The 109,851-nt window shown below is 70.7% G+C and carries 115 protein-coding genes and 3 pseudogenes; 61 read left to right on the plus strand and 57 right to left on the minus strand.

The features are described 5' to 3' along the window. Positions 1–121: 121 nt before the first annotated feature. Positions 122–688, plus strand: a complete 567-nt coding sequence (locus IEZ11_RS29115; RefSeq protein WP_189265893.1) for a GNAT family N-acetyltransferase — start codon at positions 122–124, stop codon at positions 686–688. On the opposite strand, the gene IEZ11_RS29120 is transcribed toward IEZ11_RS29115, so the two are convergent. From IEZ11_RS29120 to IEZ11_RS29160, 9 genes are all read right to left on the minus strand, one after another. Next, positions 685–2,307: a type IV secretory system conjugative DNA transfer family protein gene (locus tag IEZ11_RS29120; RefSeq protein WP_189265894.1), complete on the minus strand. Its 1,623-nt coding sequence runs from the start codon at positions 2,305–2,307 to the stop codon at positions 685–687. The genes IEZ11_RS29115 and IEZ11_RS29120 overlap by 4 nt on opposite strands. 12 nt (positions 2,308–2,319) lie before the next feature. Beyond that, a complete protein-coding gene (locus IEZ11_RS29125; protein ID WP_189265895.1) occupies positions 2,320–3,735 on the minus strand; it encodes an ATP-binding protein in 1,416 nt (471 codons plus the stop codon). A gap of 14 nt (positions 3,736–3,749) precedes the next feature. After that, positions 3,750–5,309, minus strand: coding sequence for an SCO6880 family protein (locus IEZ11_RS29130; RefSeq protein WP_189265896.1), 1,560 nt, complete (start codon positions 5,307–5,309; stop codon positions 3,750–3,752). Next, positions 5,306–6,655 (minus strand): hypothetical protein, encoded by a 1,350-nt coding sequence (locus tag IEZ11_RS29135; RefSeq protein ID WP_189265897.1) that lies wholly within the window; start codon positions 6,653–6,655, stop codon positions 5,306–5,308. The genes IEZ11_RS29130 and IEZ11_RS29135 overlap by 4 nt, the downstream gene beginning before the upstream one ends. Continuing rightward, entirely contained in the window at positions 6,645–7,472 is an 828-nt protein-coding gene (locus IEZ11_RS29140; RefSeq protein ID WP_189265898.1) for a DUF8175 domain-containg protein, read from the minus strand. The genes IEZ11_RS29135 and IEZ11_RS29140 overlap by 11 nt, the downstream gene beginning before the upstream one ends. Before the next feature lie 140 nt (positions 7,473–7,612). Continuing rightward, entirely contained in the window at positions 7,613–7,921 is a 309-nt protein-coding gene (locus IEZ11_RS29145; RefSeq protein WP_089101683.1) for a DUF8827 family protein, read from the minus strand. Positions 7,922–8,266: 345 nt separating this feature from the next. Next, positions 8,267–9,574: a S53 family peptidase gene (locus tag IEZ11_RS29150; protein WP_189265899.1), complete on the minus strand. Its 1,308-nt coding sequence runs from the start codon at positions 9,572–9,574 to the stop codon at positions 8,267–8,269. 401 nt (positions 9,575–9,975) lie between these two features. Further along, the gene (locus IEZ11_RS29155; RefSeq protein ID WP_189265900.1) at positions 9,976–11,349 is read right to left on the minus strand and encodes a S53 family peptidase; all 1,374 of its coding nucleotides are present in this window, start codon (positions 11,347–11,349) and stop codon (positions 9,976–9,978) included. A 306-nt stretch (positions 11,350–11,655) separates the two neighbouring features. After that, a complete protein-coding gene (locus tag IEZ11_RS29160; protein WP_189265901.1) occupies positions 11,656–12,258 on the minus strand; it encodes a TetR/AcrR family transcriptional regulator in 603 nt (200 codons plus the stop codon). A 53-nt stretch (positions 12,259–12,311) separates the two neighbouring features. Between IEZ11_RS29160 and IEZ11_RS29165 the strand changes: the two genes are divergently transcribed. The 5 genes from IEZ11_RS29165 (at position 12,312) to IEZ11_RS29185 (ending at position 17,265) form a co-directional block, all read left to right on the plus strand. After that, positions 12,312–13,220: an oxidoreductase gene (locus IEZ11_RS29165; protein WP_189265902.1), complete on the plus strand. Its 909-nt coding sequence runs from the start codon at positions 12,312–12,314 to the stop codon at positions 13,218–13,220. 129 nt (positions 13,221–13,349) lie between these two features. Then, entirely contained in the window at positions 13,350–14,111 is a 762-nt protein-coding gene (locus IEZ11_RS29170) for an SDR family oxidoreductase (protein ID WP_189265903.1), read from the plus strand. 366 nt (positions 14,112–14,477) lie between these two features. Continuing rightward, positions 14,478–15,248, plus strand: a complete 771-nt coding sequence (locus IEZ11_RS29175; RefSeq protein WP_189265904.1) for a trypsin-like serine peptidase — start codon at positions 14,478–14,480, stop codon at positions 15,246–15,248. A 112-nt stretch (positions 15,249–15,360) separates the two neighbouring features. Then, the gene (locus tag IEZ11_RS29180; protein WP_189265905.1) at positions 15,361–16,380 is read left to right on the plus strand and encodes a C40 family peptidase; all 1,020 of its coding nucleotides are present in this window, start codon (positions 15,361–15,363) and stop codon (positions 16,378–16,380) included. 192 nt (positions 16,381–16,572) lie between these two features. Further along, a complete protein-coding gene (locus IEZ11_RS29185; RefSeq protein WP_189265906.1) occupies positions 16,573–17,265 on the plus strand; it encodes a phosphatase PAP2 family protein in 693 nt (230 codons plus the stop codon). A 161-nt stretch (positions 17,266–17,426) separates the two neighbouring features. On the opposite strand, the gene IEZ11_RS29190 is transcribed toward IEZ11_RS29185, so the two are convergent. Beyond that, positions 17,427–18,989: an FAD-binding oxidoreductase gene (locus IEZ11_RS29190; protein ID WP_189265907.1), complete on the minus strand. Its 1,563-nt coding sequence runs from the start codon at positions 18,987–18,989 to the stop codon at positions 17,427–17,429. 363 nt (positions 18,990–19,352) lie between these two features. Here IEZ11_RS29190 and pstS point away from each other — a divergent pair, with 363 nt between their 5' ends. From pstS to pstB, 4 genes are all read left to right on the plus strand, one after another. Then, positions 19,353–20,483 carry a phosphate ABC transporter substrate-binding protein PstS gene (pstS, locus tag IEZ11_RS29195; protein ID WP_189265908.1) on the plus strand — a complete coding sequence of 377 codons (1,131 nt, stop codon included), beginning with the start codon at positions 19,353–19,355 and terminating at the stop codon, positions 20,481–20,483. A gap of 144 nt (positions 20,484–20,627) precedes the next feature. After that, on the plus strand, positions 20,628–21,638 hold the full coding sequence (pstC, locus tag IEZ11_RS29200; protein WP_189265909.1) for a phosphate ABC transporter permease subunit PstC: 1,011 nt from the start codon (positions 20,628–20,630) through the stop codon (positions 21,636–21,638). After that, the gene (gene pstA, locus IEZ11_RS29205) at positions 21,635–22,681 is read left to right on the plus strand and encodes a phosphate ABC transporter permease PstA (RefSeq protein WP_189265910.1); all 1,047 of its coding nucleotides are present in this window, start codon (positions 21,635–21,637) and stop codon (positions 22,679–22,681) included. Before pstC ends, pstA begins: the two co-directional genes overlap by 4 nt. Before the next feature lie 39 nt (positions 22,682–22,720). Beyond that, positions 22,721–23,497: a phosphate ABC transporter ATP-binding protein PstB gene (gene pstB / locus IEZ11_RS29210; RefSeq protein ID WP_189265911.1), complete on the plus strand. Its 777-nt coding sequence runs from the start codon at positions 22,721–22,723 to the stop codon at positions 23,495–23,497. Positions 23,498–23,812: 315 nt separating this feature from the next. On the opposite strand, the gene IEZ11_RS29215 is transcribed toward pstB, so the two are convergent. After that, complete coding sequence (locus IEZ11_RS29215) at positions 23,813–24,811, minus strand: inorganic phosphate transporter (RefSeq protein WP_189265912.1); 999 nt, start codon at positions 24,809–24,811, stop codon at positions 23,813–23,815. A gap of 7 nt (positions 24,812–24,818) precedes the next feature. Further along, positions 24,819–25,439 carry a DUF47 domain-containing protein gene (locus tag IEZ11_RS29220; RefSeq protein ID WP_132892118.1) on the minus strand — a complete coding sequence of 207 codons (621 nt, stop codon included), beginning with the start codon at positions 25,437–25,439 and terminating at the stop codon, positions 24,819–24,821. Between the two features lie 197 nt (positions 25,440–25,636). Between IEZ11_RS29220 and IEZ11_RS29225 the strand changes: the two genes are divergently transcribed. Continuing rightward, entirely contained in the window at positions 25,637–25,999 is a 363-nt protein-coding gene (locus IEZ11_RS29225; protein WP_189265913.1) for a metal-sensitive transcriptional regulator, read from the plus strand. 10 nt (positions 26,000–26,009) lie between these two features. Here the strand turns inward: IEZ11_RS29225 and IEZ11_RS29230 are convergent, their stop codons facing one another. The 10 genes from IEZ11_RS29230 to IEZ11_RS29275 all read right to left on the minus strand — a co-directional run bounded on the left by IEZ11_RS29230 (position 26,010) and on the right by IEZ11_RS29275 (position 35,413). Continuing rightward, on the minus strand, positions 26,010–26,177 hold the full coding sequence (locus tag IEZ11_RS29230; RefSeq protein WP_189265914.1) for a hypothetical protein: 168 nt from the start codon (positions 26,175–26,177) through the stop codon (positions 26,010–26,012). Between the two features lie 104 nt (positions 26,178–26,281). Then, positions 26,282–27,136 (minus strand): SCO4651 family lipoprotein, encoded by an 855-nt coding sequence (locus IEZ11_RS29235; RefSeq protein ID WP_189265915.1) that lies wholly within the window; start codon positions 27,134–27,136, stop codon positions 26,282–26,284. Positions 27,137–27,587: 451 nt separating this feature from the next. Continuing rightward, positions 27,588–28,031, minus strand: coding sequence for an NUDIX hydrolase (locus IEZ11_RS29240; protein ID WP_189265916.1), 444 nt, complete (start codon positions 28,029–28,031; stop codon positions 27,588–27,590). Next, positions 28,001–29,023, minus strand: coding sequence for a CHAD domain-containing protein (locus tag IEZ11_RS29245; RefSeq protein ID WP_189265917.1), 1,023 nt, complete (start codon positions 29,021–29,023; stop codon positions 28,001–28,003). The genes IEZ11_RS29240 and IEZ11_RS29245 overlap by 31 nt, the downstream gene beginning before the upstream one ends. Next, a complete protein-coding gene (locus IEZ11_RS29250) occupies positions 29,004–31,361 on the minus strand; it encodes an RNA degradosome polyphosphate kinase (protein ID WP_189265918.1) in 2,358 nt (785 codons plus the stop codon). The genes IEZ11_RS29245 and IEZ11_RS29250 overlap by 20 nt, the downstream gene beginning before the upstream one ends. A gap of 231 nt (positions 31,362–31,592) precedes the next feature. After that, entirely contained in the window at positions 31,593–32,378 is a 786-nt protein-coding gene (locus tag IEZ11_RS29255) for an ABC-2 membrane transporter-related protein (RefSeq protein ID WP_189265919.1), read from the minus strand. Next, entirely contained in the window at positions 32,375–33,244 is an 870-nt protein-coding gene (locus IEZ11_RS29260) for an ABC-2 membrane transporter-related protein (protein WP_189265920.1), read from the minus strand. The genes IEZ11_RS29255 and IEZ11_RS29260 overlap by 4 nt, the downstream gene beginning before the upstream one ends. Continuing rightward, complete coding sequence (locus tag IEZ11_RS29265) at positions 33,241–34,149, minus strand: ABC-2 membrane transporter-related protein (protein WP_189265921.1); 909 nt, start codon at positions 34,147–34,149, stop codon at positions 33,241–33,243. The genes IEZ11_RS29260 and IEZ11_RS29265 overlap by 4 nt, the downstream gene beginning before the upstream one ends. Further along, positions 34,146–35,027: an ABC transporter ATP-binding protein gene (locus IEZ11_RS29270; protein ID WP_189265922.1), complete on the minus strand. Its 882-nt coding sequence runs from the start codon at positions 35,025–35,027 to the stop codon at positions 34,146–34,148. Before IEZ11_RS29270 ends, IEZ11_RS29265 begins: the two co-directional genes overlap by 4 nt. Then, the gene (locus IEZ11_RS29275; protein WP_189266114.1) at positions 35,027–35,413 is read right to left on the minus strand and encodes a GntR family transcriptional regulator; all 387 of its coding nucleotides are present in this window, start codon (positions 35,411–35,413) and stop codon (positions 35,027–35,029) included. The genes IEZ11_RS29270 and IEZ11_RS29275 overlap by 1 nt, the downstream gene beginning before the upstream one ends. A 111-nt stretch (positions 35,414–35,524) precedes the next feature. Between IEZ11_RS29275 and IEZ11_RS29280 the strand changes: the two genes are divergently transcribed. The 5 genes from IEZ11_RS29280 to IEZ11_RS29300 are packed head-to-tail and all read left to right on the plus strand — an operon-like array spanning position 35,525 to position 39,998. Beyond that, the gene (locus IEZ11_RS29280) at positions 35,525–36,073 is read left to right on the plus strand and encodes an RNA polymerase sigma factor (RefSeq protein WP_189265923.1); all 549 of its coding nucleotides are present in this window, start codon (positions 35,525–35,527) and stop codon (positions 36,071–36,073) included. 58 nt (positions 36,074–36,131) lie between these two features. Continuing rightward, complete coding sequence (locus tag IEZ11_RS29285) at positions 36,132–36,947, plus strand: zf-HC2 domain-containing protein (protein ID WP_189265924.1); 816 nt, start codon at positions 36,132–36,134, stop codon at positions 36,945–36,947. Then, a complete protein-coding gene (locus tag IEZ11_RS29290; protein ID WP_189265925.1) occupies positions 36,944–37,798 on the plus strand; it encodes an ABC transporter ATP-binding protein in 855 nt (284 codons plus the stop codon). The genes IEZ11_RS29285 and IEZ11_RS29290 overlap by 4 nt, the downstream gene beginning before the upstream one ends. After that, positions 37,795–39,318 (plus strand): ABC transporter permease, encoded by a 1,524-nt coding sequence (locus IEZ11_RS29295; RefSeq protein ID WP_189265926.1) that lies wholly within the window; start codon positions 37,795–37,797, stop codon positions 39,316–39,318. The genes IEZ11_RS29290 and IEZ11_RS29295 overlap by 4 nt, the downstream gene beginning before the upstream one ends. Next, a complete protein-coding gene (locus tag IEZ11_RS29300; RefSeq protein ID WP_229713423.1) occupies positions 39,309–39,998 on the plus strand; it encodes an ABC transporter in 690 nt (229 codons plus the stop codon). The genes IEZ11_RS29295 and IEZ11_RS29300 overlap by 10 nt, the downstream gene beginning before the upstream one ends. A 76-nt stretch (positions 39,999–40,074) precedes the next feature. On the opposite strand, the gene mshD is transcribed toward IEZ11_RS29300, so the two are convergent. Further along, positions 40,075–41,004: a mycothiol synthase gene (gene mshD / locus IEZ11_RS29305; RefSeq protein WP_189265927.1), complete on the minus strand. Its 930-nt coding sequence runs from the start codon at positions 41,002–41,004 to the stop codon at positions 40,075–40,077. A gap of 168 nt (positions 41,005–41,172) precedes the next feature. Here mshD and IEZ11_RS29310 point away from each other — a divergent pair, with 168 nt between their 5' ends. The 3 genes from IEZ11_RS29310 (at position 41,173) to IEZ11_RS29320 (ending at position 45,574) form a co-directional block, all read left to right on the plus strand. Then, positions 41,173–42,966: a bifunctional metallophosphatase/5'-nucleotidase gene (locus IEZ11_RS29310; protein ID WP_189265928.1), complete on the plus strand. Its 1,794-nt coding sequence runs from the start codon at positions 41,173–41,175 to the stop codon at positions 42,964–42,966. A 186-nt stretch (positions 42,967–43,152) separates the two neighbouring features. Beyond that, positions 43,153–43,314 (plus strand): hypothetical protein, encoded by a 162-nt coding sequence (locus IEZ11_RS29315; RefSeq protein WP_189266134.1) that lies wholly within the window; start codon positions 43,153–43,155, stop codon positions 43,312–43,314. Positions 43,315–43,786: 472 nt separating this feature from the next. Further along, entirely contained in the window at positions 43,787–45,574 is a 1,788-nt protein-coding gene (locus tag IEZ11_RS29320) for an ABC transporter ATP-binding protein (protein WP_189265929.1), read from the plus strand. Between the two features lie 25 nt (positions 45,575–45,599). Here the strand turns inward: IEZ11_RS29320 and IEZ11_RS29325 are convergent, their stop codons facing one another. Together IEZ11_RS29325 and IEZ11_RS29330 are read right to left on the minus strand one after the other, a co-directional pair. Continuing rightward, the gene (locus tag IEZ11_RS29325; RefSeq protein ID WP_373294991.1) at positions 45,600–46,331 is read right to left on the minus strand and encodes a response regulator transcription factor; all 732 of its coding nucleotides are present in this window, start codon (positions 46,329–46,331) and stop codon (positions 45,600–45,602) included. Positions 46,332–46,386: 55 nt separating this feature from the next. Continuing rightward, positions 46,387–47,130 (minus strand): PH domain-containing protein, encoded by a 744-nt coding sequence (locus IEZ11_RS29330; protein ID WP_189265930.1) that lies wholly within the window; start codon positions 47,128–47,130, stop codon positions 46,387–46,389. A gap of 346 nt (positions 47,131–47,476) precedes the next feature. On the opposite strand from IEZ11_RS29330, the gene IEZ11_RS29335 reads away from it, so the two are divergent. The 4 genes from IEZ11_RS29335 (at position 47,477) to IEZ11_RS29350 (ending at position 49,352) form a co-directional block, all read left to right on the plus strand. Next, complete coding sequence (locus tag IEZ11_RS29335; protein WP_229713424.1) at positions 47,477–48,124, plus strand: Uma2 family endonuclease; 648 nt, start codon at positions 47,477–47,479, stop codon at positions 48,122–48,124. 163 nt (positions 48,125–48,287) lie between these two features. Further along, on the plus strand, positions 48,288–48,509 hold the full coding sequence (locus IEZ11_RS29340; protein ID WP_189265932.1) for a DUF397 domain-containing protein: 222 nt from the start codon (positions 48,288–48,290) through the stop codon (positions 48,507–48,509). A gap of 136 nt (positions 48,510–48,645) precedes the next feature. Next, entirely contained in the window at positions 48,646–48,996 is a 351-nt protein-coding gene (locus IEZ11_RS29345) for a hypothetical protein (RefSeq protein ID WP_189265933.1), read from the plus strand. Continuing rightward, positions 48,993–49,352, plus strand: a complete 360-nt coding sequence (locus IEZ11_RS29350; protein ID WP_189265934.1) for a hypothetical protein — start codon at positions 48,993–48,995, stop codon at positions 49,350–49,352. The genes IEZ11_RS29345 and IEZ11_RS29350 overlap by 4 nt, the downstream gene beginning before the upstream one ends. Here the strand turns inward: IEZ11_RS29350 and IEZ11_RS29355 are convergent. The 6 genes from IEZ11_RS29355 to IEZ11_RS29380 all read right to left on the minus strand — a co-directional run bounded on the left by IEZ11_RS29355 (position 49,327) and on the right by IEZ11_RS29380 (position 55,124). Beyond that, entirely contained in the window at positions 49,327–50,748 is a 1,422-nt protein-coding gene (locus IEZ11_RS29355) for a HAMP domain-containing sensor histidine kinase (RefSeq protein WP_189265935.1), read from the minus strand. The genes IEZ11_RS29350 and IEZ11_RS29355 overlap by 26 nt on opposite strands. Beyond that, entirely contained in the window at positions 50,745–51,479 is a 735-nt protein-coding gene (locus tag IEZ11_RS29360; protein ID WP_189265936.1) for a response regulator transcription factor, read from the minus strand. The genes IEZ11_RS29355 and IEZ11_RS29360 overlap by 4 nt, the downstream gene beginning before the upstream one ends. Before the next feature lie 100 nt (positions 51,480–51,579). Continuing rightward, positions 51,580–51,822: a hypothetical protein gene (locus IEZ11_RS29365; RefSeq protein ID WP_189265937.1), complete on the minus strand. Its 243-nt coding sequence runs from the start codon at positions 51,820–51,822 to the stop codon at positions 51,580–51,582. 44 nt (positions 51,823–51,866) lie between these two features. Next, the gene (locus IEZ11_RS29370) at positions 51,867–52,985 is read right to left on the minus strand and encodes a S1C family serine protease (protein ID WP_189265938.1); all 1,119 of its coding nucleotides are present in this window, start codon (positions 52,983–52,985) and stop codon (positions 51,867–51,869) included. Positions 52,986–53,214: 229 nt separating this feature from the next. Beyond that, complete coding sequence (locus IEZ11_RS29375; protein WP_189265939.1) at positions 53,215–54,237, minus strand: LacI family DNA-binding transcriptional regulator; 1,023 nt, start codon at positions 54,235–54,237, stop codon at positions 53,215–53,217. 107 nt (positions 54,238–54,344) lie between these two features. Beyond that, positions 54,345–55,124: a response regulator transcription factor gene (locus IEZ11_RS29380; protein WP_189265940.1), complete on the minus strand. Its 780-nt coding sequence runs from the start codon at positions 55,122–55,124 to the stop codon at positions 54,345–54,347. Between the two features lie 179 nt (positions 55,125–55,303). Here IEZ11_RS29380 and IEZ11_RS29385 point away from each other — a divergent pair, with 179 nt between their 5' ends. The 8 genes from IEZ11_RS29385 (at position 55,304) to IEZ11_RS29415 (ending at position 60,613) form a co-directional block, all read left to right on the plus strand. Next, on the plus strand, positions 55,304–56,152 hold the full coding sequence (locus tag IEZ11_RS29385) for an alpha/beta hydrolase family protein (protein WP_189265941.1): 849 nt from the start codon (positions 55,304–55,306) through the stop codon (positions 56,150–56,152). 64 nt (positions 56,153–56,216) lie between these two features. Next, positions 56,217–56,471, plus strand: coding sequence for a MoaD/ThiS family protein (locus IEZ11_RS29390; protein ID WP_189265942.1), 255 nt, complete (start codon positions 56,217–56,219; stop codon positions 56,469–56,471). A 9-nt stretch (positions 56,472–56,480) separates the two neighbouring features. Continuing rightward, positions 56,481–57,557, plus strand: a complete 1,077-nt coding sequence (locus IEZ11_RS29395) for a hypothetical protein (protein ID WP_189265943.1) — start codon at positions 56,481–56,483, stop codon at positions 57,555–57,557. A 176-nt stretch (positions 57,558–57,733) separates the two neighbouring features. Then, the gene (locus tag IEZ11_RS29400; RefSeq protein ID WP_189265944.1) at positions 57,734–58,471 is read left to right on the plus strand and encodes an LmeA family phospholipid-binding protein; all 738 of its coding nucleotides are present in this window, start codon (positions 57,734–57,736) and stop codon (positions 58,469–58,471) included. 239 nt (positions 58,472–58,710) lie between these two features. Continuing rightward, on the plus strand, positions 58,711–58,791 hold the full coding sequence (locus IEZ11_RS52540) for an Ms5788A family Cys-rich leader peptide (protein WP_350751515.1): 81 nt from the start codon (positions 58,711–58,713) through the stop codon (positions 58,789–58,791). Between the two features lie 119 nt (positions 58,792–58,910). Then, complete coding sequence (locus IEZ11_RS29405) at positions 58,911–59,750, plus strand: sulfurtransferase (RefSeq protein ID WP_189265945.1); 840 nt, start codon at positions 58,911–58,913, stop codon at positions 59,748–59,750. Positions 59,751–59,790: 40 nt separating this feature from the next. Continuing rightward, entirely contained in the window at positions 59,791–60,078 is a 288-nt protein-coding gene (locus tag IEZ11_RS29410; protein WP_003991226.1) for a DUF1416 domain-containing protein, read from the plus strand. Positions 60,079–60,349: 271 nt separating this feature from the next. Further along, positions 60,350–60,613, plus strand: a complete 264-nt coding sequence (locus IEZ11_RS29415) for a DUF3099 domain-containing protein (protein WP_189265946.1) — start codon at positions 60,350–60,352, stop codon at positions 60,611–60,613. A gap of 7 nt (positions 60,614–60,620) precedes the next feature. Here IEZ11_RS29415 and IEZ11_RS29420 read toward each other — a convergent pair whose 3' ends face one another. Further along, on the minus strand, positions 60,621–61,517 hold the full coding sequence (locus IEZ11_RS29420) for an alpha/beta hydrolase (RefSeq protein WP_189265947.1): 897 nt from the start codon (positions 61,515–61,517) through the stop codon (positions 60,621–60,623). A gap of 41 nt (positions 61,518–61,558) precedes the next feature. Here IEZ11_RS29420 and IEZ11_RS29425 point away from each other — a divergent pair, with 41 nt between their 5' ends. Then, on the plus strand, positions 61,559–62,035 hold the full coding sequence (locus tag IEZ11_RS29425; RefSeq protein ID WP_189265948.1) for a MarR family winged helix-turn-helix transcriptional regulator: 477 nt from the start codon (positions 61,559–61,561) through the stop codon (positions 62,033–62,035). A gap of 13 nt (positions 62,036–62,048) precedes the next feature. Here the strand turns inward: IEZ11_RS29425 and IEZ11_RS29430 are convergent, their stop codons facing one another. The 6 genes from IEZ11_RS29430 to IEZ11_RS29455 all read right to left on the minus strand — a co-directional run bounded on the left by IEZ11_RS29430 (position 62,049) and on the right by IEZ11_RS29455 (position 66,724). Continuing rightward, a complete protein-coding gene (locus IEZ11_RS29430) occupies positions 62,049–62,717 on the minus strand; it encodes a response regulator (protein ID WP_189265949.1) in 669 nt (222 codons plus the stop codon). 3 nt (positions 62,718–62,720) lie between these two features. Beyond that, positions 62,721–63,938 (minus strand): sensor histidine kinase, encoded by a 1,218-nt coding sequence (locus tag IEZ11_RS29435; protein WP_189265950.1) that lies wholly within the window; start codon positions 63,936–63,938, stop codon positions 62,721–62,723. Between the two features lie 34 nt (positions 63,939–63,972). After that, positions 63,973–64,794: an ABC transporter permease gene (locus IEZ11_RS29440; RefSeq protein ID WP_189265951.1), complete on the minus strand. Its 822-nt coding sequence runs from the start codon at positions 64,792–64,794 to the stop codon at positions 63,973–63,975. Continuing rightward, on the minus strand, positions 64,791–65,735 hold the full coding sequence (locus IEZ11_RS29445) for an ABC transporter ATP-binding protein (protein WP_189265952.1): 945 nt from the start codon (positions 65,733–65,735) through the stop codon (positions 64,791–64,793). The genes IEZ11_RS29440 and IEZ11_RS29445 overlap by 4 nt, the downstream gene beginning before the upstream one ends. A 217-nt stretch (positions 65,736–65,952) precedes the next feature. Beyond that, entirely contained in the window at positions 65,953–66,315 is a 363-nt protein-coding gene (locus IEZ11_RS29450; protein ID WP_189265953.1) for a DsrE family protein, read from the minus strand. A gap of 37 nt (positions 66,316–66,352) precedes the next feature. Then, positions 66,353–66,724 (minus strand): hypothetical protein, encoded by a 372-nt coding sequence (locus tag IEZ11_RS29455; protein ID WP_189265954.1) that lies wholly within the window; start codon positions 66,722–66,724, stop codon positions 66,353–66,355. A 176-nt stretch (positions 66,725–66,900) separates the two neighbouring features. On the opposite strand from IEZ11_RS29455, the gene IEZ11_RS29460 reads away from it, so the two are divergent. Continuing rightward, positions 66,901–67,743, plus strand: coding sequence for a helix-turn-helix domain-containing protein (locus IEZ11_RS29460; protein WP_189265955.1), 843 nt, complete (start codon positions 66,901–66,903; stop codon positions 67,741–67,743). Continuing rightward, the gene (locus tag IEZ11_RS29465) at positions 67,725–68,084 is read left to right on the plus strand and encodes a DUF397 domain-containing protein (protein ID WP_189265956.1); all 360 of its coding nucleotides are present in this window, start codon (positions 67,725–67,727) and stop codon (positions 68,082–68,084) included. The genes IEZ11_RS29460 and IEZ11_RS29465 overlap by 19 nt, the downstream gene beginning before the upstream one ends. On the opposite strand, the pseudogene IEZ11_RS29470 reads toward IEZ11_RS29465, so the two are convergent. Next, positions 68,081–68,679: pseudogene (locus IEZ11_RS29470) on the minus strand (LysR family transcriptional regulator). The gene IEZ11_RS29465 and the pseudogene IEZ11_RS29470 sit on opposite strands and share 4 nt — an antisense overlap. An 89-nt stretch (positions 68,680–68,768) precedes the next feature. Here IEZ11_RS29470 and IEZ11_RS29475 point away from each other — a divergent pair. The 8 genes from IEZ11_RS29475 (at position 68,769) to ygfZ (ending at position 74,427) form a co-directional block, all read left to right on the plus strand. Then, positions 68,769–69,257 (plus strand): cupin domain-containing protein, encoded by a 489-nt coding sequence (locus tag IEZ11_RS29475; RefSeq protein ID WP_189265957.1) that lies wholly within the window; start codon positions 68,769–68,771, stop codon positions 69,255–69,257. Further along, positions 69,254–69,613 (plus strand): DoxX family protein, encoded by a 360-nt coding sequence (locus IEZ11_RS29480; RefSeq protein ID WP_189265958.1) that lies wholly within the window; start codon positions 69,254–69,256, stop codon positions 69,611–69,613. The genes IEZ11_RS29475 and IEZ11_RS29480 overlap by 4 nt, the downstream gene beginning before the upstream one ends. A gap of 97 nt (positions 69,614–69,710) precedes the next feature. Next, positions 69,711–70,460 carry a hypothetical protein gene (locus tag IEZ11_RS29485; RefSeq protein WP_229713425.1) on the plus strand — a complete coding sequence of 250 codons (750 nt, stop codon included), beginning with the start codon at positions 69,711–69,713 and terminating at the stop codon, positions 70,458–70,460. Beyond that, entirely contained in the window at positions 70,457–71,290 is an 834-nt protein-coding gene (locus IEZ11_RS29490; protein ID WP_229713426.1) for a hypothetical protein, read from the plus strand. Before IEZ11_RS29485 ends, IEZ11_RS29490 begins: the two co-directional genes overlap by 4 nt. After that, on the plus strand, positions 71,287–72,168 hold the full coding sequence (locus IEZ11_RS29495) for a hypothetical protein (RefSeq protein ID WP_189265959.1): 882 nt from the start codon (positions 71,287–71,289) through the stop codon (positions 72,166–72,168). The genes IEZ11_RS29490 and IEZ11_RS29495 overlap by 4 nt, the downstream gene beginning before the upstream one ends. A 211-nt stretch (positions 72,169–72,379) precedes the next feature. After that, positions 72,380–72,955: a heme-binding beta-barrel domain-containing protein gene (locus tag IEZ11_RS29500; RefSeq protein ID WP_189265960.1), complete on the plus strand. Its 576-nt coding sequence runs from the start codon at positions 72,380–72,382 to the stop codon at positions 72,953–72,955. Positions 72,956–72,989: 34 nt separating this feature from the next. Continuing rightward, the gene (locus IEZ11_RS29505; RefSeq protein ID WP_189265961.1) at positions 72,990–73,451 is read left to right on the plus strand and encodes a Fur family transcriptional regulator; all 462 of its coding nucleotides are present in this window, start codon (positions 72,990–72,992) and stop codon (positions 73,449–73,451) included. Positions 73,452–73,461: 10 nt separating this feature from the next. Continuing rightward, positions 73,462–74,427 (plus strand): CAF17-like 4Fe-4S cluster assembly/insertion protein YgfZ, encoded by a 966-nt coding sequence (gene ygfZ, locus IEZ11_RS29510; protein WP_189265962.1) that lies wholly within the window; start codon positions 73,462–73,464, stop codon positions 74,425–74,427. Positions 74,428–74,457: 30 nt separating this feature from the next. Here ygfZ and dtd read toward each other — a convergent pair whose 3' ends face one another. Further along, positions 74,458–74,883 (minus strand): D-aminoacyl-tRNA deacylase, encoded by a 426-nt coding sequence (gene dtd, locus IEZ11_RS29515; RefSeq protein WP_189265963.1) that lies wholly within the window; start codon positions 74,881–74,883, stop codon positions 74,458–74,460. A gap of 169 nt (positions 74,884–75,052) precedes the next feature. Between dtd and IEZ11_RS29520 the strand changes: the two genes are divergently transcribed. From IEZ11_RS29520 to IEZ11_RS29530, 3 genes are all read left to right on the plus strand, one after another. Next, positions 75,053–75,637 carry an RsiG family protein gene (locus IEZ11_RS29520; RefSeq protein ID WP_189265964.1) on the plus strand — a complete coding sequence of 195 codons (585 nt, stop codon included), beginning with the start codon at positions 75,053–75,055 and terminating at the stop codon, positions 75,635–75,637. 143 nt (positions 75,638–75,780) lie between these two features. Further along, complete coding sequence (locus IEZ11_RS29525) at positions 75,781–77,025, plus strand: GNAT family N-acetyltransferase (RefSeq protein WP_189265965.1); 1,245 nt, start codon at positions 75,781–75,783, stop codon at positions 77,023–77,025. A gap of 342 nt (positions 77,026–77,367) precedes the next feature. After that, positions 77,368–78,288, plus strand: a complete 921-nt coding sequence (locus tag IEZ11_RS29530) for a winged helix-turn-helix domain-containing protein (RefSeq protein ID WP_189265966.1) — start codon at positions 77,368–77,370, stop codon at positions 78,286–78,288. 65 nt (positions 78,289–78,353) lie between these two features. Here the strand turns inward: IEZ11_RS29530 and IEZ11_RS29535 are convergent, their stop codons facing one another. Beyond that, positions 78,354–78,545 carry a hypothetical protein gene (locus IEZ11_RS29535; RefSeq protein ID WP_189265967.1) on the minus strand — a complete coding sequence of 64 codons (192 nt, stop codon included), beginning with the start codon at positions 78,543–78,545 and terminating at the stop codon, positions 78,354–78,356. Positions 78,546–78,690: 145 nt separating this feature from the next. Between IEZ11_RS29535 and IEZ11_RS29540 the strand changes: the two genes are divergently transcribed. The 5 genes from IEZ11_RS29540 (at position 78,691) to IEZ11_RS29560 (ending at position 85,718) form a co-directional block, all read left to right on the plus strand. Beyond that, positions 78,691–79,560: a FadR/GntR family transcriptional regulator gene (locus IEZ11_RS29540; RefSeq protein WP_189265968.1), complete on the plus strand. Its 870-nt coding sequence runs from the start codon at positions 78,691–78,693 to the stop codon at positions 79,558–79,560. Then, positions 79,509–80,303 (plus strand): HAD family hydrolase, encoded by a 795-nt coding sequence (locus IEZ11_RS29545; RefSeq protein ID WP_229713427.1) that lies wholly within the window; start codon positions 79,509–79,511, stop codon positions 80,301–80,303. The genes IEZ11_RS29540 and IEZ11_RS29545 overlap by 52 nt, the downstream gene beginning before the upstream one ends. Before the next feature lie 366 nt (positions 80,304–80,669). Next, positions 80,670–82,892 (plus strand): phosphotransferase family protein, encoded by a 2,223-nt coding sequence (locus IEZ11_RS29550; RefSeq protein ID WP_373294993.1) that lies wholly within the window; start codon positions 80,670–80,672, stop codon positions 82,890–82,892. 165 nt (positions 82,893–83,057) lie between these two features. Continuing rightward, positions 83,058–83,663 (plus strand): TetR/AcrR family transcriptional regulator, encoded by a 606-nt coding sequence (locus IEZ11_RS29555; protein WP_189265970.1) that lies wholly within the window; start codon positions 83,058–83,060, stop codon positions 83,661–83,663. Between the two features lie 51 nt (positions 83,664–83,714). Next, a complete protein-coding gene (locus IEZ11_RS29560) occupies positions 83,715–85,718 on the plus strand; it encodes a HelD family protein (protein WP_189265971.1) in 2,004 nt (667 codons plus the stop codon). A 36-nt stretch (positions 85,719–85,754) separates the two neighbouring features. Here the strand turns inward: IEZ11_RS29560 and IEZ11_RS29565 are convergent, their stop codons facing one another. The 3 genes and pseudogenes from IEZ11_RS29565 to IEZ11_RS29575 form a co-directional block, all read right to left on the minus strand. Further along, positions 85,755–87,002, minus strand: a complete 1,248-nt coding sequence (locus tag IEZ11_RS29565) for an MFS transporter (RefSeq protein WP_189265972.1) — start codon at positions 87,000–87,002, stop codon at positions 85,755–85,757. 89 nt (positions 87,003–87,091) lie between these two features. Then, positions 87,092–87,307 (minus strand): annotated as a pseudogene (locus tag IEZ11_RS52260) (NF041680 family putative transposase); the annotation flags it as partial. Between the two features lie 210 nt (positions 87,308–87,517). Further along, positions 87,518–88,432, minus strand: a complete 915-nt coding sequence (locus IEZ11_RS29575; RefSeq protein WP_189266119.1) for a transglutaminase-like domain-containing protein — start codon at positions 88,430–88,432, stop codon at positions 87,518–87,520. A gap of 274 nt (positions 88,433–88,706) precedes the next feature. On the opposite strand from IEZ11_RS29575, the gene IEZ11_RS29580 reads away from it, so the two are divergent. Continuing rightward, positions 88,707–89,192 carry an HAD domain-containing protein gene (locus IEZ11_RS29580; protein ID WP_189265973.1) on the plus strand — a complete coding sequence of 162 codons (486 nt, stop codon included), beginning with the start codon at positions 88,707–88,709 and terminating at the stop codon, positions 89,190–89,192. Positions 89,193–89,213: 21 nt separating this feature from the next. Here IEZ11_RS29580 and IEZ11_RS29585 read toward each other — a convergent pair. Beyond that, positions 89,214–90,123, minus strand: a pseudogene (locus IEZ11_RS29585) (LysR family transcriptional regulator). Between the two features lie 191 nt (positions 90,124–90,314). Between IEZ11_RS29585 and IEZ11_RS29590 the strand changes: the two are divergent. Continuing rightward, complete coding sequence (locus IEZ11_RS29590) at positions 90,315–90,905, plus strand: DUF6817 domain-containing protein (protein WP_229713429.1); 591 nt, start codon at positions 90,315–90,317, stop codon at positions 90,903–90,905. On the opposite strand, the gene IEZ11_RS29595 is transcribed toward IEZ11_RS29590, so the two are convergent. Both IEZ11_RS29595 and IEZ11_RS29600 read right to left on the minus strand, forming a co-directional pair. Next, positions 90,868–91,476 (minus strand): nucleotidyltransferase family protein, encoded by a 609-nt coding sequence (locus IEZ11_RS29595; RefSeq protein WP_189265974.1) that lies wholly within the window; start codon positions 91,474–91,476, stop codon positions 90,868–90,870. The genes IEZ11_RS29590 and IEZ11_RS29595 overlap by 38 nt on opposite strands. 62 nt (positions 91,477–91,538) lie before the next feature. After that, complete coding sequence (locus IEZ11_RS29600; protein ID WP_373294994.1) at positions 91,539–92,039, minus strand: NUDIX domain-containing protein; 501 nt, start codon at positions 92,037–92,039, stop codon at positions 91,539–91,541. A 192-nt stretch (positions 92,040–92,231) separates the two neighbouring features. On the opposite strand from IEZ11_RS29600, the gene IEZ11_RS29605 reads away from it, so the two are divergent. Further along, the gene (locus tag IEZ11_RS29605) at positions 92,232–92,546 is read left to right on the plus strand and encodes a PadR family transcriptional regulator (protein ID WP_189265975.1); all 315 of its coding nucleotides are present in this window, start codon (positions 92,232–92,234) and stop codon (positions 92,544–92,546) included. Positions 92,547–93,800: 1,254 nt separating this feature from the next. On the opposite strand, the gene IEZ11_RS29610 is transcribed toward IEZ11_RS29605, so the two are convergent. The 6 genes from IEZ11_RS29610 to IEZ11_RS29635 form a co-directional block, all read right to left on the minus strand. Beyond that, positions 93,801–94,757: a S66 peptidase family protein gene (locus IEZ11_RS29610; protein WP_189265976.1), complete on the minus strand. Its 957-nt coding sequence runs from the start codon at positions 94,755–94,757 to the stop codon at positions 93,801–93,803. Between the two features lie 152 nt (positions 94,758–94,909). After that, positions 94,910–95,278 carry a hypothetical protein gene (locus IEZ11_RS29615; RefSeq protein ID WP_189265977.1) on the minus strand — a complete coding sequence of 123 codons (369 nt, stop codon included), beginning with the start codon at positions 95,276–95,278 and terminating at the stop codon, positions 94,910–94,912. After that, on the minus strand, positions 95,275–95,544 hold the full coding sequence (locus tag IEZ11_RS29620) for a hypothetical protein (RefSeq protein WP_189265978.1): 270 nt from the start codon (positions 95,542–95,544) through the stop codon (positions 95,275–95,277). The genes IEZ11_RS29615 and IEZ11_RS29620 overlap by 4 nt, the downstream gene beginning before the upstream one ends. Positions 95,545–95,757: 213 nt before the next feature. Beyond that, the gene (locus IEZ11_RS29625; protein ID WP_189265979.1) at positions 95,758–96,426 is read right to left on the minus strand and encodes a class I SAM-dependent methyltransferase; all 669 of its coding nucleotides are present in this window, start codon (positions 96,424–96,426) and stop codon (positions 95,758–95,760) included. Between the two features lie 194 nt (positions 96,427–96,620). Beyond that, the gene (locus IEZ11_RS29630) at positions 96,621–96,959 is read right to left on the minus strand and encodes a hypothetical protein (protein WP_189265980.1); all 339 of its coding nucleotides are present in this window, start codon (positions 96,957–96,959) and stop codon (positions 96,621–96,623) included. Positions 96,960–96,964: 5 nt separating this feature from the next. Continuing rightward, positions 96,965–97,273, minus strand: coding sequence for a hypothetical protein (locus IEZ11_RS29635; protein ID WP_189265981.1), 309 nt, complete (start codon positions 97,271–97,273; stop codon positions 96,965–96,967). Between the two features lie 365 nt (positions 97,274–97,638). Between IEZ11_RS29635 and IEZ11_RS29640 the strand changes: the two genes are divergently transcribed. The 3 genes from IEZ11_RS29640 to IEZ11_RS29650 all read left to right on the plus strand — a co-directional run bounded on the left by IEZ11_RS29640 (position 97,639) and on the right by IEZ11_RS29650 (position 99,261). Next, positions 97,639–98,094 carry a helix-turn-helix domain-containing protein gene (locus IEZ11_RS29640; protein WP_189265982.1) on the plus strand — a complete coding sequence of 152 codons (456 nt, stop codon included), beginning with the start codon at positions 97,639–97,641 and terminating at the stop codon, positions 98,092–98,094. A gap of 77 nt (positions 98,095–98,171) precedes the next feature. Continuing rightward, positions 98,172–98,804, plus strand: a complete 633-nt coding sequence (locus IEZ11_RS29645; RefSeq protein WP_189265983.1) for a hypothetical protein — start codon at positions 98,172–98,174, stop codon at positions 98,802–98,804. Between the two features lie 109 nt (positions 98,805–98,913). Next, complete coding sequence (locus IEZ11_RS29650; RefSeq protein ID WP_189265984.1) at positions 98,914–99,261, plus strand: DUF2516 family protein; 348 nt, start codon at positions 98,914–98,916, stop codon at positions 99,259–99,261. A gap of 113 nt (positions 99,262–99,374) precedes the next feature. Here IEZ11_RS29650 and IEZ11_RS29655 read toward each other — a convergent pair whose 3' ends face one another. The 3 genes from IEZ11_RS29655 to IEZ11_RS29665 all read right to left on the minus strand — a co-directional run bounded on the left by IEZ11_RS29655 (position 99,375) and on the right by IEZ11_RS29665 (position 103,125). Beyond that, entirely contained in the window at positions 99,375–100,685 is a 1,311-nt protein-coding gene (locus IEZ11_RS29655; protein WP_189265985.1) for a PP2C family protein-serine/threonine phosphatase, read from the minus strand. Positions 100,686–100,992: 307 nt separating this feature from the next. Then, positions 100,993–102,111 (minus strand): C40 family peptidase, encoded by a 1,119-nt coding sequence (locus IEZ11_RS29660; protein ID WP_189265986.1) that lies wholly within the window; start codon positions 102,109–102,111, stop codon positions 100,993–100,995. Positions 102,112–102,333: 222 nt separating this feature from the next. Continuing rightward, complete coding sequence (locus IEZ11_RS29665; protein ID WP_189265987.1) at positions 102,334–103,125, minus strand: class I SAM-dependent methyltransferase; 792 nt, start codon at positions 103,123–103,125, stop codon at positions 102,334–102,336. Positions 103,126–103,373: 248 nt separating this feature from the next. On the opposite strand from IEZ11_RS29665, the gene mshA reads away from it, so the two are divergent. From mshA to IEZ11_RS29680, 3 genes are all read left to right on the plus strand, one after another. Continuing rightward, a complete protein-coding gene (gene mshA / locus IEZ11_RS29670) occupies positions 103,374–104,711 on the plus strand; it encodes a D-inositol-3-phosphate glycosyltransferase (protein ID WP_189265988.1) in 1,338 nt (445 codons plus the stop codon). Beyond that, entirely contained in the window at positions 104,704–105,213 is a 510-nt protein-coding gene (locus IEZ11_RS29675) for a type III secretion system chaperone family protein (RefSeq protein ID WP_189265989.1), read from the plus strand. Before mshA ends, IEZ11_RS29675 begins: the two co-directional genes overlap by 8 nt. A 131-nt stretch (positions 105,214–105,344) precedes the next feature. Continuing rightward, positions 105,345–107,018 (plus strand): glycosyl hydrolase family 28-related protein, encoded by a 1,674-nt coding sequence (locus IEZ11_RS29680; RefSeq protein ID WP_229713430.1) that lies wholly within the window; start codon positions 105,345–105,347, stop codon positions 107,016–107,018. On the opposite strand, the gene IEZ11_RS29685 is transcribed toward IEZ11_RS29680, so the two are convergent. After that, the gene (locus tag IEZ11_RS29685) at positions 107,011–107,880 is read right to left on the minus strand and encodes an AraC family transcriptional regulator (RefSeq protein WP_229713431.1); all 870 of its coding nucleotides are present in this window, start codon (positions 107,878–107,880) and stop codon (positions 107,011–107,013) included. The two genes, IEZ11_RS29680 and IEZ11_RS29685, sit on opposite strands and share 8 nt — an antisense overlap. On the opposite strand from IEZ11_RS29685, the gene IEZ11_RS29690 reads away from it, so the two are divergent. Then, on the plus strand, positions 107,879–108,343 hold the full coding sequence (locus IEZ11_RS29690; protein ID WP_189265992.1) for a DUF2000 domain-containing protein: 465 nt from the start codon (positions 107,879–107,881) through the stop codon (positions 108,341–108,343). The genes IEZ11_RS29685 and IEZ11_RS29690 overlap by 2 nt on opposite strands. A gap of 114 nt (positions 108,344–108,457) precedes the next feature. After that, the gene (locus IEZ11_RS29695; protein ID WP_189265993.1) at positions 108,458–109,624 is read left to right on the plus strand and encodes a hypothetical protein; all 1,167 of its coding nucleotides are present in this window, start codon (positions 108,458–108,460) and stop codon (positions 109,622–109,624) included. Positions 109,625–109,851 lie beyond the last annotated feature (227 nt).

A 109,851-nucleotide genomic window follows, 5' to 3' on the forward strand; every position in this document is an offset into this window, starting at 1 on the left:
TAGGACACCGCCGAACAAATTTTGGGAAAACCCCCGCATCGGAAGATGCGGGGGTTTTCTGCGTTATAGACCACGTTATAAACCAGGTGAGTGAGCGGCCGGTGGGGTCTAGCGTGGCCGCATGACTGCTACGACCGACGGTGATTACCTGATTCGTGCGATACGGGCCGACGAGTGGGCGGCCGTCAAGCGGCTGCGGCTCGCCGCGCTGCGGGACCCGGTGGCGGACATCGCGTTCCTGGAGTCCTATGACGAGGCCCTGGGGCGGCCGGACTCCTTCTATCAGGAGCGGGCCGCGCGTTCGGCCGCGGAGCCGAGCGATGCCCGGCAGTTCATCGCGGAGGCGGCCGACGGAGAGTGGGCCGGGACCGCGACCATGCTGATCGAGGAGGCCGGGACCATGGACTGGGCCGGGTTTCCCGTCGAGCGGCGGCAGGGGCATGTCGTAGGCGTGTTCGTACGGCCCGAGCACCGGGGCGTCGGACTGGTCAAGGCGTTGTTCGACGCGGGTGCGCAGTGGGCGCGGGAGCGGGGCGCGGAGCGGGTGAGGCTGCTGGTGCACGGGGAGAACCCGCGGGCCCAGGGGGCGTACCGCAAGGCGGGGTTCGTGCCGAGCGGAGTACTCGTCCCGTTCTTCAAGGACGAGGCGGAGACCGAGGTCGAGTTCGTGCTGGAGTGGCCGGCCTAGACCGGCAGTTCCCGGTGCGGCCAGCGGGAGCGGGCCTGTTCATGGGAGCGGAGCAGGGCGAGGGTCGGCAGGCCCTGGCCGGTGCCGGTGGCCAGCAGGTCGGGAAGCTGGGGGAGTGGGGCCACGGCCGCCACGTCGTCCAGGACCAGGGTCAGTGGTGGGTCGAGCCGACCGGGGGATGACCGTTCGGCCATGCGCCGGCCGTGCTCGACCACGCTGGAGGCGAGCGCTGTCAGGAGCGGCATCGCCCCGGGGTTGGTCCTGGGGTCCTCGATGGATTCACCGACCACATAAAGCGTGCCCCCTTCGGCGATGAAGGAATCCAGGGCGAGGGCATCGGATCGGTTGGGTGTGCAGGCCTCGCGGATGTTGACCGTGAACAGGGCGGCGAGCGCGCGGGCCGTCAACTCCTGTGCGATGTCCCGGCGTTCGGGGTGGGAGGTGAGGGCGGCCTCCAGCTCGCCGGCGGCGCCGGGGGCCGCCTTCGGGTGGGTGCGGAGGGTTCGTACGGCGTCCTGGACGCCGGTGCCCTGGGCCCAGCGGTGGACGTGGCGGATCGTGCGGTTCTCCAGCGCGGCGGCGTGCAGGTAGCTGCGCAGGAGGGTCTCGGCCGTCTCCGTGACCGTCTGGTCGATTTTCGCGGTCGGTCTGACCGGGGTGAGGAGGGCCTGGGCGCGCCGGATCGCGGTCTGCTTGTCCGCGCAGTGGGCCGTGGGGGACCAGTGGAAGCGGGCGGGGGTGTCGCAGAGGTGGTTCGGGTCGTAGAGGAGGACGGGGCCGAGTTTGGCTCGGGCGTCCTTCGTCTCCGACCAGAGGGCGGGGTTCGAGGTGACGACGAGGGCGGGGCCGGGTGCGTCCTGGATGGCCTGGGTCGCGGTCGCCTGCCGGCGTTCCCGCGGTGCGAGGTGGATCCTGCTCCAAGCGCCCGGCCGGTCGCCGTCGGCGGTGGGGCGGATTCCCTCAAGGGAGGCAAGGGACGCAAGGGATGCACGGCGCTCAAGGGGCTCAAGGGGCTCAAGGGGCTCGATGGGCTCGATGGACTCAAGGGACTCAGTCGGACGGACCGTCTCCTGAACCGGCTCCCGCTGCACGGCCTCCGGGTACAGAGGCTCTCGGGAGAGAGGCTCCCGGGATACGCCCTCCCGGTACACGCCCTCCCCGGTGCCCGGCCGTTCAGCCGCTTCCCGTTCGGTGCGCGGCTCGGGTACCCCGGCCGTCGTCCTGCTCTCCCCGCGCTTCGCCGCCGCTGCCCGGCTACGCCTCCCGGCCCGCCATCGGGCGACCGTCCCGAGCACGAACACGGTGAGGACGACCAGGATCATCAGCTGGCCGATGAACAGGCCCCAGAACAGCCCCCAGCCGGCCAGGCGGGCCGCCGGGGTGTCCGGCCAGGCGCCGGTGATGTCGTGCGGGGCGCCGATGAGGTGGCGCATCGCGACCGGGGTGTGGGAGAGGTCGACCGTCGACGGCCAGCTGCCGTGGGCGAACCAGGCCGCCAGTCCGGTCGCCGTCCACACCAGGATCGTGATGCCGAGCAGGAACCCGAGTATGCCGATCAGCAGGCCGTCGGGAATCCCGCCGCCCTGCTGATCGCGTTCCTGTCGAGGGTCCGGTCTCACGAACGGTCCTCCCTATGCCACCGTCGATTCGGAGTCGCCGAGGTGCTGTTCCACGAAGGCCGCCGCCCGCTGTTCCGCCTCCAGTTCGGCGGCGAGCAGGGCGTCGTCCGTGGCCAGTACGTCGCTGGACGACTCGGTCATCGCGCGGTCCGTGAAGACGAGCGGGCGTTCCGTCTCGGTGACCAGGTGTTTGACCACCTGGACGTTGCCGTTGACGTCCCAGACCGCGATGCCGGGGGTGAGGGTCGGGATGATCTCGACCGCCCAGCGGGGGAGGCCGAGCACGCGGCCCGTCGCTCGGGCCTCGTCCGCCTTCTGGGCGTAGACCGTCCGTGTCGACGCCATCTTCAGGATGGCCGCCGCCTCCTTGGCCGCCGCGCCGTCCACGACGTCCGACAGGTGGTGGACGACCGCCACGAAGGACAGGCCGAGCCGTCGGCCGAACTTCAGCAGCCGCTGGAACAGCTGGGCCACGAACGGGCTGGCGATGATGTGCCAGGCCTCCTCGACCAGGAAGATGCGCTTCTTGCGGTCGGGGCGGATCCAGGTGTGCTCCAGCCACACGCCGACGATCGCCATCAGGATCGGCATGGCGATGGAGTTGCGGTCGATGTGGGAGAGGTCGAAGACGATGAGCGGGGCGTCCAGGTCGATGCCGACCGTGGTCGGGCCGTCGAACATGCCCCGCAGGTCACCGTCGACCAGGCGGTCCAGGACCAGGGCGACGTCCAGGCCCCAGGCCCGTACGTCGTCTATGGCGACGTTCATCGCCTCGGCCGACTCCGGCTCGGGGTGCCGTAGCTGCTCGACGATGTCGGTCAGTACGGGTTGGCGGTCGAGGATCGTCTCGTTGACGTAGGAGTGGGCGACCTTCAGCGCGAAACCCGCGCGCTCGTCGAGGCCGTGGCCCATCGCCACTTCGATGATGGTCCGCAACAGTGCCAGCTGGCCGGTCGTCGTGATGGCCGGGTCCAGGGGGTTGAGCCGGATGCCGTGGTCCAGGGCCGCCATCGGGTCCAGCCGGATCGGCGTTATCCCCAGCTCTTCCGCGATGAGGTTCCACTCGCCGACGCCGTCCTCGCCCTGGGCGTCCAGGACGACGACCTGGCGGTCGCGGAAGCGCAGCTGCCGTAGGACGTAGGTCTTCTCCAGGGCCGACTTGCCGTTGCCGGACTCGCCGAGGACCAGCCAGTGCGGGGCGGGGAGCTGCTGGCCGTAGAGCTGGAAGGGGTCGTAGATGTAGCCCTTGCCGGAGTACACCTCGCGGCCGATGATGACGCCCGAGTCGCCGAGACCGGGCGCGGCGGTGGGCAGGTAGACCGCCTGGGCCTGGCCGGTGGAGGTGCGGACCGGGGAGCGGGTCGTCTCGACCTTCCCGAAGAGGAAGGACGTGAAGGCTTCGGTGAGGACGGACAGCGGGTCCCTCATCAGCGCATCAGCCTCTACCTTCGGATTCCGGTGGCGAAGGGCAGTGTGTTCACGAAGGCGCGGTGGTGCTCGCGGTCGCACCACTCCAGCTTCAGGTACGACTTGCCGGCGGACGCCCTTATCGTGCGCTTGTCGCGGTTGAGGGCCTCCGGGGTGCGGGAGGAGACGGTGATGTAGCCGACCAGGTTGACGCCGGCCGCGCCGCTGGCCAGGTCCTCGCCACGCTGGTCGAGGCGGTTGTGGGCGGCGATGTCGCGGGGGTCGACGGTCCGGTTCATCTTGGCGGCGCGGGACGCCTCCGCCTCGTCGTTCGTCTTCTCGGTCAGCATGCGTTCGATGGCGACCTCGGTGGGTTCGAGGTCCATGGTCACGGCGACCGTGCGGATGACGTCCGGGGTGTGGACCAGGAGGGGCGCCAGGAAGTTGACGCCGACCGGGGTCATCGGCCATTCCTTCACCCAGGCGGTGGCGTGGCACCAGGGTTCGCGGGTGCGGGACTCGCGGGTCTTGGCCTGGAGGAACGTGGGCTCCATGGCGTCGAGTTCGGCCGGCCAGGCGTTGCGCTGGGTCATCGCCTGGATGTGGTCGATGGGGTGGTCCGGGTCGTACATGGAGTGGATGAGCGAGGCGAGCCGGCCCTGGCCGAGGGGCTGGCGGACGCGGATGTCCGCTTCCTGGAGGCGGGAGCAGATGTCGGTGAGCTCGCGGGCCATGACGACCGCGAGACCGGCGTCGCGGTCCAGTTTGCGGCCGGACTGCGGGCGGGCCGCGCGGGCCATCGCCTGGGCCTCGGCGGCGAGTTCGCGGGAGTAGTGCATGCAGGCGACGAGGTAGGCGCGGTGCTGTTCGCTGCTGGTGGAGACCATGGACTGGAGCTGGTCGTAGGAGCGGGACAGCCAGTCCGGGGCCTTCTCGTCGCCGCGCTGGGCGACGTCCTTGGCGTGTGCGTCGGGGTCGGCGGGGAGGGTGCGGGCGAGCATCTGGAGGCGGGTGACGAAGCCGTCGCCGTTGGCCACGTGCTTGAGGAGGGTGCCGAAGCGGTCGACGAGGGCTTCCTGGTCCTCGGAGTCGCGCAGGCCGACGCCGGGGCCCTCGATCTCGATGGCGGCGGTGACGGTCTTGCGGTCGGCGTGCAGGAGCACGGCGATCTCGTCGGGGCCGAAGGGCGCGGCGAGCCAGCTGATGCGGCCGATGCCGGGCGGCGGGCCGACCTCGATCTCGCGGCCGTCGAGGCGGGTGCCGGCCTCGGCGGCGGCGGACCGGTAGGCCGTGCCCTGGCGCAGGCTCCGCTTGTAACTGCGGTTGATCTCGAACCACTTGTAGAACGTGCGGCGCTTGTACGGCACGTAGACCGCGGCCAGGGCGATCAGCGGGAAGCCCATCAGCAGGACGATCCGCAGGGAGAGGACCGGGACGAGGAGCCCGCACATCATGCCGAGGAACGCGCCCGCGATGATGAGCGCGATCTCGCCGGACTCACGGTTCCTGCCGATGATCGCGTTCGGCCGGGCCCGGCCGATGAGATACGTACGGCGGGGCGTGATCGGATGGGACAGGTGGGACTCTGTCGTCAACGCCCTTCACCTCCCGAGCTGTTGTTGCGGGTGTTGCTGGCGTGCGGGGTGTTGGCCGGGCTGGGCGCGCGGGGTGCGGGTGCGGCGGAGGGGACAGTTCCGCCGCCACCACCGTTCGAGGTGCGCGTGCTGTGCGCGGCGACGCCGCCCGAGGCGGGGTTGGACGGGCGGGCACCGGAGGAGCCGGTACCGCCGCCCCCGCCGCCGTTGTTGTCGGCGCGGGCGCTGTGCGTTCTGATGCCCTGGGCGACGAGGTTGGCGGGGCTGCTGATGACGGCGGCGGCTTTGCCCTCGGCGCCCTGCATGATGCGGTTGTTGCGGCTGCCCGCGATCTCGTCGCCGAAGCCGGGGACGAAGCGGTAGATCATCGCGCTGGCGAAGATGGCGAGCAGGATGATGGCGAGGCCGGAGACGACGGCGGAGAAGGCGTCGGGGCCGCCGTCGGAGGACAGGGCGCCGGCCAGGCCGAGCACGATGACGATCACCGGTTTGACGAGGATGACCGCGATCATGATGCCGGCCCAGCGGCGGACGTGGCCCCAGAGGTTCTTGTCGACGAGGCCGGCGTAGACGACGGTGCCGAGGAGGGCGCCGACGTACAGCAGGGCGGCCCGGATGACGAGCTCCAGCCAGAGGACGCCGGCGGCGAGGATGCTGACCAGGGAGACGACGATCAGCATGATCGGGCCGCCGCCGATGTTGTCGCCCTTGTTGAGGGCGTCGGAGAAGGTGCCGAAGAACGCGTCCGTCTGGTTGCCGGTGGTCTTCGCGAGGACGTCGGTCACGCCGTCGGTCGCCGACACCACCGTGTAGAGGATCAGGGGGGTGAAGGCGGAGGCCAGGACGGTGAGCCAGAGGAATCCGATGGCTTCGGAGATGGCCGTGGTCAGGGGGACCCCGCGTACCGCCCGCTTCGCCACGGCCAGCAGCCACAGGAGCAGGGTGAGGATCGTCGACGCGGCGAAGACGACGGCGTACTGCTGGAGGAACTTCTCGTTGGTGAAGTCGACGTTGGCGGTCTCCTTGACGGCGCCGCTGAGCTTGTCGACGGTCCAGGAGGCGGCCTTGGCGCAGCCCTGGGCGAGGGAGGTGAGGGGGTCGAGGGTGGAGGTGAGGGGGTCGGTGGAGCCGCCGCCGCTGCCGCCGGAGCCGCTTTCGCAGAGTTGCAGCGAGGGGCCGGTCATGCCCGCGCAGTTGTTGCTGCTCGGCGTGGCCGAAGGGCTCACGGACGGGGAGGCGCTCGGCGAGGGGGCCGCGAGGGCGCGGGTGGCCAGGAGGACGGCGGAGGTCTGCACGCAGGCCACCAGGCCGGTGAGTTTGAGCACGCGGTGCTGGCTAGCGGGCATAGGTGAACCCTCCGAATTCCTGGACCGCCTTGCTGATCTCGTCGGTCCCGGACACGGTGTTGTCTCCGGTGACCGGGGTGGGGCCGGTTTTCTGACTGGACTGCAGAACCTTCCAGTCGCCGTCGCTCCAGTGCAGTTTCATGGTGACGGTGAACCAGTTGCTGGTGACGGGGCTGGTCGACTTCTCGCCTGCCATGCCGAACAAACCGTTGCACCAGACCTCGACGGTGGCGGCGCTGTCGCTGTACGAGGTGACCTTGGCGCCGGCCGGCAGCGTGCGGTTGACGAAGGTGCTGCCCTGGGGTGCCGATCCGTCGGTTTCGAGGCCGGCCTTCTTCAGGAAGTCGGCCGAGTAGTCGGCGTCGAAGCCGGACTGCATGCTGTTCACGACGGTGGGGTCGGCGACGGTCTGCACGATCGTGTGCCGGGTGGCCGTCTTGAACATGCCGTCGGAGCCCAGCACCGTGGAGTAGTTGGCCGCCGCGCTCTGCGCTCCCTGGGCGCTGTGTGCGAAGCCGGTGGGGATGCCGTCGCTCTTGGTCTCCACCGGCTTGGTGCCGCTGGCCGCGGTCGAGGACGTCACCGGCTTGCCGCCGTTGCCGGTGCTGTTGGTGTCGGCGGTGTTCGAGGACCCCTCGTTCCCGCCTCTGTTCGCGAAGGCGATCGCCGCGATCAGGAGGACGACGACGCCGACGACCGTGACCAGGCTCCGGGACGAGGAGCGGCCGGTGCGGCGGGCGCCGCCGTAGGGGTCGTCGGGAAGGCGGGTGCGGGTGTGGCCGGTCTCCGGGTAACCGGGCTCGTCTCCGAGGCTCATGCCGGGTACTCCCCCTCCACGTCGTACCGGAACGCGTAGCAGTACGACGGTAGCCGTGCTGGTTCCCGCGCGGGCGCGGTGTGGTGACTCGACATCAGGGAAACGCAACCTCAGGGCGGGGAAGAGGGAGGTCCAGGCGGCTAGACGGCCATGCCGTACACGATGGTGAACAAGGTGCCGAGGGAGCCGATGATGAAGACTCCGGTGAGGCCGGCGATGATGAGGCCCTTGCCCTGTTCGGCGCTGAAGGTGTCGCGGAGGGCCGTGGCGCCGATGCGCTGTTTGGCGGCTCCCCAGACGGCGATGCCGAGGCAGAGCAGGATGGCGACGGCCATGACCACCTGGATCATCGTCTTCGCCTCGTTGCCCAGGCTGCCGAAGGGGCCCCAGTCCGGAGCGATTCCGCCGATGATGGTGTTGATGTCACCCTTGTCGGCTGCAAGGAACATGTAAGTCACCGCCCCTGGTGGGTAGTTCTGTCCGCCCCTGCCGGGTGCAGAGGTCACGCATCATTCTCGCTGACAACGTCGCCGGAGTATGTCGACTTGACGTCATTGATTGGCGGGTTTCGTACGAAGGGACCGTACGGTCACTCTGTGTATCACGGCAGGTCACGCCGGGCAATGAGGACTGGGCGAAACCTGTCGTGTGGTTCCGTCGTTGACCCCTTTCACGGTCTGGCACGGTTTGTGACGGCCAGTCGGGTGAAAGCCACCGTCCCGATGTTCTCATGACGAACGGGTCGCGGCTGGTTGCCGCGACCCGTGAGCCGGTGAGAGGGGTGGTGCCGGTTACTAGTTGGCGAAGGCGCTGATGCCCTCGGGGGTGCCCCAGCCGGTCGGACCGTCGTAACCGGTGGTGGCGGTGCAGAAGTACGAGGTGGAGCAGGTGCCGTTGTTGCCGCTCGTCACGTCGTTGAGGGACGAGGTGCCCGCGTAGTCGTACGGGTACTGGGCGGGGTAGGTGCCGCTGGCCGGGGTGCCGGCGAGGGCGTAGACACCGGCGATGATCGGCGCGGAGACGCTGGTGCCGCCGAAGGTGTACCAGCCGGCGGTGACGCCGTAGGAGTCGTAGACGGAGACGCCGGTGGCCGGGTCGGCGACCGCGGAGACGTCGGACTCCATGCGCTTGGTGCAGCCGGTGTCGGTCTGCCAGGAGGGCTTGGCGTCGTAGGCGGAGCAGCCGGAGCCGGTGCCCTCGGTGCTGGACGTCTTCCAGACGGTCTCGGTCCAGCCGCGGGTGGTGGAGGAGGTGGAGAGCTTGGTGCCGCCGACGGCGGTCACGTACCGGGAGGTCGCCGGGTACTCGGCACCGTAGGCGCTGTCACCGGAGGAGACGGTGATGGCCACGCCCGCGTGGTTGTAGTACGAGGTGTCGTACGTCGTCTGCGAGGAGGACTCGGAGCCGCCGTAGCTGTTGGAGACGAACTTGGCGCCGAGGGCGACGGCCTCGTTCTCGGCGGTGCCGAGGTTGGCGTAGCTGGCGCTGGTGGCCTCGACGAGCGTGATGTTGCACAGCGGGCAGATCGCGGAGGCCATGTCGAGGTCGAGGGAGATCTCCTCGGACCAGCCGGCGTCGGAGGAGGGCAGCGAGGTGGTGGAGCCCGTCTGGCTGACCTTCTTGAAGCAGCCGTTGGCCGTGGTGCAGGCGGACAGGCCGTAGTACGACCGGTAGGTCGCGAGGTCCGCCTCGGCGTTCGGGTCGTTGTACGCGTCGACGATCGCGATGGTCTCGCCGGAGCCGTTGGAGGCGGCGGCGGAGGTCAGGCCGTAGGCCGACCGGAGGTTGGTCGGGCTGTAGCCGGAGGGGGTGGAGGCGTCGGCGGCCTTGGGGGTGATGCCGGTCTTCGCGGCCTGCATCTTCTGGAAGGCGGTGAGGCCGCCGGTGACGCGGTAGGACTTGCAGGTGAGGTCACCGGTGTGCTTGGGGGTCGCACAGGGTGTCGAGACGTAGGTCACCTTGCCGGACGCGGTGGCGGCCGCGTCGGCCTGGACGGCGGTGCCGAAGCCGGCGAACACCAGCGCGGCGGTGGCGGCCGCGGCGGTGCCGAGGCGGCGCCAGCCACCGCGCAGGGAGGATCTGTTGGGGGGAGTGGAACGCATGCGTGCAGCCTCCTGAGTTCCGGTACTGGGGTTGGAACAGGGGCGGTGCGGGTGCGGTCTGGTGCGTCTGCCGTCGGTACGGGTTCCCCGGCGGCGAGGGCGGCGGCCCGCGACGAGAATCCTTTGTTGAGTACGCGACAACAAGAGGCTGCTGGAATCCTGACTTCCGCATTGCCGAACGGGAGCTTCGCGTGACCCTTCGATGGCTGTCCGTTGTCTTGCGGGTGACGGGCGCTTGACTCAACTCACAGGAAATGCACGGGAGTTGCCAAGGACATGAAAAACGGGCCACGGCCGGCTTGCCGTGGCCCGTCTCTCTTTCGCTGCCGCCGAGGGGACCCCACGTCCCCCTCACGGTGGCGGCTCCCCGTGACCCGACGGGGAGGTTCTGCTGGAGGGGCTCAGCCGGTGAAGGCGTCGGTCCCCTCGGGGGTGCCCCAGCCGGTCGGGCCGTCGTAGCCCGACTTGGCGGTGCAGTAGTACGAGGTGGTGCAGGTGCCGTTGTTGCCGCTCGTCACGTCGTTGAGGGCGGAGGTGCCGGCCGCGGCGTACGGGTACTCGGCCGGGTAGTCGCTGCTGCCCGGGGTGCCGGCCAGGGCGTAGACCGAGGCGATCAGCGGCGAGGAGGCGCTGGTGCCGCCGTAGGTGTTCCAGCCGGTGCCGTCGTCGCCGTAGGAGTCGTAGACGGAGACGCCGGTGGCCGGGTCGGCGACCGCGGAGACGTCGGCGATCATGCGCTTGGTGCAGGTGGCGTCGGTCTGCCAGGAGGGCTTGGCGTCGTAGGCGGAGCAGCCGGAGCCGGTGCCCTCGGTGCTGGACGTCTTCCAGACCGACTCGGTCCAGCCGCGGCTGTTGGAGGAGGTCTTCAGGGCGGTGCCGCCGACGGCGGTCACGTAGCGGGAGGCGGCCGGGTACTCGGCGCCGTAGCCCTCGTCACCGGCGCTCGCGGTGATGGCCACGCCCGCGTGCTTGTAGTACGAGGTGTCGTACGTCGTGTCCGAGGAGGACTCGGAGCCGCCGTAGCTGTTCGAGACGAACTTGGCGCCCAGCTTGACGGCCTCGTTCACCGCGGTGCCCAGGTTGGCGTCGGACGCCGACTTGGCCTCGACCAGCAGGATGTTGCAGTTCGGGCAGGTCGCGCTGACCATGTCCAGGTCGAGGGACTCCTCACCGGCCCAGCCGCTGTCGGCGGAGGGGAGGGAGGTGGTGGAGCCCGTCTGGGAGACCTTCTCGAAGCACCCGTTGTCGGTCGTGCAGTCCGACAGGCCGTAGTACGAACGGTAGGTGGCCAGGTCCGCCTCGGCGTTCGGGTCGTCGTAGGCGTCCACGATCGCGACGGTCTCGCCCGAGCCGTCGGAGGAGGCCGCGTCCGTCAGGCCGTAGGCCGACTGGATGTCGCTCGGGCCGTATCCGGTGGGGGAGTCGGAGGCGGCGTTCGGCTTGACGGTCTTCGGCGTGACGCCCCTGAGGGCGGCCTGCTTCTCCATGAAGGCGGTGGTGCCGCCGGTGACCCGCAGGGCGTTGCAGGCGGCGTAGCCCGTCTTCGGGGTGGCGCCGCAGCCGGCCTTCTCGTACTGGACATGGGCCTTGGCGACCTGGGCGGCGATGGCCCGGGTGCTGACCTTGTGGGCCGTGGCGGCGGTCGCGGTCGCCGCGGTGGCGTGCGCCGCGGTGCCGATGCCGGCGACCAGGAGCGCGGCGGTGGCCGCGGCGGCGGATCCGATCCGGCGCCATCTACCGGCTATGTGGGGGGAGTTGGGGGTGGACGTACGCAACGTACAGCCTCCTGGGAGGGGTTGGGACAGAGGCCTGCGGGTGGGGGACCACCGGTGTGGTGGCCGGTGGGGGCGGCGGCCCGCGACGAACCATCCCCTTGTTGAGTACGCGACAACAAGGTGGATTTCGGAATCCTGACTTCCGCGTTACTGAAGGACGGAATGGCTTACTGATCAATGGGGGTCGGATGGCCGGAAGTTGGGGTCCGGTTGACCTGAAGTGCCGCCGGGGCGGGCCTCAATGCGCGTTGATCGGGCGTACCGCGCCGTCGGGGAAGTCTGCCGGTGGCCTCAACCGGGCCTGGATCAGCGGGGTTTGAGGCCGTACAGCAGGAGGTGGATGTGCTGGTCCAGGCCGGCCAGGACCGCCTCCGGCCGGAGGGTGCCGTTGGTGGCCAGTGCGGCCAGGCCGTGGACGCCGGCCGCGGCCGCGAGAGTGACGGCCTCCGGGTCGCCCTGCACGATCTCGCCGCGCCGCTGGGCGTCGGCGACCAGCAGCACGAAGGAGCCCAGCGAGAGCTCGGCCGCGGTGGCCAGTTCGGTGCCGATGTCCGGTTCGTGCTTGCGGGAGTACATCAGCTCCAGCAGCTCGGGGTTGTCGACGGCGAAGGTGACGTAGGCGCGGGCCAGCCCGGTGATGCGCGGTTCGAGGGCGGCCTCCGGAAGGTCCGCCGAGGCCAGGGCCTGGTTCAGGCGCTCGAACCCGCTGAGGGCGAGCGCGTCCAGCAGGGCCTGCTTGTCCTTGAAGTGCCGGCCGGGGGCCGCGTGGCTCACCCCGGTGTCGCGGGCCAGTTCGCGCAGGGACAGCGCCGCGGTGCCCTTCTCGCGCAGGGTGCGCTCCGCGCTGGCGAGCAGGGCGGCGCGCAGGTCTCCGTGATGGTAGGGGCGGCTTGGCGGCATGGGCGCCATGGTAACCCGATGTTGTCGTTGACAGCATTGTTGTCGCCGCCTACATTGGCGTCATGGCTGAGAAGAACAAGAAATGGAGCGCGTCCGACCTCCCCGCGCTCTCCGGCCGTACGGCCGTGGTCACCGGCGCCAACAGCGGACTCGGCTTCACCGCCGCGGACGCGCTGGCACGGGCGGGTGCGCATGTGGTGTTCGCGGTACGGGACCCGGAGCGCGGGCGGGCGGCCGCGGCCAGGGTGCCCGGCAGTACCGAGGTCCGCCGCCTGGACCTGGCCGACCTGTCCTCGGTACGGGAGTTCGCCGCGGGCTGGGACCGGCCGCTGGACCTCCTGATCAACAACGCGGGCGTGATGATGCTCCCGGAGCTGCGCACCGCGGACGGCTTCGAGATGCAGTTCGGCACCAACCACCTGGGCCACTTCGCGCTGACGAACCTGCTGCTGCCCTATGTCACGGACCGTGTGGTGACGGTCTCCTCGGGCCTGCACCGGGGCGGCGACGGAGTGATCCACTTCGACGACGTGAACCTGAGGGGCACCTACCACCCGACCCGCGCCTACGCCCAGTCCAAGCTGGCGAACCTGTTGTTCGTGCTGGAGCTCCAGCGGCGCCTGACGGAGGCCGGCTCCCGCGTCCGCGCCCTCGCCGCCCACCCCGGCTACGCGGCCACCAACCTGCAGAGCCACACCGCCAACCCGCTGGCCCGCCTCGGCATGCGGCTCGGCAACCTCCTGGTCGCCCAGGACGACCGCGCGGGCACCCTGCCCACGCTGTACGCGGCGACCCAGGACCTGCCGGGTGCGAGCTACGTCGGTCCGGACGGCCTGGGCGAGATGCGGGGCGCGCCGGCCCTGGTGGGCCGCAGCGCGGCGGCGAGCGACGCGGCGGCGGCCCGCAGGCTGTGGACGCTGTCGGAGGAGATGACGGGCGTGACGTGGGCGCCCGGAGTGGGGGCCGTGTGAACATCGTGCACGTCAGGGCCGGGTGACCGCCCAGGTGCTGGACGCGCGGCGGAGCTGCCCGCGGCGCCGGATACGGTGTGCGGACACGACCGACACGACGGATACGACGGCCTTCCGGGAGGTGGCGCGGTGGGCGCCGTGGACTTCACCCTCACCGGACGTACGGCCCTGGTGACCGGCTCCGTGCGGGGGCTGGGCCTGGAGATGGCGCGAGGCCTGGCGGGCGCCGGCGCGCGGGTGATCCTCAACGGGCGGGACGCGGCGACGCTGGAGGCGGTGGCCTCCCGGCTGCGCGAGCACGACGGCCTGGACGTGGCGGGCGCCGCCTTCGACGTCACCGACCGGGGCGCGGCCGAGGAGGCGGTGACCGCCGTCGGCGCGATCGACATCCTGGTCAACAACGTGGGCCACCGGGACCGCAGGGGCGTCGAGGAGATGGCCCCGGGCGAGCTGTCCGCGCTCCTCGACGTCCACCTGACGTCGGCGTACGCGCTGAGCCAGACGGTCGCCCGGGGCCTGGCCGCGCGGGGCACGGCGGGCCGCATCATCAACGTCTCGTCCGTCGTCGGCCAGCTCGGCCGGATCGGGGACGTCGCCTACGCCACGGCCAAGGCGGGCCTCGACGGACTGACCCGGGCGCTCGCCGCCGACCTGGGCCCGAGCGGTACGACGGTGAACTCCGTGGCCCCGGGCACGTTCGCGACGGACGTCGACGCGGAACCGGCGGCGGACCCGGACTGGGAACGCTGGCTGCGCACCCGGACCGCCCTGGGCCGCTGGGGCCGCCCCGCGGAGATCGCGGGCATCGTCGTCTTCCTGGCGAGCGACGCGGCGTCCTTCATCACGGGGCAGACGATCGCGGTGGACGGCGGGATGACGACCACGTTCTGAGTGCCGGGGCGGGCCTCAGGGGCTGTCCGAGGCGAGACAGGTGTGCGTCCTGGCCGGTGACCCGGAGTTCCGTCACCCCTTCGAAGGTGACGGCGACCGAGTGAGGCTGGGCCTCGGACCCGGTGGTCTGCTCGCAGAGCGTGTGCCCGTCCCGGGTGAAGACGACACGGCACCCGCCCCCGTACCTCACTCTGTGCACGTTCCGGGCGTCAAGCGCGGGTAAAGATCGCTGTGGGGGTGTGTCGATGCCCCGGCCGACGGCTCTGCCACTCGGGGGGCGGCCGGTCGGCCGCGAGGGCGGTTCCCAGGAAAAACTCAGTGAAGTCGGGAACCGATTCTCACCTTTGTGGGAGACAGTGGGGCCTGATGAAGCGCACCTCAGGCATCTCCGCCAACTCGCGACGCGTCGTGCTCTGTGCCGTGGTCATACTGGCCGTCACGTCGGCCTCCGTCGCGGCCGCCGACGAGGCCGCGGGGCCGTTCGGGGTGACCGCGGTGGTCGGGGCCACGGCGGAGAGCGCGCGGGTCGGGGCGCTGTTCGGCGCCGACAAGGCCGGCAGCCTGTCCGGCAACCACTTCTGCACCGCCTCCGTCGTGCACAGCCCGCAGCGGGACCTGATCGTCACCGCCGCCCACTGCATCGACAGCGGGGGCGACGCCGGGCTCGTGTTCGTGCCGGGATACCGGGACGGGCAGGCGCCGTACGGGGTGTGGAAGATCGGGAAGCGGTACCTGCCCGACGGGTGGGCGCACGGGCAGGACGAGGACAGCGACGTCGCCTTCGCCGTCGTGGACGAGCTGGGCGGGAAGCGGGTCGAGGACGTGACCGGGAGCAACCGGTTCGCCGCCGGGGTGGCCACCGGCGCCACCGCCGTCACCGTCACCGGGTACCCCGACTCCCGCGAGGTGCCGGTCAGCTGCACCAACCGGCCCGTTCCGCACAGCGCCACCCAACAGCGCATCGACTGCCCCGAGTTGACCGGAGGCACCAGCGGCAGTCCCTGGGTGAACGGGGACCACGAGCTGGTCGGGGTGCTGGGCGGGCACGAGCAGGGCGGCTCCACCCCCGACGTCTCGTACAGCGTGGTGCTCGGCAGGGAGGCCGCCGAGCTCTACAAGGACGCCACGGGCGGCTGAGCCCGCGGGCGGGGCGCTGCGCCGGGGGCGGCGGGCTGAAACGGCGTCATGTGCGCCGTCTTCCTGTGAAATAGCGCCACTCTCGGCCGAAATGGCGTTGAACAGCCCTGGCATGGGGGAGGGTTGGGGCGTGCGGAAAGTATGGGTGATCGGAGGCGCGGCGGCCGCGCTCGGGCTGAGCTTCGTCATGCTGCTCGTCATCGGCGTGTACGTCGTCGCCGGGAACCTGCTGGGCGAGGTCGGCGGCACCGGCAAGACCCTGGCCAAGGGCGCCGTGCCGGCCGCGTACCAGACGCTCGTGCAGAAGTGGGGCAACCTCTGCTCCGCCCTCAACCCCGCCTTGCTCGCCGCACAGCTGTACCAGGAGAGCGGGTTCAACCCGAAGGCGCAGAGCCCGGCGGCCGCGCAGGGGATAGCTCAGTTCATCCCGGGGACCTGGGCCACCCACGGTATCGACGGGAACGGGGACGGGGTCCGCGACGTCTGGGACCCGAACGACGCGATCCCGTCGGCCGCCTCCTACGACTGCCAGCTCGCCTCCTACGTCAAGGACGTGCCCGGCAACGTCTCCGACAACATGCTCGCGGCCTACAACGCGGGCGCGTACGCGGTCATCAAGTACAAGGGCGTACCGCCGTACAAGGAGACCCAGAACTACGTCAAGACCATCACCACCCTGGAGGAGAGCTTCGCCGCGCCGGTCAGCCGGCTCTCCCCGACCAAGCAGGCCGCTGGGGCCATCAACTACGCCCAGAACAAGCTCGGTACCCCCTACCTCTGGGGCGGCAACGGCACCGCCGCGGACCGCGGCCGCTTCGACTGCTCCGGGCTGACCAAGGCGGCGTACGCGAGCGTCGGGATCACGCTGCCGCGGGTCGCCAACGACCAGTACAACGCCGGGCCGCACCCCTCCCGCAAGGAGCTGCTCCCGGGGGACCTCGTCTTCTTCTCCACCGACCTCTCGAACTCCCGCGCCATCCACCACGTGGGGATCTATGTCGGTGGCGGGTACATGATCGACGCGCCCTACACCGGGGCCGTGATCCGTTTCGACCCCATCGACTCGGCCGACTACTTCGGAGCCACCCGCGTCACCGAGGATGGCGCGAAAGCGCTCCCGACGGCGGTCTGAACCGAGCGTATAACCCACCCCCCTGAGCTGGGGGTTTGTGTCTCTCTTCGATAACGTCTGCGTGATCATTCGGTGGATCCTGGAACGTAGTGGTGTGGGCCGTGCGTTCCTGTTGACGTAGCCGACCACGGGGGTGGCAGCGAGCGACGCACACCAGGTGCGTCCCGGACGACGAGAAGGGGCCGCAGCGCGATGGCTGTAATCGCCGAATCCGGATCGAACCCCGACGTCGACCTGCTCTACGACATCAACGGCCTGGCCAAGGACGCGCCGCACTGGTTCGACCGGGCCATGGAGTTCGTCGGGGAGTACGGACTGCTTCTCGCGATGGTGCTGCTGGTGGTGTGGTGCTGGTGGTCCGTGCGGCGCCGCGGGGACGGCGAGGTCGCGGCCACGATGGCCGCGCTGGTGTGGGCGCCGCTCGCCGCCGCGATCGCCGTCCTCGTGAACGTCCCCATCCGCGGCTTCGTCGAGCGGCCCCGGCCCTTCCTCACCCACCAGGGGCTCGACGTCCTCGTCTCCGGCAAGACCGACTACTCCTTCGTGAGCGACCACGCGACGATCACCATGGCGATGGGCGTCGGGCTGTTCATCGCCAACCGGCGGTTCGGGCTGGCGGGGATCGGACTGGCGCTGGCGGAGGGGTTCTGCCGGGTGTACATGGGGGTGCACTATCCGACGGACGTGGTCGGGGGGTTCGCGCTGGGGACGGCCGTCGTGCTCCTGCTGTCCCCGCTGGCGACCGCCCTGCTGACGCCGGTGATGAAGGCGGTGGAGGGGTCGCCGAGGGTGGGGTGGATCGTGCGGGGCCGGTCGGCCACGGTGGGGGTGGTGCCGGGCGGGCGTACGGCCCTGGAGTCGGAGGAGCGGGATCTGGCGGCGTAGGCGGGGGCCGGGGGGGCGGGGACGCTTACCGGCGCTTGCAGGGTGCCGCCGCGCCCACCCGTGCCGCCCTGCGGCACGCCTGCCCGCGGCTGTGCAGCGCCCCGTAAGGGGCGCGGGGAACTGCGCGACCAGCCCCCACGCGCCCGCGGCCGAACCGGTCCCTACAAGCCCTGCGCGTACGAGAAGAAGCGGTTCGGGTCGTACTGCTTCTTCACCTTGCCCAGCTTCGTCACGGCGTCGCCGTAGTACGCCTTCTTCCAGCCGGTGAGCGTCGGGTCCGCGTAGTTCTGGTAGGCCGCGCCGGAGGCGTACGGCTTCATCGCCGTGTGTGCCGCGTTCAGCCAGGACTGGCCCGTGCTGCCGGAGGACCCGGCGCCGAAGGACACGATGTACTGCGCCAGCATCCGCGACCGGCGGTGCACGAACGCCGTCGCCGTCGGCGAGACCCGGTTCACCGCCCCGCCGAGCGCCGTGAACGCGATGCTGCCCGCGCCGCCCCGGACGGCGGCGATCTGGTTCAGGGCCGTCTGGACGCCGGCCGCGGACAGCGAGCGGTCGAAGAAGTCGGAGCGGGCCGTGTAGGTCTCGCGGCCGAGCCTGCCCTGGGGCGAGCGGCCGGGGGTGGAGCCGGGCAGGTGGCACTGGGGCTCGGTGGCGAAGGAGGAGCAGCCGGCGTAGATCTCCATCGCCTCCTCGTAGCCGTGGCGGCGCAGGGAGACGGAGGAGGCGTTGGCGCCCGCCCGGTGGGCGAGGGTGTCGACCGCGTTCTGCAGTTCGCCGTACGTGCCCATCGAGAAGCAGGCCACCGAGACGCGCGGGTTGCCGCCCGAGTTCTCCAGGTGCAGGGAGGACCAGATCTCGTCCGGCTGGGAGGGTCCCCACTCCTGCCAGGCCTTGAAGACCTGCGCCGCCTTCGACCACGGCCAGGTCAGGTACGCCGTCACGCCCTGCGGGGTCGGGTGGGTCCTGAACTGCAGCTCCGTGACGACGCCGAAGTTGCCGTTGCCGGCGCCGCGCAGCGCCCAGAAGAGGTCCTTGTTGGTGCCGGCGTTGGCGACCACCTGCGTGCCGTCCGCCGTGATCAGTGTCGCCTGCGTGAGGCTGTCGCAGGTCAGGCCGTACGCGCGGGACGCGACCCCGTGGCCGCCGCCGAGGACCAGGCCGGAGACGCCGACGGTTGGGCAGGAGCCCGCCGGTATGGTCACGCCCTTGGCCGCCAGGCCGCGGTAGACGTCGATCAGCTTGGAGCCGGCGCCGACCACCGCCGTACCGCCGCTGACGCGGATCCGGTTCAGCCTGGAGACGTCGAGTATCAGGCGGCCGTCGCCGGAGGAGTAGCCCGCGTAGGAGTGGCCGCCGTTGCGGATCGAGACCTTCAGGGCGTGCGCCTGGGCGTACGACAGGGTCGTGCGGATGTCGTCCGCGTGCGCCACGTAGGCGACCGCCACCGGCTTCAGGCCGTCGAAGCGGGTGTTGTAGAGCTGGTGGGCGGTTGTCCAGGAGCTCTCGCCGGGGCGGATCAGGGTGCCGTCCAGGGCGTGGGCGAGGGCCGTCCAGTTGGCCGCGGCCGCTGCGCTGGTGGTCTTCAGTGCCGTACGAGAGGATGTGGTCGCGAGCGGCGCGCCGGTCGTGTGGGATGCGGTGGCGCCGCCGGAGCTGCACCCCGTCAGTGCGGTCGCCGCGAGGGTGGCCGCCCCGCCCGCTATGAACGTACGCCGTTCCATGCCCGTGCCTTTCGTCGGCTGTCGTGGGACGAGACGGCGTTCTGTCGCACACGGGTTCCCATGCGGTGTAACGAACGCTGTGACGTCGTAACGGCTGTGATGGCGAACGCCGAAGACTTGTTCGCTTAACCCGGCCGTTGGAACCGGCACGTGCCCTCACCGTGAGCATTCCGTGACCTAACCGGGTTGACGGCAGGGGTTCACCCCCCGTTCACCTATGGCCATCGGACGCTTCACCTGTTCTGCCTAATTTCGGCCGTACCGGGTGCGGTGAGCGGTCGTTAATGCCCAGTCAGGAGGCCCTCGCCCACCATCTACTTCGCACGCCGCCGAAGGTGGCGCCTCTGGAAGGAACCCCCGAAAGTGAAGCTTCAGCGCAAGAACCGGCTGCGCGCCCTGTCTCTCGGTGCTGTCGCCGTCTCCGGCGCCCTGGCCCTCACGGCGTGCGGCTCGGACGACAACGGTGGCGGCAGTGGTTCGAGCAGCTCTTCGGCCTCCGCCAACGCCAGCTCCATCAAGTGCGACGACGCCAAGGGCCAGCTGCTCGCCGACGGCTCCTCCGCGCAGAAGAACGCGATCGACGCCTGGGTGAAGAACTTCTCGCAGGCCTGTGGCGTCCAGATCAACTACAAGGGCTCCGGCTCCGGTGCCGGTGTGACCGCCTTCACGCAGGGTCAGATCGCCTTCGCGGGTTCCGACTCCGCGCTCAAGCCGGAAGAGGTCACCGCCTCCAAGAAGGTCTGCTCCGGCGGCCAGGGCATCGACCTCCCGATGGTCGGCGGCCCGATCGCCCTCGGCTACAACGTCCCGGGCGTCGACAGCCTGGTCCTGGACGCGCCGACGATCGCCAAGATCTTCGACAGCAAGATCACCAAGTGGAACGACGCGGCGATCAAGAAGCTGAACCCCAGCGCGAAGCTCCCGGACCTGAAGATCCAGGCGTTCCACCGCTCTGACGAGTCGGGTACGACGGACAACTTCACCAAGTACCTGATCGCCGCCACCCCGGACAACTGGAAGTACTCCGGCGGCAAGGCCTGGCAGGCCAAGGGCGGCCAGTCCGCTCCGCAGTCCGCGGGTGTCGCGCAGCAGGTCAAGCAGACCTCCGGCGCCATCGGCTACTTCGAGCTCTCCTACGTCTCGGACGGCGTCAAGGCCGTCTCGATCGACACGGGTGCCAGCGCGCCGGTCGCCCCGTCCACCGAGTCCGCCACCGCCGACATCGCGGCCGCCAAGGTCGTCGGCACCGGCAAGGACCTGTCGCTCCAGCTCGACTACAAGACCAAGGCCGAGGGCGCGTACCCGATGACCCTGGTCACGTACGAGATCGTCTGCGACAAGGGCAACAAGGCCGACACCCTCCCGGCGACCAAGGCGTTCCTGCGCTACATCGCCTCCGAGGACGGCCAGAAGATCCTCTCCACGATCGACTACGCCCCCGTCCCCGACGACATCATCGCCAAGGTCCGCACCACCATCGAGGGCCTCAGCTAAAGATCCGCGAGTGCGGCCGGGTTCCGGACAGGACCCGGCCGCACCGTCCGGTGCACCGCCGCCCGGAGCCGTACACCCCTACGTGCGGGGCTCACGGCTCCTCCGAGCCGCCCCCGCAGGCGACTCCGCAGACCGGAGAACCCGATGGACATATCGACGCAGACAGCAGACGCACCTCCCCCCATACCCCCGCAGCCCTCCGCGGCCGAGCAGAAGCGCGACGCCCGCGGCGCCACCCGGGTCGGTGACCGGGTCTTCCTCGGTCTCTCCCGCGGTTCCGGCATCCTGCTCCTGGTGGTCATGGCCGCGATCGCGGTCTTCCTCACCTACCGGGCCGCCCTCGCGATCAACCGCGACCACGGCAACTTCCTCACCACCTTCGAGTGGAACACCAACCTCATCCCGCCGAGCTTCGGCATCGCGGTGCTCGCCTTCGGCACGATCGTCTCCTCGATCATCGCCATGGCCATCGCGGTCCCGATCGCGGTCGCGATCGCCCTGTTCATCACGCACTACGCGCCGCGCCGCCTGGCCGGCCCCGTCGCGTTCGTGATCGACCTGCTCGCCGCCGTGCCGTCCATCGTGTACGGCCTGTGGGGTGCCCTGATCCTCGTGCCGCACATGACCGGCCTGTTCGGCTGGCTGAACGACTACTTCGGCTGGACCGGGATCTTCTCCTGGGACGGCGGCGCCCCGCGCTCGATGCTGACCGTCGCCATCCTGCTCGCGATCATGATCCTGCCGATCATCACCAACGTGAGCCGCGAGGTCTTCCGCCAGGTCCCGCAGATGCACGAAGAGGCCGCCCTGGCGCTCGGCGCCACCCGCTGGGAGGTCGTCCGCATGGCCGTGCTGCCCTTCGGGCGCTCCGGCGTGATCTCCGCCTCGATGCTCGGCCTCGGCCGCGCGCTCGGCGAGACGATGGCCGTCGCCACCGTGCTCTCCCCGGACTTCGACATCCACGCCAGCCTGCTCAACCCGGGCGGCGGCACCTTCGCCCAGAACATCGCCAGCAAGTTCGGCGAGGCGACCTCGGACGGCCGTGACGCGCTCATCGCCTCCGGTCTGGTCCTCTTCGTCATCACCCTGCTGGTCAACGGCGCGGCCCGCATCATCATCCAGCGCCGCGCAGAGTACTCGGGGGCCAACGCATGAGCACCGCAGCAGCCAGCACCCTGCGCGGTGCCACCCTCCCCAAGTGGTCCCCCTACGCCATCGTCGGCGGGGCCATCGTCCTCGGCGTGGCCATCGGCCTGGTCGGCGGCCTGGACAGCAAGGTCCAGTGGGGTCTGATCGCCGGCCTCCTCTACGTGCTCGGCACCTATGCCATCGCCGCCCGGGTCGAGGGCCGCCGACAGGCCAAGGACCGCGTCGCCACCTCCCTGGTGTGGGTCGCCTTCGTCGTCGCCGTGGTCCCGCTGGTCTCCCTGATCTGGGTGACCGTCTCGCGCGGTGTGAAGGTCCTGGACGTCTACTTCCTCTCGCACTCCATGGGCGTCGTCGCCGACTCCCAGCCCGGCGGCGGTGCCTACGCGGCCATCATCGGCTCCCTGGAGCAGGTCGGCCTCGCCACCCTGATCGGCGCCCCGGTCGGCATCCTCACCGCGGTCTACCTCGTCGAGTACGGGCGCGGCCGGCTCGCCAAGGCCGTCACCTTCTTCGTGGACGTGATGACCGGTATCCCGTCGATCGTCGCGGGTCTGTTCATCCTCAGCCTCATGCTGATCTTCGACATGGAGCCCTTCGGCTTCGCCGGATCGCTGGCCCTGGCCATCCTGATGATGCCGGTGGTCGTGCGCTCCACCGAGGAGATGCTCAAGCTCGTCCCGAACGAGCTGCGCGAGGCGTCGCTGGCGCTCGGCGTGCCCAAGTGGCGCACCATCCTGAAGGTGGTCCTGCCGACCTCCATCGGCGGTATCACGACCGGTGTCATGCTGGCCATCGCCCGTATCGCGGGTGAGACCGCGCCGGTGCTGCTGCTGGTGTTCGGCAACCCGTTCATCAACAACAACCCCTTCGAGGGTGCGCAGTCGTCGCTGCCGCTGTTCATCTACCAGCAGTACGCGAACAGCGCCGGCGCCAACGCGGCCTACGACCGTGCCTGGGCGGCCTCGCTCACGCTGATCGCCTTCGTGATGATCCTGAACCTGGTGGCCCGCGGCATCGCCCGCTGGAAGGCCCCCAAGACCGGTCGCTGACCGGCCGACAGCGACCGACTCTCTGGAAGTGAAGAAGTAATGTCCAAGCGAATCGACGTAAGCGGGCTCACCGCCTACTACGGCTCCCACAAGGCCATCGAAGACATCTCGATGAACGTCGAGCCGCGCACGGTCACGGCGTTCATCGGCCCCTCCGGCTGCGGCAAGTCGACGTTCCTGCGCACGCTCAACCGCATGCACGAGGTCACCCCCGGCGGCCGCGTCGAGGGCAAGGTCCTCCTCGACGACGAGAACCTGTACGGCGCCAACATCGACCCGGTGGCGGTACGCCGCGAGGTCGGCATGGTGTTCCAGCGCCCCAACCCCTTCCCCACGATGTCGATCTTCGACAACGTGGCCGCGGGGCTGCGGCTGAACGGCAACTTCAAGAAGAGCGAGCTCGGCGACATCGTCGAGAAGTCCCTCAAGGGCGCGAACCTCTGGAACGAGGTCAAAGACCGCCTGAACAAGCCGGGCTCCGGCCTCTCCGGTGGTCAGCAGCAGCGTCTGTGCATCGCCCGCGCGATCGCGGTCGAGCCGAAGGTGCTGCTCATGGACGAGCCCTGCTCGGCTCTGGACCCGATCTCGACCCTCGCCATCGAGGACCTGATCGGCGAGCTGAAGGAGCGCTTCACGATCGTCATCGTGACGCACAACATGCAGCAGGCGGCGCGTGTCTCGGACCGTACGGCGTTCTTCAACCTGGCCGCCGTCGGCCAGCCCGGCAAGCTGATCGAGATCGACGACACGGAGCGCATCTTCTCCAACCCGTCGGTCCAGGCCACGGAGGACTACATCTCCGGCCGCTTCGGCTGAGCCGAGGATCCACCGACCCCTCGCGGTGCTGCATGGCGGTGCCACCGCGAGGACGCAAGAGGGCCCGCCCCTGGCTCCCGGGGGCGGGCCCGTTGTCTTTTGGGGGCGCGGGGAACTGCGCGACCAGCCACGGCGCATCCGCAGTCGACACCGGACGGAATGGCGGTCCGAGAGTGCCGCGATCCGTCGTCAGCCGGCTGCAGCGTCGTCGTGGCCGGCCGCGCAGTTCCCCGCGCCCCTTACGGGGCTCGTTCACAGGGGCTTTCGACCTCGCCCTTTTACCGACCGAGTCGGGTGGGCGGGTGGGCCGAGGGGCTAGAGGAACGCCAGGTCGACCACGCCGAAGGCGGTCGCTGCCACCAGGGCCGCGGCCGGCATCGTGATGAACCAGCCCAGGACGATGTTCTTGGCCACGCCCCAGCGGACCGCGTTCACACGCTTCGTCGCGCCGACGCCCATGATGGCCGAGGTGATGACATGGGTCGTGGAGACCGGCGCCTTGAAGAGGTACGCCGTGGTGAACATGATCGACGCGCCCGTCGCCTCGGCCGCGAAGCCCTGCGGGGGGTCGAGTTCGATGATCTTGCGGCCGAGGGTGCGCATGATGCGCCAGCCGCCCGCGTAGGTGCCCAGGGAGAGCATCACGGCACAGACGATCTTGACCCAGACCGGGATCGGGTCGCCGTACGTCTCATGGCCGGAGATGACCAGTGCCATGACGACGACGCCCATCGTCTTCTGGGCGTCCTGGAGGCCGTGGCCGAGGGCCATGCCGGCCGCCGAGACGGTCTGCGCGATCCGGAAGCCCCGCTTCGTCTTGTGCGGGTTGGAGCGGCGGAACAGCCACATGATGGCGGTCATCACCAGGTAGCCGAGGAGCAGGCCGACGACAGGGGACAGGAACATCGGGACGATGACCTTGTCCACGACGCCGTTCCACAGGACGGTCGTGCCGCCGGCCAGCGCCGCGCCCACCAGGCCGCCGAACAGCGCGTGGGAGGAGGACGAGGGCAGGCCGAAGTACCAGGTGACGAGGTTCCAGACGATCGCGCCGACCAGCGCCGCGAAGAGGATGCCCATCCCCTTGGAGCCCTGCGGCGTCTCGATCAGGCCCTCGCTGACCGTCTTGGCGACACCGGAGCCCAGGAAGGCGCCCAGCAGGTTCATCACGGCCGCCATCGCGAGGGCCGCCCGGGGCGTCAGCGCCCGGGTGGAGACCGAGGTCGCGATGGCGTTCGCAGAATCGTGGAAACCGTTCGTGTACGTGAAGAAGAGCGCGACCAGGATGGTCACGACGAGCGCGAAGGTGTCCATCGACTGCTCAGGACTCCTTGACGGCGATGGTCTCCACCGTGTTCGCCACGTGCTCGAACGCGTCCGCCGCCTCTTCCAGGACGTCCACGATCTGCTTGAGCTTCAGCACCTCGATCGCGTCGTACTTGCCGTTGAAGAGGTGGGCGAGAAGCTTGCGGTGGATCTGGTCCGCCTGGTTCTCCAGGCGGTTCACCTCGATCCAGTACTCGGTGAGGTTGTCCAGCGTGCGCAGGTGGGGCATCGCCTCGGCCGTCAGGTCGGCGGCCCGTGCCAGCACCTCGATCTGCTGCTCGACACCCTTCGGCAGCTCCTCGACGTTGTAGAGGACGACCAGGTCGACGGCCTCCTCCATGAAGTCCATGATGTCGTCGAGGGAGGACGCGAGGGTGTAGATGTCCTCGCGGTCGAAGGGCGTGATGAACGAGGAGTTCAGCTGGTGGAAGATCGCGTGCGTGGCGTCGTCACCTGCGTGTTCCGCTGCCCGCATACGCTCTGCGATCTCGGCTCGGGCAGACGCGTCCGCCCCGAGCAGTTCCATCAGGAGCTTCGAGCCCGTGACGATGTTGTCCGCGGACGCGGCGAACATGTCGTAGAAGCTCGTCTCCCTGGGGGTCAGACGAAAGCGCACTTGGGGTCCTCGGTATGCATGGGTTTCGGTCAGGCTGATGCTAAGCGCATCATCCGGCCACGGCTAATGGGCCGCCGTCCAGTTTCGCCCATCGGGCATCCTGATCAGCACGGGGGCGTCCCGAGGGCCCTATACCCAGCAAAGTTCGTTACCATATACCCACTAGGGGTATATGTCTCGACGATGCGGAGGACGCGATGACGACCACCGGGGCCGGCGCCATGACACCCTCCGGAAGCGGAGTGCAGGCGACCACGCACGGTTACCACAAGCAGAAGGACGAACACCTCAAGCGGCTGCGCCGGATCGAGGGCCAGATCCGGGGCCTGCAGCGGATGGTCGACGAGGACACCTACTGCATCGACATACTCACCCAGGTCTCCGCCTCCACCAAGGGCCTCCAGTCCTTCGCCCTGCAGCTCCTGGAGGAGCACCTGCGGCACTGCGTCGCCACGGCAGCCATTGAGAGCTCCACTCAGGGGGCCGTCAAGGGCGGGGCGGAGATCGACGCGAAGGTCGAGGAGGCCACCCAGGCCATCGCCCGTCTGCTGCGGACCTGACCGGCCGGAATCAGCGGACCTCGCGCTCCTCGGTCACCCGCAGCACCTCGTCGATGCTCGCCAGGCTCAGCCGGTCCTCGGCGGCCGAGGCCGCGATGATCAGCTCTCCGCACAGCTCGATCTCGGCGAGGGCCACGTGGTCCTGAACTGCCGTACCGCCGGCCGGAGCCACGTGCATCACCTCTTCTCTGCCGTCACCGACTCTCTAGAGTAGGCAGCGGTCTACACAACGCGCATGGCACGGACGGGCTAGTTCACAGGTTGTACAGAGCCGTTCCCTGACTAGTGCGTCGGCTGGTTTTCGGCGATCCGGCCCGCGTAGATGTCCTCGGAACGCGGCAGCCTCACGTCCACCGGTGTGCCGAAACCGTACAGCAGGGTCGTCGAGGCGACCGCCACGGTGCCCCTGCCGCCGTCGTTGACGAAGCTGAACCGCTGCCGGAGCTTGCGGATCCGGCCCTGGTCGTCGAGGTACACGTCGAACGGGACCACGGCGGTGGCGAACCCTTTCGCCGCGGCCGCCAGGGAGGCCCGGTTGCCGGCCGACGCCGAGCGGGCCGCCGCCGCGAGGTCGGCGGTGCCCCGGTAGTGCCGGACCTCGGTCCCGGCCAGCTCGGTCGTGCCCAGGTAGGTCGCCGTGCGGGTGCCGCGCAGCAGCTCGGCCGCGGCGAACGGGTCCGTCGCGCCGCCGGTGACCAGGTTGCCGTCGGAGAGGGCCGCGGTCTCCACGCGGACCCACTTGTCGGCGGGTACCCCGGCGCCCCGGTTCTTCATGAACAGGGCTCCCGGGGCGAGGAGTTCGGTGATCGGGCGGTGCTCGGAGGCACCGGCGGGGTCCTGCGGGAGGACGACCGTGAGCCTGCCGAACTGCTGGTCGTAGTCGTAGACGCCCTTGCCGCGGATGGTGACCCGGGTGCCGCCGGTGGCCATCTCCATCGAGGTCGTCGCCCGGGAGGTGCGGGTGGCGCGCAGGGTGTCCGCCGCGCGCTTCAGGAGGGCGACCGGTTGGTCGGCGGGGGTGCCGCCGACGCCCTCGGCCGTGGCCCCGCCGCAGCCGGTGGCGCACGCCCCGAGGCCGACCACGAGCCCTACGGTGACGGCCGTCCTTCCGGCCCGCCAGTGCTGCCGCCGATCCATGTCCTGCCTACCCCCAGCCGGTACGTCCGTCACGGGCCCCCTGTCGTTCCGCTTAACGAGGGGTGGGTGGGGCCGTCACGCATGCCTGTGCTCTGCCGGGCATGGGTAACGTTGTCGGTGTGGCACAGCAGGACGGTTCCGGGCAGGCCCTGGAGGGGGCAGAACACGAGGCGGGCACGGTGGAGCAGGGGCGGTTCTGTTTCGCCCGGTGCACGTGCGGGTGGCGGGGGCCGGCCCGGAGGGCGAGAAGCCTGGCGCGTTCCGATGCGGAGGGGCACCTGGCCGGGGGTGGCTGAGGTCGTCGGTCGGGTGCCGGACGGTGGGGGTCGACCGCGCAGTTCCCCGCGCCCCTGACGGGGCGCTGCACGGGGAACTGCGTGACCAGGCACGGCGCACCCGCGGTTCTCCACGGTCCCGCGCCCCTGACAGATCCGAAGACAGGCGCGCTCTTCTACTGCGTGTTGTGAAGCGAGGCCAGCAGTTCGTCCACCAGCTCGGCGTCTCTCGGCTGGGTCAGTCTGCGGCGGGCCTCGGCCGGGCGGAGCCAGAGGATCCTGTCCACCTCGTGGTTCGGGGTGAAGTGGCCCTCTCCTGCTTCGCCGGACCAGTAACGGACCGTCTTGGGGCGGCCGTTGGCGTAGTAGTGGGCGGTGGAGAGTTCGGTGCCGAGGGTGGCTGTGTAGCCGGTCTCCTCGGCCACCTCGCGCAGTGCGGCCATGTCCGCGTCCTCACCGCGCTTGAGCTTGCCTTTCGGATGCGACCAATCATCGTATTTTGGGCGGTGGACGAGGCAGACCTCCACGTCGCCGTCGACCGGCGAGCGACGCCACAGGACGCAGCCCGCCGCCGGCACCGGGGTCTCGTTCACACGGCCTCCACCCGCTGCTTCTGCCATGCCTGCTGGAACGCGAACCGGGCCGCCTCCACCTCGTGCCGCTGGTCGGCGTGGAGAACGCCGAGGGCGTAGGCCGTGGCGGGGGCGATGCGCGGGGTGCGGGCCGCCGCGGCCGCCGCGGCGGCGGCCTCCGAGGCGTCACGGTGCCGGTTCAGGGCCTGGCCGGCCGCGAGCAGCCGTACGTCCACGGGCGCGCCCTGGCCGCACAGCACCTCGCGGGCGTAGCGGTGCAGCCGCAGCAGGAGGCGGACCTGGTGCCAGGGGCCGTCCTGGGGATGCGGGGCGGGGTCCGGGGACAGGCCGTGGACCAGGGCCTCCGCGTTGTAGGGGTGGCCCGCGGTGACCAGCGGGAGGGCGGCGACGGCGTCGGTGAGGCGTTCCTCGGCGGCCGCGGCCGGCGGGCGCAGGTCGGTGCCGGGCGCCGCGGCCGTCAGCGGGACCTCGCTGGCCAGCACCGCGACCTTGTCGGCGACCGCGTGGAAGCGGGCGGAGCCGAGCGCCTGGAGGGCGGTGGAGTGGGCCCGGGTGCGGGCCAGGGTGAGCTGGCGGTCCAGCAGGGCGCCCGCCTTGGCCGCACCGACGGTGAGGTTGCCGCGGTCCTGCGGCGCCTCCGAAGTGGCCTGGCTGGGCAGGGATGTCGAGCCGGAGAGTCGGTGGAGCGCCAGCAACAGGCGCTCCAGCCGTGCCTCGTAGGCGTGCTCAAGGCCCAACGTGCCCGACAGCCAGGCCAGTTCCGGGCGGATCTCCTCGGACCAGTCGGTGTCGAGGAGCGGGCGGAAGGTGTGCAGGCTGCCGCTGATGCGCCGGGCCGAGCGGCGCAGGGCGCGGGCCGCGTCGACGGACTCCTGCGCCGCGCTCGCCGTCCCGGTCTCCCGGTGCAGGCGCAGCGCGCGGAGGAACTCGGTGGCCTGGGTGCGCAGGTAGCCCGCCAGGGCGTCCCCGGTGACCACCCGGGCCGTCGGGTCCGTCGGTTCAAGGTGTTGCTGTGCCACGCCGGCGCCTCCGGGCGTCTATGAGCGTCTCCTGGATGTTGCGCAGTGGCCGTCCGTCGGCGTCGGTCGCGTGCCGGGTCCATTCGCCGTCCGGGCCCAGGTGCCAGGAGGAGGTGGAGTCGGACATGCCGGACTCGAGGAACCGGTTGAGGGCCGCTCGGTGCGCCGGGTCGGTGACCCGGACCAGGGCCTCTATCCGGCGGTCGAGGTTGCGGTGCATCATGTCGGCGCTGCCGATCCACACCTCGGGCTCGCCGCCGTTGCCGAAGGTGAAGACCCGGGAGTGTTCCAGGAAGCGGCCGAGGACCGAGCGGACCCGGATGTTCTCCGACAGGCCCGCGACACCCGGGCGGATCGCGCAGATGCCGCGCACCCAGATGTCGACCGGCACGCCGGCCATGGCCGCGCGGTAGAGGGCGTCGATGATCGCTTCGTCGACCATCGAGTTGGCCTTGATACGGACGAACGCGGGGCGTCCGGCCCGGTGGTGCTGTATTTCCTTGTCGATGCGCGCGATCAGGCCGTCGCGCAGCGACTTGGGAGCCACCAGCAGGCGGCGGTACGTCTCCCGGCGGGAGTAGCCGGAGAGGCGGTTGAACAGGTCGGACAGGTCCGCGCCGACCTGCGGGTCGGCGGTGAGCAGGCCGAGGTCCTCGTAGAGTCTCGCCGTCTTCGGGTGGTAGTTCCCGGTGCCGACGTGGCTGTAGCGGCGGAGTGTCTCGCCCTCCTGGCGGACCACCAGGGACAGCTTGCAGTGGGTCTTCAGGCCGACCAGGCCGTAGACGACATGGCAGCCGGCCTCCTCCAGCTTGCGCGCCCACTTGATGTTGGCGTGCTCGTCGAAGCGGGCCTTGATCTCGACCAGGACGAGGACCTGCTTGCCGGCCTCGGCGGCGTCGATGAGCGCGTTGACGATCGGGGAGTCGCCGGAGGTCCGGTACAGGGTCTGCTTGATCGCGAGGACGTCGGGGTCCTCGGCGGCCTGCTCGACGAAGGCCTGCACGGAGGTGGAGAAGCTGTCGTACGGGTGGTGCAGCAGTACGTCCCGCTCGCGCAGGGCCGCGAAGATGTCGGGCGCGGACGCCGACTCGACCTCGGCGAGGTCGCGGTGGGTGCCCGCGATGAACTTGCGGTACTTCAGCTCCGGCCGGTCGAGACCGGAGATGCGGAAGAGGCCGGTCAGGTCGAGCGGGCCGGGCAGCGGGTAGACCTCGGCCTCGTTGACCTTCAGTTCGCGGACCAGCAGGTCGAGGACGTCGCGGTCGATGGACTCCTCGACCTCCAGGCGCACCGGCGGCCCGAACCGGCGCCGCATGAGCTCCTTCTCCAGGGCCTGGAGCAGGTTCTCGGCGTCGTCCTCCTCGACCTCCAGGTCCTCGTTCCGGGTCAGGCGGAAGGCGTGGTGCTCCACCACCTCCATGCCGGGGAACAGCTCCTCCAGGTGGGCGCCGATGACGTCCTCGATGGGGACGTACCGGCCCGGGGAGCTCTCCAGGAACCGGGACAGCGACTGCGGCACCTTCACCCGGGCGAAGTGCTTGTGGCCGCTGACCGGGTTGCGGACGACCACGGCCAGGTTCATGGAGAGGCCGGAGATGTACGGGAAGGGGTGCGCGGGGTCCACGGCCAGCGGGGTGAGGACCGGGAAGATCTGGTGCCGGAACAGCGTGAAGAGCCGGGCCTGCTCCTTCTCGGTCAGCTCGGCCCAGCGCACCAGGTGGATGCCCTCCTCCGCGAGCGCGGGGGCGACGTCCTCGTGGTAGCAGGCGGCGTGCCGGGCCATCAGCTCACGGGAGCGGGCCCAGATCATCTCCAGCACCTCGCGCGGCTGCAACCCGGAGGCGGACCGGGTGGCCACGCCGGTCGCTATGCGGCGCTTCAGCCCCGCCACCCGGACCATGAAGAACTCGTCCAGGTTGCTCGCGAAGATCGCCAGGAAGTTCGCCCGCTCCAGCAGGGGCGTCTCGGGGTCCTCGGCGAGCTCCAGCACCCGTTCGTTGAACGCGAGCCAGCTGCGCTCCCGGTCGAGGAAGCGCCCTTGGGGCAGTTGCACCCCGTCGACCTGCGACTCCTCGTACGCGTCGAGGTCGGCGTCGATGTCGGGTTCGAGGTCGGAGACCGCGGCGGCCACCGTGTGCGGGCGGTGCGCGGCGATGGAGCCCACGGAGGGCTGGGCGGGCTGGACCTCGGCTGCCTGGGCGTTCTGCTGACTCATGAGCCCATTCTTCCGCGCCCTGGCCGTCACGGGCGCGTCGGAACGCGCGGGTGGGAGGTGGACGACCCCGTTTCCCACGAACCCCTCGGGGGGCGGTGAAGGCTCTGGCACGGCGGGCTTCATTGGCTGAGCGTCGCAAGTCCGTCTGAACCAATGGTTACGAAGACATGGCGTGCGGGATAGCGGGGGGAGGCTCGCGGACGTCCGTGATCGGCCTTCGAAGGCTTTGGGGATCACGAAAGCGACGATCCTGTACGACCTTCTCACCGGTCCCGCGTATCCGGCCCCCGGCGGCCTCGCCGGACCTCGTGCCGCGCTTGCGCCGACCGGGGGACGCGCGGGACCGACGGTCCCTCAGCGGGCCCGGCGGCGCAAGAGGCAGAACGCGCCGACCGTGGCCGCGGCGGCCAGTGCGAGCACCATCGCGGTGGCGAGGAGCTGTACGGGCCAGAAGCCGTGCAGCGGGCCGTGCAGCGGCGTCCAGGCCTTGCGCAGGTACAGCCTGACGACGAGTGTCACGGCGGCGGCCGCGCCGAGCGCCGGGAGGGTGCGGCGCAGCGCGATCCCGGCGAGGGCGCCGACGGCGAGGCCGAGCAGCAGCAGGGCCGGCAGCAGCGGGCCGCGCGGGATGAAGACGCGGTCGTAGGTCCAGTTGCTGACCAGCGAGTCCCGGTCGGAGCTCCACGCCCAGCCGAAGAGCAGCGCCAGCAGTGCGCCCCCGGCGGCCACTGGTACGGCGGCCGTGGTCAGCTTGGCGGCCAGCCAGCGGGCCGGGGACACGGACTGGGTCCAGGCCAGCTCGGCGGTGCCGGACTCCAGCTCGCGGCCGAGAAGCGCGCCGCCCGCCCAGGCGGCGACGGCGACGCAGGAGAAGCCGAGGGCCTCGCCGAGGAGGTTGAAGAGGTTGTTGGCGTCGGTGAACGCCGAGTAGCCGCAGCTGGGCAGGTGGCCGCCCATGGGGGAGTAGGCGAAGAAGCTGTGGCAGGCCCGCTCGGCAGGCACCTCGTGGAGGTGCAGCCAGAGCAGCAGGCCCGTCACGAGCAGCACGAACGCGGCCCACACGAGCAGCGCGGGGCGGTGCAGCCGGCCCAGGGAGCGGCGGGGCGCGGGCGCCGGGAGGGCGCTGGTCGGCGCGGTCATGCGGAGGGCTCCGTACGGTGCTTGAGGAGGCGGAAGGAGAGCAGGACGGCGAGGGCGGCGACGGTGAGGACGATCGCGGTCTCGGTGAGGTGCAGGGGCCAGTAGTGGGAGGGGGGCTGGTAGGTCGCGAAGCGGCTGTCGCCGTCCCCGCCCTCGTTCACCAGCGCGACGTTGTCGGGGATGTCGAAGGCGTGCGGCCCGGTGCGGGTGACGGCCGGCCACAGGCGGAAGCGGTAGCTGGTCAGCACGGCGTTGAGCAGCCACATCGCACCGGCGGCGGCCCCGAGCGCGGCCAGCGCGCGGCGCAGCAGCAGACCGGTGAGGACGCCGACGGCGAGGGCGCACAGGGCGTACGCCACGAGCAGCGGGCCGCGGGCCATGAACGCGGTGTCCCAGGTCCAGTCGAACTGGAGGGACGGGTCCGGCGGGGAGGCGGACACCCAGCGGAACACCAGGACCAGGATCGTGCCGCCGGCGGTGACCGCGAGTGCGGGCAGCGCGAGCTTGGCGGTCAGCCAGCGGACCGGGGTGATGCCCTGGGTCCAGGCCAACTGTGCGGTCCCGTACTCCAGTTCACGGCCGATGAGGGAGCCGCCGGCGAACCCGGCGACGGCGACGAAGCCGTAGCCGATCAGGTCGCCGGCCCAGGACAGCTGGGTCGGATAGCCCATCAGGAGATGCAGGGTGTCGCAGTCGCCGACGCAGGGCAGGTCCCGGGTGTTCGGGTCCTTCCCGGTGACCTCCGCCAGCCACACCAGCCAGCCGCTCGCCCCCGCCACGAAGACGGCCCAGGCCAGCAGCGCCGACCGGTGCAGCCGCAGTACGGTCCGGGGCAGTCCGCCGCCGCGCAGGGCCGGGGAGCTCATCGGGTGGCCGCCTTGCCGGTCAGGCGGCGCAGGACCACGAAACAGCCGACGGTCAGGAGCGCCGTGACGGTCAGGAGGACGGCCGTGGCGGTCAGCTGGAGCGGCCAGTAGTGCGCGTAGGGGTGGTAGGTGACATGGTACCGAGCCGCGTTTCCGCCGTGGCTCACCGTCCAGGAGCCGGAGGGCGAGGCGACATAGCCGTGCCCGCTGCGGCCCAGCGTCGGCCACAGGTGGGGCAGCAGCTCCAGGTGTACGCCCCAGATGACGGCCGTCAGCAGCAGGCCGGAGGCCAGCGCGGGCAACGTCCGCCGCCACAGCAGCCCCGCCAGCGCGCCCGCCGCGAGCCCGGCCAGGGACAGGGCGACCAGGACGGGGCCGCTGGTGTGGAAGGTCCCGATGTCGTACCAGTCCTTGGCGCTGTCGATACGGCCCCGGCCCGCGGTCCAGGCCAGGTAGTGCAGCCAGGCCAGCAGGCCGGTCCCCGCCGTGACGAGGACGGCCGGGGCCGCCAGCCGTACGGCCAGCCAGCGGACCGGGGTGCTGGACTGGGTCCAGGACAGCCGCGCGGTGCCGGACTCCAGTTCCTTGCCGAGCAGCGCGCCGCCCGCCCAGGCGGCGGTCAGGAAGGGCACCAGGGCCGCGGCCAGGGTCGCGTAGTTGTACCAGTCCTTGTAGCGCAGGATCGCGCTCTGGCCGTACGCGCACGTGGTGTCGAACCCGCAGGCGTCGTAACGGCGCCAGCTCTCGGCGGCCGCGTCGGCCATGGGGCCGTGCAGCAGGAGCAGCAGGGCGGCGGTGAGCAGGACGAGGGCCGTCCAGACGTACAGCGCCGGGCGGTGCAGGCGCAGCAGCCAGCCGGTCAGCCGGGGCCTGGCCGCGGGCGCGGGTGCGGACAGGGCGGTCATGCGACGGCCTCCTCGGCCGGGGTCAGGACCGGGGCCTCGGGGTTGCGGAGGTGGGCGAGGACCAGTTCCTCCAGGGAGGGGGTGGCTGCGTGCCAGTCGTCGGGGAGCGGGCCGGCCGGGCGGACCAGGGCGCTGAGCTGCCGGCCCGTGGTGCGGGACTCGACGACGGTGTGCGGCGCGAGGTCGGTGTCGGCGGGGACGGCGACCCGGGCGTGGGCGGTCAGCAGGTCGTCGATCTCGCCGGCCAGCCGGACCCGGCCGCCGCCGATCAGCAGCAGGTGGTCGCAGGAGTCCTCCAGTTCGGCGACCACGTGCGAGGACATCGCGATGGTGGTGCCGTGCTGGGCGGCCTGCACCATCAGCACGCCCATCAGCTCGTGCCGGGCGAGCGGGTCGAGGTCGGCCATCGGCTCGTCGAGGAGGAGCAGTTCGGGCCGCTTGCCGAGGGCGAGGGCGAGCGCGACCCGGGTGCGCTGGCCGCCGGAGAGGGCGCGGACCCGGGACTTCGGGTCCAGGTCGCCGGCGGCCGTGATCCGTTCGGCGGCGGCCGCGTCCCAGTGCCCGGGGTTGAGGTCGGCGCCCATCCGGAGCGTCTCGGCGACCGTGAGCTGCGGGTAGAGCGGCTTGTCCTGGGCGACGTAGCCGATCCGGGCGCGGGCCCCGGCCGGGGTGGTGCCGAGGACGGTCAGCTCGCCCTCGGTGGCGCCCAGCAGACCGGCGGCGAGGGCGAGGAGCGTGGACTTGCCCGCTCCGTTGGGGCCGACGACGGCACACACCCGGCCGGCGGGCAGCCGGAAGGTGCAGTCGCGCAGCGCCCAGCCCCCGCGCCGGCCGAACCGCTTGCCGAGCGCGGACGCCGCTATCGCGGTGTCGGTCATCAGTTCTCTCCCTGAAAGTTCTTGTCCAGTACGGCGGTGAAGAGTGCGGCCACGTCGTCGCGGTCCAGGCCGGCCGTGCGGGCCCGGACGACCCAGGCGTCCAGCTCGTCGTGCAGGGGGGACTCGGCGGCCGGGGCGGTGCCGAGCGAGCGCTTCACGAAGGTGCCGAGGCCGCGCCGGGCCTCCACCAGGCCCTCGCGCTCCAGCTCCCGGTAGGCCTTGAGGACGGTGTTGGGGTTGATGGCGGTGGCCTCGACCACCTCGCGGGCGGTGGGCAGCCGGTCGCCCTGCTGGAGGTGCCCCAGGCGCAGCGCCTGTTTGGTCTGCTGGACGATCTGGACGTAGGTGGCGACGCCGGAGCGCCGGTCGATGCGGTACTCGACCACCCGTACCATCACCCTTTCACTAATTGAGTAGTGAAAGGGTGGTCCAGGGCGGTCCGGAAAGTCAAGGCGGGTTCCGTGAACCGGTCGGCGGGGCTCGTGCGATGAGGAGACGTGAGCGGAACGAGAAGCGACGGGGAGCTGCTGCGCGCGATCGCGGCGGACGCGGACCGGCGCGCCTTCGAGGAGCTGTACCGGCGGTACGCGCCGTGGCTGACCGCGCGGCTGCGCGGCCGGTGCGCGGATCCCGCGGTCGTCGACGACGTCGTGCAGGAGACGTTCCTCGCGGTGTGGCGGGGGACCGCCCGGTACCGCGAGACGGAGAACGCCGACGCGGCCGGGTGGCTGTGGCGGATCGGGTCGCGGCGGCTGATCGACGCGCTGCGCGGCGACGGGGCCCGCGGCCGGCTGCGGCAGGCGCTGGCCCGGCTGCGGCACCGGGACGAGGTCTCGGCGGAGGAACGCGTGCTCGCGGGGGTGGAGCACGGGGACCTCGCCGGGGCCCTGGTCCGGCTCTCGCCCGAACTGCGGGCGGTGCTCCAGGCGACGGTGATCGACGGACTGACCACCCGCGAGGCGGCGGTCCTGCTCGGCATCCCGCCGGGGACGGTCAAGACACGGGCGATGCGGGCGCGCAAGCAGCTGCGGGCGGAGTTGGCATGAGCAGGCAGACGGTTGGGCGGTTCCTGCGGGGCCGTGTGCTGACATGGGAGGTGGCGGCATGACGTGGCATGTGGATGCCGAGGATCTACGGGCCTACAGCCAGGGGGAGTTGGCGCCGCCCGCGTTCTGGTCGGCCGATACCCATCTGGTCGCCTGTGCTCGCTGCCGGGCCGCTCTCGCCGAGGTGAGCGAGTCCGTCGACGCCGGGTGGGTGCGGCTGGACGCCGAACTCGACGCGCCCCGGCCGGGGTTGGTCGAGCGGCTGCTGGTGCGGTTCGGGGTCGCCGACCACACCGCACGGCTGCTGTCGGCCACCTCCGTGCTGCGCCGCTCCTGGCTGGGCGCGGTCGTCGCCGTGCTGCTGATGTCCGTGGTGGCCGCCCGGAGCACGGGGTCCGTCACCCTCTTCCTCGTCCTCGCGCCCCTGTTGCCGCTGGCCGGGGTCGCGTTGTCGTACGGGCCCGCGCTGGACCCGACGTACGAGATGGCGGTCGTAGCCCCGGTACACGGGTTCCGGCTGCTGATGATCCGCACGGTCGCCGTGCTCACCGCCTGCTTCGGTCTCAGCGTCCTGGCGAGCTTCGCCCTGCCCGGCTACGGACTGCGTGCCCTGGCCTGGCTGCTGCCCGCACTCGCCCTCGCCTCGGCCGGCCTCGCGCTCTCCGCCCGGCTCGGCCCGCTGCTCGCACCGTCGCTGGTCGGCGGGGCGTGGGTGACGCTGCTGTGGGCCGTCCACGCCTACGACGCGCACGCCACGCTCATGCCGTTCACGGTGGCCGGCCAGGCGACGGCGGCCGGGGTCGCCGCGCTCGCGGCCGGGCTGCTGTTCCTCGTACGTGACCGTTTCGACCACTTCCAGGGGAGTGCCGTATGACACCCACCGTTTCCGCCTCCGGGCTGAGTCTGCGCTACGGCGGGACCCGCGCCCTCGACGACGTGTCGCTGCGGCTGTCCCCGGGCGTCACCGGCCTGCTCGGCCCGAACGGCGCGGGGAAGACCACCCTGTTGCGGGTGCTGGCCACCTCCGTCCCCGCCGACAGCGGCGCCTTCACCGTTCTCGGGCACGACCCGGGCACGCCGGCCGGCCGCCAGGAGGCGCGGCGCAGGCTCGGCTATCTGCCCCAGACCCCGGGCTTCCACCCCGACTTCACGGCCTTCGAGTTCGTCGACTACGTGGCGATCCTGAAGGAGATGACCGACCGCGCCGTCCGTCACCGCGAGGTGCGCGCCGTCCTGGACGGGGTCGACCTCTCCGACGTCCGCGGCAAGCGCGTCAAGAAGCTGTCCGGCGGGATGCGCCAGCGGGTCGCGCTGGCCGCCGCGCTGATCGGCGACCCCGGCTTCCTGGTCCTGGACGAGCCCACGGTCGGACTGGACCCCGAACAACGCATGCGCTTCCGGGAGTTGATCGCCCAGGCGGGCGAGGGCCGTACGGTCCTGCTCTCCACCCACCAGACCGAGGACGTGGCGATGCTCTGCCATCGCGTCCTGGTGATGGCCGGTGGCCGCATCCTCTTCGACGGCACCCCCGCCGAGCTGACCGCACGGGCGGCCGGCCGCGTGTGGAGCAGCACGGAACGCGACCCGGGCGCGAAGGCCGGCTGGCGCACCGGTACCGGTTCCTTCCGCAACGTCGGCAGCCCGCCGGCCGGGGCCGAGCTGCTCGAACCCACCCTGGAGGACGGTTACCTGCTGACCCTGGACGATGCGGAGGTGCCGGCGTGAGCGCGGTGCTGGAACGGACCCCCGTGGCGGCGCGGACCGGACCCCCAGGTGCCTCCTGGGCGGCCGTCCTCGCCCTGGCCCTCTTCGAGGCGCGGCGACTGCTGCTGCGCATCCCGGTGCTGGCGGCCTTCGCGCTGTACGTCACCTGGATCGTGTGGCGCACCCCGCTCCTGGAGAACGGCTACCCGGTGCTCCAGGACGCCGACCGCGCCACCCAGTCCGGCCCGCTGCTGATCGGCCTCGCGGTGCTGGTGTGCGTCAACCAGGCGGTGCTGCGGTCCCGGCGCCGGGACACGGAACGCCACTTCGCGGTACTGGTGCTGCGACCGTGGCAGCGCACTGCGGCCCACGCCCTGTCCGCCGCCCCGAGCGCGCTGCTCGTCGCGGTGTGCGTGGGCGCGCAGTACGGCTGGTCGGCGCTCAGGCCCGACGCGGTGGGCAGCGGTTCGCCCGCCGAGCTGCTGGTGGGCCCGCTGACGGTGCTGCTGGCCGCGGCGTTCGGGGTGCTGCTCGCCCGGCTGTTCGCGTCGGTCCTCGCGGCCCCGCTGACGATCGTGCTGCTCCTATTCCTCTCCTTCGGCGTGGCGGTCCCCGACGCGAGCGAGGAGCGGGGCGTGCGCTGGCTGCTGCCCGTGGTCAGCGAGAACGCCCAGCAGGCGATCCCCTCCCAGCTGATCGACCGCCCCGCCGCCTGGCACGCGCTGTATCTGCTCGGCCTCGTCCTGACGCTGACACTGCTGGCGGTCCTGGCGTCCGGCGGCCGCGGCCGGCTCCTCCTCGGCACCGTCGCGGGGGCCCTGGCACTCACGCTGACCAGCGGGATCACGCAGACGGCGACGCTGCCGGACGCGACGACGGCGGCACGGGCACGGGCCACCGACGCACCGCAGAAAGAGCAGACCTGTGTGCGCCGGGGCGGGACGACGTACTGCGCGTTCCCCGAGTGGATGCCGAGGGTCGGCACCTGGGCGTCCGTCGTGGACCACGTCCGGTCCCTGACCGGCGGCACCGTGCGAGAGCGCCCCCTCCTCGTCCGCCAGCGGGTCTACGCCACCGGCGGCCTCACCGCCGACGGCGCGATCGACCCGTCGGCCACCCCCGGCCAGGTCACCGTCGGCACCGGCTGGGGCGGCCCCCGTGTCCCCGAGTTCTCCGCCGCGGTCGCCTCCGTGCTGGTCGCGGGCAGCGAGAGGGCGACGGTCGGAGTGTGCGACGGCCGGATGGTCACCACCATGTGGCTCGCCCTGTCCTGGCAGCCCGACCCGGTGAAGTCCCTGCGTGCCGTCCGCCTCGACGACAGTGTGACCGGCTCGGCGATCGTCCTCACCCCGACCAACCCGCTGCAGATGACGGCCGGTCAGACGTACGTCGTACGCCAGCTCCTCGGAAAGCCGAGGGAGTCCGTGGCCGCGAAGGTGAAGGCGCACTGGGCCGAGCTGACCGCTCCGAACGTCACCAGCGCGCAGGCGGCCGAGCTGCTGGGAGTCAAGGCACCGAAGGAGGCGGACAAGTGCGACTGACGGCACGGGAGTCGCTGGTCCCCGTCCTGCGTACGCTGCCGTGGCGGGCGTTGGCGGCCGGCGGGGGACTGGGGCTGCTGCTCGCGGGGTTGCTGCGCTGGGCGACCGGTGAGTTCGGCGGCTGGCCCGCGCTCACCCTGCTCCGTACCGCCGCCCTGGCCTACGCCCTGACCCTGACCTTCGTCCTGGACGACCCGGCCCGCCACACCGTATCCACGGTGCCGACGCGCAGGGCGCTGCGCACCGGGCTCCGCCTGGTCCTGGTCACCCCGGCCACCGCACTGTGGTGGATGGCGGTCGTTCTCCTGGTCCCCTCGTCCCTGCGGCCTCCGGTGGCCGACGTCACCCTGGAGGCGGCGGCAGCCTGCGCCGTGGCCCTGGCGGCAGGCGCGCTGGCGACCCGCCTGACGGACGAACCCCGGCCGGGCCCCTCGGTGGCGGCGGCGTACCTCCTCACAGCCGTCCTCACCCCGCTGCTCCCTCACCGTTGGGCTCTGTTCGTGTGGCCGGCGGACAAGGGGTGGGAGGCGGCGCACGAGAGGTGGGCGTGGGTGCTGGTGGGGGCGCTGGTGGCGCTGGCGCTGTGCATGCGGGAGCCGATACGGAGAAGAAGGGCGCCCATCGGCCGCCGGCCGGGCACCTTCGCTCCGTCCGGGGGTACCCCCTCTGGGGGAGTCTGAGGACGAGGCCGAAGGAGGCTCCGGGAGCACAGTCCCCGGGGCCGCGCACCGGAACCCGGCCCGACCGCCGGAGGCATCACGTCTCCGTCCGGTACATCAGGTCCGTCTCGTGGGTCGTGAAGCCCAGCCGTTCGTAGACCGCCACCGCCGCCGTGTTGTCCGCGTCGACGTACAGCATCGCCGTCGGCAGGCCGCGGCCGGCCAGATACCGCAGCCCGATGGTCGTGAGGGACTTGCCGAGGCCGCCGCCCTGCGCGGTGGGGGAGACGCCGAGGACGTAGACCTCGCCCAGGCGCTCCGCGTCGTGGACCTTCGTCCAGTGGAAGCCGAGGAGTTCGCCGCCGCGCTCCGCGAGGAAGAAGCCGGCCGGGTCGAACCAGGGCTGGGCCTTGCGGTCGTCCAGGTCGCGCTGGGCGAGCGAGCCCTGTTCCGGGTGGTGGGCGAAGGCGGCGGCGTTGAGCGACAGCCAGGCCGCGTCGTCCTTGCCCGGGACGAAGGCGCGCACGGTGACGCCCTCGGGCAGCTTCGGGTCCGGCAGCTCCAGGTCCGTCAACGGGCGGCGCATCTGCCGCAGTTCACGGAACAGGGTGAGGCCGAGGACCTGGGCGAGGTGACGGGCCGCCGAGTGGCCGCCGTGCGCCCACACCCGCAGCCGCTTCCCGGACGCGGCCAGCAGGGCGGAGCCCAGCGCGCGGCCGTGACCGTGGCCCCGGTGGGCCGGGTGGACGACCAGTTCCGCGGCCGGTGCCTCGACCGGGTCGGTGTCCTCCAGCTGGGCGTAGCCCACGAGTTCGTCGCCGACGGTGAGAAGCAGATGGGAGACGCCCTCCCGGGCGCCGCCGGTCAGCTGGAGGCGGCCCTGCTCGGACACCGGCTGCTGGCCGTCGGCCCGCGCGGCCTCCGCCAGCAGTTCCCGTACGGCCTCGGCCTGATCCGGGGCGAGCGCGGAGAAGGTGTCGATGGAGCGGGAGTACATGGGCGGCCGTGCGGTGTCGTCGCTGGTCATGCGTACGAGGGTACGGGGCCCGATCGGCAAAGTGCGGACACCGGGGAAAGGTAAAGGGCAGGGCAACCGGCAACCAAGATGTAACCATGAACCCCCTGTTGCGCTACGCGCGTTGACCCTAGGCTGCGCCGGACCGGGCCACTTCTCAGCAGACCCACAGGGGGCTCCATGCCAGCGAAGTCCAGACCGTCCAGACGGCGTACCCACGCACTGCTCGCCTCGGCCGCCGGGCTCGCCGTCGCCGCGGCCCTGCTGGGCGCGCTGCCCGCCGACGCGCACTCCGGCACGGGCCACGGGCCGCACCCCGGCCGCTACCAGGACGTCCAGCTGCTCTCCTTCAACGACCTGCACGGCAACCTGGAGCCGCCGGCCGGTTCCTCGGGCCGGGTCACCGAGGCCCAGGCCGACGGCACGACCAGGACGATCGACGCCGGTGGCGTGGAGTACCTGGCCACCCACCTGCGCCAGGCCCGCGCGGGGCACCCGTACTCCGTCACCGCCGCCGGCGGCGACATGGTCGGCGCCTCCCCGCTGATCTCCGGTCTGTTCCACGACGAGCCGACCATAGAGGCGCTCAACAAGCTCGACCTGGACGTGACGACGGTCGGCAACCACGAGTTCGACGAGGGCGCCAGGGAACTGGCGCGTCTTCAGAACGGCGGCTGCCACCCCACCGACGGCTGCTACACCGGCAAGAAGTTCAAGGGCGCCGACTTCCCCTACCTGGCGGCCAACGTCCTGGACGAGAAGACGGACAAGCCGATCCTCAAGCCCTACTGGGTCTGGCAGAAGAAGGACGTGAAGATCGGCTTCATCGGCGTCACCCTGGAGGGCACGCCCGGCATCGTCTCCGCCGACGGGGTCAAGGGCCTGGCCTTCAAGGACGAGGTCGAGACCATCAACAAGTACGCCAAGGTGCTCCAGCGCCAGGGCGTCCAGTCGATCGTGGCCCTCGTCCACGAGGGCGGCTTCCCGGCCTCCTCGAACTACAACTACGACTGCGACTCCGCGGGCGCTGGCAGCGGCATCTCCGGCCCGATCGTCGACATCGCGAAGAACGTGACCCCGGCGGTGGACGCCCTCGTCACCGGCCACACCCACACCGCCTACGTGTGCACGGTCGACGACCCGGCCGGCAACCCCCGCATGGTCACGTCCGCGGCCTCCTTCGGCCGCCTGTACACCGACACCACGCTGACCTACGACCGCCGCACCGGCGACATCGCGCGTACGGCCGTACAGTCCGCGAACCACGTGGTCAGCCGGGACGTCGCCAAGGCGCCCGACATGACCGAGCTGATCAGCAGGTGGAACACGCTCGCCGCCCCGATCGGCAACCGCGCCATCGGCTACGTCTCCGCCGACATCGGCAACACCGGCACCGAGTCCCCGATGGGCGACCTGATCGCCGACGCCCAGCTCGCCTACGGCAAGGAGCTGGACCCGGGGACCGACCTCGCGCTGATGAACCCGGGCGGGGTGCGGGCCGGGCTGACGTACGCGGCGAAGGGCAGTGAGGGTGACGGCGTCGTGACGTACGCCGAGGGCTTCACCGTGCAGCCGTTCGCCAACACCGTGAACCTCCAGGACTTCACCGGCGCGCAGCTGATCCAGGTGCTCAAGGAACAGGTGAGCGGTGCGAACGCGGCCGCCCCGAAGATCCTGCAGCCGTCCGCCGGCCTCAGCTACATCCTGGACCTCACGAAGAGCGGAGCGGACCGGGTCGTCACCGGTTCCGTGCGGCTGAACGGCACGGCCGTCGACCCGGCCGCCACCTACCGCGTCGCCACCAACTCCTTCCTCGCGGGCGGCGGCGACGGCTTCACCACCCTCGGCCAGGGCACCGGCGACGTCGTCGGCACCGACGACCTGTCGGCTCTCGCCCAGTACCTGACGGCCCACTCCTCGGCCGCCGGTCCGCTCGCGCCGCCGGCCGCGAACCGGATCACGATCGTGCAGTAGCCACCGTCTCCGCCCCACCCGGGCCCGGTACGCACACCCGTGCGTACCGGGCCCTTTCTGTTGGATAAAACCTATGTGAGGTGGTGTCCGGTTCCCAGTTGCTCCTGAAAATTCATCTCAGCCGCAATTCATCGAGGTCTAACTGAAAATGGCTTTCTTCGGCTCTGGGGGCGCGTAATGTTTTCCATGTCGAAAGCGAACGGCGCGGACGACAGAACGAAGGAGAAGATCATGAGCTTCCACAAGATCGTCCCGGTGAAGAAGGCCGAGAAGCCCGCCCCGAAGCCGGCTCCGAAGAAGAAGGACTGCAAGAAGTCCCAGCCCAAGCGCCCTGTGGGCAACCGCTAACTCGCCAGCCCAGAGGAGGGAATTTCCATGAGCTTCCACAAGATCGTCCCCGTCAAGAAGCACCGCAAGCCCGCCCCGGCTCCGAAGAAGCCCGCGCCGAAGAAGCCGGAGCCGAAGCGCCGCCCGGTCGGCGACGAGCGCTGACAAAGAATTTACAGAAGTAATTCAAATCAATTCACAGGTTGTTGCAGCGGGGTAGTAGAGAAACTGTTGCAGAACCACGACATAAGTCACGACAGAAGTCACGACAGAGAGGCAGCACCCCATGAGCTTCCACAAGATCGTCCCCGTGAAGAAGCACCGCAAGCCCGCCCCGGCCCCGAAGAAGCCCGCGCCGAAGAAGCCCGAGCCGAAGCGCCCCGTGGGCGACCAGCACTGACGAACGCCGTGCGGCGGGGTCACCGGTTACGCGTGGTCGCACCGGTGGCCCCGCCTCGGCCATGTCCACTACCTCTGAAGGGAGTTGTCGACCATGAGAGAAGCGCGTGCGGCCTTCCGCCGCTTCTGGCCGCTGACCCGCGGCGACCGCAGATGGCTGTGGATGATCATCGCGTGTGTCGTGGTGTCCGCGCTCGCCGAGACCGCCGCGATCCTGCTCTTCGCCGACCTCACCGACAACGCCCTCAAGGCCGGTTCGCTCGCCGCCTTCTGGGGCCCGGCCGGCGCCTGGCTGCTGGTCGCCGCGGTGGGAGCGTTCGTCGGCTACCTCGGCAACTCGCTGGCCACCTGGACCGCGGAGAGGTTCGTGCTGCGCCTGCGCGCGAAGGTCTTCCGGCACGTCCAGGACCTGCCCCCGCACTTCTTCCAGCGGCACCGCCAGGGCGACCTGGTGGAACGCCTCACCGGTGACGTCGAGGCCATCGAGCAGATGGTCGTGTCCGGGGTCGTCGGTACCGTGGCCGCCGCCTTCTCCGCCGTCTTCTACGCGGCCGCCGCCTTCTGGCTGCGCTGGGACCTGGCGCTCGCCACCTTCGTCCTCGCGCCCCTGTTCCTGTTCGCCGCCCGCCGCTTCTCCGGCCGGATCAGGACCGCCTCCCAGGACGAGCGGGTCGCCGACGGCGCGATCACCTCCGTCGTCGAGGAGTCCCTCGGCAACGTCGTCCTCACCCAGGCGTACAACCGCCGCCGGGACGAGGAGCAGCGCCTGGACGTCGAGGCCCGCGCCTGGATGCGGGCGAGCGTGCGCGGCGCCCGGCTCAGCGAGATGTACGCGCAGTTCGTCGAGGTCGTCGAGACCGTGTGCGTGCTGGCCGTGATCGGCCTGGGCGTCTGGGAGATCTCCGCCGACCGGATGACCCTCGGCCAGCTGCTCGCCTTCGCCGCCTTCCTCGGCTACCTCTACCCGCCGGTCCGCAACCTCGGCCAGCTCGGCCTCACCCTCACCGCGGCCACCGCGGGCGCCGAACGCATCGGGGAGATCCTGGACGCCGAACCCGCCGTCACCGACCCCGCCCGGCCGGTCGGCCCCTGGCCCGTCCGCGGCTGGGTCAGCTTCCACAACGTCTCCTTCCGCTACCCGGAGTCCCCCCGCGCCTCCCTCCGAGACGTGGACCTCGCGGCCGGACCCGGCGAACTCGTCCTGGTCACCGGCAAGAGCGGCGCCGGCAAGTCCACCCTCTCCAAGCTCCTCACCCGCTTCTACGACCCCTCGGCCGGCGTGATCTGCCTGGACGGCGTCCCGCTCACCGACGTACCCCTGGAGTTCCTCCGGGAGAACGTCGCCCTGCTCCCGCAGCAGACGCTGATCCTCAACGGCACGGTCCGCGAGAACATCGGCTGCGGCCGCCCCGGCGCGAGTGACGAGGAGATCGAGCAGGCGGCCCGCGACGCTGCCGCGCACGCCTTCGTCGCCGCCCTCCCCGAGGGCTACGACACCCACATCGCCCCGGGCACGGCCGCCCTCTCCGGCGGCCAGCTCCAGCGGATCGCCATCGCCCGCGCGATGCTCCGCGCCGCCCCGGTCCTCGTCCTCGACGAGCCGACGGCGGGCCTGGACGCGATCGCCGCCCGCCAGGTGGTGGCCCCGCTGCGCAGGCTCATGGCCGGCCGTACGACCATCATGATCACGCACGACCTCACCCTGGCCCCCGACGCCGACCGCATCCTCGTCGTCGACCGCGGCCGCCTGGTGGAGGCGGGCACCCACGCCGAACTCCTCGCCCGCGACGGCGCCTACGCCGCGCTGGCCCACCCGCTCCCGGAGGCGATCGCGGCGGAACCGGCCGCGGCCCCGGACGAGACGATGATCCTCAGGTGGTAGTTCAGGCGGTAGTTCAGGCGTTGGTTCAGGTGGTAGGAGCCGTCCGCAGGGTGTACCCCATCCCGCGCACGGTGTGGATGAGCCGCGGTTCGCCGCGGCTCTCCAGTTTCCGTCGCAGGTACATGACGTAGACGTCCAGCGTGTTGGAGGCGGGCGCGAACTCGAAGCCCCACACCTCCCGCAGGATCCGGTCCCGGCTCAGCACCCGCCCCGGATTCCGCAGCAGCAGCTCCAGCAGCGCGTACTCGGTCCTGGTCAGGTCCAGGGCCCGGTCCCCGCGGCGCACGGTCCGGCTCCGCAGGTCCATCGAGACGTCCTCGTACCCGACGAACCCCTCCCCGCCCGGCGCCCGCTCCGGCTCCCGCCGCGGACTGCGCCGCAGCAGCGCCCGCACCCGGGCGAGGAGTTCCTCGGCGGCGAACGGCTTGGCCAGGTACCCGTCCGCGCCGTTGTCGAGGGCGACGATGCGGTCCCCGACCGCGTTCCGCCCGGTGATCATCAGAATCGGCACGGTGGACCCGGAGGCCCGGATCCGCCGGGTGGCGGCCAGCCCGTCCAGGCCCGGCATCTCCACGTCCATCAGTACCAGGTCGGGCGCGCTCTCCGGAGCCCCGAGAAGATCGAGGGCCACTCTGCCGTCGTCGGCGAGGAGCGTCTCGTACCCCTCGAACCTGAGCAGCCGGCCGATCCCGTCCCGCACGGCCGCGTCGTCGTCGGCCAGCAGGATCTTCCTCGCCATCTGAGCCATCTCAGCCATCTGACAAAAGTGTGACCAAGGGCTGTGACGGGGCTGGGCGAGGGATGTGGATGGGCTACGGCTGCCGGGCGGCGGAGCGCGGCGGCCGGATGCCCCAGTACCACTGGAGCACGCCGGCGAGGACACCGCCCACGGCCAGAGGCACGCACACGATCAGCAGGAAGACGTGGTCCGCCCACCCCGCGATCACCAGCGCCATGGAGACCACGATCATCACGAAGACCGTCGCGATGGCCGCGTAGGCACCCCACATCCACGCCCTGCGCCGCACGGCCCCGCGCAGGATCCGCTCCTCGACGTCCGGGCGGCGCTCCCAGGTGAGGCTGCGGTGCGGGGCGGCGGCCAGGCACAGCTCCGCGACCTCGGCGTAGGGGTCGTCCAGCTGCCAGTCGTTGAGGTGCGGGAGCAGGAAGCGGCGGCCCTGGACGTCGTACAGGTAGGTGAGCCACTGGGGCGCCATCCGTCCGGAGCCGCGCGGGACCGGCTCGACCCGGATGTCGTACACCTCGGACCAGGCCCAGGTACGGGCCCGCAGCGGTCCCTGCGCGGTGATCCCGGCGGAGGTGACCCTCGTGTACGCCCGGTACTGCTCCAGCACGATCCGCGCCATCGTCACGAGCAGCAGCCCCCCGACGACCGGTGGCCCCCACCGGTTCGCGTCACCGCCGCCGAGCCGGTCACCGGACACCCGGGCGGTCTGGATGAGCGCGTTCGCCGCCACCACCCCCAGCAGCGCGAGATACGACCACGGCAGCTTCCGCCGTTTCCGGTACTCCCGCTCGACTCCACCCTCGTCCATACCCCGCACCCTCCCCTGGCGCACCGAACGGATGCGCGACTGGGGAGAGGATAAGACCACTTACCGAGGCGTCAGGAGGCGGTGGCCCTCCGGCTGCCGAGCCGGTCCCTGACCTGCCGTTGGGGCGGCTGCGCGGTGGTGGGCCGCGGTCGGGGCCGGAGCCCGCCGCCGACGGGACGGGGGTGTCCGAGACCGGCCGGGGTGGGCGGTGGCGGACCGTTCCGCCTTCGCTCGAACGGGTGGCCTGGAGTCGAATCCGCTGGTTGGCCGTGGCCGGTTACCTACCGTGATCGCGTTGCTTGTGCCGCAGGCGTGCCCAGCCCACACTTGACGAGGAGGTGCCGCCTTGACCGCTCTCGCACATGAGAGGCCCAAGACCATGTCCGAGGCTTCGGCTGCAATCGTGAACGTACCTGACCTGGACGAGGTCCTGTGGCAGGCATGGAAGGCCATGGAACTCCCCGACGGCTACCGCGCTGAGATCATCGAGGGAGCCATCGAGGTGTCGCCCACCGGTCGTCTGACCCACGCCCAGATCACGAACCGCCTTCGGCGGGCGCTGGACAGGTTCCTGGACGGTGGCGAGCATGCGTGCCACCAGGACACCAACGTCATCCACAAGCGCAAGGGGTGGATCCCGGACGCATTCGTCGCTCCCGAGGACCTGGAGCCGTATGCCGACGAGGACGGGCTGGGGGTGGAGGCCTCGGCTGTCCATCTCGTCGTGGAAGTGGTTTCCCCCGGAACACGCAACCAGGACCGCGACCGCGTCCGCAAGCGCCGGGAGTACGCCCGCGCCGGCATCCCCGTGTACGTGATCATCGACGACCACGACGGTGAGGGCGCCGTCACCCTCTTCACCGGTCCGCGCCCCGACAAGGCCGACTGGGAGGACATCCACCGTGTCCCCTACGGCACCGAGGTCACCGTCCCCGAAGGTCCCGCCAAGGGTTTCGTGATCGGGGAGGCGATCACGGGTCCGAAGCGCGGGTGACTCCACGGCCGGCAGGAGGGTGTCTGCCGACAGCGAGGAAGGGATCCAGGCTGTTGTGTGCTGCGGGACAAGGCCGGGAAGTCGCTGGGGCAACTGGCCGAGGACACCGGGTACGACAACAAGAGCTACCTGAGCCGTGACCTGCTGGTGAGGAGCACGGATCATGACCCGCGCCCCCGACCTCAGCACCGCCGTGTGGCGCAAGTCGAGCTACAGCGACGGGGGAGCCGACAACTGCGTCGAGGTCGCCGACGGCCACCCCGGCACAGTCCCCGTCCGGGACGGCAAGCTCCCGGCGCCCTGCCCGCTCGTCTTCTCGGCCGGGTCCTGGTCCGGGTTCGTGGCCGGGGTCAAGGGAGAGGCCGGTCGGCGCACGTTCGGGTGACATATGCCCGAAGGGCTGATGTTCGAGGCGGCGCCGCCTACACGCTGGATCCCGTGACCACGACACGAACGACCGATCCACGGAGTGCGAGGCGGCTATGGTCGTAGACCTGAAGCGCCGAAGGAGGGCATCGGTCATGACCGCTCACGCCACGGAGAACGACCAGGTCATCCCGCCGATGCCGGAGCGGACGCCGGATGCTCTGCGGGCAGCTATCGCCGAGCACACGCCCGAGCTGCTCCCTGACTTCGAAGAGCATTGGCAGTGGGCGATCGCCGATGCTTACGACGTCGGTCCTGTGCCTGCGTTCATGGCCCGGTGGTGGGGGGCGTACGCCATCGCACGTGACCCCAGGTTGCACGCGCACGTACGCGATCTCGAACATCGAGCCGCGTACGAGTGCACCGACATCGTCGAAGCCAAGGCCCTCCTTGAAGAGGCGGCGAAGATTCATTACCGGGTTCGAGAACTGGAGCCCGGCGAGTGACTGATGGCTTCATGGGGCCGCCGTGGCAGATGGACTGGCGGATCGACGCCCTCGCGGGTTTCGAGGCACTTCCTGACGACATGCGTGAGATCGTCCTAGCCGTTCGCGGCGAACTGGTCGCCGCGAAGAACCCGTATTTCCGAGGTATCGACACTGATGCCGGACTTCCTGACGGTATGAGGGTCAGACCGGACCAGTCCACTGATCCCAGGGGCCGCCACATGTGCTTCTTCGATGACGGGTACGGCTGGCTGAAGTACACCTTCGTCCGCCGGGCCGAAGATCCGCAGATCGTGGTGGAAGAGCTCTTCTGGCAGGAAGGCAACCCGCTTACGGGGCTTCCGGCGGAGCCGTAGGCGCCCCCGGCAGCCGTACGGTCGCCACCGTGCCGCCGCCGTCGGCGCGGGCCAGGGTGACGTCGCCGCCGGCCTGCTGGACCGTACGGGCCACGATGGACAGGCCGAGGCCGGAGCCGGGCAGCGCCCGTGCGCTCGGGGAGCGCCAGAAGCGGTCGAAGACGTGGGGGAGTTCGTCCTCGGGGATGCCGGGGCCGTGGTCGCGGACGGTGAGGACGCCGCGGTCCAGGGCGACGTCGATCTTGCCGCCCTCGGGGCTGAACTTCACCGCGTTGTCGAGGATGTTGACGATCGCCCGCTCCAGCGCGGAGGGCTCGGCGCGGACGAACCACGGCTGGACGTCCGCCGTGATCGTCAGCTCCGGGCCGCGCAGCCGGGCGCGGCGCAGGGCCGCCTCGACCGTGTCCTGAAGGGCCACGATCTGCACGCGCTCACCGCGCTGCCCCTCCGAGCGGGACAGCTCCTGGAGGTCGCCGATCAGTGACGCCAGCTCCGTCATCTGCGCCTTGACCGAGGCGAGCAGCGCCTTGCGGTCGGCAGGGGGGATGGGGCGGCCGGTCTCCTCGCTGCGGGTGAGGAGTTCGATGTTCGTGCGCAGCGAGGTCAGGGGGGTGCGGAGTTCGTGGCCGGCGTCCGCGATGAGCTGTTGCTGGAGCTCCCGGGAGTTCGCCAGGGACGTGGTCATGCTGTTGAAGGAGCGGGAGAGGCGGGCGATCTCGTCGTCCGACTGCTCCTCGACCGGGATGCGGACGCTCAGGTCCTCGGTACGGGCGACGTGCTCGACGGCCTCGGTGAGTTTGTCGACGGGGCGCAGACCGGCACGGGCGACGGCGAGGCCGGCGGCTCCGGCACCGACGACTCCGATGCCGGAAACCAGGAGGAGGATCAGCGCGAGGTCCTTGAGGGTGTCCTGGGTGCTCTTCAGGGGGACGGCGGTGACCAGCCCGACGTAGGAGCCGCTGTTGGTGGCGAACACCTGGGTCATCACGCGCAGCGCGTTGCCGTCCGCGTCGGTGCCGTTGCTGAAGTAGAAAGTGTCGGTGTTCCCGGCCTTGATGAGCGCTTTCTCGGCCTGACTGACCTTGATCACGCCCGTGGCGTCGTGAGTGAGACAGAACGAGCCGTCCGTCTTGACCACCTGGCCGTAGCTGATCCGCAGGCCGCTGGTGTCCTGAACCGTGCTGGTGCAGTCGATGAGGGCGTTCTGGGCGACCATGTTCGCCGGCCCCCGTACCTTCTGCAGGTCGCTCTCAAGCTGCTCGTACAGTTTCCCCTGCACGATGAACCAGCACGTCACCGAGACCGCCGCCACCGCGAACGCCACCGCCGCCGCGACCAGCATCGACAGCCGGGCGCGGATCGGGAGGGTGCGGAAGCGGGTGGTGAGCCTGTTCACTCGGCGCCGCCCTGGCGCAGGACGTACCCGACGCCGCGCACGGTGTGGACGAGGCGCGGCTCGCCGCCGGCCTCGGTCTTGCGGCGGAGGTACATGACGTAGACGTCGAGCGAGTTGGAGGACGGCTCGAAGTCGAAGCCCCAGACGGCCTTCAGGATCTGCTCGCGGGTGAGGACCTGGCGCGGGTGCGCCATGAACATCTCGAGGAGGGTGAACTCGGTGCGGGTCAGCTCGACCTGGCGGCCGGACCGGGTGACCTCGCGGGTCGCGAGGTCCATGCGCAGGTCGGCGAAGGTCAGGGCCTCGTCCTCCTGGGCGCCGTCGGAGAGCGAGGCCGCGTAGGAGCTGCGGCGCAGCAGGGCCCGGATACGGGCGAAGAGTTCGTCGAGTTCGAAGGGCTTGACCAGGTAGTCGTCCGCCCCGGCGTCGAGGCCGGTGACGCGGTCGCCGACCGTGTCGCGGGCCGTCAGCATCAGGATGGGCGTCGTGTCGCCCGCGCCGCGGATGCGGCGGGCCGCGGTCATGCCGTCCATGCGGGGCATCTGGATGTCGAGGACGATCAGGTCCGGCTTGTAGGCGGTCGCCTTCTCCAGCGCGTCCGCTCCGTCGACCGCGACCTCGGTCTCGTACCCCTCGAAGGCGAGGCTGCGCTGAAGGGCTTCGCGTACGGCCGGCTCGTCGTCGACGATCAGGATGCGCTGGGGTTCACGGTCGCCATCGGCGGGGCTCATCGCTCGCGGTTCCTCGGGGTGCGGTGGGGCTTGGTCGGGACGCCTCTCAGCCTCGCATGTTTCCGGGCTGTCGGGTATGCACGCTGGTGGGGCGAACGCCCTAGCCGCGTACCAGGGTCATGCGGCTCAGCGGCACCTTGCGCTGGTGCGGCCGGGCCGCGGAGGTGCGCAGCCCCATCAGCTGCGGGGCCGGCGCGACCTCCGGGGCGCGCGGGGCCGGGGCCACCGCGGCTTCCGCCGCCTGCGCCTGCGTCGGTGCGTGGAGCTCGTACGCCACGGCAAGGGCCAGGCTGAAACCGGCCGGGCTGTCGGCGGCCGTCGAGTGCGAAACCTGCTTGATCATGACGTACTCCCTTGCTCTGGTACCGGGTGGATCAGCCGGGTGGATCAGCTGGTGGAGCCCGCCCGCAGCTTGGCCAGGTCGGACTTGACGGTGTTGATCGGGATGGCGAAGCCGAGGCCGACGCTGCCCGCGTCCGAGGAGGACGAGGAGGAGTCGGAACTGGCGCTGTACATCGCCGAGTTGATGCCGATGATGTCGCCGCCGGCGTCGATCAGCGCGCCGCCGGAGTTGCCGGGGTTCAACGAGGCGTCGGTCTGGATGGCCTTGTACGTCGTCGTCGACGACCCGGTGTCGCCGTTGAACTGCTGGCCGCCGAAGGAGAACGGCCACTGGCCGTCGCCGCCGCTGCCCTGGCTCTGCTGGCTCTGGCTCTCGTCGGTGGAGACGGTCACGTCCCGGTTGAGCGCGGAGACGATGCCGCTGGTGACGGTGCCGGTCAGGCCCTCGGGGGAGCCGATCGCCACGACCGAGTCACCGACCTGGACGCCGTCGGAGTTGCCGAGGGTGGCCTTGCTGAGGCCGCTCGCGCCTTCGAGCTTGAGGAGGGCGAGGTCCTTGGAGCTGTCGGTGCCGACGACCTTGGCGGTGTACGACTTGCCGTTGCTGGTGGAGACCTTGATCGACTGGGCGCCGGAGATCACGTGGTTGTTGGTGATGATCTCGCCGTCGCTGGTGAGGATGATCCCGGAACCGGTGGAGGTGCCGTTGCTGAGGGTCGCGTTGACCTCGACGACGCTCGGGCTGACGGCGGCGGCGATCGTGGCGACGTCCCCCTTCTTGCTGGAGGGCACCACGTTGGTGGTGGTGCTGCTGGAGACGACCTGGGTCTTGCCGGTCAGCTCCTGGAAGGCGTACGCGGTGCCGCCGCCGACCGCCGCCGCGACGATCGCGACCGCGGCGAGCAGGGCTATCGGGCCCCGGGTGCGCTTCTGCTTGGCGTGGACCGAGTGCTCGGGGTGCTCCGCCGGGTGCTCGGCGCCGGCGGCGGCGTCGGGGCCGACGGTCGCCGTCTGCTGCAGCGGCTGGTGGGTGGGGGGCGGCGGCCACTCCGGGTTGACGGGGGAGGAGGCGTGCTGCTGCTGGGGGTACGCGCCCTGGTAGGCGTCACCCTGGGGACCCTGCGGGTTCTCGTACTCGCCGCTGCGGCGGAAGCTCTCGGTCATGACAAATAGCTTGTCCCGCGACCATGAGAGCTCCCTGAGTGCCCGCTGAGAAGGCCGCGAGAAGCGCGTTTGCCCGATATAAGGAAGCTTCTCGCAGGTCGGCCGGGGTTCTCATGAGCCGTTCATCAAGGCTTTGCTGTGGATTTCCGGGTGCGGGCCGGTGGGGGGTTGCTCGCGCAGTTCCCCGCGCCCCTGACGGGGCGCTCACCGCAGCCCCCTCTTTCAGGCACTACCCGCACCCGCAGGACCCACGCACCACCAGCCGCGAAGGAAACGTCTTCAGGCGCTCCCTCCTCGACCCCGCCACCCGCAGACCGTCGTCGAGGACGAGGTCCACCGCCGCCCGTGCCATCGCGGGCCGGTCGGAGGCGACCGTCGTCAGCGGGGGATCCGCCAGCGCCGCCTCCTTGATGTCGTCGAAGCCGGCCACCGCCAGCTCCCCGGGCACGTCCAGACGCAGCTCGCGGGCGGCCCGCAGCACGCCGATCGCCTGGTCGTCGGTGGAGCAGAAGATCGCCGGGGGGCGCCGCGGACCGGCGAGGATCTCCAGGGCGACCTTGTACGCGTCGTACCGGTTGTACGGCGCCTCGAACAGCCGGCCCTCGGTCGGCAGGTCCGCCTCGGCCATGGCCCGCCGCCAGCCCTCGACGTGGTCGGAGACCGGGTCGCCGACGGCCGGGGTGTCCGCGGTGCCGCCCATGCAGGCCACGTAGTCGTAGCCGTGCTCCAGCAGGTGGCGGACGGCGACCTGGGCGCCGCCGAGGTCGTCGGTCACCACCGCGACGTCGTCGATCGCCTCGGGCCGCTCGTGCAGCAGCACCACCCGGGCGTCCCAGGCCTCGATCTCCGCGGCGGCCAGGTCGTTCAACGCGTGGGAGACGAGGATGAGCCCCGAGACCCGCATCCCGAGGAACGCGCGCAGATAGTGGACCTCGCGCTCCGCGACATAGTCGGTGTTGCCGACCAGCACCATTTTCCCGCGCTCGGACGCGGCCTGCTCGACCGCGTGCGCCATCTCGCCGAAGAACGGCTGACGGGCGTCCGGGATGATCAGGCCTATCAGGTCCGTGCGCCGGGAAGCCATCGCCTGGGCGACCCGGTCGGGGCGGTACCCCAGCTCCTTGATCGCCGCGAGGACACGCTCGCGCGTGGCCGGGGCGACCGGCCGGGGTCCGTTGTTGATGACATAGCTGACAACGGCGGTGGAAGTCCCCGCCAGCCGCGCCACATCGTCCCGAGTCACCTTGGCCACGCGCGGAGTCTACGCGGATGGACCCGCTCTGGGCAGGGCGTATCGAAGCTTCGCTTGCGGAAGCAATGCCCCGTCCGGGCGATGGCCATGCCTCGCCCGGACGACGACTACGCCTCCGTCGGCACCTCGACCGCGTCCAGGGCCGCCGATGCGTCCGCATCGTCCGCCTTTGCGAGCTCTGCCTTGGCCCTGGCCTCGTCGCCGAGCCGGTCGCCCTTCTCGGGCGTAACGAATCGATAACCGACGTTCCGGACGGTTCCGATCAGGGACTCGTGCTCCACGCCGAGCTTGGCGCGCAGTCGCCGTACGTGCACGTCGACGGTCCGGGTGCCGCCGAAGTAGTCGTACCCCCAGACCTCCTGGAGCAGCTGTGCACGGGTGAACACCCGGCCGGGGTGCTGGGCGAGGTACTTGAGCAGCTCGAACTCCTTGAAGGTGAGGTCGAGGACCCGGCCCTTCAGTTTCGCGCTGTACGTCGCCTCGTCGACCGACAGGTCGCCGTTGCGGATCTCCATGGGGGAGTCGTCGGCGACGATCTGCTGGCGGCCCATGGCGAGGCGGAGCCGCGCCTCGACCTCGGCCGGGCCCGCGGTGTCGAGGAGTACGTCGTCGATGCCCCAGTCGGCGGTGACGGCGGCGAGCCCGCCCTCGGTGACGACCAGGATGAGCGGACAGCCGGGGCCCGTCGAGCGGAGCAGCTGGCAGAGGCTGCGGACCTGCGGGAGGTCGCGACGGCCGTCGATCAGGATGACGTCGGCGCCCGGGGTGTCGACGAGTGCGGGCCCCTCGGCCGGGGCGACCCGCACGTTGTGCAGGAGCAGGCCGAGGGCCGGCAGCACCTCCGTCGACGGCTGGAGGGCGTTGGTCAGGAGCAGCAGAGAACTCATATGTCTGGTTCCTCCTCGGTCCCTGCGAGGACTGTGTGCAATGACACTGCGCTGCGCTCCCGATGTTCTGTACATCCGCGGTCACCTGGAGTTTCCCGCTTCGTATACAGCCCTTCCGAAAGCACAAAAGGACCCGGTGGCGGCGCTGCCCGAGTCCTCTGCCCAGCAGAATAGCCCACATGAGCATCGGTCCGGCAGGTCGCGTGGCACGTTCCGCCGTTCGTCCGGCATATGAGACGAGCAGAAACGGCTCTATGCGGACGTTTCTGTGCACGGACGACGGCGTTTCCATTGATTCCGTATACGATCCCGCCTCCGTCGTATACGACGGCTCCCGGCCACCTTCCCGTGACCTGGTGTTCGTTCTCGCCCACGGTTTCACCGGCGATGTGGATCGGCCACATGTGCGACGGGTGGTGGCGGCCCTCACGGATTACGCGCCGGTGGTCAGCTTCTCCTTCCGCGGCCACGGCCGGTCCGCCGGCCGCACCACCGTCGGCGACCGCGAGGTCCTCGACCTGGCGGCGGCGGTGGCCTGGGCGCGGGCCCTCGGCCACCCGCGCGTCGTCACCGTCGGGTTCTCGATGGGCGGCTCGGTGGTGCTGCGGCACGCGGCGCTGAACGCCGGATCGGACGCCGCGGCGGACGCCGTGGTCTCCGTGTCGTCCCCCGCCCGCTGGTACTACCGGGGCACCGCCCCCATGCGCCGCCTGCACTGGCTGGTCACCAGGCCGGAGGGCCGCCTCGTCGGCCGCTACGGCTTCCGCACCCGGATCCACCACCGCGACTGGGACCCGGTGCCGCTCTCCCCGGTGGAGGCGGTGCCGCGGATCGCCCCGACCCCGCTGCTGATCGTGCACGGCGACAGCGACGGCTACTTCCCGGTCGACCACCCCCGGATGCTGGCCGACGCGGCGGGCGAGGCGGCCGAGCTCTGGCTGGAGCCGGGCATGGGCCACGCCGAGCACGCGGCGGACGACCGGCTGCTGGCCAGGATCGGCGTCTGGGCGGTGTCCCGGGCGGGCTAGCCTGACCTGTACACAGAAACACAGCCGACCGACTGTTCTTGTCGTTCTTCTCCTGAGGAAACTGATGCCCAAGGTCACGGTGCGCTACTGGGCCGCCGCGAAGGCCGCGGCCGGTACCGCCGAGGAGCCGTACCACGCGGACACCCTCGCCGAGGCGCTGGCCGAGGTACGCGTGCGACACCCCGGGGAACTGGCGCGCGTCCTGCGGCGATGCTCCTTCCTCGTCGACGGTGACCCCGTGGGCACGCGCGAACATGAGACGGTACGGCTGGCCGAGGGCGGCACGGTCGAGGTGCTCCCGCCGTTCGCAGGAGGGTGAGCGAGAGCGATGACCAACCAGCCGTACGAGCAGCCGTACGAGGGCTACGACCCGTACCAGCAGCAGCCCCCGGCCCAGCCGCAGTGGGGGTACGACGACCAGCAGTACGCCACGCAGCAGTGGCAGGGGCAGACCTGGGAGACGCAGACGCACGCGTCGGTGCCGGCCGCGGAGCCGGGGTACCAGCTGCCGCCGCAGTCGTACGAGCGGCCGTACGTCGCCGAGCAGCAGCAGGCGCCCCCCGCGCCGCCGCAGCAGCCCCAGACCCCTGCCCCCACCCCCGCCTCCGCTGAGCCCGCCGCCCAGGGCTTCGGTCCCGCGACCCTCTCCGGCAACGCGCGGATCACGGACGCCCAGCGGGCCCGCCTGGAGGGCCGCTCGCCGATCATCGAGCCGGGCATGCAGCCGGCGCTGCTCACGGCGGCGCTGGGCCTGCTGCTGGCGGTGGCGGCGCCGGTCTCCTCGTACGCCCTGGTCGTCCCCCTGGTGATCCTCCAGGCCGTGACGGCGGCGGGCTGGTTCCGGCTGAACGGCATGTGGCCGGCCCGGCAGGGCATCGCCCTGGCCTTCCTGGGCGGGGTCACGGCGGACGTGGCGGTACTGGTGGCGGGCCGCGACCAGGCCCCGGCGGCGATCCTCGGCCCCCTGGGCATCTGGGTCCTCCTCACCCTCGTCCTCCAGCTCCGCTCGCACGCGGACCCCGACACCCGTATGTACGGCCTGATGGCCACGGTCGCCTCCTCCGCGCTGGCGATCATCGCGACGGGCTACCTGGGCGCGGACCCCGACGCGGTGTCGGTCGGCGCGGCCGCGGTCGCGGTGGCGGTCCTGGCGAGGGCGCTGCCGCTGCCGACCCCGGCGTCGGTGGCGGTGTCCCTGCTGGCCGCGGCCGGCGCGGGCATCGCGGTGGGCGGCATGACGGGGCTGGGCACGAAGGGTGCGCTGATCGGAGCGGCGGCGGGGGCCTGCGCCCTGGTCGGCCACCGGGCGGCGAGCTACGACTACCCGTCGAGGTTCGTCCACTTCACAGCGGGCGTGGCCCTGCCCCTGGCGGCGGCGGCCCCGGTGATCTGGATCCTCCACTGACCTGACCTGACCTGACCTGACCTGGACAGCCGGTTCGCGGCGGGTTGGGCGGTCACCCGGGGGAAGGGGAGCAGTCAAAGCTGCTCGACAATCCCGTTCGGCCCACGTCGGCCTGCTCCCGCTGGGTTAGCGTGGCGGGAACGAAGTGCTTTGCCGACCCCGGGGGACCCATACACATGCGCGCCCTGCGAATACTCCTGATCACCGTCGTCGTCCTCGGCGTCCTCTTCGTGATCGTCGACCGTGTCGCCGTGCACTTCGCCGAGGGCGAGGCCGCCGGCAAGCTGAAGACGACGGAGAACCTCGCGAGCACCCCCGACGTCTCCATCGAGGGCTTCCCGTTCCTCACCCAGGTCGCGAGCGGCACCCTCGACGACGTGAAGGTCGGCATCAAGGACTACGACGCCACCACCGGCACCACGGGCAGGACCATCCGCATCCAGGACCTGAACGCCGACATGAAGGGCGTCACCTTCACCGGCGACTACGGTTCCGCCACCGCGCGGACCGCGACCGGCACCGCGCTCATCTCCTACGCCGAACTGCTGAAGAACGCCCAGGCGGCGCCCGCCGACCTCGGCCTCGGCGTCACCGGCCAGGTCGTCGGCCTCGGTGACGGCGGCAACGGCAAGATCAAGGTCACCGTCGACGTCAGGATCCCCGGCGTCAGCGCCCGCCAGAAGGTGAACGTCCTCAGCACGGTCACCGTCAAGGACAACACCGTGCAGGTGCACGCCGACAACCTGCCCAAGCTCGCCGGTGTCAGCCTCGCGGAGGACCGTTTCCGGCAGGCCTCCGACTTCCAGCAGGCGATCGACCAGCTCCCCGGCGGCATCAAGCTGGACAAGGTGGAGGCCGCGAAGGACGGTGTGGAGATCGCGGTGAAGGGTTCCGGCGTCAAGCTGGCCGGGTAGGAAGCGGCACGGCGGAAGCGGCACGGAGCGGCACGGCGGAATCGGCACGGCGGGGTCCGGCGCCGTTCCAGCACGCGAGACGGTCGCGTCCGTACAGTAGATGTGATGACCGATACAGGCGCCCGGCCGCCCCGGGATCACGCCCCTGGCCGCCCTCCCGTCCCACAATTCGGACGATCGCGTCTCACCATACGACATGCCGGTGACATGCCCGCTTATCCGTCCCTACGATCGAGCCCATGAAGCGTCAGGCGGATCTCACGAAGCGGCGGGCAGTAGACCTGTGCCGCGTCGCCGCCATGCTCTGTCGCCCCTTCTGACGGCGGAGGCCCCTGCCTCCGCATCCCCCCGCCCTCCTCGTCGAGGGCATCCGTGCGCCCCGCCGCGCACCCACCCGCACTCGCACGCCCCGCCGCAACTGCCCCGGAGGAGAAAGAGCATGAGCCGCAGCGACGTCCTGGTCGACGCCGACTGGGTCCAGGACAACCTGGACAACCCCGAGATCGCGATCGTGGAGGTGGACGAGGACACGTCCGCCTACGAGAAGAACCACATCCGCAACGCGATCCGCATCGACTGGACCAAGGACCTCCAGGACCCGGTCCGCCGCGACTTCATCGACCAGGAGGGCTTCGAGAAGCTCCTGTCGGCGAAGGGCATCGCCAACGACACGCTGGTGATCCTCTACGGCGGCAACAACAACTGGTTCGCGTCCTACGCCTACTGGTACTTCAAGCTCTACGGCCACGAGAACGTCAAGCTCCTCGACGGCGGCCGCAAGAAGTGGGAGCTGGACGCCCGCGAGCTGGTCGAGGAGGTCCCCGACCGCACCGGGACCACCTACACCGCCAAGCCGCAGAACACCGCGATCCGCGCCTTCCGCGACGACGTCGTGGCGGCCATCGGCTCGCAGAACCTCGTCGACGTGCGTTCCCCCGACGAGTTCTCCGGCAAGCTGCTCGCCCCGGCCCACCTGCCGCAGGAGCAGTCCCAGCGCCCCGGCCACGTGCCCTCGGCCCGCAACATCCCGTGGTCGAAGAACGCCAACGACGACGGCACCTTCAAGTCGGACGACGAGCTCAAGGAGCTCTACGCCGACGAGCAGGTCGACCTCGCCAAGGACACCATCGCGTACTGCCGGATCGGCGAGCGCTCGGCCCTGACCTGGTTCGTCCTGCACGAGCTGCTCGGTGTCGAGAACGTCAAGAACTACGACGGCTCCTGGACCGAGTACGGCAGCCTCGTCGGCGTCCCGATCGAGCTCGGCGCCAACAAGTAAGACCCTCAGACCGACCGTTCAAGACCTCTGGAGTATCAGCATGTGTGGAGCGAAGGCCGGCGGCCCGGACGCCTCGACGATCAAGCCCGGTGAGACCACGATCCAGGGGCAGGTGACGAAGGACGGCGAGCCCGTGGTCGGCTACGTCCGCCTGCTCGACTCGACCGGCGAGTTCACCGCGGAGGTCCCCACCTCCGCCACCGGACAGTTCCGCTTCTACGCGGCGGAGGGCACCTGGACCGTCCGCGCCCTCGTCCCCGGCGCCACCGCCGACCGCACGGTCGTCGCCCAGCAGGGCGGCCTGGCCGAGGTCGCGATCGCGGTCTGACCCCAGCACACCCGGCCAAGGGCCGCACCCCCGGACCAGACCCCGGAGGCGCGGCCCTTCGCCACACCTGGACCGCGCTGGTTCGGCGTGGTCGGCCTACCCTGGATGCGTGCTGGCAAGGCGCCGTCGCGTGGCCGCTCCCTGATGCGTCCCTCGCACTGCTTCGCAGGCTTCGGGTCGCTGCGCCGGACTCCGTCCGTCGGGCCTCGGGTGGGTCTGTTCGTGCTTCGGGTGTCGCGCTGGTTCGCCGTGGTCGGCCTACCCTGGATGCATGCTGGCAAGGCGCCGTCGCGTGTACTTCGCCATGATGGGGATCTGTATCGGTCTCTTCGTCCTGGCGTGGGCAGTCGTACGCCTCTGGTCCGTTCCCGCTGCCGTGGGGATGTGTGTGGTGGCCATGGTCATTCCGCCGGTTGCCGCGATGGTCGCGAACCGTCGGGGGCCCGACGACCGCTGGTGGGACGATCCCTCGGGCGATCCCAAGTCCGACGAGTGGTGGGACGAGCTCGACGGGAAGAAGCCTCCGAGGCCCTAGGCGTCCGCTAGGCGCGGACGCGCTGCGTCAGGAAGAGGGCCGCGCGGTCCAGCGCCTCGTCGGCCTCGTCGAGGACACCCGCGAACGACTGGAACACGTGCGGTACGTCGGCGGTGATGTCCAGGACGACGTCCACCCCGGCGGCCCTCGCCCGCGCGGCCATCCGCGTGGAGTCGTCCAGGAGCACCTCGTTGGTGCCGGCCTGGAGCAGCATCGGCGGGAAGCCGGCCAGGTCGGCGAGGACGGCCGGGCTGAGCAGGGGATGGTGCGGGTCCTGCCCCCCGCGGTACATCCTCCCGGTGTGGGCCAGCGACTCCCGCGTGAAGTACGGGTCGATACCGGCCTTCGTCTCCATGCTCTCCCCGGTACGGGTCGCGTCCAGGCCGGGCGAGAACGCCACGATCGCCGCCGGCATCGGCAGCCCCGCGTCGCGCGCGGCCAGGCAGGTGGTGACGGTGAGGCCGCCGCCCGCGGAGTCCCCGGCGAACGCGATGGACGAGGGGTCCGCGCCGCTGTCGAGCAGCGCGCGGTACGCGCCCACCGTGTCCTCGATCGCCGCCGGGAACGGGTGCTCGGGGGCGAGCCGGTACTCCAGCGAGTAGGCCCTGAAGCCGGTCCTGGCCACGAGGTTGCCCGTCAGCGACAGCGCGGTCTCGGGGGAGCCGAACACATAGGCCCCGCCGTGGAAGTACAGGAGCGTCCCGGCGCGCTCCCCCTCGACCGGCTCGACGCACAGCGCGGGGCGCGGGCCCAGCGTCGCGGCCGAGGTGCGGATCCCGTCCGGGACGATCATCTCGGCCATCAGGGCCCTGAACCCGGCGCGGATGTCCGCGACCGACGGAGCGCCCACGGGCCGGGGCTGTCGCGCCCTCGCGTCGATCATCGCGCGTTGTTCCCTGCTCATCCCTGCTCCCCTCGCAAGTGCATGCCGCTACACTATATGCCGTGGCATATAAATCGGGTGATGACAGCGCCGACCTGCTGGGTTTCTTCCATGACCTCGTCCGGTGCGAGACGCGGCTCTACAACGCCCTGAACGACCGTCTGCGCGAGCGGCACGCCATCGTCACCTCGCAGTTCGAGTTCCTGCGTCACCTGCGTGACCACCCGGGCTCCCGGGTCGGGGACCTCGCCGCCGGGTTCGCCATCGGTATCGGCGCCACCAGCAAGAGCGTCGACCGCCTGGAGAGACAGGGCTGGGTCGTCCGGCAGGCCAACCCGGCCGACCGCCGCTCCTCGTTGCTCGCGCTGACCGGCGACGGCTCGGCCCTCGTCGACGCGGCGGAGGCCACCGTCGCCGAACAGCTGACCGAGCTGATCGGAGACGCCTTCGGCGCGTCGGCCCTGCCGGCCGTCGCACAGACCTTCGCGAAGCTCCGCTCCGCACTGGAACGCGCCGAGATCGGCACCCCGACGGGCTGACGCGGGTTGCCGGTCATCCGGGCCGGACGAGCCGGGTCTCGTACGCGAAGACCACCGCCTGGACGCGGTCCCGCAGTTCCAGCTTGAGCAGGATGCGGCTGATGTGCGTCTTGACCGTCGCCTCGGCCAGATGGAGCGTCTCGGCGATCTCCGAGTTGGACAGACCCAGGCCCACCTGGGTGAGTACCTCGCGTTCGCGGGCGGTGATGCGGTCCAGCCGGTTGTCCCCAAGCGCACCGTCGCCGGACCCGGTGGGGAGCCGGTGGGCGAAGTTCTCCAGCAGGAGCCGGGTGATCCGGGGTGCGACCACCGCGTCGCCGGCGGCCACGCAGCGGATCGCGGCCAGGAGTTCCTCGGGCAGCGCGTTCTTCAGCAGGAAGCCGGAGGCTCCGGCGCGCAGTCCGGCGAAGGCGTACTCGTCGAGGTCGAAGGTGGTCAGGATCAGCACCTTCGCCTCGGGGTACCGCGCCACGATCCGCCCGGTCGCCTCGATACCGTCCACGCCCGGCATCCGTACGTCCATCAGGACCACGTCGGGCCGCAGTTCACCGGTCAGACGCACGGCCTCGGCGCCGTCACCGGCCTCGCCGACGGCCACCATGTCGTCCTGCGCCTCCAGCACCATGGAGAACGCCATGCGCAGCAGCGGCTCGTCGTCGACGAGGAGGACTCTGATCGTCATGGCTCACGCTTCGTTTCCGGACAGGGCCAGTACGGCCCGTACCTGCCAGCCGCCGTCGTGGCGCGGCCCCGCCTCGAACTCGCCGCCGTACACCGCGGCCCGCTCCCGCATCCCGTGCAGCCCCTGTCCGCCGGTACGGTCCGGCAGTTCCGCCACGGGACCGTCGTCGGTGATGCGCACGGTGACGTGCTGCGCGGCACAGCGCACCCGGACCTCGGCCCGGGTCCCCGGCGGGGTGTGCTTCAGGGTGTTCGTGAGCGCCTCCTGGACCAGTCGGTAGACGGTCAGCTGCGCCGGGACGGGGACGGCCGAGGGGTCGCCCGAGACGTCGAGGCGGGTGGGCAGCCCGGCCGCGCGGACCTGGTCGGCGAGCGGCTCCAGCTGGGCGATGCCCGGCATCGGGTGGCGCAGCGCGTCGGGCTCGTCGGCGCGCAGTACGCCGAGGAAGCGCCGCATGTCGGTGATCGCCTGCCGGCCGGTCGTCGACACCTGCCGCATCGCGGCGGTGGCCCGCTCCGGGTGCAGCTCCTGGGCGAAGACGGCGCCGTCGGCGAGCGCCACCATCACCGACAGGTTGTGCGTGACGATGTCGTGCATCTCCCGGGCGATACGGGCGCGTTCGCCGGCGACCGCCAGCTGGGACTGCTGGTCGCGTTCCCGCTCCAGCCGTACGGCCCGTTCCTCCAGGAAGGCCAGATGGGCGCGTCTGCTGCGCATGTTCATGCCGATGACGGACGCGGCCACCGCCATCGCGGACAGCCCGACGAACGACTCGACGACCCGCTCCGGCGTCGACCAGCGGACCGACGCGAGCAGCGCACCGGTCTCCAGGACGCCGACGGCGAGCCAGGTGTGCCGCTTCGACGCGTGGGCGGCCACCGTGTACAGCGCGATCAGCAGCGTCATGTCCGTCGGTGTGCGCAGGTTGAGGCACCACTGGACGAAGGCGACCGCCGACATCGCCAGGAACGCCCCGAGCGGTGCCCGTCGCCGCCATACGAGCGGCAGCGTCAGCAGCGCGTTGAACAGCAGCGGTTGCCCCAGGAAGGGGTGAAGGACACGGTGCATCGCCCCCGTCAGCAGCGCGCAGACGGCCGCCGCGAACAGCGCGTCCACCGTCTGCGGCGACAGCCGTGCGCGCAGCCGCAGCCGGGCGCGGTCGGCGACGGCGCGCCACGACCGGGCCCGGCTGCGCACGGCCTGGGGCAGGGCGTAGGTCATCGACGCGCCCCGGCCCCGGCGGTCGCGGCCGCCATCAGGCGTCCCGCCGCCTGAGCGCCACCGCCGCTCCGGCCAGCGCGATCACCGCATACAGGCAGAAGACTGCGAAACCGGTCCACGGCGCCAGCGTATTCGGCTCGGCGTGGACGTGGACGAGCCCCTGCCCCGCCGTGCTCGGCAGGTACTTGTCGATCGCGTCGTACCAGGAGGACGGCAGCGCCTCGACGAGGACCGGAACCACCAGCAGCACACCGAACAGGGTGGCGATGCCGCCCGCGGTGTTGCGGATCAGGGCACCCAGCCCCACCCCGATCAGGCCCACGCCCGTCAGATACAGACCGGCACCGAACACCGCGCGCAGCACGCCCGGGTCGCCCAGGGAGGTCCCGAGATGCCGCCCGGACAGTGCGGCCTGCCCGACGAGGAAGGCGATCAGCGCGGCGGCCGTCATCAGTACCCAGGCGACGACCCCGTACACCAGCGCCTTGGCCCACAGCACCGGCAGTCGGCGCGGCACCGCGGACAGCGAGGCGCGGATCATCCCGGTGGCGTACTCGCCGCTGACCACCAGGACGCCCAGGACGCCGACGGCGAGCTGGGCCAGGAAGAACCCGCGCAGACTCGTCAGCGTCGGATCGAAGTGCAGCCGCTCGCCCGGCGGCAGATGGGACCAGCGGTCGGCGGTGAAGTAGCTGAACAGATAGCCCAGGCCGACCATCGCGACCACCGCGGCCAGCAGGGTGAACAGCGTGGACCGCAGCGACCGCAGCTTGATCCACTCGGAGCGGATCACCTTCAGCTGGGTGACCTCGCCGCGCTCCGCCTCGGGGATCACCGTCGCCGTCACCGTCGTCATGCCGCACGCCCTTCCGTTCCCGCGCCGACGCCCTGCGCCGCGGGTGCCTGGTACTCCACGGCGTCCCGGGTCAGCTCCATGAACGCCTCCTCCAACGACGCCTGCTGCGGCGTCAGTTCGGCCAGGGCGATGCCCTCCTCGGCCGCGACCCGCCCGATCCACTCGCTGGTGATGCCCGTCACCAGCAGCACCCCCGGCTCCTCGGAGGAGACGGTGACGTCCGGGCCCGCCAGCAGTGCGCGCAGCTTCTCCGCCTCCTTGGTGCGTACCCGCACCTGGTCCCCGGCGGCCCGTGCCGTGAACTCCGCGACCGACGTGTCCGCGATCAGTCGCCCGCGTCCGATGACGATCAGGTGCTCGGCGGTCAGCGCCATCTCCGACATGAGGTGTGAGGAGACCAGGACCGTACGCCCCTCGGCGGCCAGTCCCTTCAGCAGGTTACGGATCCACAGGATGCCCTCGGGGTCCAGGCCGTTGACCGGCTCGTCGAGGATCACCGTGGCCGGGTCGCCGAGGAGCGCGCTGGCGATGCCGAGCCGCTGTCCCATGCCCAGCGAGAAGCCGCCGACGCGCTTCTTCGCCACCGCGCGCAGCCCGACGAGGTCGATCACCTCGTCCACGCGGCGCACCGAGATCCCATGGGTGGCGGCGAGCGCCAGCAGGTGGTTGCGGGCACTGCGCCCGGTGTGGATGGCGCGGGCCTCCAGCATCGCCCCCACCTCGTGCAGCGGCGCCCGATGGTCGGCGTAGCTCTTGCCGTTGACCACGGCACGGCCCGAGGTCGGCGTGTCCAGACCGAGAAGCATCCGCATCGTGGTGGACTTGCCGGCCCCGTTCGGCCCGAGGAAGCCGGTGACGGCGCCGGGCCGCACAGTGAAGCTGAGATCTTGCACGGCGGTGCGCTCACCGTAGCGTTTGGTGAGGGAGTGGGCCTCGATCATGAAGAGTCCTCGTCGGAACTAGACGGAAGTCGTCGGGGGCGTCCGTTCGCGACCGGACCTGCATCACGCTAGAACCGGGTCCCACCCGAATCGACAGCCCGTGGAGCGACGTTCCGACGCCCGCGTCTGCATCCGCGGGCTGAGCGACGTACATCCGTCGATGTACGTGCCGACGGCGGGGCAGGCCGTGAACCCCGCCGGACACGCTGCTCGCGGTCTAGTACACGAGCGCCTGCGCCCCGTCCGCCATCGCTTCCTGCACGAACACCTGCGCACCCGCGATCCGGACGCCCTCGATGACGTCCTTCTCCGTGATGTCCCGGCGGGCCGCGCACTGTGTGCACAGCGTGAGCGTGCCGCCGGCCAGGATCGAGTCGACCAGGTCGGGCAGCGGAGCGGCATGCGGCAGCTCGAACTCCGCGGCCCGCCCCGGCAGCGCGAACCACGCGGACTCGCCGGTCAGCCACATCGACACCTCGACGCCGCTGGCCACGGCCACCGCCGCCACCGTGAACGCCTGCGAGCACCGCTCCGGGGCGTCCACGCCCGCCGTCACCTTGATCACGAGCTTCTTAGCCATGCGAGCAGCCTAATCCGGCCGTCGGCGGCCTGGCGGTTCACGGCAGGTGCGCCGCGCGCTGGTGCTGGCGCAGCAGCACGTTCGCGTCGGTGGCCGCGCTGTGGTCGTGGCCGGCGCGGGCGGTCTCCCGGCGGCCGTCCAGCTCGCCGCACTCGACGCAGCCGGGGACGGGCCAGGGTGGGCGGCTGAGGTCCTCCGGGTCCGGCGGTACGGCCCAGGTACGGTCGTTCGCCGCGCGTACGCCCGCACTGATCCGTTCTCTGTCGGTGGCGGGGCGCAGCATCGCCGGATGGGCCTGCCACTCCCTGCCGCCGCCGACGGGGCGCAGTATCGCGTACGGCCCCGACTGGTCCTGGTACTCGCCGACCTGGTCGGTGGCGGTGTCGTAGAGCAGGGTTCCGGGCTCCATGGCATTCGCTCCTTTCGTCCAACATCTATACGAAATGCGAGAGTTGGACTACTCTGCGTGTCGAGGCTGCTACGAGGATGGCCCGGGGGCGGGGTAGGCACGCCGACGACGAGCGGTTCTTCCCCGTCTGGCGGCGCTAATTCCACAAATTCCACGGGGAACCAGGGAGGGGCGCGGTGCCGCAGAGGCGGGTGGTGACGGGGCGTAGCCAGGAGCCCAGGCAACGGTTCGCGGAGGAGCTGCGGTTGCTGAGGGCGGAGCGGGGGGTGAGCTTAAAAGGACTGGCCGAGGAACTGGGCTGGGACGCGTCCAACTTCGGGAAGATGGAGAGCGGGCGGACCCTGGGCAGCCCGGAGCTCGTGGAGGCGCTGGACCAGTTCTATGGGACACCTGGGCTGTTGCTGGCGCTTTGGGAGCTGGCGGTTGGGGATCCGTCGCAGTTCAAGGAGCAGTACCGGAGGTACATGGTGCTGGAGGCCGAGGCGACCAGCCTGTGGCACTACGGAGTGAGCCGTCCGCCAGGGGTGCTTCAGACCCCGGCGTACGTGCGTGAGGCGCTTGCGGCGGGCGGCCTGAAGGGTGAGGAACTGGAGCAGCAGGTCGTCGCGCGCATCGGACGGCAGGCCGTGCTGGAGGGTGACGACGCCCCACCGTTTCGCGTCATTCTCTCGGAGGCGGTGCTGCGCAACTCGTTGCGCGTCCCGGGGGAATGGCGCGAGCAACTGGAGTATCTGGTGGCAGCAGGAGCGCGCCCGAACATCACGCTGCACGTGCTGCCGTTCGGTACCGGGTTGCATCGGCTGGACAGCATGTCCGTCATGTTCCTGCGCCTCGCGGAAGGCCGTACGGTTGCCTATACAGAAAACGACGTACGGGGCGAACTGATCGAAGAAACCAGCCGGGTTGAGCTCCTGCACCGCACCTATGATGACGTTCGTGACCTGGCGCTGAGTCCCGCTGAGTCGCGGACGTTCATCTTGCGGATGCTGGAGGAAGTGCCGTGCGAGCCATCGACTTGAGCAATCTCACGTGGCGCAAGAGCAGCTACAGCAACTCCGACGGTGGCGAATGCGTCGAGGTTTCCGACGATCTTCTCGCCTCCGTGCAGTGGTGCAAGAGCAGCTACAGCAACACGAGTGGCGGCGACTGTGTCGAGGTCTCCGACGATCTCCTGGCCGCAGCCTCCTGGCACAAGAGCAGCTACAGCAACTCCGACGGCGGCAACTGCCTCGAAGTCGCCGCCGGCATCCCCTCCCTCGTCCCCGTCCGCGACAGCAAGGCCCCCGCCCACGGAACCCTCCTCTTCACGGCCTCCTCCTGGTCCGTGTTCGTCGCGGCGGTCAAGACGGACGGCGTCTAAGTCGCCCCGTACGCCTCCGTCGCCACCCGCACGAACGACCGCAGCAGCGGATTCCCGTCCGCCTCCTTCCCCTTCCACGCCAGCACCACCCGGCTCGGCGGCATGTCCTCGACCGGCACCACCGTGAGACCGTCCCCGGGGTCATGGTCGGCCAGGGTCATGCCGACCGTGCCGTTCCAGAGCACGGCCTGCCGGCACTCCTGAACGGCCCGTACCACCGGCCCCTCGGGATGCGGATCTCGGCGCCCGGGTGGCGTTCGCGGTAGGCGCGGGCCAGCCTTCGTACGCCCGGATCCGTGCTGTCGCCCAGGAGGCCGACGGTGAGAACCCCTGCCCCCGCCGCCGTCGCGACCCGTACGCGCAGCCTGTCGGCCTGGTCGAGGAGTGCGTGGGCCTCGTCCAGCAGGACCGCTCCGACCGGGGTCAGGGCGACCCCCGCCGGTGACCGTTCGAAGAGCCGTGCGCCGATCTCGGTCTCCAGGGTCTTGATCGCGCGGCTCAGCGGGGGCTGGCTCATGTGGAGTCGCGCGGCGGCCCGGCCGAAGTGGAGTTCCTCGGAGACCGCCACGAAATAGCGCAGCGTGCGTAGCTCCATTCGCTCCATGCAGCAACGATACCGATCGGGTATGGAGGGGGCGGAACAGGTCTTGGACAGCCGTACCGCCCCGGCCGTCGAATCGAAGCATGACGATTCACGACCATGACCACGATCACGGCAACACGCCCGCTGTAGCCGTCGTCGGCCCGGACGACGGTGAGGTGCTGATGCTCGGCGCCACCCGGATGCGGGTCCTGGAGGACGGCCGTACCACCGGCCACCGCCTCGGCCTCGCCGAGTCCGTGCTCGCACCGCACACCCCCGGCCCGCCGCAGCACCGGCACGCGCGGCACGACGAGGGCTTCTACGTCGTCTCCGGCTCGGTGCGTTTCACGGTCGGGGAGGAGGAGCACGACGCCACGGCCGGGACGCTCGTCATGGTGCCGCCCGGCGCCCCGCACACCTTCGCCAACGTCACCGGCGAACCGGCCGTCATGCTCAGCACGTTCACGCCCGATCTGTACGTCCAGTACTTCCGGGATCTGCGGGACATGTTCGCGGCCGGTACGGCACCGACCCCGCGGGCCCACACCGAGGTGATGAGCCGCTACGGCACCGAACCCGCCACCTCATGAGCGCCGCCCACTGGATCGTGGCCGGTCTGCTCGCCCTCTTCCACCTCTACGCGGGCGGGTTGAAGGCCGTACGGAGCCGGGAGCGGCTGCGGCCGATGATGGCGTGGGTGGACGGCATGCCGATGGCGGCCGTGCGGGCGATCGGGGGCGTCGAGGTGCTCGGCGCGATCGGCCTGGTGCTGCCACGGCTGACCGGCGTCGCGCCCTGGCTGGTCCAGGTCGCCGCGGTCGGCTTCGCGGTCCTCCAAGTGAGCGCGATCGGAGTCCATTTGAGGATGGGAGACCGACAAGTCGCCCTTAATGCACTGCTGTTGCTCACGGCGGTGGTGGCCGGCGGGCTCGCGGCGGTGTCCTGATTGTAATTAATCCCTGTACAACTCACTGAGTTGACCATGAGTCTCCTGTGGAGCGTGGATCAAGGAATCCACGCCCCGTTGCCAACAGGGGGACGAATTGGACTCACCGGAAGCACCACCACCCGAAACACCACCTGCAAGACGGAAGAGCGGCCGCAGCGCCGCACTGATCGCCACCGCCGCCGTGCTCGGCGTCGTCGCGGGCACCTGTGTCGGCTACCTCGTCCAGGCCGACCGCGGGCCCACCGCTCTGCCGCCGCTCTCCCAGCCGTCCGTCGCACAGGCGAAGGGCGCCGGTCCCGAGCCGCTGTCGGCCGCCCGGGACCGGCAGGTCAAGGCCGACGGCGATCTGCGCAAGCTGCTGCTGAAGAAGCCGCGGGGCGCCCGTGCGGCGCCGTTCACGGCGGGCAGCGACGGCTGGATGAGCCTCGCCGACGACGCGGAGACGTACGACAAGCCAGCGAGCGGCTTCGCGGACCTCGTCGCCGGCGAGTTCCGGCGGGCGGCCGTCACGGACTGGCGGGAGAGCGGCACGTACATCGTGGAGGTCCGCCTGATCCAGTACCGCCAGGAGGAGACGCTCGGGGCGGCCGAGGCGGCCGGCAACGGCTACTACTGGGCCGACAAAGCCGCCGGTACGGACGGCTGGCCGATACCCGGTACCGGCGACGGCATGGCGTACGTCCACAACAAGCCCGCGAGCAAGCCGGGTTACGTGGACGTGTACACGGCCGAGGCGCATGCGTGGCGCGGTGACATCGCCATGGAGATCTGGGTCTACGACACGAAGCCGGTCCCGAAGTCGAAGGTGATGGACCTGGCGAAGCGGCAGATGGAGCGGCTGTGAGCGAGGAACTGTCCAGCGAGGCCGGCGGGGTCGCCGAAGTGGCCGAGGTCGGCGACACCGGCCGGTCCAGCGGACGTGACCGGCGCCGGATCGCCAGGATCGCCGGGGTCGGTGTGCTGCTCGTCGCCGTCGTCGTGGGGGTCGCCGGCACCTCCGTGAGGGTGAGCGGCGCCGACCGGGATCCGGGAGCCCCGAGCTGGGACCTGCCGAGGACCGTCAAGGAAAGGGCGAAGGAGGCGGCGGCCGGGGGAACCGGTCTGCAGGCTCTACTGCTGCCCTTCGGCACCGACGGGTTCGGGCGCGGCCCGGACATCGGGCGGTTCGGCTCCGACGCCCGGCTGTCCGGCAGCCAGGCCGGCGACCTGCGCAAGGAGTCGATCAAGGATCTGCCCCGCTCCCAGCGCACGGAGCTGGAGCGGCTGATCGACGAGCAGCAGACCAAGGGCATGGCGATGCGCAGCTACCTGAGCACCGAGGAGGCGACCAACAGCACGCTGTACGCGGCCCGTGCCTACACCGTCAGCATCGTGCTGTCACAGCTGGGCGACCAGCGGACCGTGCGGAACGTCGCCACGGCCCAGCAGGAGTTCTTCGATGCACTGAAGATCTTCCGCAAGGGCCCGGAGGTGAAGGGCCACAAGGACGCCGCCTGCTTCCTGCCGCCCGCCGACCCGGACGAGAAGCTCGACACGATGGTGTGCTCCGCGTACGTGGGCGACGTGCTGGTCAGCGCGACGGCCACTGGCGCCAAGCCGCTGGACCAGAAGGGTGTGGCGCTGTTGCTCGGCGAGCAGCTGGACCGGATCAAGAACCCGGGAGTGGCGGTATGACCATGAACCAGCCCGAGCAGGCCGAGCAGCGCGTGCAGCCCGTGCAGCCTGTGCAGGCCGAGCTGCCGGAGTCTGTCGATGGCCTTCCGGGGACCGAGCCGCGGCCCGCGCAGAAAGACCGCCGTCGGCTCCGGGGTGTCCTCCGCTGGGTCTCGGCCGTCGCCGTCCTCGCGTTCGTCGGTACCGGGACGGCGTACGGCATCTCGCGCGCGGACCGGACGGACGTACCCGGCCTGGCCACGCACTCCGACGGACGCTGGGAGTACCCCACCCTGGTGAAGCCGCCGCTGCCGGCCGGCAGCCCGGCGCCGTTCGCCGAGGCCAACAAGGTGAACGCGCACTACGCCGACCTGCGCCGGCTGGTGCTGCCCGCGCCCCGGGGCGCCACCGCCGACGGCGCCCTGCGCGGTACCGACGGCTGGCTGGCGACCAAGGACTTCCTCACGCTGTACGCCGCCAAGGCGGACCGTGCGGAGCTCGCCGGAAAGCTGGCCGACTACGGGCTCCGGCATGTCGCGGCCCGTGGCTGGACCACCCCGGACGGTACGCACACCGGGATCTACCTGCTTCAGTTCGGCAGCGCCACACTCACCGAAAAGCTGCTGAACACCGAGATGATCGCCCAGGACACGCCCGCCTACACGGTGCGCGGCGCCGACACCTACCTCCGGGACGAGGACTTCCCGGACGTCGCCAGGCTCAGTGACGTACTCCTGGCCCCGTACACGGAGGACAAGCCGTACGGCGCCGAGCAGGTCCGGATGGCCTACCTGGCGGCCGGCGACACCTTCGCCGTGATCGTCCAGTCCCGCAAGGGCAGCGCCCTCGCCGTTCCCTTCGAGCAGACGGTGACCCTGCAGAGCGAACTGCTGAGCTGACCTCGCCAAGAGCCACCGGCCCCGGCCGCGTAAGCTGGGGCCCGGCTCTTGTACGTACGCCCACCCTCGCTCAAGGAGCACCCGTGGAAGCCTTCTTCGAAACCCTGCTGGTCCTGGTCTGCGTCGGCGTCCTCGCGTTCGCCGGGCTCACCGTGAAGAAGCTGTACCAGGGCCAGCGCTGATCCGCACCGTCGTCTAGGAAACCGCCGCCATGATCGAGATTCCGTCCGACCTGCACAAGGACCTGGTTCCGCTCGCCTTCCTGCTGGGCAGCTGGGCCGGTGCGGGTGTCCATGACTTCCCGGGCTCGGAGAAGTGCAACTTCGGCCAGGAGGTCACCTTCAGCCACGACGGACGGGACTTCCTGGAGTACCACTCCCAGACCTGGGTGCTGGACCAGGACGGGAACAAGGTCCGCCCGCTGGAGACCGAGCACGGCTTCTGGCGTATCGACGCGCACCGCAAGGTCGAGATCACGATGGTCCGCGACGGCGGCGTGATCGAGATCTGGTACGGCGAGATGGCCGACAAGAAGCCGCAGATCGACCTGGTCACGGACGCGGTGGCGCGGACCGCCTCCGCCGAGCACTACAGCGGCGGCAAGCGGCTGTACGGCTACGTCAAGAGCGACCTGATGTGGGTCGGCGAGAAGCAGACCCCCGAGGTCGAGCTGCGCCCCTACATGTCGGCCCACCTGAAGAAGGTCGTCACCCCGGAGGACGTCGAGCGCTGGGCCAAGGCCCTCCCCGACGACATGCCGGACGACGGGATCGCGTTCTTCAAGTAGTTCCGAACTCCGGAAGTGGTTCTAGACTTTCGGTGTGGTGAGCACCGACTGGAAGAGCGACCTCAGGCAGCGCGGCTACCGGCTGACGCCGCAGCGGCAACTCGTGCTCGAAGCCGTGGACACGCTTGAGCACGCGACCCCCGACGACATCCTCGGCGAGGTGCGCAAGACCGCGTCGGGGGTCAACATCTCCACGGTCTACCGGACCCTGGAGCTCCTGGAGGAGCTGGGGCTGGTCAGCCATGCCCACCTCGGGCACGGTGCGCCGACGTACCACCTGGCCGACCGGCACCACCACATCCACCTGGTCTGCCGCGACTGCGAGAACGTGATCGAGGCGGACGTGGCGGTGGCCGCGGAGTTCACCGCCAAGCTGCGGCGGGAGTTCGGCTTCGAGACGGACATGAAACACTTCGCGATCTTCGGGCGTTGCAAGGACTGCGCGCTCAAGAGAGCCAAGTCGGCAACCGTCCAGAGTTCAATTACCGAGTCGTAGGCTTACGGATATGAAGAGCCCCCTGCTGTCCCTGCCCGGAGCCGTGTCCGCCGAGGGCGTGGACGAAGGCGTCGCCGCCCACTACGGCGACCTGTTCCGCGAGCAGCGCGCCCTCGCCGACGGCGCCGGCTTCGTCGACCTCTCGCACCGCGGGGTCGTGGCCGTCACCGGCGAGGACCGGCTGAGCTGGCTGCACCTGCTGCTCACCCAGCACGTCAGCGAGCTGCCCGTGGGCGAGGCCACCGAGGCGCTGATCCTCTCCGCGCACGGCCACATCGAGCACGCGCTGTACCTGGTCGACGACGGAACGACGGTCTGGGCGCACGTCGAGCCCGGCACCCAGGAGGCGCTGATCGCCTACCTGGAGTCGATGAAGTTCTTCTACCGGGTGGAGGTCGCCGACCGGACCGCCGACTTCGCGGTGGTCCACCTGCCGGCGGGCTCGATCGCCGAGGTGCCGGACGGCGTCGTCGTACGCGAGACGGCGTACGGCCGAGACCTCTTCCTGCCCCGTGCCGACCTGGAGTCGTACGCCGCGAAGTCGGGCCCGGCCGCCGGGCTGCTCGCCTACGAGGCGCTGCGCGTCGAGCACCACCGGCCCCGGCTCGGCTTCGAGACCGACCACCGGACCATCCCGCACGAGCTGGGCTGGATCGGCACCGCGGTGCACCTCCAGAAGGGCTGCTACCGGGGCCAGGAGACGGTGGCCCGGGTGCAGAACCTCGGCAAGCCGCCGCGCCGCCTGGTCTTCCTCCACCTGGACGGCAGCGAGGTGCACCTGCCGCCGCACGGCGCCGAGATCCGGGTGGCCGACGAGGGCGCGGACGGCCGGAAGATCGGCTTCGTGACGACGTCGGTACGCCACTTCGAGCTGGGGCCGGTGGCCCTGGCGCTGGTCAAGCGCAACCTCCCGGCGGACGCCCGGCTGGTCGTGGGGGAGACGGCCGCGGCACAGGAAGTGATCGTCGAGCCGTAGCCCCGCCGCGGGACCGGTCCGGCCGGGCCCTCAGATCTCCAGCAGCACGGTGAACGGGCCGTCGTTCGTCAGCGACACCCGCATCTGCGCCCCGAACCGCCCGGTCGCCACGGTCGCCCCCAGCGACCGCAGCCGGGCCACCACCTCGTCCACCAGCGGCTCGGCCACCCCGCCGGGCGCCGCCGCGTTCCAGGTCGGCCGCCGCCCCTTGCGCGCGTCGCCGTACAGCGTGAACTGGCTGACGACGAGCAGGGGCGCGTCGATGTCGCTGCACGACCTCTCGTCCGCCAGCATCCGGACCGACCAGAGTTTCCGGGCGAGTTGGGCGGCCTTCTCCTTCGTGTCGTCGTGCGTCACGCCGACGAGCACGCACAGCCCCTCGCCCTCGATCGCGCCCACCGTCTCGCCGTCCACGACGACGCTCGCGCCGTCCACCCGCTGTACCACCGCTCGCATGCCGACCATCATGCCCGGTGCCCGTACGGCCCTCGCAGGGGGCTGCCGTGGGGCACATTATTGATCCTTAACGTCCCAACTAGGGCCGTTCGGGGGCACTCGGTCACATTGCGGCCACTTGGGGTGGCACCATGCTTCCACACACCGGTCGAGGGGACGGTAGAGGCGTATGAGCACACCGAGCACCGGGCGACTGAAGACGCAGGGGACACCGAGCCTGCACCGGCCGCCCGCACAGCGCGGCGAGGACATCCCGCTGCCCGCCGAGACACCGGAGCACGACCTGGCCCACCTGAGCCTGCCCGAGCTGCGGGTCCTGCGCCGGGACGCACAGCGCGACGAGGCCGACCTGAGTTACGTACGGCGGCTGCTCCAGGGCCGTATCGACATCCTGCGCGCGGAACTGGCCCGCCGCTCCCCGGCGGGTGCCGCCTCCGTGGTGGACCGACTCCCGGAGATCCTCACGGACGCCCCGGCCCGCCACCGCTCCTCGGCCCGCCATGTCACCCTGGGCACCCCGCACAAGGAGGAGTACGGCAGGCTGGCCGCCGACATGCTGGCCGAGGTCGAACTCTCCGACCTGGAGGCCCGCACCGACACCGAGCTGACGGCGGCGATGGGCCGCCTGGTCCGCTACGAACAGGAGGTGTCGCGGCGAAGGCAGCGCCTGCAGCGGACGGCCGACGACTCCAGCGGCGAGATCACCCGCCGCTACCGGGAGGGCGAGGCCCAGGTCGACGATCTGCTGACGTGAGGCGCAGCGCCCCTTTTTGGTCTTTCAGGGGCGCCGCGCTGTATCCGACATTGCGGCTCCGCCGCGTGGGCGCGACAAGCCCCCACCCACCCGCACCCGAAATTCGATCGGCACCACCCCGACCCACCACCTACCGTGCTGTCATGACTGACGCCGTCGAAGTCCGCCCCATAACCGAACCCGAACTCGCCGACTGGCACCGCGCCCTGTCCACCGGCTTCCTCCAGACCCCCACCCTCTCCGCCGACCAACTCGACGCCCGGCGGAGGCAGTTCGTCGCGGGCAGACTCCTCGGCGCCTTCGACGGCTCCCGCTGCGTCGCGACGTTCCGCTCCTTCGACCAGGAGCTGACCGTGGTCGGCGGCGCGACCGTCCCCGCCGACGCCGTCTCCAACGTCACCGTGACCCCCACCCACCGCCGCCGCGGCCTGCTGACCCGCATGATGAGCCAGGACCTGGCCGCGGCGAAGGAGCGCGGGGACGTGGTCGCGACCCTGATCGCCGCCGAGTACCCGATCTACGGCCGCTACGGCTTCGGCCCGGCGACCACGCTCACGGAGTGGACGGTCGAGGTCTCGCGGGCCGGCCTGGACAAGCGCTGGTCGCGCCCCGAGGACGGCGGCCGGATCGACCTCGTCGACGGCGAGGACATCCGCAAGCTCGGTCCCGACCTGTACGAACGCTTCCGGCGCGGCACCCCGGGCGCGGTCAGCCGCAGCGACCTGTGGTGGCAGCTGCGCACCGGAGCGGTCCGCTTCGACGAGGAGTGGAAGGAGCCCTACTTCGCGGTGTACCGCTCGGCGGCCGGCGAGGTGGAGGGCATGGCGTCCTACGAGTCGGACGACAACTGGCAGGGCAAGCAGCCGTACGACACCGCGGACGTGCAGTGGCTGTTCGGCACGAGCCCGGCGGCCGAGCGCGCGCTGTGGCACTACCTGTGCTCGATCGACTGGATCACCAGGGTGAAGAGCGGCCGGCGGTCGCCGGACGACCTGCTGCCGCACTACCTGCCGGACCCGCGCGCCGCGCGGATCACCACCCAGGCGGACTGGCTGTGGGTGCGGATCCTGGACGTCGTACGGGCTCTGGAGGCACGGACGTACGACAGCGCCGGGTCGCTGGTCCTCGATGTGGTCGACCGGCAGGGGCTGGCCGGCGGCCGGTTCCGGCTGGACGCCTCCCCCGACGGCGCGTCCTGCACCCCGACCACCGACACCCCCGACATCGCCCTCGGCATCGCCGAGCTGGCGAGTGTCTGGCTCGGAGACCAGTCCGTGGCGCGGCTGCACACCCTCGGACGGGTCCAGGAAGAGCGAGTGGGCGCCGCCCGGGAGGCCGACGCCCTGCTGCGCGCGTCCGGGCGGCCTTGGTGCCCGGACATCTTCTGAGGCGGGTCTCCCTCCTCCTGGGACGGGTGCCTGAATCACCTTGTTCAGCTGTGTCTGTGCTGCTCATCCGTAGCGAGCTGTGAAGTTGTGGCTGTGCGGGTCTGCCTGTGTTCGGTTGTCGGTGTTCAGTTGTGGCTGTGCTGGCCGTGCGCCCCTGCGGCGGGCCCTGGTGGACCGGGCTCCCGGCTCCCCTCCGGAAGGGAACCCGGATGGCCAACCGCCGAGGAAGTATGACCATGTTGCATGAGTTGGTGACCAACTCCACAGTACTTATCTCCACTTGGATGCGACTCATAACCACCTTCCCGTGAACTGCCGAAAGATGGCGGGAAGTTGTACTGTTTGTCCGTGGACCCGGAACTCGCCTCCGTCAATGGACGGAAGAGGTCACAGCGGCCTCAGGCGTCACACCGCGAGGTGGCCGACGAACTGCGCACCCGGATCAGGTCCGGGGTGCTGCGGCCGGGCCAGCGCATGCCCACGCAGGCCAAGCTGGCCGACGAGTTCGGCGTGGAGCGGGGGGCCGTGCGGCAGGCGCTGCGCATTCTGCAGTCGGAGCACCTGCTCACCAACGTCTCGAAGGGCGCTCCGGCGACGGTGGCCCCGGAGCCGGCCCCGGCACGGCTCGCGGTGGGCCCGGAGGCGCCGCCGCAGCCGACCATGGTGGCCCTGACCCCGCGCATAGAGGCGGCCTTCGCGGCCTCGCACGTGAAGATCGACGCCCTCTGCCTGACCTCGGTCTCGCTCAACCTCGCGCTCGGCGGGCCGTTGCGGCTCATCCACGCGGGGCGGCTGGAACCGGCCAAGATCGACGTCCGGGTGCTGCTGCCGAGCCGGAACATCGACCTCGCGTTCCCGACGGCGGTGTCGGCCGACGCCTCGGCCGAGGACGCGGTGCACGACCGCTGGCTGGCCCAGCGCAACGCGCAGGGACAGGTGCTGCGGCACAACCTGCTGGCGCTGCGCGCCACGCACGGCATCGACGTCCAGGTCGCCTTCCGGGCGCTGCCGTTCACCCCGCCGGTCAAGCTGTATTTGCTCAACGGCGCGGAGGCGCTGCTCGCGTACTACACGCTGGGGCGCCATGAGCGGGAGATCGACCACGAGCACCTCCAGACGTACGACGCCGAGGGCACGCGGTCGATGCTCTTCGCCTTCGAACAGGGCGCGGGGCTGCGGGACACCACGTTCGTGGACCAGTCCCACCGGTGGTTCAACGCCCTGTGGCAGACGATCAGTTCGGAGCTGGAGCTGACGTCCTAGAAACTGTCGGGCAGGCTCTGGAACTGTCGGGCAGGCCCTGGGTCCTGCCGCGCACCGCCGGGTCCTCAGAGTGCGGGTCCGGCGAGCATCAGCGCCAGCAGGACGGCGCCGGCGGAGCTGAACGCCGGGCTCTTGGCCTTGATCCCCACGGTGAGCAACAACAGGCCGATAATGCCAGTGGCACCGTACTTCGACTGGACGATCTGTTCGAAGCCGACGACGAAGACGGCGGAGAGGAGAGCGAGTGCGGCAGGCATGGTGGTTCCCCCCATCGGTCGGGAAGCAGAGCTTCCGCCAACTCGGTCGAGTTGGTTGCCAACTCTGATTAAGTTGTCCCCAGTTGGCTACTGGTTATAAACAACCTTCAAACAACTCCCGTCAGATGGATCAAAGTTGTAGCGTTTGGTCGTGACTCAGGAGAACGTGGCAGTGAACGCCGGCAGCACACCTCAGGAGATCGCCGACACCCTGCGCAAGCGCATCCGCTCGGGCGACCTCAGGGCGGGCGACCGCCTGCCCACCCAGGCCGAGCTGGCCGAGGAGTTCGGCGTGGAGCGGGGGACCGTGCGTCAGGTCGTGCGGGCACTGCAGGACGACGGTTTCCTCGTCGACGTCGGCAAGGGCAGCCCGCCGCGCATCGCCGAGCCGCCGCGTCCGGCGCTCGACGAACCCCAGCCGACGATGGTCGGCCTCGGCCCCCGCATCACGGAGGCGTTCGCCGCCCCGCACGTCCGCATCGACGCCGCCTGCCTCACCGCCCAGAGCCTGCTGCCGGCGCTCGCCGAGCCCCTGCGCATGATCCACGAGGGCCGGATCCGCCCCGAGCGCATCGACGTCCGCGTGCTGCTGCCCAGCCGGGACATCCCCCTCGCCTTCCCGACGGCGGTCGACGGCGACGACGACACGGTCCACACCCGCTGGCTCGGCATGCGCAACGCCCAGGGCCAGGTCCTCCAGTACAACCTCCAGGGGCTGCGCTCCACCCACAAGATCGACGTGAACGTCACCTTCCGGGCCCTGCCGTTCACCCCGCCGATCAAGCTGTACCTGCTCAACGGCGCGGAGGCGCTGTTCGCGTACTACACGGTCACCCGCCGCGAGGAGCAGACGGAGGACGGACCGCTCGACATGTACGACGCCGTCGGCTCGGAATCCCTGCTCTTCTCCTTCGAGGGGCGCGCCGGACACCGGGACGCCGCGTTCGTGGAGCAGTCGCAGAAGTGGTTCAACGCCCTCTGGGAAACCATCACGACGGACCTGACACTCTTCTAGTGACTTCTGATGCGAAGCAGACTGGACCGGTGACGGCCAAGGGCAAGGACGCGACCGAAGAGATCACGGAAATGGCCAGAGGTGCCCGGGTCGTCCTCTGGGACTTCGACGGGCCGATCTGCGGTCTGTTCGCGGGCCATTCGGCACAGGTCGTCGCCGACGGTCTGGTGAAGTGGCTGGAGGGCCGGGGCCTGCACGGTCTGGTCACGGAGAACGAACGCGACTCCCTGGACCCGCAGGTCCTGCTGCGCGCCGTGGGCCGCCGGCACCCCGGCAGTGACCTGGTCGCGGAGTTGGAGGAACGTCTCACCAAGGAGGAGCTGCGGGCCACGTCGACGGCGATGCCGACGGCGTTCGCGGACATCCTCGTCCAGACCTGGCGGGCGCGCGGCGCGCGCATGGCGGTGACCACCGACAACTCCCCGCGGGTGGTCCGCGCCTACCTGGACGACCGTGGCCTCACCTCGTGCTTCGCCCCGCACATCTACGGCCGCACCCGGGACCTGCACCACCTCAAGCCCGACCCGCACTGCCTCAGACGCGCCCTCAGCGCGATGGGGACCGCACCCGGCGAGGCCCTGATGATCGGCGATTCCCCCACCGACCTCCAGGCGGCCGAACGGGCGGGCGTGCCGTTCCTGGGCTACGCGCGTAACGACGAGAAGACCAAGCTGCTGACCGAGGCCGGCGCGGGCCATGTCGTCGGCTCGCTGCAGCCGTTGCTGATGATGCTGCGGAACTGAGGAGCGGTCCGGCCGGCGGCGGGGAGGGGCGGGGAGCGGCGGGGCGGGGCGGGACGGGACGGAGGCCGTGGACCCGCCCGGAATCCGCTCGCCTTCCAGCCGTAGCTTCCGTGTGATCCAGCGGGGTTTCCGTTGCGCTAGAGTGCCGATCCATCTGAGCAAACCGCTCGGTCGCGTGCGTATGAGGGGATGGCCAAAAAGGCCGGCCTCGGACGGCCGTGCCGACGGGCGACCGTACAGCTGAGCGACCTTTCACCCGCCAGGGTCACTCCACCGCCCCTCGACTCGTGTCGTGCGTCACCTGGACATACCGTTTCCCTGCCCGACCCACGCGATACCGCGCGCGTACCACCCCCGGAGCGACCAGTGGGTGCACCGCCTGTCCCCCCTGTCGCCACCGGGAGAGACACCGACAGGCCTCTGCTCGACGACGAGTACGAGGCGTTCCTGGGCCATGCGGCGGCACAGGGGCTGGCGAGCAGCGGCTTCCACAACCAGAACTACGTCCTCCCCCTGACGGAGCCCATGGCGCGGCGGCTGGGCCGGGAGTCCGGCGCCGCCGTGACCGTCCGCGTGCGGAGGACCGACGCCCTCTCCGTGGTGATCCGGACCTGGGACAACGAGGCGCCGATCCTGCGGGCGATCCAGGGTGTGCTGCCCAACGTGCCCGAGTGCCTCTTCGAGGGGAATCGCTTCACCATCCACAGCTTCGTGGCCGGGGTCCCGCTCTCCAGCGTCTGTGAGAACGACAAGCCGGTCGCCGCCGCCCTGCTGAACGACCTGGCGGGGCTGTTCGCCCGGATGACCCAGGTGCGCGGTACCGCGTTGCCGGCGCTGCCGTCGATGTGGCCGCGCAACCACACGGACAGCCAGGGGTTCCTGCGGGCGCTGGCCCGGATGGCGGACCTCCAGATCCGCCAGGCCAACGGGCCCGCGTACGGCTGGCTGTTCGCCGCCCTCGGCGTTCCCGAGGACGCCCTGCTCCGCTTCGCCGACCGGGTCCCCGCGCTGACCCGGCGCCCGTACGGCCTCCTCCACGCCGACCTGCACCGCGACAACCTGATCGTGTCGCCGGACGGCAGCACGCCCCTCAGCTGCGTCGACTGGGAGCTGGCCACCTTCGGCGACCCCCTGCACGACCTGGCGACCCATCTGGTCCGGATGCGGTATCCGGCCCACCAGTGGGACGACGTCGTGGAGACATGGGTGACCGGCGTACGGGCGGTGCGGCCCACCGCCACCCACGGGGTGCACAAGGACCTGCGCCACTACGTGGACTTCGAACGGGCCCAGTCCGTCTACCCGGACGTGATGCGGGCCGCGAAGTCCCTGGCGGAGTCCTTCGACGAGAAGAACCTGCGCGAGGCGACGGCGGCGGTCCGCCGCGCGCTGGAGGCGGGCGCCGAGCCGCTGCGGCTGCGTACGGTGCCGGGCGACCGGGAGATCGAGCGCGTCCTGTTCCGCTGGGCCGCCGCCGCCCCGGCCTACGGGGCCGGGCACGGCCGGATCGCCGCCGACTTCATGGAATGGCGGCAGGACCGGCGGGTCCCCGAGCACCCCGACTTCCCGCACTCCGCGGTGCGTGCGGCCCTGTTCCTGGAGGGCACCGCACCGGCCCGCCAGGTGTTCAAGGGCACCGCGCACCTCAACTCGGTGATCCGGGTGCCCGGCATCGGCTTTCCCGTGGTGATCCGCCGCAAGGTGCCGCACGTCTGCCGCCGTGAGCCCACCTGCCTCAGCGAGCACGCGGTGCTGCGCGCGATCGAGAGCTCCGGAGCCGCCGTGGCCGCCCCCCGCGTCCTGGCGCTGGGCGAGAGCCACTCCCGCTACCACGTCGCCTACTCCCGGGACCGCTTCGCCATCCACACCTACGAGGTTCCGGGCGGCGACACCGACCGCACCCCCGACCACCCGGTGCACGGTCTGCGCCCGCAGGAGGCGGACGGTCTCGTCGACCAGCTGGCCGCGCTCACCGGGGTCGACCACACCCAGCTGGACCCCGCCTCCGGCGAGCCCGACTTCTACCGCTGGCTGACCGAGCAGCTCGTCGCCCTGGTCGCCGGCCTCCCCAAGGACTCCCAGCAACTGGCCCGCTTCGTGGGCCTGCCCGACGCCCCCCGGCTGCGGGAGATCCTCGCCCGGCACAGCGTCGGCCGGCGGGCCCCGGCCCTGCTGCACGGCGACCTCAACCCCTGGAACCTGGTCCGCCGCGACGACCGGCTCGCGCTGACCATCATCGACTGGGAGATGGCCCTGGTCGGCGATCCGCTGTACGACCTGGTGCGGCACATGCACCTGACCCCCACCCGGCCGGAGATCCGGGACCGGATGTTCCGCCGCTGGGAGCGTGTGCTGGACGCGCGGTACACCGGCGACTGGCAGCGGGACTGGCGGGTGTACCGCTGGATCGAGATCGTCCGCTCGGCCTATGTCGACCTGGACCGGCTGGTCACCGGAGCGAGCCTGGACGCCCCCAACGTCCGCCGGGCCCTGGACTCGTACGCCATGACGCTGGCGGCGGCCAAGGGCTCCCTGGGCCTGCCCGCCCGGACCGCCGCGGACCCACGCCTCGCCCGCGCTCTGGCCTAGCGGTGTCCTGGCGGTGTCCTGGCGGTGTCCTGGCGGTGTCCTGGCGGAGGGTGCCTCGCCGTCCACCCCGGCGGGTGCTGATCCGTATGCGTGCGACGCGTGCTCTCCCGGCTCGCGGAGCGGCTCGCGGCCGGCGGCCCGACGCCCGCTGCGTAGGCTCGCCCCATGGGTGAGATGGGCCTGCGCGAGCGCAAGAGGCGGCGGATGTACGAGGACGTGTCGGACATCGCCGTGCGGCTGTTCCTGGCGAAGGGGTTCGAGGCGGTTTCGGTCGCCGAGGTGGCCGCCGCGGCCGGTATCTCCAAGCCGACGCTGTTCCGGTACTTCCCGGCCAAGGAGGACCTGGTCCTGCACCGGATCGCCGACCACGAGACGGAGGCCGCGCGGCTGGTCGCCGGGGCCGGGTCGCCGGTCGGTGTGCTGCGGGCCCACTTCCTCGACGGACTCGGGCGCAACGACCCGATCACCGGGCTCAACGACCACCCCCAGGTGCTCGCCTTCCACACCCTGCTCAACAGCACCCCCACCCTGGTCGCCCGGCAGCACGCCTACCTGGAGCGGTCGGAGGCCGCGCTCGCCGAGGCCCTCGGCGGCACCCTGGACGCCCGGCTGGCGGCCGGCCAGCTCATCGCCGTCCAGCGGATCCTGGCGCAGGACAACTGGCGGCGGATCGCGGCGGGGGAGCGGGTCGAGGACGTGCGGGAGGACGCGGTGCGGGCGGCGGAGCGGGCCTTTGGCCGGCTGGAGCGGTCGCTGGCGGACCGCGGCTGAGTCGCGGTAATAAATTTAACCCGGTCACGCTTTCTCGTCTACGCTGTCCCCATGCAGCAGGAACTCGACCGCGAACGCGCCTACCACGACACCTGCCGTGCCGCCCTCGCCCGCATGGTCGAAGGCGCCGTCGAGCACGTCGTCACCGGCGAGGACGTCTCCGCGTCCGGTGCCGACGCCGAAGTGCTCGGGTACCGGCTGCGCAGCCGGGCCAAGGAGATGCGCGAGCTGCCGAAGGGCCCGCTGTTCTTCGGCAAGCTGGACTTCGACGCGGGAGAGCACGCCGGGCAGAGCTACCGCATCGGCCGGCTGCGGATCAGCGAGGAGCCGACCGCCCCGCCCCTCGTCGTCGACTGGCGCGCCCCCGTCTCCCGCGCCTTCTACCAGGCCGGCCCCGACGACCCGCAGGGCGTGGCGGTCCGGCGGCGGTTCGGCTGGGCGCCCGGCAGCCACGGCGACTCCGCCGACCTCACGGGGATGGAGGACGAGCGGCTCGGCAAGGGGGAGTCGGGGACCGGGACACTGCTCACCCATGAGATCGAACGCCCCCGGGTCGGCCCCATGCGGGACATCGCCGCCACCATCCAGCCCGACCAGGACGACCTGGTCCGGGCCGGCCTCGCCGACTCCGTCTGCGTCCAGGGCGCCCCGGGCACCGGCAAGACCGCCGTCGGCCTGCACCGCGCCGCCTACCTCCTCTACACCCACCCGCAGCGCATCCGCCGCTCCGGCCTGCTGATCCTCGGCCCCAACCGCACCTTCCTCTCCTACATCTCCGAAGTCCTCCCGGCCCTGGGCGAGACCGGCGTACGGCAGGCCACCCTGGGCGAGGAGATCGCCCGCCACCGGGCCACCGGCACCGACTCCGACCGGGCCGCCGGGCTCAAGCACGACCCCCGGATGGCCGAGGTCCTGCGCCGGGCGCTGTACGCCCACGTCTCCACCGACGGCATCGACGCCCTCTCGCTCTCCGACGGCACCTACACCTGGCGGGTGCCCGCGGGTGCGCTGGCGCGGATCGTCGAGGAGGTACGGGACGAGGAACCGCCGTACGGCGTCGGGCGCGAGCGGGTGCGGGGGCGGGCGATGCGAGCCGTACAGCTCCAGGCCGAACGGCGGGCCGGGCCGCAACCGGCCGCCTGGACACGGCGGCTGGAACGGTCACGGGCGATGAGCGGCTACCTCGACGCGGTCTGGCCGAAGGTGCGTCCCGAGCAGGTGGTCGCGGAACTCCTCACGGACAGCGGGGTGTTGGCGAGGGCCGCCGAAGGGCTCCTCACCGACGACGAACAGCGTGACCTGCGCTGGCCCCGCCCGCCCCGCTCGTACAGGTCCGCACGCTGGTCGACCGCCGACCTGGTCCTCCTCGACGAGGTCGCCGGGCTCGTCGAACACCCCGAGGGCTACGGCCATATCGTCGTGGACGAGGCCCAGGACCTCTCTCCCATGGAGTGCCGGGCGATCGCCCGCCGCGCCGTCTTCGGCTCCCTCACCGTCCTCGGCGACCTGGCCCAGGCCACCACCCCCTGGTCGGCGCGGAGTTGGGGCACGGTACTGCGGCACCTCGGCAAGCCAGACGCCGTCGTCGTCCCCCTCACCGCCGGCTTCCGCGTCCCGGCGGCGGTCGTGGACCTCACCAACCGGCTGCTGCGACGCCTGGGTACGGACGTGCCTCCTGCCAAGTCCTACCGCGGCGACGGCGAGGTGACGATCCGCCCGACGGACGACGTGCACGCGGCGACGGTCACCGCCGTGCGGGAGGCCCTGGCCCACGAGGGGTCGGTGGGGGTCGTGGCGGCGGACGCGCAGGTGCCCGCCGTACGCGCGGCGCTGACCGCCTCCGGCATCGAACCGGCGAACCCGGACGAACCGGGCGCCCGGGTGGCCGTGATCCCGGCGAGCATGGTCAAGGGCCTGGAGTACGACCATGTGGTGGCCGTCGAACCGGCGGCGGTGGCGGATGCCGAGGAACGGGGGCTGCACAGGCTGTACGTGGTCCTGACGAGAGCGGTGTCCAGGCTGGATGTCGTGCACTCCAGAGGGCTGCCTTTCTGAGCAGGTGTCCTTCTTCCTGGCGCGTCAGAGTCGAGCTCAGCCAGGCACCGGATCCTCGGAGGCGGGCAGCGGTTGTGTGGTCCTCGGGGCCAGCGCGCGGACGGAGGGGGTGGCGACCATGGCGAGGGTGGCGAGGAGGATGAGCGCGGCGGCCGCGTAGAGGGTGGCATGGAGGCCGAGGAGGAGTACGGCGGGTCCGGCGGCGAACTGGGCGAGCGGGAGCGCGAGGTAGGAGCCGAGGTCGTCGTAGGCGTAGACGCGGGCAAGGCGGTCCTCGGGAATCTGTTCGTTGAGGGTCGAGTACCAGGCGACGCCGGCCTGTTCGACGCCCACGCCCGCGACGAAGTTGGCCACGACCAGCAGCCAGGTGTACGGGGCGAGCGCGAGCAGCAGCGGGATCGTCGCCGTCAGGCCCATCAGTGCGCAGCCGGCCAGGATCGCGCGCCGGGGCCGCCAGCGCAGCGACAGTACGCCGCCGGCGACCGCGCCGAGCGAGCCCGCGGCAAGGGCCAGACCCCAGCCGCTACGACCGATCCCAGTGGTGTCGGCGACGGCCGGGCCCAGCACGGTGAACGAGGCAGTGAGACCGGCGTTGAGGAAGCAGAAGGCCACCACGATCACCCACACCCAGCTGCGCGAAGTGAACTCCCGCCAGCCGACGCGCAATTCATGCACCACACCGGGGCTGGGCGCGGGCGGCGCGACCTGAACGCGGACCAGCGCGAAGAACGCGGCGGCGAGCGCGAAGCTGAGCGCGTCGACGGCCAGGCCCCAGCCGGGGCCGACCGCGGCGACCAGTACCCCGCCCAGCGAGGCGCCCACGATCGCCGCGCTGCTGCCCGCGATCCGGGAGAGCGCGAGCGCGGCGCGGCGAGAGACGGCCGGAACGGTCTGGGGCAGCAGTGCCTGGGCGGCGGGCTGGTAGCAGGAACTGGACGCCCCGTTGACCGCGGCGAGCACCATGAGCAGGGGGATGGCGGCGCTGTGGGTCAGGACCAGGGCGGCGACCACCGCCTGGCTCACGGCGCTCACCACGCTGCTGCCGACCAGCAGCGGACCGCGCGGCAGCCGGTCCGCCAGCACCCCGCCGTACAACAGAAAGAGGATGCCGGTGAGGGAGTGGGAGCCGACCACCAACCCGAGCGAGCCGACCGAGCCAGTGGCATCCAGCACGGCGAAGGCCAGGGCGATCGGCGCCACCGCGTTGCCGAGCAGGTTGGCCGTCGTACCGATGAGGAGATGACGGAACGGGCGGTGGCGCACAGGCGCCAGGGCGGCAGGCATGCGCCTGATCGTCGGGACCGGGCGGCGCGCCCGTCAACGGGTTATAGGCCTGGCACGGCGCTCCCCACCGCGGGGTGGCCGGGCCGGTCGTGGTCGATCCACGCACTGCGGGTGGTGAGCCGCGGGTGGATACGGTCCCAGGCCATCACCTTCGCGGTGCCGTAGCGGTCGGTGACCTGCACCGCCTCCGTGTCGGCCTCGCCCCGGGTCCCGGGCCCGGCACAGCGGAACTCCTCGCCGTGCTTCGGCGGTCGCCCGTCCTGGGGGACAGGACAGGCCGGTGCTCGGCCGGCAGCGTCAGACCGACCGGCGAGGTCACCGGGCCGCTCCCGCAGAGCATCGCGTCGCGCCGGGCGTCATGGTCGAGCACACTCACCTCTGCGGCCTTCGTATGAACGTGATTCCGTGGCGGAACGCATGCTCGTGCGGGGGCCGTCCCTCTGTCCGGCGAATGCCCAGGTGAGTCAACCTGTACGACTCGATGTTCGAGACCAAGGGGAGAGCGCACGTCAAGGTCAGCCGCGGAGGGTGACCTTGCTGGGGCCGTTGAACGGGGCAAGGGAGGTCACCCTTCGAGGCGTCCGCAGCCCACCGTTCTCCGCGAAGAACTGCCGCGTCGCGCTGTAGGACACCTCTCCGGTGGTCATTGCCGCGGCTAGGTCGTACAGCGTGCGGATGGTGTCCGTCATCTCCTCGTCGCTGGCGGCCCCGACCCCCCATACATCCCAGAGGAGCGTCTCGACCTTGTTGAGTGCCGCGAGGTCGAGTCGGACGTTCCCCGCCACGAACCACTCCCCGACCAGAGGACTGTCCGGCAGCGGGAGCCCGTACGACTTCGGATCGGCCTCGCCCGCACGGATCTGCTGCCAGGCGTCACCGGCGACCTGGAAGCGGTCGCGTGGGACGTCCATCGGGTCGAAGCCCACCTTGTGAGTCTCCAGGACGACGGGGTCCGCCAGTTCGGGGTCGGCGAGCAGCCAGCCTCGCCCGGGGTCCCAGTACTCGGTGACCACGTGGTCGGCGTGGAAGCCGTCCGTACCGAAGTAGTCGGCGAAGCCGGACCGGATCCGGGCGGGTATGCCCACGTACCGCAGGAACGAGCAGTGCAGCAGCGCGAAGTCCCGGCAGATTCCCACGAAGCGGTCGCCGACCTCGCGGCGCTGTGGCAGGGGAGCATCGTCGCGTGCGATGACGATGCGCAGGATGTCATCGATGTAGCGCGTCTCGGCGTCGTTGTGGAGGCGATCTTGCGGGATGACGTACGTGAAGAGGTCGCCTTCCGCGCGGTGAACCATCAAGTCCCTTGCGACTCGGGCAAGTTCGCGCGGATCGGCGGGCAGGGCGGCGTAGAGCGGAGTGCAGTCCCCAGGGTCGGAGAACGGGCTCTGGGCAGCGTAGAAGGCGGCGGCATCCGCGGGCAGGCTGGGCATGTGCATGCACGCCACCGTGTCAAAATGTCCCCGAAAATGTCCATGGCCGAACGCCTGCTGACACGCGAGGCGGTCCGCTTCTGCCACACATGCTCGTATGGGTCGCCCGACGCAACCCTCCGGTCAAGCACGGAGGCCAGATGCCAAGCTAAGGGGCACGGGGCTGTACTCGATGTGCGGCTACCGCCGCGTGGGCGCGATCAGCCCCCACGCACCCCACGCACCCGCAGCCGCCGCACGACTCTTTCCGGCGCTCTCTGCGATCCTGTCCCCGATGCTGCTCTTCCTGGACGTCGACGGAACCCTCATCCCCTTCGGCGCCCCCGCCGACCGCCCCTACCCGGTCTACGGGACCGCCCCCACCCCCTCGGCCTCCTCGGCCCCCCTGCTCACCCGCATCGACCCCGCCCTCGGCCCCCGTCTGGAAGCCCTCCGTTGTGACCTCGTCTGGGCCACCACCTGGATGGACGACGCCAACGCCTGTGTCGCCCCCTGGCTGGGCCTGCCCCCGCTGCCGGTCGTGGAGTGGCCGGACGAGGACGAGCCGTCGGTCCTGCTGCACTGGAAGACCCGGCCGCTGGTGGCCTGGGCGGGGCAGCGGCCGTTCGTCTGGATCGACGACGAACTCACCGAGGCCGACCGTGCCTGGGTCGCCGCCCACCACCCCGCGCCCGCCCTGCTGCACCGCGTCGACCACGAGTTCGGGCTGACGGAGGCGGACTTCGCGGCGCTGGAGGACTGGCTGGCGAGCCGACGCTGACGCCTCACCCCCGGCCCCGGCTCATTCCCGGTGCCGTGTGGAGGCGGCGGCGACGTGGTCCGCGACGGTGTCGGCGAAGACCCGGGCGAGCGGCGGGAGCGCGTCCCAGCGGCGCACCGCCCAGCCGACGGGGAGGGGAGGCAGGCCGGGGACGGGGACGAGCCTCAGGGGGCCGTCGCCGCCGGGTACCCGGTGGCCGGGCAGGGCGGGTACGACGGCGTGGCCGAGACCGAGTTCCGCCAGCAGAAGGGCGGTGTCCCAGTCCGCGACACCGGTGTCGGAGCTGCTCCGGACGCCCAGTTCGGCGAACGCGGCGTCGAGACGGGCGCCCGAGGTGGAGTTCTGCGGCAGCCGGATGAGGCGGATGCCCGCGAGGTCGGCCACCTCGACGCGGGCCCGGCGCGCGAGCGGGTCGTCGGCGCGGACGGCCAGTACCCAGGGCAGGTCCACGACCGGGCGCTGCTCGATGCCGCGGACCGGGCCGCCGAGGGTGACCCAGGCGAGGTCGAGGTGGCCGGCGGCGAGGGCGTCGTAGCAGCTGCGGCTGGAGGTCTCCGTCTGGAACTCCAGGCTCACCTTCGGATGGCGCTGCCGGAAGGCGACGATGGCCTCGGACATGAAGTGCCGTACGGTCGTGCCGCCCGTGGTGACGCGTACCGAGCCGCTGTCTCCGTTGACGAGGTCCCCGAGGCGCCGCAGGGCCGAGTCCAGGCCGGTGATGCCGTCGGCGGCGGCGTCCCACAGGACCCGCCCGGTGGGTGGGTACGACGCCCCGCGACTGGCGCTCCAGGAGGCTCACGCCGGTCTCCCGTTCCAGCCGCTTCACGTGCTGGCTGACCGCGGACTGGGTGCAGGCCAGCTCGCGGGCGACGGCGCTGAGGCTGCCCGCCCGGCACACGGCCACGAAGACGCGCAGGTCGTCCAGAGTCATGGACCCAAGCTACCGGGACCCAAGCCACAGCTTGGATCGGCCTAGAAATCCATAGGATTGACTGGGGTCGGCGTCCTCGCGATGATCGGCGCAGGGCCCTGGGCGGCAACCCGGCCGGCGCCTCCGCGGGATCCGGACCCGGGCGGAGGCACCGGCCGGGTGCCGACCCGAGCGACGGAAGGAACCGCCTCGTGTCCGCCTCCTCCTCCGCCTCCTCCTCCGCCTCCTCCGCAACCCCCACCGCCCGCACCCGGGCTGTCGCACTCCTGCGCACACTCGGTGCCGCCGAGATCGCCCACCCGGGCGGCACGCTCCTCGCGCACCTCCAGCGTGTCCACGACCAACTCGCCGCCTGGGACGCCCGCCCCGCCCTCCGGCTCGCGGGCCTGTGCCACGCGTTCTACGGCACCGACGGCTTCCCCACCACCCTGCTGCCCCTGGACCGCCGCGCCGAACTCGCGGCGCTGATCGGCACGGAGGCCGAGGCGATCGTGCACCTCTACGCCTCGTGCGACCGGAGGGCCACCTACCCGGCGCTCGCGGACCCCGAGGCGCCCTTCCACGACCGCTTCACCGGAAGTACCCGGGTTCCCGGACTCCCGCTGCGCCGGGACTTCGCCGAACTGTCCGCCGCCAACGAACTCGACCTCGCCCGCATCGACCCGTCCTTCCGCGAGCAGTGGGGATCCGCGCTCCTCGCCCTGTTCACCCGCCTGCGCCCCCTGCTGAGCCGGCCGGCCTGGCTCACCTGTCACACCGTCCTGGCCACGGCAGCACGGTGAGCTCCGGCCATATGGCCTGCCAGCGTGCCGCCTTCGCTTCGTAGACCTCCCGAGGGGCGAGCACCGGGTTGGGCCGGAGCACGAGGTCGAACACGTCGGAGAGCCCGTGGGGCGCATAGACGCGCCATCCGCCGTCGGGGTTCAGCCGCACCCCCAGACAGCATGTCGTCGCGGCGAACGAGTCGATCGCGGCCTCGGTGGACCCGTGAGGCCGGCAGGGCACGCCGAACTTCTGCTCGTACCAGAGATGCACACGGGCCTCGTTGCGGATCTCCACCTCGGCCGGCAGACCGGCGAACACCTTCTGGCCCACCTTGATCACGGCGTCCTCCGCCTCCCAGGACAGGTCGGCGTCGTCGAAGTAGAAGATGTCGTAGTCCTTGATGCCGTGGGCCGGGGGCCTGTCGGTGACCACGTTCCACACGGTCTGGAACAGGCACCCCGCCGTCACGTACCAGTCGGGCAGCCCCAGTGTCGCCGTCCTGGTCAGCACGTCGGTCAGGACCTCGTTGCGGGAGAGCACGGACCGCAGGCCGTCGAGTTGCTCAACGAGCGGGAGTCGACCAAACATCCGTACTCCGTACCACGGTCGGCCGCTCCCGCGAGGCGTCCCGGCGGAAGAGGCGGGAAAGGTCAGGACCGCGCGGTCCGGAACGCCAGATACCGGCTGAACGCTTCGTGGCTGTCGGGGGTGAAGCGCCATTCCCGCAGGGCCGACCGCAGCTCCGGCTCGGTCAGCCGGCCGTGCCAGGCGATCTCGTCGGGGTCGGGGACCACGGTGTCCGGCACGATGGCTTCGTGCACGCCGAGCCAGTGGGGGCTCAGTCCGCTGCGGTTGACGAACGTGAACAGAAGCCGCGGCAGCACATGGATGCCCAGCTCTTCGGCCAGCTCCCGCGCGGCGGCCTGCTCGTACGACTCGCCGACACCCACGGCGCCCCCGACGACGACCTCGTAGTGCCCGGGGAAGCGCGACAGCTGCTCCGACCGCCGGTGAACGAGGATCCGCCCCCGCTCATCACGACACACCGTCACGGCGACCCGGTGCAGCCACCCCTCCCGAACGGCCTGCCGCCGACCGACCACCCCCAGCACACGATCCCGATCGTCGACCCGCTCCACCGGTTCATCCACGCCCCACACCCTGACAGACCCCACCGACAACACCGGCACCCGACCGACGACGGGTGCCGCGCGACCACGGCACCTGTCGTGTTCAGGCCCATCTGCGTCACTCCGTACGGCAAGTCGACCGATGCTCGTGTCCGTTGAGCAGACTTCAACGAATCTACATAGCTCGTACTCGATATATGGTTGAGTGATCCCATGGTGAACATCCGGCTCACCAAGCCGACGGTGGCCGTTCTTGAGACTTTGCTCTCAGCGACGAGCGACAAGCAGGCTTGGGGCCTCAGTATCTGCCGTGACGCCGACCTCGGCCCGGGCACTGTCTATCCGATCCTTGATCGTCTGACCGAGCATGGCTGGGTTACCAGCTGTGAGGAGACAGGCCCCCATCCGGGACGACCGGCGCGTCGCTTCTACGAACTCACCGGTGTCGGTCGCCAGCTGGCAACGCAGGCTCTTCAGGCTCGCCAAGCACGGCGTCTCAGGCTCGGGCTGGCTGGTGGTTTGGGGTGAACCAGCCAAACCATACTGGTGAGAACACAGAGATCGTACCGATCCGTATCATGTGCTTACCCCTCATCGCCGGCCTCATCTTTGTCGTATGTGCGGGAAAGGCCTTAATCGCATGGCAGAAGGGCTTGCCAGGGGCATCGTTTGTGGTGATCACAATGATCTGCGCAATCATTTGGATGGGTCGAGTGATTCGCCACCTTCTGAGGTGGATGACAGCAACCGACCCGCGATGGCAGTCGCGTGAGACCACGCGAACTGTCCAACGGCTTACGCGGCTCGCGGTACGGGTGGCTGGAGCCCGAAGAAGCCACCTCCTGAGCGAGTGGGGCGCAGTGCTGACGGGTGCTGCCGACGAGAACCGGACGGCGCAGCCTTCCCGTCATGTCATTCTTGCACTCGGATTCCTGCATGCGGCATTGCGTATGCGAGCGCACGACATCTTCTATTCTGCGTGGCACCCCATCGACTGGCTACTGGTATCGGCCATCAGGACAAATTCTTTTATTGCGACTGCTGTTGGAATCCAGGGGATTTACATCACTGTACACAGTGGCCTTTACGGTCTTGTTGTCGAGGTGTGGGAACCCTGCGGTCTCCTGGGGGCATCGCTTTTCGCACTGACGCGGTGGTTGCGTCGTATTCGAGGCATTGAACTCGCTCGGTCGGGTCACGAAGCCGAGTAGTAGCGCTCAAGGTATCGGGGAGACGCGGGGGGCTACAACAATTGGATTCCGGGATCTGGTCGAGGCCGGTTTAGTTGCCGTATGAGAACCTCCACGACGTACTTCCCGAAGGCCCCTCATCATGTCCAGGTTCGGGTCGGCAGGGGACGAGCTATTCCGGACTCCAGTTGAGCGTCTCAAAGAGGCGTTGGGTCGTCAGGAAAGCCGGATCGCGTACGCCAACGATCATTTTTGCGCCGACAAGGCAACAGGGGCATGAAAATCTACACTATCGGGTTCACGAAGAAATCCGCCGAGAAGTTCTTCGGTCTGTTGCGCACATCGAGCGCGACGGTGCTGGTCGACGTCCGACTCGACACCCACCGACCTGACCTGGCGCCGACGCAGTCCATGGGGTGCCGCCGAGCTGCGCGGTGACAGTTGTCCCGCTCAAGTGACAACCCTCGTGCTCATGTCCTGTCTCGGATATGCCCGGACGTTGTGCCGCGTTGGCCCTGCGGTGCTCGGACCTGAGTGAGACAGGATTCGGTGGTCTGCCTCACTCAAGTCCGGGTAGGGGCCGCGCTCGGTCCTAGACGACCGCCGGCAGGACGGTCAGCGTTCCTGTGGCTGTGTCGATCGTCGCCCGGGTGCCGAGGGGGATTGTCGGGGGGTTGGTGCCGTGTCCGGCGGGGAGCCCGCCCAGGACCGGGACACCGAGCCCGGCGAGTCGGTCGTGCAGGATGTCGCGGATGCCCCAGCCACCTAGCGCTGGATCGCCGAGATCGCGCTCGAAGCCGAGGAACTGGCCGAGGGCGATGCCGCGCAGACCGTCGAGCGCCCGGGAGCGGATGAGCTGGGTCAGTGCGCGGTCGACCTCGCCCAGTCCGGTTCCTCTCTGGTGTTCGAGGAAGAGGATGGCTCCCTGGAGGCTGGGCAGGCCGGCTCCGGTCTCCGTGCGGATCGTGTCGAGGTTGCCGCCCATCAGGATGCCCGTCGCCGTGCCGTCCACGACGACGTCTGCAGAGGCTTCGGACGGGTCGCGGTGGAGGGTGACGGGGTCGGTGGTCATCAGTGCGCGGCGCAGGGACTCGGCGGAGGCGGGCCCGGTGTAGGTGTCGTCGCGTTTGGCGAAGGGGCCGTGGAGTGTGGCCAGGCGGCATCGTGACCACAGGGCGAGGTGGATGTGGGTGATGTCGCTGAAGCCGACGACCGGCTTCGGGTCGCGTCCGATGGCGTCGGTGTCGAGGTCGTCGACGATGCGGTAGGTGCCTTTGCCACCCTTGGCGGCGATCACGGCGCGGACGCCCGGATCGCTGAACGCCTCGTTCAGGTCGGAGACGCGGTCCTCGTCGCGGCCGGCCATGTAGCCCCACTGGTCGAAGACGTGTTCGCCCAACTCGGCCTGAAGGCCCCAGGAGGTGAGCAGGTCAACGCCCCGGGCGACTTCTTCCCGACTCGGCGGGCAGGCAGGAGCGACGATCCGCACCCGATCTCCGGGCCGCAAACGCGGCGCCCTCAACGACTGCGGATTCTGGTGGTCATCCATCCGACGATTCTGCGCGGAGACACCCCACCTGATGCCCGGAGATGTGACTGAGACGTCGGCTCGTGTCCCGTCTCAGTGAAGGTGCACCACGTCGAGGCTGTGACCAGGGATGAGTCAGATTGAGTGAGACGCGGTGCGGCGCGGCGTCTCACTCAATCTGAGGTCTGTGACTCCTGCGCTGCTTCGCGCTCGGCAGCGAACTCATCGAGGAGCTCGAACAGGACCTTGATCGCGTGCTGTTCGTCCTCAAGCGGAAGATTCCAGAAATCGTCCCAGCCGTTCGGGAGGGCTATGTGGAGGACCTGGCCGGGCCAGGCGTGGTTGCAGTCGCGTCCGCGGCGGGCGACGAGCCAGTCGTGCCAGCCGGTGAACCCGGGCCCACCGTGCCGGAGAGCGTGCTGGTCATAGCCGGTCAGGAACGCAGCCAGCATGTGGAAGGAGGTCTTGCCGACGAACATGCCGGGACGTCGGCCGACGTTGGCGAAGTACTCGCGTTCGGTCATCTCCGAGAGGGGCTTCATGCGTCCGTGCCCTCCTCGTCACTGGTGCTGTCGTTCAGGTCTGGACGAAGCCTGCTGCGGGCCGCCTCCAGACGTTCGGCGTAGTCCGCCGCAAAGATCTCCGGCAGCGACTTGTCGAGCGTTCCGGCAATGCGGTGAAGGGGTGCCCAGACCGCCGTATCGCCGACGAGACGACTGAGGTCCGTCATCTGCACCTGCTCCAGCCAGTCCGACAGGACTAGCGCCTCATCCGAGGTGAGCTTGATGATGATCTCCGGATTCTCCACCCCTCGAACATAGTTCGTCGACCCTGCGCTGTCAGAGGTGCCTGGCACATTGCCGCCGTGGACACTTCGGTGCCGTGCGACATGACCCGTCTCGCTGAACGTGAGGCAGGACAGTGCTCTGACCTCGGGTGCCTCAGGTTGAGCGAGACGTCGGGTGTGCCCTGCTGTATCTGGGCGCCGGTGTCGGCCCTTGCCGCCTCCGGTGCCTCATCCTCAGGCGGGGCGCTCGGCCATGACGACCAGACCCGGCCCGCTGAACTCATCTGCTGGGAGCCGAAGTTCGGCGACGGGGCGCAGTCCGGCCCGTTCGATCAAGTCGACGAACTGTTCCGGCCGCCATTTGTGCGTCGTCCAGCGGACGGACACACCTCCGTAGGCCTCCGTGCGCACTGCGTCCTCGTCGCCGACGTGGGTTCCGGTGATGAAGTGTCCGCCCGGCTTCAGAGCCCGTGCGAACAGGGCGAGGACCTGAGGAAGCACGTCGCGAGGGAGGTTGAACAGTGACCACCACCCGAGTACGCCGCCGAGGGACGTCTCTTCGAGGCTGAGGTCGGTGGCAGAGGCGACGCTGAAGCGGCAGTGCGGATACAGACGGCGGGCGTTTGCGATCATGCCGGGCGAGAGATCGACTCCGGACACGTCGAGTCCGCGTTCGGCGAGGTAGGCGGTCACCGTTCCGGGCCCGCAGCCGACGTCGAGGACGGGCCCGAGTTCGCTCACGGTGTCGGCGAAAGCGTCGATGGATGCCTTGAGCCAGGGATGGCGACGGATGTCGCCCATTCCCGTCGTCGCCACCATCTCGGCGTAGTTGTCGGCCACCCGGTCATAGGACTCACGGACCACGTCGAGATCGGCCGGCCGGTCAATTTGGTGTGCACGCATCAGCCAACAGTAGGGCGCCGAGTTCGCTGGGGCAGAGGTTGAACAACTCGATTGGGTAGACAAGGCACCGCTGTGTCGCGGCCGAACGTCGCGGGCAGTGGCCCGGCTGGGGCAGCTTGCTGCGCAGGTCGCCCGGGACTCGTTCACTTCGCATCTGACTCGTCTCGCTCAACCTGAGCAGTGTGCTGTCCGGACTACGTGTCTTGGGGATGCTGGTGAGTGCGCCAGAGGCTTCTGAGGGCTTCGAGTTCGGTTCGGGGGAAGTGCTCGCCCCACTTGCCTCGATAGCCCCTCTCGCCGTAGGTCTGTGCGACCTCGTCGAAGCAGCGGATCACGGCGCAGGCGAGTTGGTTGATGCCGAGCTGACTTGACCAGATCTCGGTCCCCCTGTTGTCGTGATCGCTGCCGTCGCCCAGTTCCAGCACGCGGATCCAGATGTCGTCGCCCTCGCGATAGAAGATCCACCGGTAGGCGGTCGGTTCGGCCTCGAACTGGACACGGGTCTCCATCTCCCCCGCGACGAGCCGGGCCACCGCGGTCAGGAACTCCTCGGGTGCGAAGCGAACCCCACGACCTGAGGATCGAAGTCCATCAGGATCGCGTGATCACGCTCCAGCCACGACTCGAACCCGACATGCCGCCCCGTCGTCGCCGACCAGTACAGGCCCGGAAAGTGCCGCTGTCCCCGGTACGACGGAAAGCCCCGGACCGGCGCGACCTCCTCGAAGGCCACCTCCGCCGCGTACCCCAACGGCTTGCGTACCTCGTCACCACGCTCCAGCCAGGCCAGATCGAAATCCGAGACCTCCGGCTGAGCCCCACCCCGCAGGACCTGTATCCCACCCATGACTCGACCATCACGGATGCCATGAGACAAGCCGCATGGAACGAGACACAGGTCACCCTTGTGGGTGACCGCACCCTCGACAACAGCCACCGGACATGAGATTCGAGGCCGCCCCGCTCAGATCGGTGAGACTTGTCCATGCTCGGCGAGACGGGACAACAGAACAGCTGATGGCCAAGGTTGCCTGAGACAGGCAGCCAGATGGCTCGGATAGGCCGAGATCGGCCCGCCTTCAGCGAGACAGGTCAGCTCGGATGTCCGGACACCACGGAGACAGGGCACTCATCGGCCATCCGGGTATGGCGCGGCGCACTTTTGCAAGCAGGTGCTTGCAATTGTTAGCGGGGGTGGGGCAGGGTAGGGGTATGGCATCGCTGAACGTCGGCAATCTCGGTGAGTATCTGCGTGAACAGCGGCGCAACGCGCAGCTGTCGCTCAGGCAGCTCGCCGACGCCGCCGGGGTGTCCAATCCGTACCTGAGCCAGATCGAGCGCGGGCTGCGCAAGCCGAGCGCGGAGGTGCTCCAGCAGGTCGCCAAGGCCCTGCGGATCTCCGCCGAGACGCTGTACGTCCGCGCCGGAATCCTCGACGCCGAGCGGGATCTGAACGAGGTGGAGACCCGTGCGGTCATCCTCGCCGACCCCACCCTCGACGAGCGGCAGAAGCAGGTGCTGCTGCAGATCTACGAGTCGTTCAGGAAAGAGAACGGCTTCGGGTCGGGCGAGGAACGCGCGAGCGATGCGGACACCACCGGCGCCGAGAGCGCCGACGGCGACAGCGAGACCGACAGCGAGACCGATCCGCGGCGGACGGCCGGATGAGCCGGCCAAGCGCGCCGACCGCCGCGCCGCGGACCACAAAACCCTCAACCGAACTTTAATACGGGAGGACCATCACCATGGCCATCACCGACGACCTGCGCAAGACCTTCAGCGACCCGACCCCGCTCTACTTCGCCGCCGGCACCGCCGACCTGGCCCTCCAGCAGGCGAAGAAGGTCCCCGGCCTGGTCGAGCAGCTGCGCAGCGAGGCCCCGGCCCGTATCGAGGCGGTCCGTCACACCGACCCGAAGGCCGTCCAGGAGAAGGCCACCGCCCGCGCCAAGGAGGCCGGCGTCAAGGCCAAGGAGGCGCAGGCCAACCTCCAGTCCAAGGTCAACGACTTCATCGTCTCCCTCGACGGCGACCTCAAGAAGCTCGGCGAGTCCGCCCAGGACTTCGCCCTGCGCGGGGTCGGCGTGGCCGCCGAGTACGCGGTCAAGGCCCGTGAGACCTACGAGAAGGTCGCCGAGCACGGCGAGCTGGCGGTGAAGACCTGGCGCGGCGAGGCCGCCGACGAGATCGAGGACCTGGCCATCGCCGTCGAGGGCAGGCCCGAGCCGGTCGTGGTCAAGGAGGAGGAGAAGAAGGCGGAGGAGCCGAAGGCCGCCGAGGCCAGGCCGACCGCCGTGAAGAAGGCCCCGGCCGCCAAGAAGACCCCGGCCCCGCGCAAGGCCACCCCGGTCCGGAAGACCACCCCGCCGGCCAAGTAGACGGCGGTCGCGTCAGCGGAACGTACGGGCCGGGCACCTTGAGGGTGCCCGGCCCGTTCTACGGGTACGGTGGCCGCGTAGGGATCGGGAGAGAGCGGGCGGTGGCAGCATGCTGATGTTGGGGTTCGCAGGGTTCCTGGGACTGTTGAAGATCGTCCTCATGGCCCTGGCCGCGTTCGGGCTGGTCGACGCCGTGTTCCGGCGCGAGGACGCCTTCCGCGCGGCCGACAAGCAGAACAAGGTCTTCTGGCTGATCATCCTGGCCATCGCCCTGGTCGTCAGCTACCTCTTCTCGATCCTCTCCATCCTCCCGATCGGAGGCCTGGTGGCGAGCATCGTCTACATCGTCGACGTCCGTCCCGCGGTCAAGCAGGTCTCCGGGGGCGGCGGCTGGCGAGGCCGCCGCGGCGGAAGCAGCAGCGACGGCCCGTACGGCCCGTACAACGGCGGACGCTGACCTTTCCGGGGCGCCCGCGGAGGTGCCCCCCTTCAGGGGCGGGGGGAACTGCGCGACCAGCCCCACGCACCCGCACCCGGCCGACCACCGAACCGGAAACGGCGAGCTCCCCCTCAAACCCCCCGGTCCAGCAGCACGACGGCCACGTCATCCGTCAGCTCGCCCCCATTGAGCTGCCGCACCTCGTTCACCGCCGCCCGCAGCAACGCCTCCCCGGTCAGGCCGGACGCCAGCTGACGCCGGACCATCTCGACCATCCCCTCCTGCCCCAGCCGCTCCCCGCCCGAGCCCACCCGGCCCTCGATCAGGCCGTCGGTGTAGAGCATCAGGCTCCACGCGGCGCCCAGCTTCACCTGCATCCGCGGCCACCGGGCACCCTTCAGCAGCCCCAGCGCCGGTCCGTTGTTGTCGTACGGCAGCAGATCGGCCGGCCGTCCGGCACGGGCGATCAGCGGCGCCGGATGCCCGGCCAGGCACAGCCCCGCCCGGCGCCCGTCCGGCGCTATGTCGACGGTGCAGAGCGTCGCGAAGATCTCCTCGTCGGACCGCTCGTGCTCAAGGACCTCCTGCAGAGTGCTCAGCAGATCGTCGCCGCTCAGCCCCGCCAGGGTCAGCGCCCGCCAGGCGATCCGCAGCTCCACGCCGAGCGCGGCCTCGTCCGGGCCGTGCCCGCAGACGTCGCCGATCATCGCGTGCACGGTCCCGTCGGGCGTGCGCACCGTGTCGTAGAAGTCGCCGCCGAGCAGCGCCCGGGAGCGGCCGGGGCGGTAGCGGGCGGCGAACCGCAGCGAGGAACCCTCCAGCAGGGGCGTGGGCAGCAGGCCCCGCTCAAGACGGCGGTTCTCCTGCGCGCGCAGCCGCCCCTCCGCGAGCTTGCGCTCGGTCGTGAGGGAGCGTTTGCGCTCGACGGCGTACCGGATGGCGCGGCTCAGCAGCCGTCCGTCCAGTTCGTCGCGGAAGAGGTAGTCCTGGGCGCCGACGCGCACGGCCTCGGTGCCGCGCTCGGTGTCACCGGAGGCGGTGAGCGCGAGTACGGCGTGCCGGGGCGCGAGCTCCAGTACGTGCTTGAGCACGGCGAGCTCGCCCTCCGCGGCCTTGCCGCCCGGCGCCGGCAGCGCCAGGTCCAGCAGGATGCAGTGGACGTCGTCGGTCAGCAGCCGCTCGGCCTCGGTGAGGTTGCGGGCGGTGCGGACGCGGATCGAGGTGCCGGACGCGTCCTGCAACTCGGGCAGGACCGGCGAACCGGCCGGATCGTCCTCGATCAGCAGCAAGGTGAGAGTGGTGCCGCCGGCGCTGGGCGTGGCGGCTTCCGTGCGGTTGGCCTCTTCCTTGAGGGGGCCGCCGCCCTGTGCGGGCGTGGCGGCCGGCGCCTGACCACTCTCCACGGCCGGGATCGCTCTCTGCCGCGGTACGGGTACGGGCATCGTGTCGGGTTCCTTCCCTCCCCCCGAGGGCATGGCGGGGCGAGGGACCTCGACCCACCAGACCGGGACCATAGCGGTACTGGCCACCACAACGGAATGGTGTGAGCCGCGTCGCTCTGTCTCAGGCCACTGTCATATGCCGCGTGCCGTACCGCAGTTGGGCAAGAAGCCTGTTCGAAGGGGATGACGAAGGTCACGTGCCGCCCGAGTTTGAACGGGCGTTGGCGTGCACTGCATCACATGACGCAGTTCACGAAAGGGGTATCACGCCCAAAGCGCCCGGCACCGCCCATGTGCCCGGCACCGCTCAGGCGTCCGGCCGTACCACCCCGAGGATCGGCATCGTCCCCGCGCCGCCGATCGACACCGTCCGCCCCGGGCGCGGGGCCTGGATGATCGCGCCGTCCCCTATGTACATCGCCACATGGCTGGCGTCGTCGTAGTAGATGATCAGGTCGCCGGGGCGCATGTCCTTGACGTCGATGTGCTTGAGCTGCTTCCACTGCTCCTCGGAGGTGCGCGGGATCGGCTGCCCGGCGCTCGCCCAGGCCTTCGAGGTCAGCCCCGAGCAGTCGTAGGAGTCCGGGCCCTGTGCGCCCCACACGTACGGCTTGCCGAGCTGGGCGGTGGCGAACGCGACCGCCTTGCGGCCCGCCGCGGACGCCTTGCTGTGGATCTCGTCGAGTATCCCGGTGTCCAGCCAGGCGGTCTGCGCCTTGTAGGCGGCCTCCCGCTCCAGCTCGGCGAGGCGCTCCTTCTGCTTCTTCTCCAGCGTCGACTGGAGCTTCTCGGCGGCGGCGATCCGCTGCTTGATCTTCTTCTTCGCGGCGGCCTTCGCCTCGCGGCCGGCCTCCAGCCTGTTCCACTGGTCGGCCGCGTCCGCCGCGTACTGCGTCAAGTCCTGCTGGGTCTGTGTCAGTTCCCTGATCAGCGCCTTGGTGGCACGCTCGCCCTGGAGCACCCGTCCGGCCCCGTCCAGGAACAGGGAGGGGTCGTCGCTCAGCATCAGCTGAGCGGTGTCCGGCAGTCCGCCGGTGCGGTACTGGGCGGCGGCCGCCCGGCCCGCCCGCTCCTTCAGCCCGTCGAGCTTCTGCTGTCCCTTGACGATCTTCTCGGCCAGGTCGACGATCTCGGCGGACTGCTTCTGCGCCGCCTCCTCGGCGGCGTTGTACGCGTCGGTGGCGACGGCCGCGTCGTGGTACAGCCCGTCCAGCTTCTTGCTCACCGCCTCAAGGTCCTTGTCCGGCGGGAGAGTCGCGGAGGGACTGGCCGAGGCGCTGGAGGAGGCGCTGGGGGAGGGGGAGGGGCTGGGGGCCGCGAACGCCGTGCCGGGCGCCGCCAGCATCGTCACCGCGCAGGCCACGGTCACCGCCGTCGCCAGGATCCCGCGCCCGCCCGGCCGGACGGTGTGCTTGTCCGGTCCCATGACCCGCCCCCCAGGAACTGATTAACCGTCAGTAACTTACGCCGCGTGGAGGATCGTGCCACGTGGTGCCGCAAAGCGACAGGGGTAGGGCGACAGAGGTGACGGGTGGGTTCCTCCCCGGTTTCCCCCCGAGTACGACGATCTTCCCGTCTTTGTGACGAACGACTCACCTGGATCGTTCCCCGCTCGCCGCCCCGAGATCGTTCCCGGCCCGCCGCCCCCTCATTCCGGGGGTGCCAACGCTCCCCACGCCACCGTCACTTCGCCCTGCCGCCAGCGCGCCGCCGAGTCCGTGACCGGCCAGTCGGCCGCCAGTTCCCGCACCGCCCGGATCCACCGCTGCCGGGCGCCGTACGACGCGTAGGGCGCGGCCGCCGCCCACGCGCGGTCGAAGTCCCGCAGGAACGCGTGCACCGGTTCGCCCGGCACATTGCGGTGGATCAGCGCCTTCGGCAGCCGTTCGGCGAGGTCCGAGGGGCGCTCCAGGGACCCGAGCCGGGTCGCGAAGGTCACCGTCCGCGGCCCCTCCGTCCCGAGCGCGACCCACACGTGCCGCCGCCCGATCTCGTCACAGGTCCCCTCCACCAGCAGCCCGCCGGGCGCGAGCCGCCCGCACAGCCGCTGCCACACCTCGGCGACCTCGCTCTCGTCGTACTGCCGCAGCACGTTGGCCGCGCGGATGAGCAACGGCCGTGCGGGGAGCGGGATCTCGAAGCCGCCGTGCCGGAAGGCCAGCCCCTCGCGCTCGTACGGCAGCGCGGCGGCGACCCGCGCGGGCTCGATCTCGATCCCGACGACACGCGCGCGTGGCGCGACGGTACGCAGCCGGCCGAGCAGTTCGACCGCGGTCCAGGGGGCGGCGCCGTACCCGAGGTCGACGGCGACGGGGTCCTCCGCGCGGCGCAGTTCCGCCCCGTGCGTGGCAGCGATCCAGCGGTCCATACGACGCAGCCGGTTGGGGTTGGTGGTCCCGCGCGTCACCGTTCCCACGGGGCGGGAAGCGCGGGCACTCATGCGTACGAGGGTAAGTGGAGGCGCCCCCGTAGAGGCGCGGGGAACTGCGCGACAAGCCCCACCGGCCCGCACTCGACCCTCGGCCACACCACCCCACGCATCCCATTCTCGAACGGTTGAGCGACATAAGGTAATGTCCCGGCAAAATAACCCGCCCCCGGAATGGGAATCAGTGCCTCCGCTGTTTCCACCCTGGAGGACGCTCGACGCCCTCCCGACGGCATGCCCGAACAGAGGAGGACCGCCACGTGAGCCAGTACGCCGGCAGGCTCGGGCGCCGCTCCCCGTCAGCTGCCACCCGGCTCCTGCGGCCCCGCCGCCCGCGCCGGGTCGCGATGCTCTCCGTGCACACCTCACCGCTCCACCAGCCCGGCACCGGCGACGCCGGCGGCATGAACGTCTACATCGTGGAGCTCGCGCAGCGCCTCGCCGCGATCAACATCGAGGTCGAGATCTTCACCCGGGCCACCTCGGGCGGCCTCCCGCACACCGTGGAGCTCGCCCCCGGCGTCCTCGTCCGGCACGTCGACGCCGGCCCCTACGAGGGCCTCGCCAAGGAAGAGCTCCCGGCCCAGCTGTGCGCCTTCACGCACGGCGTGATGCAGGCCTGGGCCGGCCACCGCCCCGGTCACTACGACCTCGTCCACTCGCACTACTGGCTCTCCGGCCACGTCGGCTGGCTCGCCGCCCAGCGCTGGGGCGTCCCCCTCGTGCACGCCATGCACACCATGGCGAAGGTCAAGAACGCCAACCTGGCCGACGGCGACACCCCCGAACCCGCCGCCCGGGTCATCGGCGAGACCCAGATAGTGGCCGCCGCCGACCGCCTCATCGCGAACACCTCCGAAGAGGCCGGTGAACTGGTACGGCACTACGTCGCCGATCCCGCCAAGGTCGCCGTCGTCCACCCCGGCGTGAACCTCGACCGGTTCCGCCCCGCCGACGGCCGCGCCGCCGCCCGCGCCCGCCTGGGCCTCCCGCAGGACGCCCTGATCCCGGTCTTCGCGGGCCGCATCCAGCCCCTCAAGGCCCCCGACGTGCTGCTCCGCGCCGTGGCCGTGCTCCTCGACGAGCGCCCCGAACTCCGCTCCCGGATCGTCGTGCCGATCGTCGGCGGCCCCAGCGGCAGTGGTCTCGCCAAGCCGGAGGGCCTGCAGAAGCTGGCCGCGCGGCTCGGCATAGCGGACGTCGTGCGGTTCCGCCCGCCGGTCGGCCAGGAACAGCTCGTGGACTGGTTCCGGGCGGCCTCCGTGCTGGTCATGCCCTCCTACAGCGAGTCCTTCGGCCTGGTGGCGATAGAGGCCCAGGCGGCCGGCACCCCCGTCCTCGCCGCCTCGGTCGGCGGCCTCCCGGTGGCCGTACGGGACGGCGAGACCGGCTTCCTGGTCTGCGGTCACGATCCGGCCGACTACGCGCGCGTGCTGCGCCGGTTCGCCGACGACGCGTCCTTGACGGACCGTTTCGGCAACGCGGCCGCCCGGCACGCCCAGTGCTTCGGCTGGGACACGGCGGCGGCCGCCACCGCCGACGTCTACCTGGCCGCGACCCAGTCGTACCGCCGTCGCGTACGCTCGGCCCATGGGTGATGCTCCACGGGAACGGCAGGCCGCGCAGGTCATCGAGGGTGTCCTGAAGGACTCCGAACTGGAGTGGGAGAGCCCCGGGTCCGGCACCTACGTCGTCCAGCTCCCCGGCACCCGCAAGCTGAAGACGACCGTCTCCCTCATCGTCGGCCGGCACTCCCTCTCGCTGAACGCCTTCGTCGTCCGGCACCCGGACGAGAACGAACCGGCCGTCCACCGCTGGCTCCTGGAGCGCAACCTCAAGCTGTACGGCGTGAGTTACGCCGTCGACCGCCTCGGCGACGTCTACGTCACCGCGAGGCTCTCGCTCGACTCCGTCACCGCCGACGAGATCGACCGCCTTTTCGGGCAGGTCCTGGAGGCCGCGGACGGCGCCTTCAACACCCTCCTGGAGCTGGGCTTCGCCTCCGCGATCCGCAAGGAGTACGCGTGGCGGGTGTCCCGGGGCGAGTCGACGCGGAACCTCGACGCGTTCACGCATCTGATCGAACGTCCTGCTGACTGACTTCAGGTCCGTACCTGATTGACCCCTGCACGCCTCTTTCGACGTCCCGGGCCGCCGTGGCATGCTCGCGTCCAACGCACACATGAACGTCGTTCACAACCATGAAAGCCGCCATGGGAAGGACGTACGGAATGAGCACCACGCACCACGGCACGGCCGTCGGCATGACCAGGCGGGCCCTTCTCGCCGGTGCCACGGCCGTCGCCGCGACCACCGTGGCGGGCGGCACGGCGCACGCCACGGACGGGCAGGTCCCGTCCCTCTGGCGGGAGTTCACCCGCACCCCCTTCACCCACCCGCAGATCCCGTACGTCGGCCGGGCCGGAGCCGCCCGGATCCGCCGGCTCCCGGTGGTGGCCGACATCCGCGCGTACGGCGCCGTGGCCGACGGCGTCACCGACTGCGCCCCCGCGATCAACCGTGCCATCGCCGCTGCCGCCAGGGCCGGCGGTGGCACGGTCACCATCCCGCCCGGCACCTTCCGGATCGACGGCATGGTCCTGCTCGGCCACGACGACGTGGTGCTGCGCGGTGCCGGCAGCGGCCGTACGACGCTGTACGCGACGAAGAGCCTCACCGAACTGATCGGCCCCTACGGCTCCCGCTACGGCGGCACGAAGTCGGCCTGGTCCTGGGCGGGCGGGCTCATCTGGCTGGCGCCGAAGGCCCGTTGGGACTCGCTGACCGCCGCCGTCAGGGCGCAGGCCTGGCCCTTCGAGGGCTGGACGGGCAACAAGCGTGACGAATGGGAGCAGTTGACGCCCGTAGAACCGGCCCGGCGGGGCGACCGGACGGTCACCGTGTCCGACCCCTCCCGGCTGCGTCCCGGCCGCCTGGTCCTGCTCCGGGTCGCCGACGACACCGCCCACACCCTCCTCCAGCACATGTCCGGCGGCGGTCCGGGCCCGGCGTCGTACTACTGGGAGGACAAGACCAAGCTGCTGTCGTACGTCCCCTACGAGTGGCCCGTCCGGGTCACCGCGGTGCGCGGCCGCCGGGTGACGCTGGAGCGGCCGCTGCCGGTGGATCTCCGCCCGGAGTGGAACCCCCAGTTCACCACCCATGTACGGGAGTTGACCGGATCCGGCGTGGAGGGCCTCACCCTGGACGTCATGGAGACCCCGCAGTCCCCGCACCTCCTCGACAAGGGCTACAACGGGGTCGTCCTGCAGTGCGCGTACGACTGCTGGGTGGACGACGTCACCGTCCGCAACGTCGACAACGGCTTCGGCCTGGTCGCCGCCTCCGCCTGCACCCTGCGCCGCACCCGGGTCGGCGGCCGGGGCGAGCACCACCCCTACTTCTGCCGCGAGGGCTCGCACGACAACCTGATCGAGGACTTCACCGTCGAGGAGCGCACGGTCCCGGCGCCGTCCGACACCCAGCTCCACGGCATCAACGTCGAGGGGCTGTCCTCCCACAACGTCTGGTCGCGCGGCGAGATGCAGATGGGCACCTTCGACTCCCACCGCGGCCTGCCGTTCGGCAACGTCCGCACCGACATCACCGTGGACAACAACGGCCGGCACGGCGGCGACGCCAACGCCGGGCCGCTGTTCGGCGCCCGCTTCACGCACTGGAACGTCCGGGTGACCAACGGCCGCGCGGGCCTGATGCGCCTCGACGGCCTTGCCCCGTACTCCGCCACGGTCGGCCTCAACACCGTCACCGACTTCGACCAGACCGACGTACCGGACTTCACCGGCGACCTGAACTCCCGCCTGGAGCTGTACGGCACCTGGGACGCGGTACGGCCGCGGAACCTGTACGAGGCCCAGCGGGACCTCGACTGCGGCGTCAGGTGACGTACCGCGCGCTGTCCCGGTAACGCCCCGGGGTCACCCCCACCAGTTTCCTGAAGTGCCGGGTGAGATGGGCCTGGTCGTGGAAGCCGGTGGCGGTGGCCGCCCCGGCGGGCGGTACGCCGTCGAGCAGCAGCCGGCGCGCCCGGCCGACCCGGCGGGACATCAGGTACTGGTGCGGGGCGATGCCGTACGCGCCGCTGAACGCCCGTACCAGGTGGGCCGGGTGGGCGTGCAGCAGGCGCGCGGCCTCCGCCAGGGCGAGCCCGTCGGTGACCCGCTCGTCCAGGAGTTCACGGAGGTTCTGGGCGAGGGCCGGGTCGGGAGCCCTTTCGGTCCCGGCCACGAGCCTTGGGCGGAGCAGGCCCCGCAGCCGCTCACTGATGAGGGTGAGCCGGCTCTCGGCCTCCAGTTCGTCGCCGGGGCGGGCGAGGGCGGAGTGCAGCAGGCCGACGCGTTGCCGCAGCAGGGGGTCACGCAGGTCGGGCCCGTCGACGGCCGCGCCGATGAGGTCCTCCCCGAGGAGGGTGCCGTCCAGGTACACCACGCGTTTGCGGAAGCCGCCCGCGGTGGCGGGGGAGCCGTTGTGCGGGACGTGCGGCGGCAGCAGGGACACGGTGTCGCCCGGGGTGCCGTGCTCGTGCCGGTCGAGGTCGTACCGTACGGCGCCGTCGTCCACGATGAGCAGCGTCCAGGCGTCGTGTACGTGCATCGGGTACGCGTACTCGGTGAAGCGCGCGTGGAAGACCTCGGTGACGCCCGGGACCAGGGGGCGCCAGGCGGTGACCTCCTGGGGCGCTCCCCGGGCGGCTCCCCGGGCGGCTTCCTGGGCGGCTTCCTGGGCGATGTGCTGCCGGGCGGCCATGCAAAGAACGTACAAGACCCGCGCGGACGACGCCCGGCAGTCTCGGGGCATGAGCACTTTCGACACGAAGATCGCCGTGCTGCTGCGGGCGGACCTGGAGTCCTGGCAGCGGCTGAACGTCACCGCGTTCCTGGTCAGCGGCCTGGGCGCGACGGTTCCCGAGGTGGTCGGGGAGCCGTACGAGGACGCCGACGGGGTGGGTTACCTGCCGATGTTCCGGCAGCCGGTGCTGGTCTTCGAGGGCACGAAGGAGACGCTCGGGACGGCGCACGAGCGGGCGCTGGGCCGGGCCCTGCCCCGGGCCGTCTTCACCGCGGACCTGTTCTCGACCGGCAACGACCGCGACAACCGGGCGGCGGTACGCGCCGTGCCCACGGCGGGGCTGGATCTGGTGGGGCTTGCGGTGTACGGGCCGCGGAACGCGGTGGACAAGGTGCTGAAGGGGGCGCGGATGCATCCGTGAGACCCGGGGCCGACTGAGCCGGCGATGAGCCGACCGAAGGAATCGTGTGGCGTGACCGGGTGATTGGATCATTTAATCTGATCAACTTCTTCACGAATGTCGCATCTCAGAGTCATGCGATACATCCGATTCTCCAGTGTGGCCGCGGTGGCGGCGATCGTCACGTGCGTGACGGGCGGACCGGCGGCCGCCGGCGACGACGACCCGTCGACGCCGGTCCCCTGCTACACGGCAGCGCTGACGAACGCCATCAGCGGCGCCTCGTCGGGGGACACCCTGTCCCTTGCCCGCAACTGCACCTACCACTTGACCTCCCCCTTCAGCACCGGTGAAGGCCTGCCGACCATCGCCCAGCCCCTCACGATCAAGGGCAACGGCGCGACGATCGTCCGCGACGGGAACGCGACCCCCGCGTTCCGGATCTTCCACGTCCTCTCCACCGGCAACCTGCGCCTGCAGGACCTCACCGTCCGCGGCGGCAACGCCACCACCGCCACCGGTACCGGCAACGGCGGGGGCATCCTCGTCGACAGCAACGGCAAGCTCACGCTGGTGAAAGTCGACGTGATCGACAACACCGCCTCTCTCAACGGCGGCGGTGTGGCGCTGTCCACGAACGCCACGGCGAACATCCGGCGCAGCTGGGTGGCGTTCAACAACGCGCTCAGCGGCGGTGGGGTGTTCAGCCAGGGAAGGTTGACCCTGGACAACTCCGAGGTCGGCCGCAACCACGCCCAGACCGCCGGCGGCGGACTCCTCCAGTTCGGCAGCGGCGCCTTCATCCACGCGAGCATCATCAGCCGCAACACCGCGAACGTCGGCGGTGGCGGTATCGGTAACAGCGGCGGCGCGGTGACGACGATCATCGAAAGCAAGATCGCGAACAACACGACCCCCGGTCTCGCGGGCGGCGGGATCGCGAACTCGGGGGCTGGGTCGCGGGTGGAGCTGGACAAGTCGGAAGTCAGCGGCAACGTCGTCGGAGGCCTGGGAGGCGCCGGCGGCGGTATCCACAACTCCGGTACGACCACCGTGCTCGTCCTCAACGGCAGCAAGGTCATCCGCAACAGCGCGAACGGCCCCGGTTCGGCCGTGGCAGGCGGCATCTACAACAACAACGGGCTGGTCACGCTCGACCACAGCCACGTCCGCAACAACGCCTCCACGACGGCGCCCGGAGGCCTCCGCACGAACGTCCCGATCACGCTCACGGCCTCCACCATCACCCACAACATCCCGACGAACTGCGTCCCGCTCCCGATCCCGGGCTGCACGAACTGACGGGGGTCCGGGTACGCGGGCTGGGTTAGGCGGGCCGGGCAGGGCGGGCCTGGTCGGGCAGGGCGGGCTTGGTCGGGCTTGGTCGGGCAGGGCGGGCCTGGTCGGACTTGGTCGGGCAGGGCGGGCCTGGTCACGTGGGCTGAGCTAGATGGCCTCGGCCGAGCGGGTCCGGGTACGCGGGCCGGGGCTACGCAGGCTGGCCCGCGAGGCCCCGGCCTCCTTGCCCC

This window comes from Streptomyces fuscichromogenes (genome assembly GCF_014645815.1).
GTDB classification, from domain to species: Bacteria; Actinomycetota; Actinomycetes; order Streptomycetales; family Streptomycetaceae; genus Streptomyces; species Streptomyces fuscichromogenes.

Excerpts from the sequence above, each read along its gene's own strand:
- IEZ11_RS29145 (WP_089101683.1), bottom strand. The coding sequence starts at position 7,921 with ATGTTCCTTGCAGCCGACAAGGGTGACATCAACACCATCATCGGCGGA.
- IEZ11_RS29565 (WP_189265972.1), bottom strand. The coding sequence starts at position 87,002 with ATGCCTGCCGCCCTGGCGCCTGTGCGCCACCGCCCGTTCCGTCATCTC.
- IEZ11_RS29400 (WP_189265944.1), top strand. The coding sequence starts at position 57,734 with ATGCGCGCCCTGCGAATACTCCTGATCACCGTCGTCGTCCTCGGCGTC.
- IEZ11_RS29230 (WP_189265914.1), bottom strand. The coding sequence starts at position 26,177 with ATGCACGTGGCTCCGGCCGGCGGTACGGCAGTTCAGGACCACGTGGCC.
- IEZ11_RS29260 (WP_189265920.1), bottom strand. The coding sequence starts at position 33,244 with ATGAGCTCCCCGGCCCTGCGCGGCGGCGGACTGCCCCGGACCGTACTG.
- IEZ11_RS29410 (WP_003991226.1), top strand. The coding sequence starts at position 59,791 with ATGTGTGGAGCGAAGGCCGGCGGCCCGGACGCCTCGACGATCAAGCCC.
- IEZ11_RS29645 (WP_189265983.1), top strand. The coding sequence starts at position 98,172 with ATGGCCATCACCGACGACCTGCGCAAGACCTTCAGCGACCCGACCCCG.
- IEZ11_RS29235 (WP_189265915.1), bottom strand. The coding sequence starts at position 27,136 with ATGGATCGGCGGCAGCACTGGCGGGCCGGAAGGACGGCCGTCACCGTA.
- IEZ11_RS29685 (WP_229713431.1), bottom strand. The coding sequence starts at position 107,880 with ATGGCCGCCCGGCAGCACATCGCCCAGGAAGCCGCCCAGGAAGCCGCC.
- IEZ11_RS29635 (WP_189265981.1), bottom strand. The coding sequence starts at position 97,273 with ATGGGTGGGATACAGGTCCTGCGGGGTGGGGCTCAGCCGGAGGTCTCG.
- IEZ11_RS29435 (WP_189265950.1), bottom strand. The coding sequence starts at position 63,938 with ATGACCTACGCCCTGCCCCAGGCCGTGCGCAGCCGGGCCCGGTCGTGG.
- pstA (WP_189265910.1), top strand. The coding sequence starts at position 21,635 with ATGAGCACCGCAGCAGCCAGCACCCTGCGCGGTGCCACCCTCCCCAAG.
- IEZ11_RS29555 (WP_189265970.1), top strand. The coding sequence starts at position 83,058 with ATGGGTGAGATGGGCCTGCGCGAGCGCAAGAGGCGGCGGATGTACGAG.
- IEZ11_RS29445 (WP_189265952.1), bottom strand. The coding sequence starts at position 65,735 with ATGATCGAGGCCCACTCCCTCACCAAACGCTACGGTGAGCGCACCGCC.
- IEZ11_RS29185 (WP_189265906.1), top strand. The coding sequence starts at position 16,573 with ATGGCTGTAATCGCCGAATCCGGATCGAACCCCGACGTCGACCTGCTC.
- IEZ11_RS29665 (WP_189265987.1), bottom strand. The coding sequence starts at position 103,125 with ATGAGTGCCCGCGCTTCCCGCCCCGTGGGAACGGTGACGCGCGGGACC.
- IEZ11_RS29390 (WP_189265942.1), top strand. The coding sequence starts at position 56,217 with ATGCCCAAGGTCACGGTGCGCTACTGGGCCGCCGCGAAGGCCGCGGCC.
- IEZ11_RS52540 (WP_350751515.1), top strand. The coding sequence starts at position 58,711 with ATGAAGCGTCAGGCGGATCTCACGAAGCGGCGGGCAGTAGACCTGTGC.
- IEZ11_RS29655 (WP_189265985.1), bottom strand. The coding sequence starts at position 100,685 with ATGCCCGTACCCGTACCGCGGCAGAGAGCGATCCCGGCCGTGGAGAGT.
- IEZ11_RS29535 (WP_189265967.1), bottom strand. The coding sequence starts at position 78,545 with ATGCCTGCCGCACTCGCTCTCCTCTCCGCCGTCTTCGTCGTCGGCTTC.
- IEZ11_RS29165 (WP_189265902.1), top strand. The coding sequence starts at position 12,312 with ATGGCTGAGAAGAACAAGAAATGGAGCGCGTCCGACCTCCCCGCGCTC.
- IEZ11_RS29605 (WP_189265975.1), top strand. The coding sequence starts at position 92,232 with ATGGTGAACATCCGGCTCACCAAGCCGACGGTGGCCGTTCTTGAGACT.
- IEZ11_RS29610 (WP_189265976.1), bottom strand. The coding sequence starts at position 94,757 with ATGGATGACCACCAGAATCCGCAGTCGTTGAGGGCGCCGCGTTTGCGG.
- IEZ11_RS29690 (WP_189265992.1), top strand. The coding sequence starts at position 107,879 with ATGCAAAGAACGTACAAGACCCGCGCGGACGACGCCCGGCAGTCTCGG.
- IEZ11_RS29405 (WP_189265945.1), top strand. The coding sequence starts at position 58,911 with ATGAGCCGCAGCGACGTCCTGGTCGACGCCGACTGGGTCCAGGACAAC.
- IEZ11_RS29290 (WP_189265925.1), top strand. The coding sequence starts at position 36,944 with ATGACACCCACCGTTTCCGCCTCCGGGCTGAGTCTGCGCTACGGCGGG.
- IEZ11_RS29160 (WP_189265901.1), bottom strand. The coding sequence starts at position 12,258 with ATGGCGCCCATGCCGCCAAGCCGCCCCTACCATCACGGAGACCTGCGC.
- pstB (WP_189265911.1), top strand. The coding sequence starts at position 22,721 with ATGTCCAAGCGAATCGACGTAAGCGGGCTCACCGCCTACTACGGCTCC.
- IEZ11_RS29560 (WP_189265971.1), top strand. The coding sequence starts at position 83,715 with ATGCAGCAGGAACTCGACCGCGAACGCGCCTACCACGACACCTGCCGT.
- IEZ11_RS29575 (WP_189266119.1), bottom strand. The coding sequence starts at position 88,432 with ATGCCCAGCCTGCCCGCGGATGCCGCCGCCTTCTACGCTGCCCAGAGC.
- IEZ11_RS29475 (WP_189265957.1), top strand. The coding sequence starts at position 68,769 with ATGACGATTCACGACCATGACCACGATCACGGCAACACGCCCGCTGTA.
- IEZ11_RS29140 (WP_189265898.1), bottom strand. The coding sequence starts at position 7,472 with ATGAGCCTCGGAGACGAGCCCGGTTACCCGGAGACCGGCCACACCCGC.
- IEZ11_RS29430 (WP_189265949.1), bottom strand. The coding sequence starts at position 62,717 with ATGACGATCAGAGTCCTCCTCGTCGACGACGAGCCGCTGCTGCGCATG.
- dtd (WP_189265963.1), bottom strand. The coding sequence starts at position 74,883 with ATGCGAGCGGTGGTACAGCGGGTGGACGGCGCGAGCGTCGTCGTGGAC.
- IEZ11_RS29415 (WP_189265946.1), top strand. The coding sequence starts at position 60,350 with ATGCTGGCAAGGCGCCGTCGCGTGTACTTCGCCATGATGGGGATCTGT.
- IEZ11_RS29135 (WP_189265897.1), bottom strand. The coding sequence starts at position 6,655 with ATGCCCGCTAGCCAGCACCGCGTGCTCAAACTCACCGGCCTGGTGGCC.
- IEZ11_RS29320 (WP_189265929.1), top strand. The coding sequence starts at position 43,787 with ATGAGAGAAGCGCGTGCGGCCTTCCGCCGCTTCTGGCCGCTGACCCGC.
- IEZ11_RS29150 (WP_189265899.1), bottom strand. The coding sequence starts at position 9,574 with ATGCGTTCCACTCCCCCCAACAGATCCTCCCTGCGCGGTGGCTGGCGC.
- IEZ11_RS29675 (WP_189265989.1), top strand. The coding sequence starts at position 104,704 with ATGGGTGATGCTCCACGGGAACGGCAGGCCGCGCAGGTCATCGAGGGT.
- IEZ11_RS29215 (WP_189265912.1), bottom strand. The coding sequence starts at position 24,811 with ATGGACACCTTCGCGCTCGTCGTGACCATCCTGGTCGCGCTCTTCTTC.
- IEZ11_RS29650 (WP_189265984.1), top strand. The coding sequence starts at position 98,914 with ATGCTGATGTTGGGGTTCGCAGGGTTCCTGGGACTGTTGAAGATCGTC.
- IEZ11_RS29315 (WP_189266134.1), top strand. The coding sequence starts at position 43,153 with ATGTCGAAAGCGAACGGCGCGGACGACAGAACGAAGGAGAAGATCATG.
- IEZ11_RS29615 (WP_189265977.1), bottom strand. The coding sequence starts at position 95,278 with ATGAAGCCCCTCTCGGAGATGACCGAACGCGAGTACTTCGCCAACGTC.
- IEZ11_RS29365 (WP_189265937.1), bottom strand. The coding sequence starts at position 51,822 with ATGATCAAGCAGGTTTCGCACTCGACGGCCGCCGACAGCCCGGCCGGT.
- IEZ11_RS29420 (WP_189265947.1), bottom strand. The coding sequence starts at position 61,517 with ATGAGCAGGGAACAACGCGCGATGATCGACGCGAGGGCGCGACAGCCC.
- IEZ11_RS29175 (WP_189265904.1), top strand. The coding sequence starts at position 14,478 with ATGAAGCGCACCTCAGGCATCTCCGCCAACTCGCGACGCGTCGTGCTC.
- IEZ11_RS29480 (WP_189265958.1), top strand. The coding sequence starts at position 69,254 with ATGAGCGCCGCCCACTGGATCGTGGCCGGTCTGCTCGCCCTCTTCCAC.
- IEZ11_RS29125 (WP_189265895.1), bottom strand. The coding sequence starts at position 3,735 with ATGAGGGACCCGCTGTCCGTCCTCACCGAAGCCTTCACGTCCTTCCTC.
- IEZ11_RS29225 (WP_189265913.1), top strand. The coding sequence starts at position 25,637 with ATGACGACCACCGGGGCCGGCGCCATGACACCCTCCGGAAGCGGAGTG.
- IEZ11_RS29250 (WP_189265918.1), bottom strand. The coding sequence starts at position 31,361 with ATGAAGCCCGCCGTGCCAGAGCCTTCACCGCCCCCCGAGGGGTTCGTG.
- IEZ11_RS29385 (WP_189265941.1), top strand. The coding sequence starts at position 55,304 with ATGAGCATCGGTCCGGCAGGTCGCGTGGCACGTTCCGCCGTTCGTCCG.
- IEZ11_RS29595 (WP_189265974.1), bottom strand. The coding sequence starts at position 91,476 with ATGTTTGGTCGACTCCCGCTCGTTGAGCAACTCGACGGCCTGCGGTCC.
- IEZ11_RS29520 (WP_189265964.1), top strand. The coding sequence starts at position 75,053 with ATGAGCACACCGAGCACCGGGCGACTGAAGACGCAGGGGACACCGAGC.
- IEZ11_RS29580 (WP_189265973.1), top strand. The coding sequence starts at position 88,707 with ATGCTGCTCTTCCTGGACGTCGACGGAACCCTCATCCCCTTCGGCGCC.
- IEZ11_RS29450 (WP_189265953.1), bottom strand. The coding sequence starts at position 66,315 with ATGGCTAAGAAGCTCGTGATCAAGGTGACGGCGGGCGTGGACGCCCCG.
- IEZ11_RS29360 (WP_189265936.1), bottom strand. The coding sequence starts at position 51,479 with ATGAGCCCCGCCGATGGCGACCGTGAACCCCAGCGCATCCTGATCGTC.
- IEZ11_RS29190 (WP_189265907.1), bottom strand. The coding sequence starts at position 18,989 with ATGGAACGGCGTACGTTCATAGCGGGCGGGGCGGCCACCCTCGCGGCG.
- IEZ11_RS29345 (WP_189265933.1), top strand. The coding sequence starts at position 48,646 with ATGACCGCTCACGCCACGGAGAACGACCAGGTCATCCCGCCGATGCCG.
- IEZ11_RS29370 (WP_189265938.1), bottom strand. The coding sequence starts at position 52,985 with ATGACCGAGAGCTTCCGCCGCAGCGGCGAGTACGAGAACCCGCAGGGT.
- IEZ11_RS29325 (WP_373294991.1), bottom strand. The coding sequence starts at position 46,331 with ATGGCTGAGATGGCTCAGATGGCGAGGAAGATCCTGCTGGCCGACGAC.
- IEZ11_RS29440 (WP_189265951.1), bottom strand. The coding sequence starts at position 64,794 with ATGACGACGGTGACGGCGACGGTGATCCCCGAGGCGGAGCGCGGCGAG.
- ygfZ (WP_189265962.1), top strand. The coding sequence starts at position 73,462 with ATGAAGAGCCCCCTGCTGTCCCTGCCCGGAGCCGTGTCCGCCGAGGGC.
- IEZ11_RS29695 (WP_189265993.1), top strand. The coding sequence starts at position 108,458 with ATGCGATACATCCGATTCTCCAGTGTGGCCGCGGTGGCGGCGATCGTC.
- IEZ11_RS29495 (WP_189265959.1), top strand. The coding sequence starts at position 71,287 with ATGACCATGAACCAGCCCGAGCAGGCCGAGCAGCGCGTGCAGCCCGTG.
- IEZ11_RS29115 (WP_189265893.1), top strand. The coding sequence starts at position 122 with ATGACTGCTACGACCGACGGTGATTACCTGATTCGTGCGATACGGGCC.
- IEZ11_RS29240 (WP_189265916.1), bottom strand. The coding sequence starts at position 28,031 with ATGGCAGAAGCAGCGGGTGGAGGCCGTGTGAACGAGACCCCGGTGCCG.
- IEZ11_RS29255 (WP_189265919.1), bottom strand. The coding sequence starts at position 32,378 with ATGACCGCGCCGACCAGCGCCCTCCCGGCGCCCGCGCCCCGCCGCTCC.
- IEZ11_RS29395 (WP_189265943.1), top strand. The coding sequence starts at position 56,481 with ATGACCAACCAGCCGTACGAGCAGCCGTACGAGGGCTACGACCCGTAC.
- IEZ11_RS29640 (WP_189265982.1), top strand. The coding sequence starts at position 97,639 with ATGGCATCGCTGAACGTCGGCAATCTCGGTGAGTATCTGCGTGAACAG.
- IEZ11_RS29310 (WP_189265928.1), top strand. The coding sequence starts at position 41,173 with ATGCCAGCGAAGTCCAGACCGTCCAGACGGCGTACCCACGCACTGCTC.
- IEZ11_RS29340 (WP_189265932.1), top strand. The coding sequence starts at position 48,288 with ATGACCCGCGCCCCCGACCTCAGCACCGCCGTGTGGCGCAAGTCGAGC.
- mshD (WP_189265927.1), bottom strand. The coding sequence starts at position 41,004 with ATGACCAGCGACGACACCGCACGGCCGCCCATGTACTCCCGCTCCATC.
- IEZ11_RS29380 (WP_189265940.1), bottom strand. The coding sequence starts at position 55,124 with ATGAGTTCTCTGCTGCTCCTGACCAACGCCCTCCAGCCGTCGACGGAG.
- IEZ11_RS29625 (WP_189265979.1), bottom strand. The coding sequence starts at position 96,426 with ATGCGTGCACACCAAATTGACCGGCCGGCCGATCTCGACGTGGTCCGT.
- IEZ11_RS29285 (WP_189265924.1), top strand. The coding sequence starts at position 36,132 with ATGACGTGGCATGTGGATGCCGAGGATCTACGGGCCTACAGCCAGGGG.
- pstC (WP_189265909.1), top strand. The coding sequence starts at position 20,628 with ATGGACATATCGACGCAGACAGCAGACGCACCTCCCCCCATACCCCCG.
- IEZ11_RS29270 (WP_189265922.1), bottom strand. The coding sequence starts at position 35,027 with ATGACCGACACCGCGATAGCGGCGTCCGCGCTCGGCAAGCGGTTCGGC.
- IEZ11_RS29525 (WP_189265965.1), top strand. The coding sequence starts at position 75,781 with ATGACTGACGCCGTCGAAGTCCGCCCCATAACCGAACCCGAACTCGCC.
- IEZ11_RS29680 (WP_229713430.1), top strand. The coding sequence starts at position 105,345 with ATGAGCACCACGCACCACGGCACGGCCGTCGGCATGACCAGGCGGGCC.
- IEZ11_RS29265 (WP_189265921.1), bottom strand. The coding sequence starts at position 34,149 with ATGACCGCCCTGTCCGCACCCGCGCCCGCGGCCAGGCCCCGGCTGACC.
- IEZ11_RS29660 (WP_189265986.1), bottom strand. The coding sequence starts at position 102,111 with ATGGGACCGGACAAGCACACCGTCCGGCCGGGCGGGCGCGGGATCCTG.
- IEZ11_RS29180 (WP_189265905.1), top strand. The coding sequence starts at position 15,361 with ATGGGGGAGGGTTGGGGCGTGCGGAAAGTATGGGTGATCGGAGGCGCG.
- IEZ11_RS29330 (WP_189265930.1), bottom strand. The coding sequence starts at position 47,130 with ATGGACGAGGGTGGAGTCGAGCGGGAGTACCGGAAACGGCGGAAGCTG.
- IEZ11_RS29455 (WP_189265954.1), bottom strand. The coding sequence starts at position 66,724 with ATGGAGCCCGGAACCCTGCTCTACGACACCGCCACCGACCAGGTCGGC.
- IEZ11_RS29500 (WP_189265960.1), top strand. The coding sequence starts at position 72,380 with ATGATCGAGATTCCGTCCGACCTGCACAAGGACCTGGTTCCGCTCGCC.